This window comes from Citrobacter sp. XY323, from assembly GCF_025106035.1.
GTDB lineage: Bacteria > Pseudomonadota > Gammaproteobacteria > Enterobacterales > Enterobacteriaceae > Citrobacter > Citrobacter braakii.
Genome location: NZ_JANYUK010000018.1, coordinates 1 through 113,194, shown reverse-complemented (window position 1 = coordinate 113,194; position 113,194 = coordinate 1). Strand labels below are relative to the sequence as shown.

Here is a 113,194-nt window from a genome sequence, read left to right as displayed (position 1 = left end):
CTTTGCCCTTTGCCGCGAGAGAACTCACCAGGGAGATGGAAAACCATCACCACAGGAGAAAACCAGGATGCACACACGAAACGTCAACGTCAAAACCGCCGCTCAAGAATCTTCCGGAAGATGTGAATCAGAAATCACAGCTGAACAAATCGTTGATCTGTTTTGCTGGGTCATGGCTGCGACGGAAGGAGAATTACAACCTCTGATTTTTGAACCGCCAGTCGGGAGTTATGAGTTGTCATTAATCAATGAGAACTGCATTGATTATCTCTCTGTCTGGATCCTGGACGGCTATCCGGTAGCTGCTGCTGCACCAGTAGATAATTTCTTTCGCACAATTACGCCAGTAAGTATTAACTAAAGGGGAATGTTATGATCAGTTTTGCTAATCGTTATCGCGCACCGTCCTCTATTCGTCAGAATCGTCCGCTGACTAATGATGAATTACAGCGCATTGTACCCAGTGCATTTTCTTCCGAAAAACATGATTCACGTTCAGAACGCTATACCTATATTCCAACTATTGAAATACTGGACCGTCTTCGTGAAGAAGGCTTTCAACCTTTTTATGCAACACAGTCCCGTACACGCGATATTGAAAAGCGTGAGTTCACAAAACATTTATTACGTCTGCGTCGCCATGATCAGATTGCGGGGAAAGAAGTACCAGAGATTATTTTGCTGAACAGTCACGATGGTTCCAGTAGCTATAAAATGATTCCAGGTATGTTCCGCCAGATTTGCACCAATGGTCTGGTAGCGTGGAAAGATTTTGGCGAAATTAGAGTGCCGCATAAAGGTGATATTGTCGGACAGGTGATTGAAGGCGCATACACTGTGATGGATACGTTCGATACCGTGATTGAAAATATTGATATCATGAAAGGTATTCAGTTGACTGAGCCGGAGCAACGTTTGTTAAGCGTTGCAGCCCTTGAGTATAAATATGATGGTGCTCATTCACCTGTGACACCTGACCAGTTATTGCAGGCTCGCCGTTGGGAAGACAGAGGTTTGGATCTGTGGAGTACATTTAACCGTATTCAGGAGAACGTCATCAAAGGCGGAATTTCAGGAAAAACAGCAAAAGGAAAAAGAACAAAAACAAGAGAAGTCACTGGTATTGATGGTGATGTAAAACTTAACCAGGCACTCTGGAAAATGGCAGAGGAATTCGCAAGACTTAAAGTCTGAAAAAAAAGCCGCTCAAGTGAGCGGCTTTTTTTATTGATTTTTACTTACATCGATTTCTTTTATCTCTTCAATAGATAGGGGGTCTCGACTTCCCGATGCACCTGCAATGATTATTTTTCTTGCAAGGAGAATTCGATAGATGTTCTTAATGTCTGTAGCGTAAGCTTTGCGTTTTTTTATCATTTCATCACGAGGTCCCGTGTTATATATTCCTACGCTATCCCAGTTTCGCCCATAAGACTGAAAGTTACGTGCTAGAACCCATGCACCTGAATACACACATATACATGGATCGCTTAATAATCTTTCGCGGGTAATATTAAACTTTTTAAGTTTTACGTAATGAGAACTGTTTACCTGCATACCACAGACATCTTCCGTTCCATTACTATTAGATCCATTAATCGCTGCAGGTTTAAGACGACTCTCTTTAATTGATATTGCCATAAGCAGAAGCGGATCTATTTGGTAATCTCTCCCCGCCTGGTCGAAACACATTTGAGGAGTAGCCATTGCTGAGAGCGAGAACGCCAGCAATAAGGCCGGGGTTTTAGTTATTTTCATCTTGTGGCCCTTATGTCTACCATAAGCCTGTGCACGCTATGCAATAAAAAATATCCCGCCAGATTATTTTAATCAAGATAATTTCCTACAAACGTGCGGAAGCGCTTCAAATCATGCATTTAGCCACAGCCTCAAATAAGGGAATCAACCATGACACGGTTATTAACTTGCCGCTCTTTGCTAATCCATTAAAACATCACACCCCACGCAAGATTTCATCTTGCAGATTTTTTCTTTAATTTCATCATGCTACTTTAAGCCGCAATGCGGAATGCGAGTATATAGTGATAAAAGGTGTGTGGATTAACACACTTTGCAGTGCCGTTACCCCACACTTAACAGTGCCGGATTAACACACCTTGCAGTGCCTGATTAAGCACTGTGATGTGTGGGGATTGTGTGTATATAAATAATAGAGTAACTTAAAAGGCAGTGGTGCTTGATCAACACACATAATGGTGCCTAATTAACACACCTGATGGTGCTGCATGCACACACATCATAGTGCTGGATTACCACACACATAAAAGCTTGATTATGATTCTAATATCCGACAAGGACTTTAAAACAGCAGCTTTCTGATGTATTAAATCTGTCTCATCGGGATAGCACAGTGCCGCATACGGCACTGCATGAAATTTTCAGGAAAATATTATGCCGCGCAAGAACATCTACTTCAAAGATAAAATTGACAGAGAGATTCAGGATATTGTCGATATAGAGATACAGAAGGGCGCAACCGGTTCTGAAACCAACTACTCATCAACAGTTAACGAACTGGTTCGCCTCGGACTTATGGTTCATAAATCAAAGGAAGAAGGTTCAACATTTGACCTCGATGGATTCAGGCGTGACCTGATAAGAAAAGTATCCGGCTCCAGAGAAGGTATTATGATTTTAACGGCGCTTGTGTCAGAAATTTATGTAAACCTCAAGGGGGCACAGTCGGGTGTATCACTGGATGACCTCATAAATAATAACATTAGCGCCATTAACGATGCCGAAGATGAAGCTGACCGAAAGCACTTCATCATCGATGAGAAGTAATTCAGAAGCCGGGCTGGACCGGCTTCATCGATCACTGTGTACCGTCTTTATCTCCGGGCAGTACACTCTTTTCAGCCTCGGCGATTTTTTCTTTTAAAAACACTTCAAATTCAAGACATAGAACTTTCAATGCCTGCGCATCTTCATTCTGCTCAAGAATCCTCTCTGTGAAATATCCAAAAGTATTCATCAACCTTGTCAGCATTTCATCATTAAGGCTGCGTTTATGAACCCTCGCCATAGTTCGAATCTCTTCCGCCAGATTCTCAGGAATTCGCATACTATACCCCGTGGTTTTACCCGGCAGTAAAATACGCTCACCCTCACGCCACACCCACAACCGTTCTGCATAAGCACTGGGCTCTGTATTTTTATCAGGATTAAAATTCTCATCATCAAGCAGGGAACTAAGCCAGTTTTCAAATTTAACAGCCAGCGCAATCAAACGTTCCCCCTCTGCCGTTTTAATTACAGGGCTATTTGGCTGATAATTTAGTGATAGTAATAACCTTGCAATAATTTCATCATTCACACTTCTTTTGCCTAAGCGGGCACACACCCTAAGCTCCATGAGTAAGTTATCGGGAGCGCGTAGCCTCCATTCAACAGCCTCACCAGGCTGGAATTTACGTGGCCTTCCACGCCCTTCCCACATTTTCTCTTTTACTTTCATTGCTATAGATCTCGCAAGCGATACATCGTCAGTCTGAGAGACAAAGCCTACCGAACTTACATATTAGGAATATTCCCAAAAACTTTTAACAGTGTGACATGTGTCACGGTTTTTTTTTTTTAGGGTCATGGGACAATATCGCGTGCGTAAACAAACACTTATGCACAAACACATTGTTTACTTCCGGAGAAAACAAGCATGTCCACACAAGGTAATGCCCTTAAAGTCGTGAAGGGATGGGCGGTAGCGTCTTTATTTCGTAAAGCTCGTGAGAATCACCAGATTAGAAAATTCATTAAAAATGGAGGGTTAATTTTAATTTCACTTATGGTCGCACATCCGGTTTTGGCAGGCGGCACTGACTTACTGGCTACCCAAAACGCTACCGTCAATTCAACCTTCGGTTCCGGCTCATCTCTTGTAAAATGGTTTTACATAGCCGAAATTATCATGGGCCTATTTATTTACATTAAAGTGCGCTCACCACTGGTATTTGTCGGTATCGTGTTGTGTATCATTTTTACTCGCATCGCTTTCGGTATTGCGAGCTAACAATGAATGGGGAAGAAGATAAATACCACTTCCCGGAAACTCTCAATCAGCAGGAACGTTATTTCGGTCTTCCACTTGATGAGGTTCTTATTGTTGCCCCTTTAATTATTCTGGGGGTTCTTAACGATATGTCACTGGAACTTTCCGTTGTAGCGGGTCTGCTGTGGGCGCTAATCAGGCATCTGAAAAAAGGGCAGGGGTCGTACTGGTTGCTCAATTTTTGCTACTGGCATCTACCTTCCTTGCTATTCAAAATTACTTTTCAACAAATACCTGATTCTAGTTTCCGACACTGGAGAGCTTAACTAATATGAAGCTTAAAATTAAAGGCGAGCGCGATAAACAACTCCGTTATGCGTTTATTGCTCTGGCTTTATTGCTTCTTCTCAGCGCCGTGGGAAATGTTCTGACGGGGTCTCTTGCGTGGTATTTCGCCACAAAACAGAAAACCATCACCACACCCATGTCATTCAACCAACCATTTACTTCTGATGCCTCTGGTGCTGACGCCACTGGAATGACCATGTTCGCCGCAGCCTTTATTTACTGGCGACTGAATGTCAGTCCTGAAAACGTTGATAACAACCAGAAAATGCTTCTCGGTTTCGTCCCATCCGCCGAACGGGATGAACTGAAGAAAGCACTGGATATTGAGGCTGAACGTATCAAGAAAGGCGGAATCACCACCCGCTTTGATACAAAGGAAATCAGGGTAATGAATGAACCTGGCGTGGTCGAGTTCAGCGGAACGCTGAAGTCCTCCACAACCAACGGCGCTATCACCACACCGCTAAAGGACCAGGAAAAAACCTACCGACTGAAATTGAGTTATATCGAAGGACTGGTAAATCTTCACCTGTTCGAAGAACTTCAGTCGGTCACCACCACTAACTGACAGGACTGCCAATGAAAATCCGTATTTCACCGGCAGCTGTTGCTGTGTTACTGGCAACGGGACTTTTTACCAGCGGCCTTCGGGCCGCTTCCGCCCCCGCAGCCATTCCGTTTGAGAACGACGCCGCCTTTAATGTCACTCTCAGCAATACCAATCCCAGCAAGGTTGTTATTAACGGAGAACTGATTACCAGCATCAGCGGACCATCCGGTGCCTATGACCAGAGCCAGACAGATGACGGCGCCCTTATTCTTTCACCACTAGTCGGGCAAAACTTCACTGTCTTCATTCAGACTGACCGGGGTTCCTCTCTGAGCCTCAATGTCCGGCCCCAGCCAGGAAACGGTAAAACACTGCGATTTACCCCCATATCTCCACCGCTGCGTAAAAACAATGATGCGAAAGCGTGGGAGGAAGGGCAGAGCTATGAAAAAACTCTCGTTTCCCTGTCACGTATTATTGTTAACGGCGACGTTCCTGATGACTACCAGGAATATCCGATAAGTCGTATGCCAGCATATAACCCAGGCACATCGGTACACCTTGTTCCTGAACGCCAGTTTGTGGGAAACCATCTGCGAATAGTGCGCTTCCGTATGTCCAATCCCGGCAGTATTACTCAGAATCTGCGTGAACGTGACTTCTGGCGTAAAGGGGTCAGGGCTGTGATGCTCTCCCGGCATCAGCTGTACGCCGGTGGAGAAGGATATGCCTGGGTTATTTTTTCAGATGACGGAGAACCGCGCTCATGAGTCTGAATGAAAATCTCAAAACCCGACGCAGACAGATTACTGTTCTGGCGGCCGTCATTGCCTCCGGGGCTGCTCTGGCTGGAGGGGTTTACGGGTATGGGCAATATCAGGAAAAACAGAAAGCACCGCCACCCGCTGCCGTGCCAAATATGACGGGCGTGGTTACAGCCTCATTCAATGAAAAGGTCAATGATGCCGCACTGGCACAGCAACAGGCCAAAACGTCTGCGCTTGAGCAGAATGTCAACATGCTGTCACAAAAGCTTGACCAGAACATACTTAATACAGGCCAGAAGCTGGCTGAAAAGGATGCTGAAATACAGCGTCTGACTGACCTGTTAAACCAGAAAGCCTCCGGCAGCAATTCGACCAGTGGCCAGCAGACACCACCTGCTGACCAGAACGGAACACCACTTCCTGGTCCTGTTGCTGCCGGTCAGGCCCGACCGCCAGAATATTCTGTCACCCCAACAGGCACGCCGTCCGCCAATGGCGCTGTTCATGCTGGTCAGGGGGCAGGGTTTTATCCAGGAGGTTCAGGCCAGCGGGTTATGGGGGGACTTACCACCTCAAAATTCACTTATGAAAGTCTGAAAGAGAAACCAACAAAACTACCCTGGATCCCGTCAGGTTCTTTTTCTGAAGCCATTATGATTGAAGGTGCTGATGCTAACGCCAGCGTGACTGGTCAGCAGAATACCCGTCCAGTCACCTTCCGGTTACTTGGCAATATCCAGATGCCCAACAATAAAGAATACAGCGCCGATGGCTGTTTTGTTGTGGGTGAAATCTGGGGCGATATTTCCAGTGAGCGTGGTGAGGTACGGACTAAATCGATCAGTTGTGTACTGAAGAATGGAAAGCATATCGATATGGAGTTTGACGGTCATGTCAGCTATCAGGGCAAAGGAGGTATCCGGGGAAAACCGGTTATGCGTAACGGTATGATTGTGGGTTATGCAGGTGCGGCTGGTCTGCTTTCCGGTTTCGGTGAGGGGATTAAATCTGCTGCCACGCCGTCTGTGGGGCTTGGAGCTACTGCCGATGTTGGTGCCGGTGATGTGTTTAAACAAGGGTTCGGTGGTGGGGCAAGCAAGGCTGCTGATACGCTGAGTCAGTACTGGATTAAGCGAGCCGAACAATACCATCCGATCATTGATATCGGTGCAGGTAACCAGGTCACAGTGGTGTTCCAGAAAGGTTTCCGCCTGAAAACGCTGGAGGATGCGGAAGAGCAAAAAGCGAAGGAAGCCCTGCAGAATGCTGCAAATTCAACACAGAGTGAAGCCGCGCCTCAGTCCGTCAGCCAGACCACCTCAAACAGCACGGCTTCAGTGGGGAATATTAACCCGGATGACGTGTTACGACAGGCCAGCCAGTTGCGTCTCGGCGACACGATTAACTGAGGTGGATGATGAATGATAACGACAGGTTGTTTAACAAGATTGGCGTGGATATACGGATGTGGCGCGACAATGCTCATCCTCCACGCATCACGTGGATTTGGATACTGTCAATTACGTTCAGTCTCCTCAACGCAGGTGCATGGATTTATGTATATACATACTGGTGGTCATCCTGGTGGTTTCAGTGTACTGCCATCTTTGTTGGCATGTGCCTTTTCCCTTTTCTGTTTATGAAAATTTTTGGCACTCTTCCTGGTTCCTGGCCTGAAGTACTGGACAGTAAACTGGCCATATATAAGCCACTGAACATCGGTGCGTGGCAGTGGCTACAATCCACGGTTACCGAAAGAAAGGAGCTTTCTCTGGATGTTATTCAGCAGTGGTATGAGGCAGAAAAAAAATACCGGTATGAAATAACATCAGGAAAATCCACGAAAACATGTCACTTCCGGTTCATTCAGAACATCCCGGACAGCAACGGCGAGGGGAGCGGGGGGCGTGAACGTTAATATACTCTGTGGACTCCAGCCACACTGATTTTCATCCTCAATTACTTCCATTAGTACCTAATAATTTATCGGAGTTACCCCATGAAAAAACTGATGGGCGCTGCACTGCTGTGTAGCGTACTGACCGGCTGCGCCGGTATGAATTCTGATTTTGACTGTAATAAAACCGCGACCGACCAGTGCCTCACAACCGGGGAGGCAAATAAACTGGCCGCCCAGGGCAAAAGCCTTGACGACCTCACTGCGGATAAAGCTGCAAAAAAGCCTGCGGGTGAAACCCTACCGGCACTGCGCAATGTGGCTCCTGTCGTTAATACGTCACGTCCTGTTTCAGTCGCAGCAACCGGATCTCCCAGTTCTAAGTTAATCGCGCCACGTCCTCTTGCTGCTGTACCAGCAGGAACGATGCAGACCGGAGTGACTCCGCGTATTACTTCTTCAGCCGTTGGGCAGTCAGTACCTGTCAATACGGCAGGACGGGTTCAGGCGCAGCGTATACCGGACGCGACCCAGCGTCTGTGGATTGCACCGTGGGTGGATACCGATGACAACTTCCATCAACCGTCCGTGGTCGAGTTTGTGAAAAACAAATCGCACTGGGATGAAAGCTACCGTGTTATCGGGGAGGGGGGCGAATGATAAGTTTAAAAGATGATCCCACTTCCCCAGATATGACACTGCTGGCCGAAGGGAGGGTGTTAAACAATTCCGGATATCGAATGGAGATGAGTGTCGATGGGCCTGTGTGTTTCAACCTCACTGAAGAGGCCCGGCTGCGCCGTCTTGAGCTGATCCGTTCTGTTGTGGAGGGGCGAAAATGAGCAGTGTTCTGGACACTCTGATGGGTTTGATTGAAAGAGGACAGCACAAGGATGGAGCAGCAACTGCTCGCGCTAATCTTGAGCAAACATGGGATTACCCCTCCCTCGTTGCCAGCCTGCCATACCGTTATTACGATGATAAAAATGATCTGTTCATTAATACGGGTACGGCCGGATTTGTTCTTGAACTGGCCCCGCTACCGGGGGCTAATGAGCAGGTGATGGCGGCTCTTGATGACATGCTGCGTAAGAAACTGCCTCGTAAAACACCTGTCACCGTTATTTTGACTGCAAGTAAATGTGTGGGTGAGCGCATTGCGGCTGGCGTCAGTACCGACATGTGGAAAGGCCAGATGGCCGATCACCTGAATAAAATCACCCGTGCCTTCTGGGAGAAATCAGCTTTACACGGTCTGGCAAACAAGCGTGAATACCCGCTTTACCTGCGTAATTACCGGATATTTATTGTCTATGGTAAAGCCGTTAAACGATTTTCTCAGCAGGTGATGGATGAGCTGGTTCAGTTGCGCAACACCATTCGTGTTTCTCTGGGGGCGGCTCGTATTGATTCCATCAATACTGACGTGAACGGTTTCCTGTCAGTTATGCGTGAAATGGTGAACTACCGTCATGAGCAGGTTATGACGTCTCCGGGCGACTATAACGAGGATGAATTGCTCAATCGTCAGGTGGTTGACCCTTCCATTGACTTTGAAGTTCATCCTTCACATTTACGTATTGAATTACCTGAAAAAATTGAAACGGACGGTACACGGCTTCCGGCATCAGCTTGTCGTATCGTAAACATGCAGCTGAGCAAGAATCCACGTCGCTTTGCGCTCTGGCAGGGGGCGGATAACCTGCAGAATATCCGCTTCCCGGACCTCGGCATTCCTTGCCCGTTTATGATTACCTGGACAACCGAGCTCGAGGAGCAGACAGCAAGTCAGAGTGAGGCCTTCCGCAAGGATACGGATCTGTCCAAAAAAGCAAACTCAGCCTATGGTGCTTTGTTCCCAGGAACCAAAAAAGCAGCAGATGAATGGCGTAAAACCCGTGAGCAGCTGTCCACCAATGAAATTGCACTTTGCCGCACGTATTTCAACGTGACGTTGTTTACACCAGATAACAATACAGAAGCACAGAAATGTGAACTTGCTGCCGTGAACGTCTTTCGTAAAAACGAACTGGAAATGGTCACGATTCAGTACCAGCAGATGCGTAACTGGCTGGCCAGTTTCCCGTTCGTTATGCAGGAGGGAATGTGGGAGGATCTTAAAACGACGGGTGCCACATTACGTGGAAAATCATGGAATGCGGTAAGCCTGATGCCTGTGGTAGCCGAACGTCAGTTGTCACGTGGAGGAATGCCGCTGCCGACCTATCGCAACCAGGTAGCCTTCTTCGATATGTTCGACGAAGAAAATGGCAGTACCAACTTCAACATTGCTGTCACGGGAACATCTGGTGCTGGTAAATCATTCCTGACACAAAGTATTCTCCGCGATGTGCTGAACGCAGGTGGATTTGGCTGGGTTATTGATATGGGTGACAGCTACAAGAACTACTGCCTGCAGGCCGGTGGTGTGTATCTGGATGGTGCTCAACTTCGTTTTAATCCGTTTGCCAACGTCAGAGACATCAAGCTTTCAGCAGAAGGGATTGTTCGACTTCTTGCGGTACTGGCAAGCCCGACCGAACCACTGGATGTCGTTTGTGAAGCAATACTGAAAAAAGCGGTCATGCACGCCTGGGAACAAAAGCAAAACCGGGCACGTATAGATGATGTTTATAACTATCTGACCAGTGAGGATGTTAATACCGCGTTTGCAGACAAACCGACCATCATTGCCCGAATGGCTGAACTGGCCATGTTGCTGGAAACCTACTGTACCTGGGGGGCTGATGGCGAATACTTTAATGCCGACAAACCTACTCTTGATGACGAAACCCGTTTTGCTGTGCTGGAGCTTCTGAGTCTGGAAAACAAGCCGAAGTTACTTTCCTCTATCCTGTTTTCTCTCATCCTCGCGATTCAGGAAAAGATGTACCACAGCCCGCGAGATCTCAAAAAAGTCTGCATTATCGACGAAGCCTGGCGACTGCTCGGTGGTTCTAATCCTCATGCTGCCCGCTTTATCGAAACTGGTTACCGTACTGTTCGCCGACATCGTGGTGCATTCATTACGATTACTCAGGGCATCAAAGACTTCAGTGCCGGTAAGGAAGCTGAAGCAGCATGGAACAACAGTTCGACCAAAATCACGCTGCTGCAGGATACGAAGGCATTCAAACAATACCTTTCCGAAAATCCGGATCAATTCTCGGACATGGAAAAGGAAGTTATCCGTGGTTTCCAGCCGGCAATTCAGACCGATTACAGTTCATTGCTTATCAGTGCCGGCGAATACAGCTCCTTCCATCGGTTGTTTGTTGATCCTGTTACTCGCGCCATGTTCAGTTCCCGTGGTGAGGACTTCGCATATATGCAGAACGCTCAGAAAGCAGGGGCCACATCAGAGGAGGCCGCCTATTTGCTGGCAGAGAGGAAGTTTGGAGACGAACTTCATGAACTTGAAGAATGGGTGGAAGCGGCATGAGTGACAGTAACGAAAAACCGTTCAGCGGCGGCACAGTGCGACACGGCGTAACAATGTCGGGCTGGCTTAGTTCCAGGAGTGTAAAACTTGCTGCCTGTGTGCTGGCCTCTCAGATGGTGCTGACAGGAATAACAGGGGCTTACATAAAACTCACAGCCCCGGAAATTGTGGTTTTCGACATGAAAGGCACGATCGACCTTTTCATGCAGCAGTCAGCACAACTGCAGCTCGATGAGGACAAGGCGAAAGCACTGACAAGCCGTTTCAACACGGCGATGTCCGATAGCCTGAATGAGTGGCAAACCTCGCATAACGCTATCATCCTGGTGAAACCTGCTGCTGTCAGCCCGTTACCGGATATCACGACCGAAATCCGTAGCGATATCGCCCGCCGTACTCAGGAGGGACAGTGAATAAACGATTTGCACTGACAGCCCTGGTACTACTGGCTCTGTCAGCCAGTAGCGGTGCGAAAGATCTCGGTACCTGGGGAAATGTGTTTGAACCTGCCGAACAGGACATGCTGGATTTTATCCAGAACCGTCTGAAGGGGATGGAGCAGAGCGGTGAACTGGACAAATTGCGTGCAGAAGCCGTTGACCGGGTGAAGAAGAATGCCGTCCGGCCACCTGCTGTCAGTGGACTAACCAATGCTGAAAAATACCGCAGCTTTGCATTTGATCCCACGTTTACCGTCCAGGAAACCGTGACGGATATGCAGGGAAATGTTATTGCGCGCAAAGGGGAGCAGGTGAATCCACTGGATAAAGTTCCTTTCAATCAGGTTTTGTATTTTATCGATGGTGATAATAAAGATCAGATGGAATGGGCCAGAAAGGAGATTGCCGGTAAGACGAACGCGAAGGTAATTCTGGTTAAAGGCAATATTAAGAATACCAGCGATAGCCTGAATGAACGTATTTACTTCGACCAGTCAGGAACCCTCACGCGGAAATTTGGCTTCTCAAGCATCCCTGTTCGAATTTCGCCCGATGGCCGTGTACTGAAAGTGGAAGAAATTCCGGTATCAGGAGTAAAAAAATGACCGCAACAACGTTAGGTGATTTGTTTCCCGAAATGCGCACTGTCGTTACCTCACGCGAAAGACAGCGTAATTTCCCCCGTAAACTCCCCGGCAAATCTGTAAATAAGCACAACCGTCAGGGAACGGCAGACAAACTTAAGGCTTTATATCCGGAGATTGCCTCCTGGAGTCCGGTACTGGTGACGAAGGCATGGTTTAACTGGCTAAGAGCAAATCAGATGGAGCTGGTCGAACCGGAAAACAGAGATGAGCGTTTTCCTGAATACCTGGTTGCTCTGATGCTATCGCATATGAAGGAGACTGAGTCATGGACATAGAGTGGCCAAAATTTCTGTTTTTGATTATTTTGATCGTAATACTGAACGGCTGCCTTTTTTTCTTTTCGGTAATGAAAAAAGATAGTCAGGACAGAAATGTCATTGTTCCACAGCCCTTTTCCGAGGATGCACCTCCTGTGATGGGGGAGTGGGAAAAATGTGCTTATCCTCTTACTCAGGTGATAGTCAGTGTGAATGCACAACCACACACGATAACTCGCGACCTGGTGTTTTGTCTTGAACGCGCTGCCGACAGTATCACGAACAACGAACTGCCAGTGGATGCTGAAGGATGCCATTATCGTGGTGATTATGGAAATACCGGTTTAACATTTCCTGAATACTCTGCTCACTGGCATGTGCACGTTCGTTTGTGCTTTGACCCCCCCGGTTTTTTCCCGGATGCAGCGGGTTCTGCGTTACCCCCCTGGATCAAAATGGCTGGCTATCTTGCTGAAGGGAGTCTGGCCCGCCATATCGTCGTTATTGTCCAGGGAACGCGGCAAACTTCTCGTAAATCACTTTCCCGGTATCTCATTAAGGCTGCGAACGCAATCGCCACCGGCGCGACCGAGGACGCTGAGTCTGACGATGATTACGGCTACGCATTTATTGTCGTTCAGCCAACACCACTCTGACGATTTACCCCACTTGATATCAACATGTCTGGCATCTGGACGTCGCTCTGCGCTCAGCCAGCTCCCCGTTTTTGTTTAACCCAGACAAGGTAACTCCATGAAAAAAGACCCTGAATGTGAAAAGGGCCGGAATAATACTATCTCGTCACTACGTCATGATGAAGGCTCAGCCAGATGGCTGGATGAGATCCTCAATGAGAATCCGCTCTACAAACCTTCTGCCGTAATGCGTGGTGGCATTCTTGCCCTGTATGAAATGACACAGGAACAGCGACTGGCCATCATTATGAAAGCGGCCGCCAGTGCTAAAAACCACTGATATTTTCCAGCCCCAGCAGCTCTGATGGTGGCACATCCGGAGATCCCCATGACCTACTCTGAACCTGTAAAAGCGGTTGCAGTGATCCGTGACCATAACGGATTCTGGACTCACCCACACTACTTTAAGCCTTCATGTGATGAGGCCTCCCAGGCCGATTTCAATGAATGGTTACGCATGAATCAACTTGTCTGTGCACTTCGCTGGCTGGAAAACGATGCGCCTCCGCAGGTTATTGAAGCCTGGGAAAACGGAGCATCTGATATCAGTGAATGGCAGCCTTCTGTTCCTTCAGAAGATGGCTGGTTTATTGGTTCAATACATGACACTGAAGACGGTCCGGTTTGTGTGTGGCTTCGGGGGAGAGCATGAGGCGCTTTGTCTGGTTCGCCACATTACTTCTGGTGCTGGTTTGTACACCGTCTCAGGCTTTTGCCTCCAGTAATGCTGGTGAGGGGCGATGGGTAAATCCAATTTCCGATATCTGTTGGAAGTGCATGTTCCCGATGTCAATTGGTAACATCAAGCTCGCCTCCGGTCCGCTGCCTGACACCAGTAATCCCGCGTCTCCCATACAAATTTGCCCTGTTGGAATCCTCTACCGTATTGGGCTGGCGATTGGATTCTGGGAACCGATGGCGATGGTTGATGTGACCCGTGAACCTGGCGTTATGGTGAACATGGGCGGATTTAAAATTGATCTCGGTCGGACAGGAACAGGAACTGCTGGTCAGAGTGACCGTCCTGCTGCAGGCACGTTCTACCATGTCCACTGGTACAAATACCCTCTGATTTTCTGGCTCAACATTATTACCAGTCTTGGTTGTCTGCAAACAGGGGACCTGGATATCGCTTACCTCTCTGAAATTGACCCGTTATGGAATGACAGCACGCTGTCCATGATGATTAATCCGGAAGCGTCGCTTTTCGGTAATCTGATTGCACAGGCGGCCTGCGCTGCGGATTCTGTGGCCAGCGCTGCCGGGCGCCCTCTGGCCCCTTTATTCTGGTGTGCAGGTAGTCAGGGATCGATGTATCCGATGACAGGTTTTACCAGCGGTGAGTTTTCCCCTCTGGAATCATCACTTCTTGTCAGTGAGCGTATGGCGTTCAAGATGCATCGTGAAGGCCTGGTCTGGAATTCCATTGGTGCAGATAACGCCGTCTGTAATCAGTATCCGTCTCCCATCATTCCGAAAGACCGCTGGCGTTATCAGATGGTGAACATGTTCCCTGAGAGCACAAATTGCCATGCGTTTGGTGCTACCACTCAAACCTGGGGGATTAAACATAATTCCCCAAACTCGAAAAAGAATTTCGGTTACCTCTTCTGGCGCAAGCGTAACTGCGTTTTTCTGTAAGGAATAAACAATGAAAACATTAAAGTGCCGGGTGCTGCTTTCCTGCACTCTTATATTCTGCACCCCGTTTGTATCAGCCAGTGAGCAGTCTGCTGTGTCCGTCAGGGATATGTCGTGGATCAAACAGCAACAGCAGGAGCTGGAAGTATTTAAACAGAACCTTCAGGGCCAGACATTGCCCCTCCCAATCGAGCAACAGAAACAGATTAACCGTCTTCAGGAGGATATTAACCGTCAACAACAGGCCAGCCAGAATGTGGAGAAGCGTACTTTCCCCGCCATCTATTTTGTCAGTCTGGGCCTGCCCCGTGAGGGGTTGTTACCCATGCTTCGTGATGCAAACCGTTATGGCATTCCCGCTACTCTTCGCGGGTTGGTTAACAACGATATGCGTCAGACCGCTGCGACGATATTTGAACTGGCTAAAGAAGATAAAAATATTGGTGTGCAAATAGATCCGACACTGTATTCCGAATACCGCATTACCGCCATACCTGCTCTGGTAGTGACCTGTCCGGGACATTTTGATGTGATTCGCGGCAGTCTTCCTCTCAGACAGGCCCTGGAAAGAGTGGCTGAACGTGGAGACTGTGCAGCAACAGCAAAACGGTTGTTGAAGGAGGGAGAATGAGAGCATTTTGGGGAGGGCTGATACTCCTTTTGCCGTTACTGGCCGTGGCTGATACAACCAGCGATGCTTTTAATTCTGGGGCTGAATTTGGAAAAGGAAATAAAGGGCAGGGAACTAATAGCCTGAATAATCCGGATTCAGTAACAGGAAGCATCCCTGGATATACATCAAATCCACCTGAAACAGGGTATTACGGCGGAATAAACGGAGATGATGGTGGACTTGTCAATAAGGGCATGGAAGGGTTATTGAACAGTAATGCTGGTCAGGCAGTTATCGATGCCGGAACAAAAAACCCGTTACCGGTTATCGATCCTAATGCTCCTTTTATTACAGCAGGTAAGGATGCAGAATCAAATGCTGACGGAATGATCAACGGAACCGGAAATCCTCAACAATGTCAGGAAACGAACGTTTCAAAGTCTGAATTCGAGAAATACACCTGCGAGCGTGACGCCTGGATAGAACAAAGCTGTAGCCGTACTGCAAAAATTGTAATTGAGGGGGATTCCACCTGGGAAACTCAGACGTTGCAATACGAACTCTACGATATACCCATGCAGGAAATTAACGGACGAAATATCGTCACCATCGTTCCCCAGGTGAGCGGGGAAATTATTCAGGCCACTTATTCATGGCAAAATAACACCGGAAATAAACCCCGTTTCTTCATGAATGTTTCCATTCTGGGGGCAGAAATTCCCTGGCACAATAAAGGCAATTACCAGAATGTCAGCTTCACACCCGTACCGGCGACGCTGACCGCCGGCGTTGCTTTTACGTCATCTCATCCGCATGAACTCAGGGACGGTTCGGGCCGACAGAAATTTTATAGACATGTCCCGATGTCTATCCGTCTGGTTCTGCGGGTGAAGAAAAATAACAGCGTACCAAAAGTGGAATGGACTGAATCCTGTGGATTTCAAAAGAGCAGAGGTGTGCTTGCAGCCAAAAGCGCTCCTGTCTTTGTATCCAGCGTCTGCTCAGAGGCCGGAGGATACAGACCTGTGACTATAGATGGTGTTGTCCAGCAGGTGTGGAGTGATTGTTGGGAGTATCTGGATCAGTATCTGGTTCAGTCAGGTTCAAATGGTACCTGCGAGCCACTGATGAATGATCCAGCGTGTACCGTGACGGGAACGCAGTGTCTGACTCAAAACGGAAGTTATTGCGAGCATGAGAGGGTTAACTACGAATGTCAGCGTAAGTTCACTTCAGGTGGAATTATCTGCGGTGGTGAATACTTTTGTAAAACGGGGGACTGCAGTGACACGGATGGCGCCGGGGACAGTGGTTTTGACGAGGCAGTGTCAAAACTGGCTGGACTGGCATCTGCGGCAGATGATGTTAAAAAGGGTCAGAATGCAATGGATGTCAGGGCATTTACCGGGAAAGTGACCAGTTGCCGCAAAGCTATTGCCGGCTTTTCTAACTGCTGTAAAGACTCCGGATGGGGCCAGGATGTAGGGCTGTCGGCTTGTAACAGTGAAGAACTGGCGCTGGGTAAAGCAAAAGCGAAAAAGATTACGGTCAGTCTTGGTGAACGCTGCGATCGTGAGGTTCTGGGTGTTTGTCTTCAGAAGAGTAAAGTTTACTGCGTGTTCGAGGGAAAACTGGCTCGTATAATTCAGGAGCAGGGGCGTCGCGATCAGCTTGGTGTTGGGTTTGGAAGCGGTAAGAATCCTGACTGTCGGGGAATCACTATCCCGGAATTGCAGAATATTAATTTTGACTTAATTAATTTTTCTGACTTCTACAGTGACCTGATGGATAACCAAAAAATCCCGGATTCATCTGTGATGGTGAAACAGGTAAAAGACCGAATCGCGGCTCAGGTACAGCAACAACAAGGTCAGGGAGGGAAAAAATGAGGCAACTCATAACAGCTCTCCTGGTGCTGACGGTCAGTTTGCCTGCAACAGCAGATGAGATTGTGAAACCGGCAGCTCCCTTTACCGGCTGGTTCTGGTACAACGAACCGAAAACCCCGCCTGAAAAGCCACAAAAACAACAACAACCCGCGCCGCCAGTCATTCCTGACCTCAGCAAAATGACTGCCCAGGAACAGGCAAAGGTACTCAGAGGATACACAATGGAGGCGCTTAATCGCGCCATCCTGTATCCGACAAGGGAAAATACAGCCACATTCCTGCGTTGGCAGAAATTCTGGACTGACAGGGGATCAATGTTCAGCCAGTCTTTTGCGGCTGCCCAGTTGAGTCATCCGGATCTCGATTACAATCTTGAGTATCCGCATTACAACAGTATGGCTCCGTTTGTTCAGACGCGAGATCAGCAGGCACGGCAGCACGCGGTAGCTGAGATGTCACAACAGTATGGCCTCTTCTATTTTTACCGTGGCAGCGACCCCATTGATGTACAGATGGCCGGTGTTGTTGCTGATTTTGCTAAATCCAATGGAATATCACTGATCCCCGTATCGGTGGATGGACAGGTTGCAGCCTCCTTACCACAAAGCCGCCCTGACTCAGGTCAGGTCCGTTCTATGAACATTACGCATTTCCCGGCACTGTTTCTGGTTGATCCCAAGAAGAAAAACTATCGCGCATTGTCCTACGGCTTCATGACGCAGGATGAACTTGCCAAGCGCTTTCTTAATGTATCCAACGGGTTCAGACCCGCCTCTTAAGGATTTTCCCGTGAATAAATTTGCATATATACGTGCCGCGCGCACGTTGCGGCGTGTCGCATTTTTTTCTCTGGTGACGGCGCCCTCTCTGGTGCTGTTTTTCCTGTTTATCACACTTTCATTTAACAACTCGATTGCCGGCAGCTTCCTTTCGACTGCCCGGTCCCTTATCGCTGATGCTCCGGATGGGATGGTCAATATCTCTGTGTGTGACAAACCGAAGATATCTCACGATGACTTACCTGATGAACGGGCCATTCCATCCCTGTCCGCAGAGGATAACGTTCTGCAACAGTCTTCACCGATGTTTTTAGCAACATGCCTGACCGGACGGAAATCAGCCTCCGAATGGCAAAAGGAAACTGATAGCACCATACGACAACTGTATCTGCTGTCTGTGGTTATGGGGTTATTTGTCTCGTGGTTATTCAGTGGCGCGCTCATCCCTGCTCGTTCTATCTTCAGGAGAATGAAATCATGAAATCATGCTTTGTGAGACTGGTTCATCTCCTGTGGTGGGGTGTGGCAGCAAAGTGCCTGGATTATCTGGTTGCAGCGCCGGTGACATTCACCCAAAACCTGTTGATTTGGACCTGTTACCTGATGTGGGCACTTGCAGTGACACTCATGACAATCGCATGCGTACATGAATGGCAAACTGAAGATTGTAACCTTTCAAATAAGGGAGGTACTGCATGATCGGTAAAGTCGCCGCCAGCCTGTTGATGGTGTTTCCCCTGATAACCAGTGCCAGTGTTCGGGATGAACTTGCCGCAATGGATGAGGCTAAAATAAATTCTCCGGAAGTTGTTGCCCTGACAAAACAATCTCCCGGGACGAAACTCAGTCTGATGACATTACCTGACGGTCGTCAGGTTAATATGAAGGACTATGCGGTTGTATTGTTTATGCAAGCACATTGTCAGTACAGCGCAAAATTCGACCCTCAAATCAAAGAATGGGCCGATCAGCACGATATCAAAGTTTATCCTTATACGCTCGATGGAGGCGGTGATCCGTCATACCCCTCGCCAATGATACCACGCAAGACAGACCCTGCTTCCCCTATAGCAGATGAGATTGTCACCTTCTTTGGTAACGGTCTGCCGATTGCCACACCGACGGCCTTCATGGTGAACGTCAACACGCTCAGGGCTTATCCACTAACGCAGGGTGTGATGGATATTCCTGTTCTTGAAAGTCGGATGGCCAGCCTCATACAAGCTGACCTCGACAATGTTGATCCGAAAACGCTGCCCCCCATGCCGGCAAGTGCGCAGGTCACTCCTCAGTAATAAAACCGGACTACAAAATGACTACACATTCGTATGCGTTCTCGCGTACCGAGCGCGTCTGGCTTCTTTTCAGCGTGACGCTGCTGGTATCCGCGACAATTTATGGCTTCCTGGTTGCCCGACTTGCAGGGGGGCTTTCAAAATCTGAGCTGAGTACCTTTCTGCAGGACATACCGGTACTGCTCTTAATCTCACTGAGCACAGGTTTTATGGCTTGTACTGCCGGACATTATGCGTTGCGGATTTCGCTTCAGAAACCAGCTTTCAGGAGGCATGGGCATGATTAAGTCGCTGGCAGTAGCCACAGGTATTTTTTTTATGGGCCTGTCAGTATCCCCTGTCCGGGCCGATGTAAATGGTGATCTGAACGGATTTTTTGGCAGTCTGGGGTACAGCGGAAACGTCTCGCAGGCGCAGGCATGGCAGGGACAGGCTGCGGGTTACTTTTCAGGTGGTTCGGTGTATCTGCGAAATCCGGTTAAAAACGTACAACTGATTTCGATGCAGTTACCCTCCCTCAATGCCGGCTGCGGTGGAATTGATGCCTATCTTGGTGCATTCAGCATGATTAGCGGTGAAGAAATTCAGCGCTTTGTTAAACAGATCATGAGCAACGCGCTGGGATATGCCTTTGACCTTGCTTTGCAGACGATGGTCCCGGAACTGAAACAGGCTAAGGACTTCCTGCAAAAACTGGCCAGCGATGTGAACTCAATGAATATGAGTTCGTGTCAGGCAGCACAGGGCATCATAGGAGGGTTATGGCCGGTAACACAGGTGTCACAACAAAAGATCTGTCAGGACATTGCCGGTGAAACCAATATGTTTGCGGACTGGGCTGCATCGCGTCAGGGGTGTACGGTCGGCGGGCAGAGCGACAGTGTGACGTCGCGGGCCGGAGATAAGCAGAAAGACCAGGTGTTGAAAAACAAGAATCTCATCTGGGATTCACTCAGCAAAAATGGATTATTGAGTGGTGACCGCGCCCTGAAAGAACTGGTGATGAGTACCGTCGGCTCAATCATTTTTAACAGGAATGGTGATGTCACTATTCTTACGCCGCTGGTTGATAACCGTGACCTGATAAAAGTCCTGATGCGCGGTGGTACAGCGAAAGTATACGGATGTGATGAAGCCTCACTCTGTCTTAATCCGGTCGTCACCAACCTCAGTATTTCTGAATCAAGCGCTCTTGTTACCCTGGTTAAAAACCTGATGATCTCCATGCAGAACAAACTTGTAGATGACAGGCCGTTGACCGACCAGGAAAAAGGGTTTGTGAACACCACGTCGGTCCCGGTACTGAAATATCTGACCAACGCTCAGAGCATGGGAATGAGCGCGACCTATCTGCTGCAGGTGTCGGATTTTATCGCGCAGGATCTGATGATTCAGTATCTCCAGGAGCTTGTTAAACAGGCCAGTATGTCCCTGGCGGGTAAAAATTTCCCGGAAGAAGCCGCCGCGAAGCTGCGTGACAACGTTATTCACGCGCAGGGGCTTCTGGCTGACATGAAACTGCAGTCAGCTGCAGATCAGAATGCGCTGGATGGTATCGACCGCAATATGCAGTACCTGCAACAGCAGGTATCCACCATCGTTTCCGGCTCATACCAGAGCAACTACCATTGGGGTGATCGCTGATGCTTGAGATTTACACCATTTACGGTGGGGGGATGTGGAAAACGGCGCTGGACGCCGTTGTTACTCTCATCGGATCTAGTACATTCAGTACGCTGCTGCGTATGGCGGGAACCTTCGGGGTACTGGCTGCGTTGATCATGTTTATCAAACAACGTAACCCGATGTTGTTTGTGCAGTGGCTGGCTGTTTTCATGATTATTACCACGATTTTGTTAGTTCCGAAGCGTTCCGTTCAGGTGATCGATATATCTGATCCTGCAGCTGTCTGGAAAACCGATAATGTTCCGGTTGGACTGGCTGGTATTGCCTCTCTGACGACAAGTGTCGGCTATAAGATGACTTCGTTATACGATTCTCTGATGGCTCGCCCGGACTCAGTAACCTACAGCAAAACGGGGATGCTTTTTGGTTCACAGATAGTGGCCGAAACAAGTGACTTCACGACACAGAACCCGGAACTGGCACAGATGCTGCCGGATTATGTGGAAAACTGCGTAATTGGTGACATTTTGCTGAACGGGAAATACACCGTGAATCAGCTGCTTAACTCGTCCGATCCGCTGGCGCTAATCACCAGTAACCCAAGCCCGTTGCGTGGAATATTTAAAACATCCTCCACAACGAGGCAGTTTATAACCTGCCAACAGGCAGCTGCGGAAATTAAAACGCTGGCCAACGTTGAAGCTAATCCTGGCAGCGCCACGTTTACCTGGCTGACGCAGAAGATATTCGGCAATAAAATCAATGGAGCAACACTGCTTTCCAGTGCGATGGGGGACAGCTACGGCTTCTTTTATGCCGGAGGAATGACTGCCTCGCAGATTATGAAGAACAATATCACCAACAGCGCGATACGACAGGGAATTAAAGGGTTCGCAGCCCGTTCGTCAGATACCGCAAACTTGCTGAATCTGGCGACAGAGAATGCGGCCACTAAGCAACGGCTCAGTTGGGCATCAGGGAACGAACTGGCAACACGCACACTGCCATTTGCTCAATCACTGCTGATGTTGATCCTGGTGTGTCTTTTCCCGTTAATGATTGCTTTAGCGGCCACTAACCACGGTGTATTCGGCCTGAATACACTGAAAATATACGTGAGTGGTTTTATCTATTTCCAGCTATGGCCAATCATGTTCGCCATCCTTAACTACGCCTCAAATTACTGGTTGCAGTCGAAAACTGGAGGGACGGCACTCGTCCTCTCTAACAAAGATATTGTGGCGTTACAGCATTCGGATGTGGCAAATCTGGCCGGATATCTTTCACTCTCGATTCCTGTTCTCTCGTTCTACCTTACCCGGGGAGCGGCGGCAATCGGATCACAGGTTGCAGGAGGTATGCTTAGTTCGGCGGCCTTCACGGCTGCAGGTGTATCTTCCACGACTGCAGATGGAAACTGGTCGTTTAACAATATGTCGATGGACAACGTAAACCAGAACAAAATGGATACAAACCTGGTACAACGTCAGGGCCAACAGACATGGCAGGCTGATAATGGTTCTACACAGACAATGACTGCCGGTGGCCATACTGTTATTGATGGCTCTGGTGCTATGTCTAATCTCCCGGTGAATATGAAACTCAGCCAGCTGGCCAGCAGTGGATTTCAGGAATCGGCGCGTCAATCGCAGGTTCAGGCACAAACTGCACTGGATGGTTATAACCATAGCGTGACCAGTGGCTGGTCCCAACTATCTCAGTTGTCTAACCAAACGGGTACCAGCGATAGCCTGAGTTCAGGCAGTGAAAATAGCCTGGCTACGAATGCCACACGTGGCGCAAGTATGATGATGTCCGCTGCGGAGAGCTACGCCAAAGCAAACAATATCTCCACGCAGGAAGCATACAATGAGCTTATGTCAAAATCGGTTGAAGGTAGTGTTAATGCTGGCGTGAAGGGTAAATTTAGTACTGGTGACCAGGCATTTGGCAAAATTGGCAAATGGGCAACAGGGGTTAGCATCGAAGCACATGGTGGAGCTGAAGTTAAAGGCGCCAGTGGTAGTTCTCATGGTACACAAGAATCTAGCTCCAATACGCAAGATCTGCGACATGACAAGAACAGCCAGGCAGTTAATGACTTCCGTCAGGGTATGGATATGGTTACCAGTAGCCGAGTGAGTGATGGCTCAAATCATACGGAGAATGCGGCAACCAGCAATGTTCAACAATTTGCAGCCACGCTTAATGATGCGGAAAGTAAGTATCATCAGTACACAAGCAGTTCAACACAAAGCGATGAGTTCAGCCGTATGGCCACTATTGCACAGAATCAGAGTGCAAGCCTGGATACCAACTACACTCAGGAGTTTGTGGATTGGGCGGCTAATAAGTATGGCGACAAAGCACAGAGCATGCTGACAAGTGCCCCAAGTGCGCGCGAAGCGGCAATGGAGTTTGTGAATGAACGTCTGAAACCTGAAATTACCGGAGATTATCAGCAGGGTCGTTCAGACCTTGTAACCGGTTCAGAGCATGAACCATTCAGTGGTAAACATATTGTGCATCCTGCGCAGAGTAATCAGCAAATGACAGGACCTGCAGATACACAAGGGAGTGGGCATTACAATATGTCAGAAAGTTCAGAAGGGGTAATTAGTGCATCTTCTGGCGACTCACATTTATATGGGAGTAATAGATTGTATGGCGATCAGAACATGCCATTAAGCCAAGATACTTCTGCCCGAGCAAATGAATCGTCCTTAGCAGATTCAGGACATAGTTACAGCGATGGACAGACAATGAGAACAGCTGAGAATCATAGCGGCCATACTAGAAATCAATATGGTGGTGAAGAATACCGTTCAGCCCCAGTCGTTAACAATCATCGTGGTGAAAACCATTCAGTAGGTAGCAGCGAGTATGCCTCTGAAACCAAACAAGTAAGTACGGCGATAAACACCACCGCTGACAGAACTGCCGCGGGCGGGCGTATCACAGGCAATGATATGTCTGATTCTTTCAAGGAAAATCAGGAAAGAGTGCGTGAACAGGCTGGAAAAACTTTTGAGCCTCAAAATGACTTGAAACGTAGGGCTGCGGAACAAAGATCTGATAATCTGCATAATATCAACGATTCTGCTGATGAAATTGCTAAAAAACAATCCACTGTTCAAGCATCCAGTGGTATATTAAAAGACGAGCAAGCAAATGCACAAAGTAAATTCGCTTCAGGCTTTGAGAGTGAAAAGGGGAACCAAAAATTCATTTCTCAAGACGCAAATGACGATGATATAAAAACCAGGCTGAACGAATTACGTAGGCGAGCTGGTTAAAGGGGAAGATATATGGTGATAACACAGAATGATATTAAAAATGATCTTCATATGTTGGTAGGCAGCATTAATGATGGTAGTAAACAATTAGCCAAACCAATAGAGGCATTAAAAATTAGCATGTTATGGCCGTTAAGTAGTGTAGCAGGTTACCTCCTGTCCATGCTTTGGCTTACGATAACTTATCAACCGTATGTAAATCATTTCGATAATGTGGTTACTTTACTTGACAAATATGGATTTGCAATTGGTTTTGGCGCAATAAGTATAGCCTTTTCATTATTCATAGGTTTCGCTTTATACGGACAGGCAATTGCTTATCTATCTTTGGGTAAGGAAGCACGTGATAACTCAATAATTATAGATAAGTTAAAACGCTTAATTTCAAAACTTGGGGTTTTAACATTTATTGCAAATGCTTTGCTTGCTGTAGCTACTATTTTTACTCCTGATTTGTTAGTTGGAGCCCCGTTTATGCTAATGTTTTCGTTCATAGTCATGCAAATGATTATTAGCGCAGAGATTAGCCGCTATGGCTTAGGTGTTGTTTTAGGGAAGATTAAAAAAATAGTTGAAAAATTATAATAAATGACAAGTTATATAGATATAACATCAAAATAATTAATCTTACAAGCAAGGGGGCGGACAGCCCCTTTGTTTTCATAAGGGTGTGATGATTTACTACATCATGTAGTTAAGCTGATAATAGCTTTGTACGAATAACCCCATTAATAAATAACCTTTATCAATTAAGTGTTGGTTGTTATTCATTTTTTCGGTTTTCTTAATAAAGTGCGCTATATCAATGAATTTTTGGATGAAATTCAGGATAAATGATGCGCTGGTAAAACAAACAGGATAAACCATGAAATTAAAACAATATGCAGTTGTAACTTTAGTTGCCTCTACCCTGGTACTTTCGGGCTGTGGAGCCATGTCCACTGCTGTGAAAAAGCGCAATCTTGACGTGAAGACCCAGATGAGTGAAACCATCTGGCTGGAACCATCTTCAGAGAAGACTGTTTATCTCCAGATTCGCAATACGTCCGACAAAGACATGTCAGGCCTGCAGGCGAAAATTACCAGTGAACTGGCTGCAAAAGGTTACCGGGTTTCCAGTTCTCCGGATACGGCCTACTACTGGATTCAGGCCAACGTTCTAAAGGCTGAGAAAATGGATCTGCGTGAATCGCAGGGCTTCCTGAAAACGGGCTACGAAGGAGCCGCGATGGGCGCAGCTCTTGGTGCAGGTATCACAGCGTATAATTCAAGTTCTGCAGGGGCCACACTCGGAGTTGGCCTGGCCAGCGGCCTGATCGGTATGGCCGCTGATGCGATGGTCGAAGATATTAACTACACGATGGTGACCGATCTGCAAATCTCTGAGCGCAGTAAAGCTACTGTTACCACTGATAATGTTGCCGCCCTAAAGCAGGGAACCTCTGGAATTAAGGTGCAGACGAGCACTGAACAAGGGAACAGGGCAAAATATCAGACCCGCGTGGTATCTAATGCCAATAAGGTCAATCTTAAGTTTGAAGAAGCGAAACCGGTACTGGAAGCGCAGCTGGCTAAGTCTATCGCAGGCATTATGTAGACAACTTTAACTAAGTTGTTGCCCTGAATCAGTATTGTCTTTAAGGGAAAAAACATGAATACACTTAAGATTTTTTTAATAGCAGTTTCTACAGCTGTAATACTCTCTGGTTGCTCTGGCCATAAACAAACTGAATATAGTTCAGAAAGAACCGCAGCCGACCAATGTACGGCAGCCATTCAGTCTGCATCAGTAGGGAAAAATGGTAAAACCGAGCTCAAAGCAATCAGAAAGCTCAATTCACTCTACCTCCGTGTCGGAATTACAACCGCACTTGATCAAAAAATAGATTACCTTTCATATGTAGAATCTGAATTTCTGGATAACGGAAATCCAGGTTCAGCCTGGCGTCAGTGTATGCTGGAAAAAGGTTTCACTATAGTCCTTAAGAGTTAGCTACCTGTAACAAGAAAGTCTACCGCACTGACGATGAGATCTCTCATCTCAGGGCGGTAACTGTGAATATCCTCCTCATCAAGCTCATGAAGATAGACCGTCTGAATCAGCTGCGTCATCAGAATATATCGTTCACCATCGATGTTAACGACGGGATTAATCTTGCTCATTCCAGGTAATGACTGGCGCCATCTGACAAAAGGAATGACGACCCGTGTATTGAGATCGATTAACTGATCGGACTGCGCAATGACGAAATACGGATATTCCGGATTGTCCAGTCTTCTGAATACGGTCCCCTGATTCATTTAAAGACTCTCAGTGCTGCACTGCTGCCGGGAATAATATGTTCAGCAGTAAATTTGTTCATAGCATCAATAGCCGCTTTGTTTTCCTGTCTCCATCTGGCCTGACGTTCGGCACGGACCACGTCTTCAAGAGCAGAATTAAGGGCTGCTGAAAGATTGATGTTAAGCATCTTCGCTTCGTCCACCAGGGCGGCATCCAGCGAAATATTGGTGCTTCTTTTGCGCGACCGCATAGTCGTATTCATTGTTAAATCCTCTGCGCATTATGTATGCGCATAAATATAGCGCATTTATGCTCCAGAGCGTAAGTGCCTGCCGTTATTCCTGTGATATTTCGCTTCCTCACATGACTGCACAGGCGCAGTCATGTCTGCGGCGAGCGCTGGAATCTCTTTTTTTAACCAACCGTTTATCTCGTTGCCGTTCTGGCGATGCGATTACTGCCGGGTAAATTCTATGAGCTTTGCAGGTAAAAATCTCACTCAGGGTGGGCAGATGACTGCCTATCGCTGGCGCATGTTCTTTCAGGTCAACAACTGGATAGGATTCTGGATCTTCATCCTTTTTGCTGTGCTGGCAGCCGTCATCTTTTTCTTACGCATACCACAGGAGGTTTTCGATAACGGCTCACTGTGGTGGTTTTCCAGCATTAACAGCAGCTTCATCAACCTGATGCCGCCGGGCACTCCAAAACTCTATGACATCCATTACTGGTATGCCGCCACTCAGACGCAGATGGTTCTGAAAATGACCCTGCCACAGATACTCACAGACCCTTACATGACGGCTATGGGGGAGCAGTTTTTCAATGAACTGCAGTGGGCCGTGCTGGTCAGCGGTGTGTTCAGCATGTGTGTATTCGTGGGCATCGCCTGGTACATTGCCGACATTGGCCGCAAGGAAAGTGAAGACCAGTATATTTCCGGCATGCAACTGACGGAAAACCCGGCCGAGGTGAACCGGCTACTGCGTAAGAGTGGAGAACTGTCCGACTTACGTGTGGGTGAATTACACATGGTCAGGATGGCCGAAGTAATGAACTTCCTGATCCACGGCACGATTGGCGTGGGTAAGTCGACTCTTATTCGCTGGCTGCTGGAGTTCATCCGAAAACGTGGCGATCGGGCCATTATCTATGATTCAGGCTGTACATTTACTGAAACCCACTACAACCCCCGCACTGATTTCATTCTTAACGCTCATGATGAACGCTGCGCTAACTGGGATATGTGGGGAGAGTGTGTTGATGCTGTGGACTATGACAACCTTGCAACGAGTCTTATCCCCGTTGAAGGAGAGTCCGACCCCTTCTGGGTATCCAGTTCCCGGACCATTTATGCTGACCTGGCCATAAGGATGTCTGCTGACCCGGAGCGCAGCATTGAGAAATTTCTCAAGACATTGTTGTCCCTCAGCATGAAAAGCCTGCGTGATTATCTGGCCAACACCCCATCGGCCAACCTGGTTGAGGAGAAAATTGAAAAGACCGCCATATCGATCCGTTCAGTAGTCACCAACTATGCCAAATCACTGCGATACCTGCAGGGACTGGATGACGGTACCAAACCCCCGTTTACCATCCGCGAATGGATGACACAGTCGAAGTACGACAGCAGCTGGCTCTTTATTTCCACACAGGCCCGACACCGCAAAAGTGTCCGGCCTCTGATATCTCTCTGGTTATCACTGGCCACTATGTTTTTACAGAGTATGGGGGAGAACAGCGACCGGCGAGTGTGGTTTATCTGTGACGAAATTCCCAGCCTTCAGCGCATTCCCGAACTGGCAGAAACGATGGCTGAAGCGCGTAAATTCGGCGGCTGTTTTGTCCTGGGAATGCAGAATATGGCACAGATGATCCACGTTTATGGTCGTGAGCTGGCCAAAAGTATATTCGACCTGATGAACACCCGCATGTATGGCCGTTCCCCAAGTGCGGAGATGGCCAAAGTGGTGGAAGAGGAACTGGGGCATCAGCGTAAACGAAAAATTCGTGAGCAGAACAGCTACGGTCTGGATCAGGTCCGTGATGGTGTGTCGTTGGGTAAGGATGAGGTTAACGACCCAATTGTCGATTACGACCAGATTATGCGTCTGCCTAACCTGAGTTTTTATGTCCGTATGCCGGGTGAATATCCGGTTGTCCGACTGAAACTCAAATTCCGGAAGCCGAAAAAACATCAACCCGGGCTGATTGAAAGAAACATTCGCGATGCTCTGAGTCCCGAACTGGAAAAGGTGATTAAAAAAAATGAGCGTGCCGCTTCTGCTGCCGGTCTGACTTTCCCGACCGGGGATGAAATACTGGAAAAGTCGGGTGCTAATACAGCTGCATCCGGAGGCGATACAGGCATTACTTCCCGGCCCTCAGCCATTGTTTCAGAAAAAGAAACGCCACCGGCAGGCGTTACTCCTGTCCGGGCCACAGAACCTGAGCTGAAGCAGGAAGACATTATTTCACCACCAGTGATCCCCGAAAAAAAATCAAGTGTCGTGAAGGTTTCCTCCGTTGAGAAAAATAATGTTTTCCCACTGCCTTTTACCCGGCATGCGCCACAGGAAATACCGACGCCCTCAGTTTCTGTTTCTGCAAATGACTCTCCGTGTTCTGGGGAACCAGCCATTCCAGTTGTGCCCGATCCTGTTGTTCAGGACAGCACTCTGCCGGCGGCATTGCGCAGTCTCCGCCATCGTACATCCGGTACTGAACAGCCTGTTGCCTCAGCCCTGGATATGTTGCAAAAGGCGCGCCAACGGCCTAACGCATCAGGGAGCGATCAGCAGGGAGATGAGAGCGCGGCAGGGGAAACGCTTAACCTGGATGCACGAATCACCCCGAATAGTGATGGGGGAATAACGGTCACGACGTCGGGAAAAACAGCCCGGACAGACACCAGTCCGGAAACACACCAGACGAATAAACGTCTCGCGCAGGACGAAGAAAATATTTTATTGCATCGCAATCCCGACGATCCGGGTTATGGCGAACACGATCAATATTATGACGACAGAGAGCCTGAATTATGATGTCAGTCGCCCCTATTGGCTCGGCAGCCGATGCTGCTGGCTACTACAGCCATTCAGATAACTATTATTTCCTCGGTAACCTGCAAAGCCTCTGGATGGGGGAAGGCGCTGACGCGCTGGGCCTCGATGGTCAGGTCAGGGGAGATGACCTGACAGCCGTACTGGAAGGGCGTTTGCCTGATGGTTCCCGCCTGGGTAAAGAAATTAATGGCAACCATGTACACCGTCCGGGCCACGATCTTACTTTTTCAGCTCCCAAAAGCGTCTCAATACTGGCACTCATTGGGGGCGATAAGGAGATGCTGGAAGCCCATAACCATGCCGTTCGTATTGCTGCAGGTTATGTTGAGAAGCTGATTTCTGCCCGTGATACAAAAGACGGGATCACTTCCATCGTTCATACCGGCAAAATGGTGGCGGCGGCATTCACCCATGATACATCCAGAAATCTTGATCCCCAGCTGCACACGCATCTTCTTGTGGCCAACATGACAGAACAGGATAGTAAGTGGAAAGCGCTGGCCACTGACTATATCCATAATGCCGGTTTTATTGAGACGGTTATGAAAATGCAGGTGACGCTCGGGAAAATATACCGCAGCGCACTGCGAAGCCGTGTGGAGGCGCTGGGCCATGAGGTAGAAGAAGTCGGTAAACATGGCATGTGGGAAATAAAGGGGGTGCCGGAAGAAGTCAGGGAAGAATTTTCATCGCGGGGACGCGAAATTCAGGGGGCAATCGGCGCTGAGGCCACATTACGCAGCCGGGACGTGGCGGCAAAGGATACCCGAAGGGCCAAAGTTGATCCCTCCCGGTTACGCCTCATGGAGCGCTGGCTGGGGCAGATGAAAGAGAAGGGATTTGATCTCAGGGCTTACCAGGACAGTATTCAACCTTCTGAATACACAGGCCAGGAAAAGGTACCTGAAGCAGTGAGCGTACTCAGAAACACTCCCGTAACGCCCGGATTAAGCACCTCAACAACTACGGAACAGGAGCAGGGTAAAGTGTCGGGAGAGAAACAGGCACCTGCTCAGCCGCGTGACAGAGGAATTCATCTCACCACGAACGGTCGCTTCGAGGAACCATTACCGATTCCAGAGGTGACCGAAGCTGTTCGCCAGGCCATCTCGCAGCTGAGCGACAATAAAACACGTTTCACCTTTGGTGAACTGATGCTGACAACGGCCGAACTGAGTGAAAAACTCCCGGACATGAATGATATTCGTGTTGCGATTGATGCGTCACTGAAAGACGGCATGATTGTACCGCTGGACAGTGAAAAAGGTGTTTTTACTTCAAGGATCCACCTGCTGGATGAGCTGTCCATTCAGGCTCTTAGCCAGGAACACATCAAATCCACAAGTGTGGTCAGTTTTACCCGACCTGAGCAGTATGCGCCGCCGTCACTGGCGGTCGTGGAGCAGGACCCACTGGTACTGATGAATGCTCCGTCAGGGGTGGCAGGTATCCGCGACCTGACGACTCAGCTAACCGGTATTTCCACGGCACTCGGTCGTGATGTTCAGGTTCTGGCCAGTTCCGCAGAACGTGCCATATCCCTGGCAAAATCAGACACACTACGTGACAGACTTATCAGCCGCCAGCATGTCCTGAGTGGCGATTTCCATCTTAAACCCCAGAGTACGCTGATTATTGAGGGGGCAGAGCGTCTTGGACTGAAAGAAACACTGGTTTTGCTGGGTGAAGCCCGCGCGCAGGATGCTCAACTGGTCTTTCTCGACAGCGCCGGGCGTCAGGCTAACGGTAATGCCATGTCGGTACTGGAGTCAGCCGGTATAAGTCGTTCCCGTCGAACAGAACCAGCACCAGGTCTGGAAGCCTCGGTGGTCAGTATCCCTGACAAACGCGAACGCTACGAATCACTGGCCACGCGCTTCGCAGAGCTGAACGGCGGTAGCGAAAACGTAACTGCAGTGGTAATCGGAAAGCGTGAACAGTCACACCTGACAGGGCTTATTCGTAATGCGCTTCAAAATGCAGGGCAACTGGCACGCGACGGTGTGGATATTGAAGCCAGACACCCTGTCTGGCTCGATCAGCGAACCCGCCGCATGCCAGGTTCTTATCGCCCCGGAATGGTGCTTGAGGACCGCAGTGATTCCAGAAATCGTCAGTCTTACGTGATTGATCGGGTGCATGAGGATACCCGTGTACTTTCACTCATTGACGGAGATGGAGTGCTTACCAGGATGAAATTAAGCGATGTCACCGCAGACTGGCGTCTTTTTAACCGGGAAACACTGAATGTGTCTACCGGTGAAAAGCTTCTGGCTGTTGCCGGTGACCGTGAACATCATCTTAAAGCTAAAGACCGTCTCGAGGTTACAGGGATCAGTGACAAAGGAATAGAAATCAGACGAGGGAATGACATGCTGACGCTCCCCAAAAACCAGCCATTGTATGTGACCCATGCTTACGTCAGTGCGCCCGGTGGGCGTGATAATGACCGTGGTGTGGTTCTGGCCGCGTTGAACACTCGGGATATATCAGGTCAGACGGTTAACTCTCTGGCGCAAAGTGGTCACAGGGCGGAAATTTTTACAGCTGAAGTGCAGGACAGAGCTGAAGCACGGTTGCAGAGGATGAAAACGAATGTGTCCCCTGTGCAGTTGGTCCGCACACTCAGTGGACAGGATAACGTCAGTAGTGCGGTTGAAACCCTGCAGGACAGCGTTCGTACAGAGGCAGGGCTTGCTGTCTGGCGTGCGGTCAACGACCAGAGAACGGTGACGTTCAGCCCACTGGTTCTGGCAAAAGATGCTGTGAAATACCACCCTGACCTGGATGCCATCGGGGATGAAATTAACTCGATGCTTAAAACCGGTGAACTGTTGCAGGTTTCACTCAGCGGGGAGCCTAAGCTGGTTGCCCGTTCAACATGGGAGATGGAAAAGGCAATTCTGCGCGTTGTGGATCAGGGGAAAAACACGCAGCTACCGCTACTTGACCATGTCCCTGAAGCCGTCATGAGTGGCCTGACTGATGGTCAGAGAAAATCTACCACCCTGGTGCTTGGCAGTACCGACCAGTTTATCGGAATTCAGGGGTATGCAGGGGTAGGGAAAACCACACAAATTAAGGCTGTTATTGCCGCACTGGATACTCTTCCAGCAGGTGTACGTCCGGTACTGACAGGTCTGGCTCCGACACACCAGGCAGTGAAGGAGATGAGTGATGTAGGCGTTCGGGCACAGACCATTAAATCTTTTATTGTGGAACATGAACAGGCGACCGCCGGTGGTGAGAAACCTGACTATAAAGGGCAGGTGTTCCTTATTGATGAATCTTCAATGGCAGGAAATCAGGATACAGCCGCGCTATTTCAGGCGATTGCTGCAGGGGGAGGTCGCGCTGTTTCAATGGGGGACATCGACCAGTTTGAGTCTGTCGATGTTGGCGCGCCTTTTAAACTGATGCAGGAACGCAGTCCGATGGACGTGGCCATCATGAAGGAGATAGTTCGTCAGAAAGATGCCCAGTTGCGAGGGGCGGTGCATGACATTATCGATAATCGTATTGATGCAGCCCTGAAACGAATTGAAAGTCAGCCCGGTGACCGCGTTTCGCGCGATGTGGATGCGATCGTGCCTGACAGTGCCTTTCAGGAAACGACCACGCCGGTGGATGATATTGTGGCTGACTGGACGGGCCGGACGCAGGATGCACGTGATCGCACACTTATCATTACACAGCTTAACGCCGACCGCAGAGCAGTAAATGCCGGCATTCATGCCACGCTGGCAGAACGGGGAGAGCTGGGAGAGAAAGCGGTCAGAGTGCCTGTGCTTGAGAAAATCACGCATACACGTCATGAGTTCAACCAGACTCAGGCCTGGCAGTCGGGAATGGTGGTGAAACGTGGCGATCGTTACCAGGATGTCCTCGCCGTTGACCGTAATGGCAGAACCGTAACAGTACGTGATGAAGAAGGCCGGATTGGCCTCTATTCACCCCGGGAGCTTATTACTGGTGACGTGCAGCTGTTTCACCGTCGGGAGATAGAAGTCAGAGCCGGAGATTTACTGAAATTTACGGCGACCGATCGTGATCTGGGTCAGACAGCGAATAAGCGATATACCGTCGAATCTGTCAGTGAGACAGGTGATATCAGGCTTAAGGGCGAGAAAGGTCACACAACCATTAACCCGAAAGACGTTCGCGCACAGCAGCATATAGACTACGGCTGGGCAGTAACCGGCTATGGCGCACAAGGTGCCAGTACCGATTACGTGATAACACTGGAGGGCACAGAAGAAGGGCGTAAGGCTCTGGCTACCCGCAGGGCATTTTACATATCAGCTTCGCGTGTGAAGGAGCACGTCCAGATTTATACAGACGGTAAGCAGGACTGGATTGACGCGGTTAAATCCCCGGAGCGTGACATCAAAACCGCCCACGATGCGCTTGCGCCAGAAACACAGCGTAAACAGGCAAAAGCTATCTGGTCAATGGGGCAACCCGTCAGTAAGACGGCCATTGGACGAGCCTGGCTGCGACACCAGAACATGCATGACTCATCACTTACCGCGAAAATCATCCCGGCGACCCGACGCTTTCCGGAGCCTGCGCTCGCTCTGCCTGTCTATGATAACAACGGCAAAAGTTCAGGCCTGGCGCTGGTTTCTCTGGTTGCGAGCAATGAAGGGAGGCTGACACATGGCGAGACACGTATGGTGATGAGTGAACGTGGCCGCGGAGCGTTGTTGCAGCGAAGTAAGTCGGGGAATACGGTCGTTGTAAGTGAGCTTTCGGCTGCGCTCGATGCCGTTCGCAATCGACCGGAAGATGGTGTGTTCTGGCAGGTTGGCACTGAGTCTCTTTCTGCACAACTGATTAAAGTCAGTGGCGGAGAAAGACGTGAGAACGAAGAAATCAGTGTACAACGTGTCAGCCGTGAATCCTCAGAAATTATTCTGCCTGAAACCGAACAGAACGCCGACAAAAATTCCGCAGTCGATATCAGTCATATTCGTGAACAGGACGAAGCCCGAAAGCGTACAGAAGAGTCACTGGCGGCCGGCGCCGGGAAATCATCGGGAGAAGCTGCAGAGCCGCTGTCAGTGAAGATAATTCAGCCGACCGGAGAAGAGCTGAACATCAAACCGGAGATTTATGGTGCTGATGGACAAAAAGACATTCCTGAACCCGATAAAAATATCCTCAGAAGTATCGCGTCCTCAGAGGAACGTCAGGAGATTGATCCGGCAAAATTACTGCGTGCCGGGCAGGAGATTGATGCCGGACGTGGTGCGGATATCTCTGGTGTATCCCGCCAGGTGACTGAACTGGCCCGTAATGAACGAGATATAGCGCGACAGACAAACAGTATTGAACACGGTCGTTTACCGGAGCGTGAAGAACAGTCACTGACACGTACCATCCAGAAAGAACGCTAATCCCCATCCCCTATAGAAATCGAGAAACCGTTTATGAAGAGAACGAACTTATCCCTGTTTATCGTTGCAACATCCTGTTTTGTAAATCCAGTCGCACAGGCTTCAGCGCAGCCGTCTCCATTTACACCTGAGCAGGAAGCCAGAATTGGTGAAATTGCAGCAGACTACCTGGTGGCACATCCCGACGTGCTGGTCACGGTGAGTAAAAAACTTCAGGAACATCAACTACAGCGGGAACAGCTGCGTTATGCCGGCCGTGTGATGAACAACCAGAGAGAGTTATTGAATGATTCCGACACACCCGTTATCGGGCCAGAGCGCGCGAAAGTAGCCGTCATAACATTTTTTGATTACCAGTGCGTGTTTTGCAGCAAGCTGGCACCTGCCCTGGAAAAAGTTATGCAGAAGTATCCTGATGTTCGGTATGTATTTAAAGAATTGCCAATCTTTGGTGATCGCTGGGAAAACTCCCTGAAGGCGGCTGAACGTGGATTGTCTGTCTGGAAGCAAAAGGGGGCTGAAGGGTATATGACATACCACAGTGCCATTTACAAAACTGGCCATGATGAGGGAAGACTAAGTACAAACGATATTTCAGAGGCTTCCCGTCAGGCTGGCTGGATGGGGCCGGGAGGAGAGAATTTTACCCCAGCGCTTTCCCGAAACAAGGAACTGGCAGGCAAACTGGGTCTCACCGGCACCCCGGGTATCATTGTCATGCCCGTCAGTGGTGCGTCTCCCCAAAAAATCACTGTATTCCCTGGTTTTATTCCGGCAGAAAGACTGCAGTCTGCTATCGAAAAAGCCTCCAGATAACACCATGTTCCCGGCCTGATATCGGTTTCCCGCCAGAAAACGTTGTCTGATAATGCCGGTATGTATCCTGCCAAAACAGAATCCCATTATTGCGTGCCAGGGCGGCTATCCTGCGTAACGCGCTTTGACGGATTGCCACACTCTCCTCTGGCAGTTCGAGTGTTTCTTGCTCAGCTAAACGAGATCCTATAGGTTTCTGTCACGATCCGCGATCTTTTCGTATGGAAAATTTACGAGTGAAAAGGTAAACTTCCCGGACGTACAGATGCCTTGTGGTGGGGTATTCTGTTGAATAATTTTAGATTTACGCCCTAATCCAAACTTTATTGGCTGCTTTGTGGTGAGGCAGAGAGGGGTAAAACTTTATTTCGGAAGAAATGCGGACTTCCGAAAGCAGGAACGTGGATGGGAGCGTGTCCATAAGACGCTCAGGAACAGGTGACGGAAAGTTTTCCGGAGCCTGAATGCACAAACCCCCCGAAATCTGTAGAGTCTTGGCGGAATCAGACAGAGATCAGGGGGTCCAAAAGCAGGCGCGTTGCCTGTGAAGGATTATAACGCATGCACCATATAAAACAACACCCGACCGCCATAAGAAAAGGTCGGTGTGACTGAGAAAAAACCTACCTTTTACAGACAGGTCAAAAATCCTGAGCCGGAGTTCACTCCGCGAGAGGACAAAAAGACTCTGCCGTTCTGTCGTAAGCTGATGGCGAAAGCCGAAGGTTTTACATCCCGTTTTGATTTTTCCATCCATGTGGCATTTATGCGATCGCTGGGTAAACGGCAGCGTATGCCGCCGGTACTGCGTCGTCGGGCCATCGATGCGCTGATGCAGGGGTTATGCTTCCACTACGACCCCCTGGCTAATCGCGTTCAGCGCTCCATTACCAATCTGGCCATCGAGTGCGGCCTGGCCACGGAATCGAAAAGCGGTAATCTGTCCATCACCCGTGCCACACGCGCACTGAAGTTTCTGGCTGAGCTGGGGCTGATAACGTACCAGACAGAATATGATCCGCAGATTGGCTGTAATATTCCGACCGACATCACCTTTACGCCGGCGCTGTTTTCCGCACTCGATGTTTCTGACGTGGCTGTACTGGCCGCGCGCCGCAGCCGCGTTGAGTGGGAAAACAAGCTGCGTAAAAAGCAGAGCCTGGAGCCGCTGCAGATGGATGAACTGATAGCGAAGGCCTGGCGGTTTGTACGCGAGCGGTTCCGCAGCTATCAGTCGGAACGTAAACAGCACGGACTGAAGCGCGCACGGGCGCGACGTGATGTCGACAGAACCCGCAAGGACATTGAAACCCTGGTGAAGCAGCAACTGACGCGAGAACTCGCCAGCGGTCGCTTTACCGGAGGCGGCGATGCGATAAAACGGGAACTTGAGCGGCGTGTCACAGAGCGCATGCTGATGTCGCGCGGCAACAACTACACGCGACTGGCCACCGTCCCCATATAGCTTTTCCTGAATGAAAATCCGGCTGACGCCGGAGGATTTCTCACGTCTGTACCTCTCTCATGTCTGTTAATCTACCCAATCCGCGCTGTTTTAACTTCAAAAATGCACTGAAATTCACCTGCAGTGGCCCGAGATTCATCCGTCGACTCTGTTTGCGGTCGCCAGATTGAGTTATCAACATATAACTGCAAGGGAAATTTACATAAAGTTAAAACCGTTATGCTTTCAGAGTGCTCGTCGGTGTACTTTCAATGTGCGTGGTTTCCTTTAAAAACCTGCTCTGTACTTCTTTTAAATACATAATCTTTCACTCTTATAAATATATAACCTGTTCGTCGCCCGCCCTGTGGACAGGCTCATGAGAATGACCGCCCTTGCAGCGGACTAACGTCCGCGCCGGTTCGGAAAAGGCAAAGGTACCTCCCGCCAACAAGTGGCGGGCAAAAGACATCATAAAATAGTTACAACATCCAAAATATTTAGCCAAAAACCAGTGCCCACCCAACCACCCAGCCCCTCCCCACCACTGAAAAGCGCCGCCGCCCCGGCCGAAGGCCGGGAACTACATCGCTTTTAATGCTGGATGATGTAACTAAGTTCTGAGTGGCTGTCAGAAGTGTGGACTGGAGGGATTGAGTAACACGCCCATAAGCGGCCCTTACGGCCCGCTAACGCGGAGATACGCCCCGACTGCGGCTACGCCTTGTCGTGACCACTCCGACGGCGCACATCAACATCTGAGTTGTTTTAAGCGGGCTATGGCTTTGCAAGGAAGGGGGGGGGGGTTAATAGCGATCCTCTATCGATCAACCGGCTACGCCGGGCTACGGCGCCATTTACCAGCAGAGCTACATTCAACATCATCTGGCGCCTTTTATGCGCTTCGCGCATCTCCGCTAATTCGCATCAACCGTAAAGCTTACATATAATTCAGCCCGGATACGATTGTCAGGACCACTATGTCTGTTAACGGAAAAAACGAGAAAACCGCGCACCTGGTCTGGTGTGCCATGATTGCCCTGCATCTGGCCAGACTGAATGGGCGCGTGCAGTCTGAGCAGCAGGAGAACCTGTTTCTTGTCCGCTGGTTCGCCGACGCAGAGCGGCAGCGCCGCTTTTCCCGCGACATAGCCACCGATATACGCTGGATGCTCCAACAGGGACAGTCGCTCGGTGTTCGCGCGCAGCTGGCCAGAAAGCTCGATTACATCTGGCGTTCCACCACCGGCAATATTATGGAGCAAACTGAACTCTTCCGGCTCACCTGGGGGCTGGAAACAGCCAAAAGTCAGCAATGGGTGTACCACGTGCTCAGCGATACAGAATGGCTCCGGTTACGCCGGCAGAGCCTTAACCCGGACGTCTGCGCCGTATATATCCCCAAGTCCGCACTGAAAAAAGCGTTTTCTGATGAGGGGAAACAGACGGCCCCCGTTCCGGTCAGAATCACCGGGAACGCAGAAGCTTTCGACATGCTTCTCACCACCTGTGGCTGGCAGATTCAGTCTTCTCCGGAGCCTGATATCCTGTTTCTGCAGGCCAAATAAGGTAGGGAAGTCTGTTTTTCATACACCGCATCTATCAGGGCCAGAACGTAATCGGGTATAATGGACACATACACAGGAGGGCATTATGAATACATTTCTGTATGTGCTGGCAGGCTGGATTGCCGTGCTGTATCTGGTTAACAAAGTGCGAGAAAAACGCAGCAAACCGAAAACGGTTAAAATTCTGGTGAAACGCAATGGCGTTTATCAAGAAGTGGATGCCGTAATGATGCCTAAATACCAGGACAGCGATGTGAGCACAAATAAGACTGGCAATGAAGTCGCCTCACAATGGTTGAATAAAGAGGATGACATTACTGAACCGGAATACTACAGTGGCGGGTCATTATTGAAGGCAGTGAGAGATTTTGACGCTCAACGAATGGAAAAAAAATTTTAGACGCTGTAAAAGCGGATTTTTACAAATAATCTTAATCAAAACGAATATTTAATTGTTTGTACATTTATCATTATCTTTTAAAACCCCAAACTCTTTATTTAAAAGTCTTACTTGATAATCAAATACATTTCTATCATCTTTCAGTACACCAAACGTTACAATGTTGGTAAAATCCAATAGGTATGATTCGCTAACTCTCAATACTTTCGAGCTTAATCCTTCCTGTTGCAAACAATTTTGGTTCAGGGATATGGTATAACCAACATAAAGTGCCCATGATAAAATCATTCCCATTAATACATATAAAAATAACTTAACTTCGTCCTTCTTAGTTTTGCTTTTCATTAACCCCTCCAAACTAAAGGATGTTCTTTTCTTAAGAAGTAATGCCAGTGTTTCAGTGATAAGTATCTAGGAGCTAATTTAACATTATATTCGTCACTAGCTTATGATAATAGCGACCAAAAGATGGCCTGCATAGGCAAAGTAAAAAAAACGAGGAGGCATAAGTCGCGAGCATTTGCCGGAACAAAGACTGACAGCCAGTGATACTATTATCATGGGTAAGAATAGTGTCGGGAGTGTGGCAAACAGAAGGATGTCTGCGGGTTGGTTCAGTATATGTGAAATACCATTCAGGCTGCAAAGTGACAGCAGTGATACGATAATACCGATCCTGTATATCCGGTAAGTCGGCCCGGAATATACTAATACCAGCCCTGCTGCCAGCATAATTCCCGCCAGGCCGTAACTTGCCGGTTGTAATGGCCACACCATTAAAGCCAGAAGAAGTACACCACTGATTACACCTTTTTTCCCATACCTGTACTTCAGGGCAAGAAGCTGTGTCACGCTCGCGAAAACGAACAGAATGTTCAGCGCATACCACGGCTCGTGATGGCGGAAAGCCAGACTGAATACTGGCTGAGTGATAAACGCCCACAGCCATAACCTGTTTGCTCTTTTCTGAAGACGTTCTGGTGTGCGTTGTACGTTCATCGCCCATATGAGTGTGAACAGCGGGAAGGCCATCCGCCCGACCGCATACAGGAGAGGATCGGGTTTTGTCATAAACAGAGTGTTGGCGTGATCCACAAACATAGCTATCAGAGCGACCAGCTTCACTACATCCAGAGCTGCGGGATTCAGTGCAACCGGAAACATGGGCGCTGGATTTATCCTGTGATTCGACATAGGCAGGTTCACTTTTTATATTTTCATATTTACAGGTACTGTTTATCCAGTTTTGTACCCAGAGCCAGAAAGCCCGGCCAGTCTGCGATGTTGCCCTGACTTTGAGTTTTTCAAGAATTTTACGGACGGCAAACTCTGATTTGTCCCGTAATATTCTCATGGCACCATTCCTGTCCTTATTATGCAGGCAGATGTTTAATGTATGAAATTCATTCATTTTCTTCACTCCCTGAACTCAATATCTTCAGCAGTAAGAAAATTATAACTTTCATGAATACCTTGCGTCTTTTAATAAGGTCACATTATTAAAAGGTGTTTTCTAAAAATTATATTTAGAATCGCTTATATATTAAATATAATTAATCACTAACAAAACCTGTGAAAATATAACAAATCATTTTTTAGTTAAAAATTAGCATATACCTGATGCACAGCTAACTGTTTTCACTTTTAGTTTCTAAATGCTGAATACTGTATTTTTCACGCAATTCCTTAGCAACTGGTTTCCAGTTTTTAGCCCACTCTTCATCAAGACGGCCCTCCGAGACAATTTTGAGAGCAATAGCATAAGGGGTACGCCCCTGCCTGTCAGACAGCCAGAGTATGTGATTATCGATTTCAGAATCCGGAAGTTCATCAATAATCGAATGGATCAGATCTAAATCGTCAGTCGTCCAGATCTTTCCTGTACGTGGGAATACCAAATCAGGTTCGCGGGGTTTCTTTTCTGCTTTTTCGGCCTTAGCTATTTTTTTCGCTTCTCTGGCCTCCGCCATCTGCCGAATTCGTTCTTCAAGACCTCCCAGAGTGGCAACCGTTCTTACCATGTTTTCTTTTTGTTCACGGTTTAACAAGTCATCATCACAAATAAGGGCATTGAGTGTATCAATTAAATTATCCAGTCGGGCTTGTGTCAGCTTCACGGTCATTTTTAACTCACTTATTTGCTGTCGGATTTTTTCTTAATTATTTATCATCTTTCTGATGATCCCTACGCCATAACCAGGGTTCTGTTTGTGACGGGGAAAACCACAGTCCGGCACGACTTTTTTTAGCCTCATTTTCTATTTTTCCATATTCTGAATTACTAACCTGTCCTTTGAATCTGTAGGCCCATGCCATGCCCTTTTGCAACTGGACAGCATTGATATCAGTTTGCCCTGACCAGACAGTTCCCAGAAGTCTACCATATCGATCATATTCCTCGCCTGTGATACTGACATGTTTTTGTGACACCAGCTCACTCAGAGACTGGCGTGAACGCTGGCCAAATGGTTGTTTTTTTTCGGGGGCATCGATACCAGCCAGCCTGACCCGACTGCGTGTTCCGCTGTCGTGCAGGACTTCAATGGTATCTCCATCCAGCACACGAACGACCCTCCCGGCAATATCTGCCTGGGCACAAAAAATGACAAGTATCAGTATGATAAAAGTCATAAACCTGGTATTTCTCGCGCTGCACAAACAATTCATAATTTGTCTTCCTGGGCTGCGTTTGGGAAAAGTACAATATTGTACGGTTGCGTTATCGCGGTAGGGTATACCCTGACACCATAATCTAAACGCGACGGCACACAATGAACGACATAGCCTATATGCGATAGATTAAATGCAATAACCTAAATGCGGTGAAAAAATGTTCATCAGAACTTATTTAAGGGCATAGACGGAAGATCAGTTCACCGATCGGGCAAAAGAGATGCTGGAGCAGTTTGTTTAGGAGCGGGGGCATAAAATAGACAGTTACTACCGGGAGAATATCAGCGGTACAAAACTTGACCGACCGGAGCTGGGTCGTTTACTGATGGACAGTCACCGCAATGATATTTTGCTGGTCGAGCAAATTGACCGCCTGACCCGTCTGAGTAATAGCGACTGGATGACGCTGAAAAAGCAGATAGAACAACACGAGCTGTGGATTGTCAGCTTGGATGTCCCCACCTCATAGCTGGCGCTGTCAGATAAAGCCCCTTCACAGGCTGGCCCAATCACCCGCGCCGTGATAACAGCCATCAATAACATGCTTATCGATCTGATGGCCGCGATGTCGCATAAAGACTGGCTGAGCCGCCGCCAGCGCCAAAAGCAGGGAGTTGAACTCGCACATACGCTGGGTAAATATCAGGGAAAACAGGTCGCTCAGGAACGGCATCAAAAGGTACTTTACTACCGGCAGGTCAAGAAAGAAACGGCAGATGCAACAGGGTACAGCACCTCCCAGATATGCCACATTCAGGCACTGTACCGACAATCAGAATCATGAGACTTTGGTTAAGCAGGTATGCAGAGCAGAATTTATAATCTATTTCATTCAGACTGATTAAATGGATTACAGAAGCTAAAGGGTCTTCTTTGTTCAACATGAAACCAGAAGACCCTTACTATTATTATTAAAAAAGCAATTGGGTCAGATACCCCATAAGTATGGCCATACCCAGGATTACTGTCAGAAATGCCACTATCATGGGCATTCTGAACATTGATTTAAGCAATATCACTTCTGTCAGACTTGCTCCAGCACTACCGATAATTAAGGCCATTAACGCTCCCAGACCCATTCCTTTAGCCATCAGTACCGATGCAAGTGGTATAACCGCCTCTGCGCGGATATATAACGGAATACCTACAACTGCACTCAGCGGTATGGCTAAGGGATTATCTGCACCGGCATGAGCTGCAATCCACTCTGAAGGGATAAAGCCATAAATAAATGAACCTATTAATATACCTAACAAAAGATAAGGCAGAACATCTTTAAACTGCTGTAAGGCATCTTTCATTGCTAACTTTATTGGGCCAGAGGTGGTATTCGTTGTGAAATTTACATTGCCTACATTCTCGCCGCTGCAACAGCTAACAGCTGGTTGTTCAGATGGTATTGATGAGCAACATACTGATACGTTCTGCTCGTTCTTTACCGTCTTTAAGTTAATTATGGGTTTCACTGATGGAGTACAGCAACTTGTTTTTGCTGGCGATTGTGTCGAACTAGTGCTGCAACAACTGGAACTCGCTGAAGTTTTTGCCGAAGCTTCGGAATCATTGCATTTGGTGGTGCAACCACTTGATGCTGAGTTTTTATGATCAACAATATGACGTTCAAATCCCAGAGAATCCAATACGATACTGGCAATGACTGAGACGCCGGCAGCGATGATCGCGTACAACAAAGTTACTTTCCAGCCAAAGGTAACCCACATCAGCCCAACGATAATGGGATTAAGTAACGGTGAAACAAACAAAAAAGTGAGTGTCGGACCAAACCCTGCTTTCGCCGACAACAACCCGCGTAACATTGGAATTGTTGAGCAACTACAGAAAGGGGTAACAGCCCCCAACAACGAGGCCAGCAGATAGCCTTTTCCTTTTTTTGCCCCCATCATCTGCTGAATTTTATGGTCCGGAACCTTTTGTCTTATCAGGCTCACACCGGCACTGATGACAATAAACAGCAAAGATAGCTCAACAGCCAAAAACAGAAACATCTCTGCAGCATCTTGCAACATAGAAATCCAGTTATTCATATAAACCCCCTTAACAAAAATTATGTTTCTAGAATAATCGAAATATCGTTTTGGTCAAGAAATTTCTGGTATTATCGAAATATCAATTAGACAGAGGGGTGTCACATGCAACTGGAAGAAGTAGCCAAAGCACTGAAAGAGTTGGGTCACCCGACTCGCTTGTTCATATTTAAGCATCTTGTCAAAGCAGGGGAACAAGGTTTGCCTGTGGGGGATTTGCAAAAGCAGCTTGGCATTCCGGCATCAACACTAAGCCACCATATCTCAGCCCTGGTATCAGTAGGGCTCGTCAAACAAAATCGGGAGAGTCGAACACTTATGTGCGTCTCTCAATATGAAATACTGGAAGCGATCATCGAATTCTTACGTGAAGAGTGCTGTGTAAACAGTAAAACAGATGCAGCAGAATCCGCTGGCAGAAATGGATAAGTAACCGGAAAACTCGTAACCGTCATGATTGACGTGTGTTGCATCGCCTCTTCTGAATCCGATCCTACTAGAGTCCCGAATCTGCAGGGAAAATGTGAAAAAAATGAACAAGTTAAATAATATAGTTCCTGATTTATTTGATACAACAATCACTGAGGAAAAAATGGGGATACCTGCTGTATCTCACCCTCCTCGTATACTCATGCTTTATGGTTCTGTTCGTGAGCGCTCCTACAGTCGGCTGGCGACAGAGGAAGCTGGTCGTTTGTTAACAGCAATGGGCGCAGAAGTCCGCATTTTCAATCCATCTGGCCTTCCTCTCCCTGATGATGCGCCGGAGTCACATCCAAAAGTTATGGAGCTGCGTGAACTTGTTCGCTGGTCCGAAGGAATGGTGTGGTGCTCTCCGGAACGACACGGAGCGATGACTGGTATTATGAAGGCACAAATTGACTGGATACCATTAGCTGAAGGGGCCGTTCGCCCTTCTCAGGGAAAAACTCTGGCTGTTATGCAGGTGTGTGGAGGTTCCCAGTCATTCAACACTGTCAACCAGATGCGTGTTCTTGGTCGTTGGATGAGAATGATCACTATTCCGAATCAGTCCTCGGTGGCAAAAGCCTGGCAGGAATTTGATGACGAAGGTCGTATGAAACCATCATCATATTACGACCGCATCGTGGATGTAATGGAAGAATTGATGAAGTTTACATTGCTGACCCGGGCAAATGCTGCCTATCTGGTTGATCGCTACAGTGAACGAAAAGAGTCAGCTGAAGAACTTTCCCGACGGGTGAATCAGAACAAAATTTGAAGGTTGATATGAGTGACATAACAGCATTCAACAACTGCATGAGCGCGTTCTGGCGGCAGCATGAAGGTGAACTTTCTCGTTTTCTGATATCGAAGACTGGTGATAGAGAAAAAGCGGCAGATCTTCTGCAAGAGCTTTTCCTGCGTGCCCGAGCCCATTCAGACAGTTTTTGTGAGATGGTGAATCCGCGAGCCTGGCTGTATCGGGTGGCAAGGAATCTACTGATTGATGAGTACCGCGTCGCCAGAGTGGTCGTAGAGCTGGAAGAAGACATCCAACAGTTAGACATATTCCCTGATGCCGTCTCAACGCTGGATACTTGTTTGCCAGAAACATTGCAGGCGTTACCTGACGAAGAACGGTGGCTGATTGAGGAATCTGATCTTCATCACAGACCGCAACAGGAGCTTGCAGATGAACTGAATATTTCACTGCAAGCCCTAAAATCGAGATTGTTCCGAGCCAGAAGTAATCTCAGAAATACATTAATACGCCTGTGTAAAATTGAGTCAGATGATACGTCCGTAGTTTGTTGCCATAAAAAAATGAAATAATTCTGCATCCTTTCCCCGCCCAACTCGTTTACTACATAGCCACTAGACACCATTCCACTGGTGGCTGACTGTAAAATTTGAAACAATTCAATCATCTGACAGAACCAGAATGACGGCTCTGCAGGAGGAATAAATGAGTGAAAGCAAAAAAGCGGGTATTGGTTTTATTGAAAAATACCTGAGCGTCTGGGTTCTTATCAGCATGGTCATGGGAATACTGATATCACAATATCTTCCGGAGGTTCCGGAAGTTCTGGGCAAAATGCAGATCGCTGAAATATCTATCCCTATCGCTGTGCTCATCTGGGTTATGGTATACCCAATGATGCTAAAGGTGGACTTTGCCAGTGTGAAAGATGTTGGTAAAAGTCCAAAAGGGTTAATCCTTACCTGGGTGGTTAACTGGCTCATCAAGCCTTTTACTATGTATGGTATCGTCGCTCTATTCTTGCATACCGTCTTCTCCGCGATTATTCCGGCCGATCTTGCTAGTGAATACCTTGCCGGTGCGGCATTGCTTGGGGCAGCACCATGTACAGCAATGGTGTTTGTCTGGAGCGAACTAACAAAAGGAAACCCGGCTTATACGCTGGTTCAGGTTGCCAGTAATGATCTTATCCTTCTTGTAGCCTTTGTCCCAACCGTCGCTTTCCTTCTGGGAACAGGTGGCATTGAAGTGCCGTGGGATACACTCATTCTGTCGGTATCTCTGTTTGTTGTCGTACCGTTAATTGCCGGTGTAGCAACCCGAATGATTGTCTCGAAAGCGAAAGGCAAAGACTATTTTGAAAATAGCTTCGTGCCGAAATTCAATAAATTCATTTTTATTGGATTGCTCATCATGCTGGTGATCATCTTCATCTTCCAGGGCAAAACACTGTTATCTAACCCTCTGCATATTGCGCTATTAGCAATCCCGATGATTTTACAGTCGTTCCTGAATTTCTTCCTGGCATATTTAGGAGCAAGGGCGCTGAAATTACCACATGACGTGGCATCTCCAGCAGGTCTGATTGGGGCATCGAACTTCTTTGAATTTGCAGTTGCCGTAGCTATTGCTTTATTTGGGCCTTCGTCACCAGTTGTACTGGCCGTTACGGTTGGGGTCCTGGTCGAAGTACCGCTAATGCTGGCCATGGTCAAAATTGCTAATGGCACTACACACTGGTTCGACTACCGAAAATCATCTCGTTGTTGTTCTTGATCCGATAACACGAAGAACAGCTAAGGGCCACCGTAAGGGGGTCCTTTTTATCTCCATTTTTTCAGTACGTTATCTCCTGATTAACTCGTATCGATAAAAAATTCATTTATTTTTGCATCCTTTTGCTTCTTCACTCGTTTACTTCAATGACAGAACACAAAACATGGAACTGAGGTAAACAACATGTCCAAATTAGAGATTTTTGAAGGTGGTGGTTGCTGTGCAACGAGCAGCGTAGTTGTGCATAAAGAAGCTATAAAGTGGAATGCTAACTTCGAATGGGCAAAGCAAAACGGTGTCGATATCTCGCGCTATAACCTCGTCAAAAATCCGCAGAACTTCCTGACCAACCCAGTGGTTAAAGAATTCCTGAATACCGCTGGTATGCAGTCACTTCCGGTTACTCTGCTGGACGGTGTAATGGTATTGGCTGGTCGGTTACCAGAACGGGATGACATTGTTCGATGGGCCAACATTTCTCAGACAAGAGACTGGGAAGAAGGAAGTGAGCAGCCAAGATGCTGCTCTATCCCACGCATACCATAACAAGCATAAATCAGAAATAGACAGTAACCGGCGAACAAACATTAATCATCACGAGATTTATTATGAATATTCCATTTATTAACAACATTCCTCCCTTCATTTTCTTCACAGGTAAAGGGGGGGTAGGGAAAACATCTCTAGCCTGTGCTACCGCCGTGTGGCTGGCTGATCAGGGGAAAAAAACCCTGCTTGTCAGCACCGACCCTGCGTCTAATGTTGGACAGGTATTTTCACAGGATATCGGTCACAAGGTTGTCGATATCACCACTGTTCCGAATCTGTCAGCGATGGAAGTTGATCCCATAGCAGCTGCGCAAGAATACCGTGAGCGAGTATTAAATCCCGTACGCGACATGATGCCGGCAGATGTTGTCAGTAGTATTGAAGAACAGCTCTCTGGTTCCTGTACTACCGAGATTGCGGCCTTTGATGAATTCACAGGTTTGCTGACCAGCACAGAACTACGACAGAAATATGATCATGTCGTTTTCGATACAGCTCCGACCGGCCATACGATCCGTATGCTGGAACTTCCGGGCGCCTGGAGCGGATATCTGGAAGCCAATCCGGATGCTGCGGCTAATCTGGGTCCATTGGTTGGGCTTGAAAAGCAGCAGCATCAGTACGCAGACGCGGTAAAAGCACTTGCTGATGAATCTCTGACTCGTTTGGTACTGGTTGCCCGAGCTCAATCATCAACGCTGAAAGAAGTGTCACATACACATGATGAGCTTTACCAGATCGGTCTGCATCATCAGCACCTGGCCGTTAACGGTATTTTGCCGCCAATTGGAGGTGGTAACGATGCATTAGCACGCAGCATCTTGGCTCGTGAGGAAAAAGCTCTTTCCGATATGCCTGAGAATCTGGCAAGCCTGCCACGTTCAAGCTTATACCTGAAGCCATTTAATCTTGTTGGTCTGAATGCTTTGCGTGAGTTGTTTGTTGAAGGCGAACAGGGTGTTCCTGCTCCTGAAGAGACTCAAATATCAGTTAACTTACCAAAGTTATCTTCACTGGTTGATGAACTCAGCGATACCGGGAAAGGCCTGGTAATGACAATGGGTAAAGGTGGTGTAGGCAAAACTACCGTTGCAGCGTCCATTGCTGTATCTCTGGCGAAACGTGGCCATAAGGTACATTTGACTACGTCAGACCCGGCAGCACATCTATCCTATACGTTGGATGGCTCATTACCTAACCTGCAAGTTAGCCGTATTGATCCAAAGGTGGAAACGGAGCGCTATCGCCAGTTTGTTATCGATAACCAAGGAAAAGGGCTGGATGCAGAAGGTCTGGCTGTTCTGGAAGAAGATCTTCGTTCTCCATGCACAGAAGAGATTGCGGTCTTCCAGGCATTCTCCCGCATCATCAAAGAAGCAGATGATCACTTCGTAATTATGGATACGGCACCGACCGGACATACGCTCCTGCTACTTGATGCGACTGGGGCTTACCACCGTGAAATGGTTCGCCAAATGAGGCAAACACAGGATCAGGTCATGACCCCAATGATGCAACTCCAGGACCCAGAAAAAACGAAAGTTATTATCGTGACTCTGGCGGAAACGACTCCGGTGCTGGAAGCTGCAAACCTGCAAAAAGATCTGCGCCGAGCTGATATTGAACCGTGGGCATGGGTGATAAATAACAGCATTGCTGCTGCGAAACCTACATCCCCATTCCTGATGATCCGAGCACGTCGTGAACTACCGCTTATCGCCGATGTAACAAGTAAATACGCAAAACGTATAGCGTTGACAGCGCTACAGAGCGAAGAGCCGGTTGGTATTGACTTGCTGGAAGGTATGGCGAAGTAACAATAAAGGGGCAAATGCCCCTTTATGCTTTGCTATCGTTCTATTTTCCCGATTGATAACAAAGACCTCTGTCATTTTCCGAAAAGAATCTTTTCAAGTTCGATTAACTGTTGCTGAGATTGCTCATTGAGGTGCGCCTCGGCCTGGTCATACCAGGTCAGCAGGCTACGCCCCAATGGCGTCAGAACTGTCCCACCGCCTTTGTTACCACCAGTAGAAGTGATTACCACTGGCTGGCCAATCCCCTTATTCAAAGTGTCAATTAAGAGCCATGCCCTTTTATAAGGTATCCCCAAATCTTTTGCTGCCGCAGAAAGAGAGTGAAAGCCATCAATCGCCCTTAAAAGGTCAACCTTCCCCGGCCCTAGCGAGATGTTGTCGTTAATATAGATCCTTGGTCTGACTAAGATTAAGTTTGATTTAAGGGGGGTGTTTTTCATTCTGATACCTTTTTGAAATCATTTTCTCTGTAATGCGGAATAGTCCAAAGCGTAAACGGCCATTATCTTTGCCGGGTATGCTTAAAGGTTTTGATCGCAGAAATAAGAAGTACCGCGCCTAACAGCGTCATAAGCACTCTTACCGGGAACATACCAAGCATGAGTCCCCCAATAGCAGCCCCAATAACGGAACCGGCGACCATCCACATAAAAAGTTTTTTCTCTTTTCTCAGTATCTGGAAAGCATCTGCATTGGTGTAGCGAGAAAACCCCACAATCATCGTCGGCAAACTGATCATGAGTGACAAACTACCAGCCAGTTTAATGTCAGCCCCAAAAAGGATAACGATAGTTGGTATCAGGAGTTCTCCTCCTGCAACACCCAGAAGAGCAGCCACATTCCCAATGAAGAAACCCGCAATAACACCCGCAATAATGGTTGAGATTCCAGGCGGGAATAATCCAGCAGAGCTATCATGCAAAGGCATCCATGCTTCTGAAAGCATGACGAATGACAGGATGACAAGCAGGAGCAGAATGGTTCTGTCCAGCCAAATACGGGACATTTTTATGGCTCTTCCTGCTGCCCACCATGCACCGATAAGGCTCCCGGCCAGCAAATTGATGACAATATCAAGATGAGCAAACATCTGATCGACGGCAATGGATTTTGTTCGGAATATCAAAGCAACAGCGACAACAATAAGACTCATTGCCTTGTTAAAAATAACCGCTTCCAGCGTGGGCATTTTGAAACTCCCTATCAGGACAGGAAGACGGAACTCCGCACCACCAAGGCCAATCAAGCCGCCTAAAGCACCTATTAATGTGCCTGATAAAAAACCTTTTCCGTTCCGTTTTGATTTTGATGACATGTGTTTCTCTTTTCCGTTATGTCAATTTTGATATAACGGAAAAGTAACATGAAGAATAAGGGTATTGGAAGCACATATTTGCCTCCCTGCATGAATAAAAACAAAAGATGGGATTGAAGATTAGCCTGCTTGTTGGGTCATAAGCTTTTGTATTTACCTTTCCTCTGACTTTTCAAGTAACCTTGAAAAATATGCCAATGGGAATAGAACAATGAAAATCGTTAACGCAGAAGAAAAGCACATCCCCGCTATACGCGATATCTACGCCCATCATGTTCTTCACGGTACCGCCTGCTTTGAAACTGAACCACCGGATACTCACGAGATGCTTGCTCGCCTGAAAAAGATCCGCAGTGAGGCGCTACCGTGGGTTGTCGCGTTAGAGGAAGAAAAGGTCATCGGGTATTGTTATCTCACTCGTTACCGTGAACGCTACGCCTACCGCCACACTCTCGAAGATTCGATTTATATTCACCCGGACGCGCAGCGTCAGGGGACAGGAAAAGCATTGCTGCGCCACGTCATTGCCTGGGCAGAAACTCATGGCTATCGGCAGGTGATTGCTATTGTCGGCGATAGCAATAATCAAGGTTCGCTGAAAGTCCATCAGCAGGTCGGATTTACTGAGATTGGTACGCTGAAAAATATTGGCTTCAAGCATGGTCGTTGGCTTGACACAGTGTTGCTGCAACGACATCTGGGCGAAGGGAACAGCACGTTACCATCGGATTCAGGCATGATGCTCTGAGGTACGAATAAGGGGGCATTCGCCCCCTTATTATTTATTTCAGCCGTTTTCCTGCTTCATCAACGATCTTCTCACCGTCTTCCTTGGTGAAAGCCCCTTTCTGCGCATCCTGCAGGATATCCAGAACAACTTCAGAAGGACGGCACAGTCTGGTTCCCAGCGGTGTTACCACGATCGGACGGTTAATCAGAATTGGGTGTTGCAACATAAAGTCGATGAGCTGATCGTCAGTAAATTTATCTTCTGCAAGACCCAGTTGCTCGTAAGGCTCAACGTTTTTACGCAGCAGCGCCCGTACTGAAATACCCATATCGGCAATGAGTTTAACCAGCTCATTTCTCGACGGTGGGTTCTCAAGGTAAAGAATAACGGTCGGCTCGGTACCGCTGTTGCGGATCATTTCCAGCGTATTACGCGACGTGCCGCAGGCTGGGTTGTGATAAATAGTGATGTTGCTCATATCAGAATCTCATTACAAAGTGACAGAGAGACGTAGCGCCAGCGCGGCCAGCGTTACAAACAGCACAGGCAGAGTCATGACGATCCCGGTGCGGAAATAGTATCCCCATGTGATGGTCATGTTCTTCTGTGAAAGTACATGCAGCCAGAGCAGCGTTGCCAGACTACCAATAGGGGTGATTTTCGGCCCCAGATCGCAGCCAATGACGTTGGCATAAATCATCGCCTCTTTGATAACACCGGTCGCGGTGCTGCCATCGATTGACAATGCGCCAATCAATACGGTCGGCATATTGTTCATAATAGAAGAGAGGAATGCGGTCAGGAATCCCGTCCCCAGCGTGGCGGCCCACAGTCCTTTATCTGCCAGTACGTTCAGCACGTCAGAGAGATAATCCGTCAGACCGGCGTTACGCAACCCGTAGACCACCAGATACATCCCCAGTGAGAAGATCACGATCTGCCAGGGCGCGCCGCGCAGCACTTTACCGGTGTTAATACCATTACCTTTTTTGGCCACCGCAAACAGGATTGCCGCCCCCACAGCCGCAATCGCACTCACAGGGATCCCCATCGGCTCAAGGACAAAAAAACCGACCAGCAGAAGGAGGAGTACAACCCAGCCGGTTCTGAACGTCGCAGGATCTTTGATGACTTTTGCGGGTTCTTTCAGTCGCGCCAGCTCATAAGTGGGCGGAATATCTTTGCGGAAAAAAAGATGCAGCATCACCAGCGTGGCGACAATGGCGGCAATATCCACCGGCACCATAACTGACGCATACTCCGTGAATCCCAGTTTGAAGAAATCAGCCGAAACGATATTGACCAGGTTTGACACGATGAGCGGCAGACTGGCGGTGTCGGCAATAAACCCTGCGGCCATGACGAATGCCAGCGTGGTGCTTTTACTGAATCCCAGCGCCAGTAGCATGGCGATAACGATCGGCGTCAGAATTAACGCCGCACCATCGTTGGCAAACAATGCCGCCACCGCCGCGCCAAGCAGAACAATATAGGTAAATAGCAGACGTCCACGACCATTGCCCCAGCGGGAAACGTGCAGTGCAGCCCATTCAAAAAAGCCGGACTCATCCAGCAACAGACTGATGATAATGACGGCAATAAAGGTGGCCGTGGCGTTCCAGACGATATTCCACACCACCGGAATATCGGCGATATGAATCACACCCGATGCCAGAGCCAGTACGGCACCCAGCATGGCGCTCCAGCCAATGCCTAATCCCTTTGGCTGCCAGATAACCAACACGATGGTCAGGATAAAAATGGCTCCTGCCAGTAACATATAACCTCCCGAAAGGGCAGCAAAGCTGCCCCGAATAATGACAATAATTAACCAGCGAGTTGTTTGAGTTTGTCGATGCCGGTCGGTTCTGATGCCAGTACAGGAACAAGAGCTACGCGACTGGCATGCTGGAGTTTAACGCTCTCGATCTGCGGAAGTTCCTGTTGCGCCCGCAGACGAAGCAGCGGCGAACGGGTATCCGCAATAGAAAGGCTGTTATTGATAATCCAGCCCCAGGGATGAATCCCTGCGCGTTCAAGGTCAGTCTGCAAATTTGCCGCCTCAAGCACGGGCGTGGTTTCCGGCAGCGTGACCAGTAACACTTTGGTTCGCTCCGGATCCTGAAGCTGCATCATTGGCGTGGTGAAATGGCCTTTATCGCCCATTTTCTTAGCTATTTCGCGGTGATACGCCCCGGTGGCATCCAGCAGCAGTAGCGTATGCCCGGTGGGTGCCGTATCCATGACCACGAAGCGCTTACCCGCTTCACGAATCACCCGTGAAAAGGCCTGGAAGACCGCAATCTCTTCGGTACAAGGAGAGCGTAAATCTTCTTCCAGCAGGCGTTTACCCGCTTCATCCAGTTCTCCACCCTTGGTATCAAGAACATGCTGACGATAGCGTTCTGTTTCCTCGTGAGGATCGATTCTGCTGACCTGCAGATTGTTAAGGCTACCGTTCAGGGTTGTGCTGAGGTGTGCTGCTGGATCTGAGGTGGTCAGATGGACATCAAATCCCATTTCGGCCAGTCTGACGGCAATGGCTGCCGCCATCGTGGTTTTCCCCACACCGCCTTTGCCCATTAGCATTATCAGACCATGTTCGTTACGGGCAATATCATCGACTAACGCTGAGAGCGACGGAATTTCAGGTCGTTGCTGAATGTATTCTTCAGAAGATGATGCTGCCTCAGGCTGAGAGGAGAGAAGCCCACTTAATGCAGCCACGCCGACCATATTGAGTGGTTGGAGGAATAACGTGTCAGTTGGCAGACCGGAAAGGTCAGAAGGAAGATTGGCCAGCGCCTCCTGTTCACGGTCCCATATAGCCGCAGCCAGTGTATCGTTTGCCGCTTCAGTTTTGGGCAGAACGCCATTAATGACCAGGTACTGATTTTTAAGGCCAATTGCGGCGAGTTCTAAATGAGTTCGGGCGACTTCTTGCAGGGTGGATTTTTGCAGTCTGGCAACTAAAACCAGGCGGGTACGCGCTGGGTCGGACAGTGCTTCAACGGCATGGGCATACTGTTCACGCTGTTTTTCCAGCCCCGCCATCGGGCCGAGGCAGGATGCGCCCTCGGGATTGCTGTCAATAAAGCTGCTCCAGGCTCCAGGCAACTGGAGAAGGCGAATAGTATGGCCGGTTGGCGCGGTATCAAAGATGATATGGTCAAACCGGGTCAGCAAAGAGGCGTCTGTCAGTAATCCGGTAAACTCATCAAAAGCCGCAATCTCTGTTGTGCATGCACCAGACAGTTGTTCGTTGATGCTGCTAACGACGTCATCAGGCAGGACACCTTTAATTGGGTCAACGATTCTGGCCCGGTACTGTTGCGCAGCGGCCTGAGGATCAATCTCAAGTGCCGACAATCCAGGAACAGTGGCTATTGGCTGAATAGTATTGCCAATAACCTGGCCAAAGACCTGGCCTACGTTTGAGGCCGGATCGGTACTGACCAGCAGCACTCGTTTACCCTGTTCTGCCAGACGGATCGCCGTGGCGCAGGAAATAGAGGTTTTACCAACGCCTCCTTTACCAGTAAAAAACAGATAAGGGGGGATGTTCTGTAAGAATTTCATATGTCCTCCTGACATACTTAACAACAAGAAGTATTACCACCGCAGCAGCCTGAAGGCGCTAATCCTACTTTCTCCAGCGGAATTCCAAACCACCGTGCAAGTTCAGCCCGTTTCGGATAACGCCCGGCCATCACTGTTTCGCCATCCAGTAACAGTAATGGCAGCCCTTCCGCACCAGAAGCCTCAATAAATGCTTTAACTTTCTCGTTCTGGACAAAGCTCATCGGTTGCTGTGCCAGATTGAAACGATCTACCTGAACACCTCGTTGTTTCAGCCATTGCACATCCGCGGAAAAATCAACCAGAGCCTGATCGACATCAGTACCGCAGACTCCGGTGCTACAACACATTGCCGGGTCGAATACCGCTAGCGTTTTCATTCTCAATACCTCATATGTGGAAAATCATATATATTCAGGCAAATTTTTAAATACAAATAGCCTTACTGCTGTTAGTGCAGTTGACTGAAGCCAGTTTGCGGGCGATGGCCTGAAGATCGTCCTGTTGGCTTAACCAGGCCTGCTCAATAATCTGTGCAGCCCATGAAGGAATGTGTGGGGACAACCGGTAATGAACCCATTTACCGTGTTTACTATCAAGCAAAATCCCACTTTCTCGCAACATAGCCAGATGCCGGGAGATCTTAGGCTGTGATTGATCAAGTGCAGTGCAAAGATCACATACGCACAACTCCCCCATAGTTCTGAGTATGAGAACAATACCCAGACGTGTTTCATCAGACAGATTCTTAAAGAGTTGTAGGGAAGTAAGCGACATCATTCCTCCTGTTCGTTTAGGTAACAATATCTCCTGCGGAGATGAAAATCAACAACACATATGCATAAACGAATATAATTGATAAATGTCAAAACAATGACAAGTTCATACACCCATACTACATCTGTTTTCTTTTGTTATGTCTTTTTATTCATATTTATGTAAACAATAAATTGAAGGGTAACTATGAATACCGATGATGACGACTCTCCAAAAGATTCCCAAAAACGGAAACTTATATCTACATTAGCCATTGCGACTGGAGCTGCACTTGTTATAGCTCCTGCTCAGGCAACCCCAAGAATTACTGAAAAAAAACAGCACTGGTGTATGGTCATAGATCTGCGTAAATGCGTAGGTTGTCAGGCATGTACTGTCAGTTGCAAAATCGAGAATCACGCTCCGCCAGGGCAATTCAGAACCTGGGTCGCCGATATTGAAGTTGGTCAATATCCAAAAACCAAAAGACAGTTTCTTCCGCGTCTATGTAACCATTGTGAAAACCCTAGCTGTGTCCCTGTTTGTCCAACAGGTGCTACGTTTAAACGCAATGATGGCATTGTTCTTATCAATCAGGATATTTGTTGGGGCTGTGGTGCCTGTGTTACTGCCTGCCCTTATGATGCTCGTTTTATTAATACTGAAACCAAAACAGCTGATAAATGTACCTTTTGCGCGCATCGTATAGAACAGGGCCTCGTCCCTGCCTGTGTCGAAACTTGTGTCGGTGCAGCAAGGGTTTTTGGTGATCTGAATGACAAAGAAAGTGAAGTGCATAAATTATATTCAGATCATATAACAAATGTTTTGAATCCAGCAACGGGTAACAAGCCTCAGGTATTTTATATTGGGTTAAACAATGAAATGACTGTAGGAGAAGACATAAAAAGTAAGACTTGGACGAAAGAGTTTTCTGATGTTTTCGATCAGGAACTCCCCTGGGTAAATCAGGAGTAAATCATGATGACGACCATTTTAAATATTGCACATCAATCTCCATTTGGCTTGCTTTTTATTAATTACTCGTTATTGTTAGGTGCATCAGGAGGTCTCGCTGTTATCTGGTCCTTCCTTAACTGGGGGAGTCAGTCAAAGACTAACCTTTTACCTGTAGCATTGGCTTTTGCATTAGCGTTTGGAGGTATATTAAATGTATTAGCAGAGGTACAACAACCCGGCCGGTTAATTTATGGGTTTATATATGGTTGGGAACACTGGTACGGTTCAATAATAAAATATGGCGTACTGATTTTACCCCTGTTTTGCCTACTACTAATCCTGCAACTCACGCCATTAAAGCTGTCTGTTTTTGTTGATAAATTAACGAAAATCCTTCTTATAGGAACTGGGATATTTTTAGGGATGTACTCTGGAATATTCATGACTAATGAACATGGTATTGCACTCTGGAATACACCACTGTCTGCAGTCTTAATGTTACTTAGTGGACTTTATACTGGATTTATAGCCTACAGTTTAGTTTCTAAACATAGTAATGAACAACCGGCAGTAATTTCATCTTATTGCGGGCTTGGTGTGATGCTTATTACTATGTTTATCTTATTGCTATTCACCTGGTGGGGGCATGTCTTTGCGGGAGAAACTATTAGCGCCTCCTTTGGTTTACTTGATTCTAACTATTTAGCAACGCAGATAATTACTGTGGGAGCGTTAGTTTTAGCTTGCGTTATGATTTCTGTAATTAAATCTAAAAATAAACTCCACTACACAATTATCATTATTCTATCTGCTATCTCTGCCTGGGGTGTTCGTTTTCTTTTGTTGGTTGGGGGGCAGGGAACGAGTCGTAGCAGTGCCGGAGTCTTTACTTATCACCCCGAACCAAAAGAATATTTATATTCTGTTGGTAGTATATTTTTTATGGCAGGTATTCTTGCTTTAGTCATATTGCTTTATGAGAATTTCCAACACAAATATCCGGCACAGACAGGAGGAGAAATTAAATGAACAGACGTCATTTTCTTACAGGTTGTGCCGCGCTAGGTGTAGGTGTTGGTGCCAGTATTTATGGCAAAGTATTTTACCGTGCAGGTACATTCTCAGATGCAGGAGAGCAAGCAAAATCAACCTTTTATGGTCAGTCAACTGAACCCGAATGGTTGCTTGATAAAGAAACTGGCCAGCATGTTATAAATCCCAATTATATGGTACGTCATTCTGTATGTCTTCAGTGTCATGGAGAGTGTGGACTGAGAGCCAAAGTGAATCGTAAAACCGGAAAACTGGAACGCTTACAGGGTAATCCATATCATCCGAACACATTGATTGACTATAAGGATATGAATATCCCGGTGGTGGACACAGCCAATACCCCTGGTACACTGTGTGCCCGAGGGAACGCGGGTCTACAAACAGCTTACGACCCATATCGACTGACAGTTCCCCTGAAACGCTCTGGCCCGAGAGGAAGTAATAAATGGGTACCTATTGAGTGGGAAAAACTGATCGATGAAGTGGTCAATGGTGGAAAGATTTTCGCTGATACAGGTGATGAGGCTAGTCAAAACCTTGAGATAAAAGGATTCCGGGCATTATACGAAAAACGTGATGAATGGATTGATGATAACAATCATGACTTAGGGCGAGTATCTAATAAGCTTGTTATACAAAGCGGACGTATTGTTAAAACGCGTAAAGATTTTCAGACGCGCTTCGCGAAATCCTTTGGCACTGTTAATAATTACGAACACACCAATATATGCGAATTAAGCCATCACATTGCTACGAGTGCTGTATATACTGGGCATAATAATTTTAAAGCAGATCTTTGTGAGTCAGAGTTTGTTTTGTATTGGGGAACCGCGCCTGGAGAAGCTAATTTCCCTATGCAGACATTAGGGAAATACTCAGCAGAGGCGCGTTCAAAGGGCTGCAAAATTGCTGTTATTGATCCAGTATTACCACGAACTATAACGGATGACCCAAATATGTTCTGGCTTGCTCCGCGACCAGGCACAGATGGTGCTATCGCAATGGGAATGATAAGCTGGATCATAGAACATAATCGCCATAATACGGATTTTTTAAGTTATCCAAATCAATCTTCTGCCAAAAATGCAGGTGAAACTTGTTTCACGGATGCCAGTTACCTGATTATTACCGATGAAACACACCCTAATTTTGGGAAATTTATTACATCTAGTGAAGCTGCCTTGGGGGACAGTAAAGACAGTGTCGTAATTAATCTCTCTGGCATTCCGGAATTAGCGGAAAAATGTGTTAAAGCAATGCTGGATTATAGCGGAAATGTTAATGGCATAGGAGTTGCTACAGCATTTCATTTATTAAAGACATCAGCGAGTGATTATTCTCTAGAGTATTATGCCGATATCAGTGGTGTTCGCGTTGACGATATTGTCAATTTAGCTGATGAGTTCACTAAACATGGTCGGAAAGCATCCACAGAGTTTTATCGTGGAATTGCACAGCACCCGAACGGTTACTATACAGGTTTTGCAATAAATCAGTTGAACGTCTTAATCGGTAATTTGAACTGGAGTGGTGGTGGTTCCCTCGGGGGAGGTGGATTCCCTTATGACAAGGGAGTATATGACCTGACTGCTATTCCTTCTTTGGTGCCAGCTCAATTTGGTATAAAAATTACACGTGAAGATGGTTTTCGTTATGAAGACTCTACTGAATTTAAGACAAAGGTTGCTCGTGGCGAACCCCCCTACCCAGCTAAAAGGCCGTGGTTCCCTTTCACTAAAGATATTTTCAGTGATATCTTGCCTTCAGCACTGGAAGGTTATCCGTATACAGCCGACATTCTGTTGTGGCATATGTGTACACCTTTATACAGCGCTCCAGGCATGGGTAAAGAAGATATTATTCGAGGGATTTGTGACCCAACAAAAATACCATTAATTATTGCCAGTGATATTGTCGTTAGTGATACCAGCATGTATGCAGATTATATTATCCCTGACATTACATATCTGGAACGTTATGTCCAGCATCCGATGCTGGAAGCAACAATGGTCAAGGGGACTGCTGTACGTTATCCCGTTATCGAGCCGTTGACTGGAAAGAATCAAGCGGGACAACATTTTTGTCTTGAGACTTTCTTTATTGATATAGCTTCGAAATTAAACATGGCTGGGTTTGGGAAAAATGCAATTCCTGACAGTAATGGAACTCTATGGCCTCTCGAAAAAATGGAGGATTACTATCTGAAAGGTACTGCAAACGTTGCTTATAGTGGAACACCAGTATCAGATGCAACTGAGGATGATATAAAAATTGCCGGTCTTGAAGATTACCAGAAGAAATATTCCAGTAGTCTTAAGTCTGATGAATGGAGAAAAGTACTATTTTTAATGTCACGCGGTGGTCGTTTTGAGCCAGTGACTACCAGACGGAATGGTACGCAATTGAAAAATCAATTCAATAACCGTATCAGAATGTACAATGAAAAAATTGCTCAGGGTCTAAATAGTTTTACCGGTGAACGTTTTTCAGGAACTGCACTTTGGCAACCATCCCTCACTATGATGGGGAAAAAAGTGGATGAGCTCGATCAGGGCAAAGGTATGGATTTTACAATATTGACCCGAAAAAGTGCACTTCAGACGCAGTCCCGATTGTCTTCCAACAGTTTTATCCGAGAGATACAGCCGACAAACTGGGCTGAAATTAATACCGAGGATGGGAAAGCTCTTGGTTTGAAAACCGGTGATAGTGTATGGGTCGAAACTGTTGAAGGGCGCAGGCGTTGTGAAGTAAAGCTCAGAGATGGTGTTGCACCCGGAGTGATCAGCTTTATCGTTGGCTATGGCCATTGGGGCTACGGAGCAACTGATATTGATATTGGTGGGAAGCGAATTAAAGGCAGTAAAATCCGGGCTGCGGGGATAAATTTAAATCCAATTATGCGACTGGATCCAGATGTATGGGGGATGCCGCTTATGGATCCAATTGGTGGCAGTAGCAGTTTCTTTAATACACGAGCTAAAATTATCAAAGCGTAGGGGGCAAGTATGTGTGAAGTGGAAGAGTTGAGAAGAACCTGTGATATTGCTGGATCCTTACTACTCAAAAGCCCTGAACAAGAGCTTATTGACTGGATAAAGCAATGTACAGGGCAAAACCTTGCGATTAAAGAATGTCAGCAGGCGTTTTATGACTATTTCTGCTTCCCACAATCTGGTTTGTTTTGTCCACCCTATAATCATGTCTTCAGTAATGGCTTACGTCATGGAGACATCTGGCAATTTCCTGCAGCAAGCTTTGAAGGGGGAGCAGAAGAAGAAGACTTCTATCAAAAATTCAATTTTGCTCCCTCTATGCTTAACATCAAATTGCCGATGGTACATAAACATGTTCCTGGTGACCATTTTGGTGTGGAATTGCTTTTTATAAGTTGTGTGCTGACAAATGAAAATTTAAACACCCCCGATACCTGGAGCATTTTAAAGGGATTTATATGTGCTCACTTACCTGGTCTGAAAGGGTATACTCATTTATTAGGCAGTCAAACTGATCCTTATATTAAAGTTGTAGCTGAATGTCTGGAGGAGTGTTTATCAGGACTTGATTATTTACTATCGATTGATTCTTGAATCAAAATGTAACTACATAGATATTTTCAGAAATAGAGCCAGTCTAAAATATTAATCTGGCTCTCAGTGCTTACCTGGCTGGCACATTACCTGGTATTCTGTGGCGATTCATAATTTAGTCAGGCAGGATAAAGGAGAGTTAATGCCTCATATTGAATTGGTTTAATATTCAATACTGGACGTTTTGATTTGGCCAGTTCTACGGCCTCTGGTAAAGATTTGCAGATCTTCAATTCCAGTAAAACTCCTGCTGCTACAGTTCCTGTTCGCCCCCTGCCTGCACCACAATGAAATGCAACCTTTTTCCCCTTTTGATAGGCATCTACTACAGCAAAAATCGCTTTATGAAACAGTTGCTCCTCAGGCTCTTCAGCATGATCACTTAATGATATATGCACCCATTGCACCTCTGGTTGATGTGCAGCACAACCCGTCGATTCAGCACGTAAATCAACCACCACTTCGATCCCATCTTCATCTACCATTTGCTGGATATCATTTACACCACCGCAGTAGATATGCCCAGGTAATAGGGCGTGATATTGCTTACTCATTTACTTTTTTAGCTCCTGAAAAATATTGGTGAATTTTTACCTGCTAAACATTCCAAACAAACCTGTTTGACTTTAAATATGATTTAATCCTTTTACCTTTCAGTTAAAGAAAAAAGACAAAGAATAGAATTTTAACATCTCAAAAACATATAGTTACACAGAGTGTTATTTGATCACCTTTTTAAGGTAGTAGTATACTAAATATTGAATAAGCGCACCTATTAACAATATTGCATACATGTCGGTATCAAATAATGCAGTGTTTCCTAACATATTATCATAGAATGTGAACAATATCCTAGTTGATAAAATACCAACTACGGTAGATATAATCAGAGCAATTGCATTAATTTTCAAAACACACTCCCAGTATTTTTACTATTGGATACATAACTGCCCTCAGATTCAGTGTCCCACATTAGTTGAATTTGATTTTGTAATGAAAGACTATCAATTTTATAAAGTGAAAGGATTAAAAACCCGGATGCGAGTAATTATCTTCTATTCGATACCAACAAAGGCGTATTAATTATCTTTATCATCACCTTCAACTAAAGTTGGAGCCCTTTATTTATTGCTCCACCAGGAAACACGAGACAATCCTCGCCTGACATTTTTCTACAATATGTAAAGATAAAATCAATACGCGGACCACTCGAATGCTGAAAATCCTGCATATGTTACACTCTGTAAAGTATCAGTATTGCCCCCTGACCTTTTAGTATGCTGAGTGTCATGGGGTGAGGCGAACTGGCCGGATTAGAACCGGCACTGAATGCTTAAAAAATGCCGTCACTAAGCAGGTTCATTAATACCTCCGCAAAGATGATTTGTGCCGAGTTACCAGAACACAAGAAAAGAACACTGTACATTGTGTTCGTCATTGCAACGCTTTACCCTTCATTTTCAGACGGTCATAGGTTAGCAGTTCAAGAACCAGTGGTCATTTTGCTGCTAATACATCGCTAAATGTTATTGCTCTGCTGTCGCAGGACAAAGACCCCCCTATCCTTTCAGTTGGGGGCCTGCACTTATGCTGGTCATAGCGCGTTAAATGTCGCTTCAGCCAGACTAGAATGGAACGATAGGAATTCTCGGTACAAAGAAAAAGATGTTCCTCTCATCACCAAACAAATCTGAATAATCATATGTATACCATGCCTTTTTTAACGAGTTAAAGACAATCCATACTGCCACCAGATATCACTCAGACCGACATATGAGTGTAAATACTGTATAACCTAACAGTGAAACGCCAGCATCCCAATTTATCTATTAATAGTAAGGTAACTCGCCACTTTAGCATTCCGAAGATGTCAGCAACTGTATCGTATTCATGCCTCTGCCCTCAGCTTTTTGGAAAGCGGAAAGGTGGAGAACTGCACATTCTTACTCCGTATGTGGACATCTGATTACAGTAATCGCTGCCCAGAAATAGTTAACAACATATCTGTAAAATCGAATGTATTCAACTATAATTTTGATAAGCGACTAAGGGGGCGATGATGCATATCAACAAGATAGTTGGCTGGCTTTTTGAAAGTATGCCTGAGTGCCTGTTTAAGTCATTATCTGAACCTGTATTCTCGGAAATTGATGGCATTGTACAAACAAACATGTTGAAGGCATCTTGGATGCAAGATGCCATGCGCAGTACTGCCGAAAAAGATGAGTAGCAGAAAGTAAATCTCTAATTGGTTTGATTGGCAGTGGAACGTAAATATTCCTGTTATGTTTAAAACATCAAGGGAATGATTTAAATGTAACAGGAAGATACACAATTTAAATTACAGTCTCCTAGCTGCTGCCAAGTCGCGTGAGAGAGAGGCTTCAGCAGAAACGCTCCAGGCGGTGTCTGGTTAGACTGGATGGGGGATGGATCCCTCACATTGAATATAATTAAAACATTATTTTTTCCCCTTACTTGCGGCACTATGAAATACAACTTTTTTCCCTTTTTGATTGGTATCCACCACAGCAAAAATCGCTTTACGAAACAGTTGCTCCTCTGGCACTTCAGTATGATCACTTAATGGTATATTCACCCGCTGCATCTCAGGTTGATGCGCAGTGTAACCCGTCGATTCGGCACGTAAATCAACCACCACTTTGCTCCCGTCTTCATCTACCATCTGCTGGATATCATTTACACCACTACAGTATGCCCAGGCATTAGGACGTGTTATAGCTTGCTCATTTATTTGTTTCTACACCTAAAAGACCATAAAAACGGAAAAATTCTTAACCTATCAAATTGCCGATACGATCCAGTTCAGCTTTAAACATGGTTTTATCTTTTTGCAACTCAGCCAACGGAAGAGTAAAAAACGCCTCGATGCGTGCTCGAAGGATGGTATATGCCTTTATAAAAGCCGCATTAATCTCCTCATCTGTACCTGTAACACGAGCCGGGTCATCAACCCCCCAATGGCTTCGTAGTACAAGTCCCAAATAGGTAGGACAAGTTTCATTTGCTGCATAGCCACAGACACTGATTACGATATCTGGTACCAGTGGCAAACTTTCCCACGATTTACTGTAGCAACCTATGGTGGAGATGCCTTCATGTTGCAGCAAAGCAAGTGAGCGAGGATGTACATGCCCGGTTGGATGACTTCCTGCACTCATGCTATGCCAGCCCTCCGGTGCAAGATGGTTGAACGTTGCTTCAGCCAGAATGGAGCGACAAGAGTTACCGGTACAAAGAAATAATACGTTCATAAAATTAGCCCTTATTTTTTTCTGGGTGAGAGCAAAGGACATCTGAAGATGTGCAATTGAGCTCCGTGTGCAGAGATATGCATTTTTCCGGATGACCGGAGCAACATTCTTCTGTCAGGAAGGAAATCAGTTCCAGCATCAAAGTGATATTCGCCCTATAGCGCTGAAAACGACCTTCTTGTTCAACTGAAAGCAATCCGACACGTGTCATCGCTTTGAGATGAAACGATAAATTATTTGGAGCAATGGCAAGGCTTGACGCTATTTGCCCGGCGACCATGCCCTGTGGCCCGGCTTTCACCAGCAAGCGATAGATATCCAGTCGGATGTCAGAAGCCAGGGATTCAAAAACTTGAGTTGCAGTATCTTTTTTCATAATTCAATGCTACAAGAACTATTGAAGTAATCAACCAAATTTTATAGTCTAGGAATCCTGGTAACAATGTTTAATGATACGTCAGGTAATAATCAGGGGACGTAAAATGAATACTCTTGACCTTCAGAAAATCAAGGATGATGCGGTCGAATGGGCCTTAACACATGGTGTCGCCTTTAAGGAATCGTCGTATTCTGCAGTGCATACCCCGTTTACCTTGACGCCAACGCCTATCAGGCGGGAAACCTATAAGCTTTTACAAAACTTAGCAAAAATACTCAGCAAATTAATCTATTCAGTTTCTGAGAATCATGATTTTTTATACGATGCCATTTATCCCATCAAAGCTGGGAATCCCTTCTTTTCAGCTTTACTGAACATGCATCAACAAATCCATTCATCCTCAAGCACAGCTCCCCGGCTACCATTGCTCATTATGCGTAGCGACTTTATGGATGATGTTCACGATGGCTTTAAGCTAATAGAGTTCAATGGCATAGCCGCCGGTATGGGGCCATTTGGTCAGCGGACACACGAGCTACATCAATATATACAAAGGCAATGGTCAACTACTTATTCTGAATGGTCCCACCAGGCAAAGGGAATACTTGTCGAAAACCATGCCATCGAAGGGATATCAGCAGCTCTTGCCCGGGCTACATTCAGAATTAAACAAGAGTTCGAAGATCCAGGCCCGGCCAGATTCTTGATGATAGTGCAAGAACATGAAAACAACGTGTTTGATCAGCACTTGCTTGAGCTAGCCCTTCAGCAAAAAGGGATCGAAACGCATCGCAAAACTTTTCAGGAACTTCATAATCAATTGAGAACCGGTGACAAAAACAGGCTAATTCTCAACGGTGTAGGACCACTTGATACTGTCTACTTACGTGCCGGATATCAATACTCAGATTATGAAGCCGCCAGCCTCAATGAGAAGGAGTGTTGTCAGGCGTTAATGGCTACACGAGTACTGATCGAGCAGCACCGAGTTGCGGTTAATGCAACAGTCGCTCAGCAGCTTGCGACAAGTAAGCGGGTTCAAATGTTGCTCTCTCACTTGGGGCTCGATGAGCTGGTTGCTTTCGGATTGAAACCGGAAGAGGTTAACACCATAAAAATGGTGTTGGGCGAAATGCTTCCTGTTAACCCTCATACTATCAACATCGTAAAAGAGTCTCCTTCTGATTCATGGGTTCTCAAAAATCAGGGTGAAGGGGGTGGGCATTGTCTGTTTGGTGCTGATATCCAGTTAAAACTGGCAAAGCTTGACCCGCTGCAATATCAATCGTGGTCGTTCATGCGTCGATTACATCCTGCCCCGCGATCGGTACCCTCTCTGGTTGTCCGTAAAGGGGAGTTATATCAGATTACTGATCTGGTCAGCGAATTAGGAATTTTCTCCGTTCAGATAGATAACTATGCAGCTAGCGCTGAGCCCTGTTTTGCTGGGTATTTGATCCGTAGCAAATCAGCAGAGTCAACTGAGGGAGGAGTTCATAGTGGACAAGGTGTTTTAGACTCGCTGGTATTCAGTGATTAATTCAGTAAGCCACTTCACTTCAGAGTGCTATAAGGTAACGTTATAAGCGTAAAGCCACTGTTGTCTGTGAGTCTGATTCTTGGATTGTTATCTTAGAGCTCCGTTTAATTCAGAAGGAGCTCTTTTTGAAATCCCATCTGAATTAACATTAAGCGATTACACAATCAGTCAAAGTTAAGTTCAGATATTTGCTGGTCAGGAAATTTTAAAATTCCGTTGCGAGAATGTCCCCCGCAGAAACCTCTTTAGAATAAAAGGATTATATTAACTATTATTCTTTTTCTATACAAAACTAAAAACCTACATTTACTTGTGGTTTTTATTTAACTCAATGTAACTATATCATTTCAAACAAAATATCTCCTTTATTGCATCTTTTCAATTCCGATGGCACCTCATACCTTCCGCCACAGCTACATCATCGTTAGCCCATGAACGTCATTCAGACCCAGGCCAGACATAAAATGGTAGTTTATACACAGGCGTTTGCGCTGGATATGGCGGCCGTGCTGTTCCCAGTGACAGGTATAATGCCGCGCAGATACATCGGCCCCTATTACGTGACAATGTCACTCATCACGGTTTATATAATCTGTAGTGAGCAGAACATTCCGCGTTGATCTGAAAAAATGCTTAGGTGGATCTTTTGCGGTCGACATGCTTTTGAGTTCTAATGGCGTGATATTGCCAGCCCATACAAAGGGAAAGAGAAATGATCCAGCAACTGCACAAGCGGTCTGATGTTGAGAAAAAGGTCGCGGCCGGAGAGGCTGTTAAGGAACAGCCACGGCAGGCAATCAGGGACACAGTCACCGGTGTCAACGCCACGATCTGTGACCGTTATTTGCCATTTTCATGCCCGCTAGATGCTTTCTTTAATGATGCTGTCCGCTTTCCGCCATTTCATCGTCACTGATTGGCGTTGCGTTTTTGGCCAGCACTCCAGCTTTGCGTTTCTCCTTTAACCGGTAACTTTCTCCTTTGATATTCAGTGTGGTTGAGTGATGCAGCAGCCGATCCAGGATCGCCGTTGCCAGTACGTTATCTCCGAACATCTCTCCCCAGTCTGCGAAGCCTTTATTTGACGTCAGGATGATGCTCGCTTTTTCATATCGACGGTTCAGTAGCCGGAAGAACAGGCTGGCTTCCTCTCTGGTCATTGGCAGATAGCCTATTTCATCCAGGATCAGCACCCGGGCATAACTCAGTTGCTGTAGCTGACGCTCCAGTCGGTTTTCCTGTTTCGCTTTCATCAGCGTTGCGATCAGTCTGTCCAGTGGCATGAACAGTACCCGATGCCCTGCATCCGCCGCTTTCACGCCGAGAGCAACGGCCAGATGGGTTTTCCCGACACCTGGAGGACCCAGCAGGATCACATTCTCGCAGCGTTCCACGAACGCCAGACCGGCCAGCTCCCGGACAACCTTACGATCGATGCCCGGCTGGAAGGTGAAGTCGAACTGCTCCAGCGTTTTGACCCATGGCAGACGCGCCTGCTTCAGTCGTGACTCCATGCCGCGCTGATGTCTGCCGTTCCATTCCTGCTGCAGCGCCATGCACAGGAACTCCCGGTAGTTCAGCTCTTTTTTAGCCGCCTGCTCCAGCAGGTTTTCTACGTGATAGCTCAGATGCTCCATTTTCAGGCGACTCAGCAGCGCTTCAAGTTCATGCATCACAGCAACTCCTCATAAGCACTCAGTGGTCGATGTTCTACCATGCTGACCTGCTTCCAGAGCGGGGCATGATGTTCCGGCACTGTCTGCCAGCCGGACGATGCTGAGCAGAGACGATGTGATGCCACCAGTTGCTCATTACTGTAGATCCGCAGTTCATCATCCAGCGATATTCGTATCGAGACCGGCTGGCCACACAGCGTTTCGGGAACGCTGTAACGATTGCCGCCAACTTCGATATAGCTGTCCCAGGACACATGGCGGATGTCGAAGTAGCTGGTATCGAAGTCCGTATCCGGCAACGGCTGCAGATGCTCCTGTTCCAGTGCGAAGCGCCGCTCTGGTGTTTGTCTGAACTGGCGAAGCTCCCGTTTATCAGCAACTTCAGCCATCCACTGCTCCAGTTGCTGGTTTACATGGGTGACGCTGTCGAACCTGCGGTACCGGACGAAGAAGTTCTCCTTAAGATATTTCACCATCCGTTCCACTTTGCCTTTGGTTCTGGCCCTGCGCGGACGGCGGGCCCGGGGCAGGAAGTCATAGTGGTCGGCCAGCAACAGGAACCCGGAGTTGAACACCACTTTCCCGTTGTTATTCTTCAGTACTGCGGCTTTCTGGTTATCAACCAGCACCGTTTTCACACTACCACCGAAGTAGCGGAAGGCGCGAACCAGTGACTCGTAGGTGTGCTCAGCATCCTGCTTTGGCGCGGCGAAGACATGGAAGCGGCGGGAGAACCCCAGCGTATTAACCGCGAAGTTAACTTTGCACCGCTGCCCGGCAACCTCCACCTCGACTTCGCCCCAGTCGTGCTGGAGCTGATATCCTGGCTGGGTTTCAAAGCGGACCGTTCTTTTTGATGGCCGCATTTTACGTTTGGGCTGGATGTAGTAACGCAGCATGGAACGTCCGCCCGTATAGCCCATTGCCTTTATCTCTGCGAGGATAACCTCGCTATTCCAGACATTCTCTGCCAGGCGCATGTCGATGTAATCCATAAATGGTTTCAGCTTAACCATTTTGTGGCGGGTCTTTCTGGCTGGCGGTTCAGGATATTTGAGATAGCGTCTGACAGTCCGTTCAGAGCAACCCACCTGAGTCGCAATATCGACAATGTACGCACCCTGCTGGCGCATTTGCTTTATCATGTAAAAGTCCTCTCTGCTCTGCATGTTGATGTCCTTTCTGGTGTGAGAACCTTAAGGAAACAACATGTTGGGTGGAGCGGACAATGCTAATGGTGATTTACCGTCTTATATCACTGGCGCTAACATAAGGCATCACGTACTTCCTGACATCGGTTAACAAGGTGATTATTCACCGGGTTCAATTTTCCGGATACTGCCCAAATCAAGACGCTTTGAACTCCAGACGCCGCTTCCGACGGCTGCACCGGTGGATTTTCTGAACCGCAGACCACATTCAGTGACCCACTGGGTTCTGGTTTCCCGGAGTCTGACCTCTCGGGGCCGGTAGCATTCTGTTATGATCCCGACGTGCGTCATGGGCTGCCCATTAATCTGTACCATGATGTGAGTGGCCTTATCTGACGGACCGGCAAACGTTCTGCCAGCGGATTAGGCGAATGAGCCGGGAAGCCTGGTCCGGCGTGAACCCGAATCCGTCCAGCAACTCTGTCAGCAGCGGGCCGGCATCCTCTTCATACCGATCCGATCGAAGGACACCAGGGGTCCCTTCCACCGTTTTCGCCAGTGCCAGAAAACGTTCCTGCAGCGGTTGTTCCTTATTACGCCAGCCGGGCTTCACTGCCTTAAGGTGCTCCGGGTTTGTGGCGGACAGCCCCTGCACATCGTGTTGTCGCAGTGCCCTGAGCAGGTGCCGGTACCAGATTTCCGTCGTGTCTGCAGCCTGTCCGCCGGGAAACTCTGCATTCTTCAGGACAGGTGTACCCTGTTCAGGCGCGGTGCTTTCGTTGATCTGCAGGCGGATATCAATGCCGGCATCGTGACAGGCCTGCAACCACTCAGCCACCTGCAGGGGGTCGCCTTCGAGGCGCGTCACCTGCCCGGCCGTGTTCCACAGCTGCAGGCAGGTGGTGCCGTCGAGACGGATAACGTAGTCGCCCCGGCACGACAGGTGCCAGCGACCGTCCAGCGCCACCGGCCGGTCGTCACCGAACCTGTCAGACTCGTATACCGGCTTTATCCGGACCAGGGGCAGAACCCGGACCTCTGTCGCGCGTTGCTCCGCCAGGACACGCGCCTGTTCGTCAGCCAGAAGCGGGGCGGCCAGCGCACGGCCGGCGTCCGTCAGCTCGACGGCCAGCTGCAGGTTCGGGGCGCGCAGGGTGCGCAGCCAGCCTGCGGACTCCATACGCCGGCAGGAGGCGCGCAGGTTCGGCCCGTACACCGGGGTGTCCCCGCCCTGCTCCAGCATCCGCTCAATATCCCGCGTGGCCACCGGCCCCGGACGTTTCGCACCGAGGGCGGCCAGCACAATCAGCACCCGACGCTGCAGCGGTGACGGTCGGCGCGCCTGAGTCATTGCTTATCCGTCTCCGGCCAGATGAGTTTTCTGAGACGCTGATGATCGACGTCTATGAGCGCTTTGGTTTGTTCGTATTTTTTCAGTGGCGCACCAGTAAGCGCCAGTTCATACCAGAATCCCAGCAGGGTGCTGGCCTTACTCGATTCGCTGATATATCTAACGCCCTGGCTGTCCAGCTCGCATTCCCGGATACGTTCTTCCGCTATCCGGGTCAGCTGCTCATAGCTGAGTGAAAAATTCACTTCTTTCTCATCCATCCTGCACGCTCCGTCTGATAATGTCCGGTTAAGTGTAAAATCATACTCAGTATGATTTAGTACTCAATGTGTAAACATCATATCAGGTATGATTGTCTGATTAATGATAAATATCACACTCAGTATGATTTTATGCGATGGGTTTGATTATCATATCCTTTGCGTGTTTTCCGCTGCGCAGATCCGAAAATTGGCTAAGTCGGATCTCCAGACTGCAGCAGGGTTGTTTTGAAAAAATGCCGGAGATGGAAGCAGCGTAGTAAGCTGATTTAATGATGTAAGAATAAATCTTACATTAAGATATGGAGGGGTTATGGCTCGTACGATGACGGTGGACGTGGGTGATGAGCTGCATGAAAAGCAGGCTGAATCCAGACTTCAGGAACTGCGCGATCTGCTGGCCGAAGGGATCAGCAGCGGCGAGGCGAAACCATGGAACAAGAATGCATTCCTGAGGAATGTCAGGGCCAGGGTGGCTAATGAAAGAGATTGAGCTGACACCCAAAGCAGAAGAGGATCTGGAGGCCATCTGGGACTACAGCTTCAGACAGTTCGGGGTTGTTCAGGCGGATGCATACATCGGCCGTATAGCTGCAGTGTTTGATGTGCTGGCCATGCATGATATCGGCACGCATCGTGCAGAGCTGGGAGACGATATCTGCACACTGCCGGTAGAACCGGCATACGATCTATTTTGTATCATCACATTCTATGGTTACGGTCATTCGTATTCTCAGCCAGTCTCAGGATACGGCGCGACATGCACCCTGGAGATGACCGGGGAACAGGATTCTCAAACAATATAAGTTAATTGTGAGGTCGACATGACCAAAAAAAACATTGTGTATGGACTCTTTCATTATTATTCATTTCGCTTATAAAAAAACGCTCCCGGACGGGAGCGTAAGCCAGTGACTTCGGCGTCAAATGAGGGTCTGACAAGTGGAGCTGCGGGTTAATTCTGGGTGATCTGGCTGCGATGCTTTTCCGCCTGTTGCTGATGAATAACGGAAGACTGGCCATTATTCGCCTTCTCATGCACAACAGCGGCTTTCTCATGCTCGCTCATTTCGGAAAATGGCTTAGCAGTTTCTTGGGTGTTCTCAGGTTTGGCTTTCATCATTTTTTTATGCATTTCAGCCATGTCCTGATGGGCGGCAGAATTGCCGTTTTGCATCATTTCATGGGACATAGCGGCCTGATCGTGACCGCTCATATCCATCATTTTCATGCTCTCCCCCTGAACTGCACTTTTTTCAGCGGATGACTGCATCTGATGGGCAGGCGCCTGGGCATTATTTACCTGGTCATGCATGTTCATTGTCTCTGCAGCCCAGGCAGATGAAGCGACAGCCATCATGGCAATAAAGGATACAAGGATCTTTTTCATGGTTGGGTCTCCGGTGTTTTCATACCCGAACAATCAATGCTTATAACAGAGAAAGCATTTGATCTCAGGGCTGGTTAATCATCACGCCAGGAACCGGGCGATTGAATTATCACGCTGTCCTGATTTATGACTGATTATAAAAAACCGCTTCTGTTTATCGCGTGACTGAATGATGACATTTTTGTCACCTTCCGGGTTTCTCCTGAATAACGGTATTAATCCATTAACAGACGCACACTGAACACAATTTTCCGCCCCTGCTGTTCTGCTGACAGCTCGCCGCCGTGAGCATGAATGATCGACCTTGTAATTGATAATCCCAGCCCCGCGCCTTCCGTGTTGTGAACCCTTGATGAGTCTGCGCGATAGAACCGGTCAAACAAACGTTCCAGATTAGCGGGAACCGGGCCAGACATCGTATTCGTAATCATCACGTTCACACAGTCACTGTCACGCTCAAGGTGTATCGCTGTACAGGTGTTATCGGGAGAATACTTGATTGCATTGGAAAGCAGGTTACTGAAAGCACGTCGCAGCATATCGCTGTCTCCGGCAACAACGCCCTCTCCTTCAACCGTGATTGTCTTTCCTGTTTCGTCTGCCAGGGGCTCGAATAACTCACGTAATTCATTCAGTTCGGCTGCCAGATCCACATCATGTTTATCCAGCTGCAGCAGACCATGCTCTGAACGTGCCAGAAAAAGCATGTCACTGGTCATTCGTGACAACCTTTTCAGTTCTTCCAGGTTAGCGAATAAAATTTCGCGGTAATGCGAAACATCCCTTTCCTTAGCCAGTGCAAACTGCGTCTGCATCATCAGATTACTGACTGGTGTGCGCAGCTCATGCGCGATGTCAGACGAGAAATCTGACAGTTTCCGGAATGACCCCTCCAGGCGATCGAACATATTATTGAACTCCTGCATGGTCTCAGAGATTTCCGGCGGAGCCAGATCGGGATTAAGACGCTGATCCAGGCTGTGTACGGTCATGGAGGAAGCCAGACTGGTCATTTCCCGTAACGGTTTCAGACCAATACGTGTGGTCAGCCAGCCCAGAAAAACAGAAATAAAGACCAGACCGATATTGAACCAGAACAGCCAGGTACTGAGTTTGTCCATAAACAGGGTGTGATACCCAGTATCCGTGGCAACCGTAATGATGAAATGTTTGCTTTTACCCTGTTCCGGCGTCACGGCAACCCGCCGCGAGATACTGCGGTACACGGTGTTATTTTCTTCCGTCTGGATCATATAGTCGAGAATATCACCCGACTTGTTAAGCAGGACCGCTGGAACAACAGAATTTTTGGCATAGAGTTCAACAATTTTTTCATTTTCCATGTTTTTTATAGAAATGAATAAACCATTGTGCCCCACCATCGCATCGTTTATTTTTTCTGATAATGACTTAATATCCGTTTTGTTCCGGAACGTCTCTGTTTTAAGAAACTCTTCGGTGAGCTGAAGTTTACCTGTCAGAAAATCGCGGTCCTGATTATCGAAATAGCCATTCAGGGTACTCACCAGCATAAAACTGGATAACCACCATACCGTAAGCATCACTGCAGAAAAAATCAGGCTCAGGCGCGTGGTCAGGGAAATTTTGAACCTCACTCTTCTCTGATCTCCAGGACATATCCGGCACCGCGAACGGTATGGATCAGTTTTGGCTCAAAGTCATCATCAATTTTACTTCTCAGGCGTCTCACTGCCACATCAATCACATTCGTATCACTGTCAAAATTCATGTTCCAGACCAGGGACGAGATAAGGCTTCTGGGTAACACTTCTCCGGTACGTTGCAGCAGTAACTCAAGCAGAACGTATTCTTTACCGGTGAGATGGATCTTCTTTCCCGAACGGATCACGGTCCGGCGCACCATATCAACGGTCATATCTGCTATGGTGCAAACTGTGGCTGCCTGAGAGCGGGCGCGTCGCAGCAAGGTTCTTACACGTGCAACCAGCTCGGTAAAATCGAAGGGCTTAATAAGATAGTCATCTGCGCCAAGCTCCAGCCCTTTCACTTTGTCCCGCACGTTATCCTTTGCGGTTAAAAACAGGACCGGTTCTTCATGCCCGGACTCCCTCAGTGCGCTGATGATTTGCCACCCGTCGAGGAAAGGCAGCATCACGTCCAGTATTATCAAATCATACTGTCCCTTCGACGCGGCCCCGAGACCGTCGCGGCCATTATTAAAGAGATCGGCCTGATAACCTTCCTCAACCAGTCCCTGCTGAAGGTAACGACCTGTTTTTTGTTCGTCTTCAACGATTAAAATACGCTGCATGGTCAACTCGCTGATATGAAAGTAAAAATCTCACGCATGAGCTTTGGCTGTCCCCTAGCTGATCTGAGACGGAGCAAGCATTCCAAGCCACGCTACGGCGCCCAGAATGATAATCGCAACAACGAATTCTGTCAGAATGCTGTTTCGCATCAGGGCAACGCTGCGATCATAATTCCCTTCCCTGACCATAACTTCAAGCCGGGGACCCAGGTGAAACCGGTTTGCTGCAGCCAGAAGAAGCATCAGAACAAACAGAGCCGTCTTAGCAAGCAATATCCCCCCCCAGGAGCTGTTGAATAAGGGGGTTAAGTTACCCTCAGCAATGTACAGATAGTTGACGAGCGCACTCAGGATCAGGGCTACAACAATCACCGTTCCTGCCGTGGCAAATTTTGCCAGGGAGTCAGATATCACAATGACGCTCTGTGCATTATGCGCGTTTCTGCGCATCAGCAGGATAGCAAATGCAACCAGAGCACCTGTCCAGGCACCTGCAGCGCCGAGATGAGTCAGATCGCTCAGTAAATGGAGATAGTAATGCAGACCGTCATGCATGACGGCGTGTCCTCCCCAGGCAAGTGTAGCCAGCGCCACGCCCCCACTCATCGTCATCAGCAGGCAGGACAATACTCTCTTATTAGTGTAAAGGAACAAAGCACCGAGTGTGGTAAACAGGGCACAGAGCCTGACAATCCAGCTAATACCGACATCCGTTTCTTCTATCACCATCTCGATAATATGGATAGATAATTCTCTGAAATCAGTTACTCCGCTCATGGCATTAGATACCAGGAGCATATTAATGCCAGTAAGAATGATACCTGCAACAACAGCAAAGGTTATAAACGACCTGAAATTAGTCAGGTTATACGTTTCATGTCTGACACTGCTTATTCCATATATCTGAAAAAATGGCAATCCAAATATTACCATCAAATCAAGATAAAGAAGAAAACGAATAACAATCATAATCAGGTCATTCATAATATTACTTCACTGTAAAAGTGTAATTGCCGGTAATAGGGTGTGTATCTGCAGAAACCGCGCGCCAGTCAACACGATAAGTGCCGGCTGGCAGAGGTTCTCGTGGGATAATGACCATTGATTTAGGGTCAGCGCCTGGTGCCACTTTTGTCGCGACTGGCATTGGCGAATGGGATGACATGCCTTTCATCCCGGTCATTGTTAATTTAGCCCCTGAGAATTTCACAGTCAGATCTTCTGTGAAATTAAGCTGGATCTTTTCCGGGGCCGCTACGGCTGAATCTGCCTGCGGGACAGAACTTTTTAATTCAGGATGGGCCATAGCAGAGAAAGCAACGCCCATAACGAGGCCACCTGTAAGAATGGCTTTATTTAAAATCGACATTTTATTTACCTGTTTAGTTGAGTGTTTTATATCAGTGCGTTAAAACCAGATTCTGGCTCCCGCCAGGAATACTACCTGATGGTCTTTCTCACCTTCTCTTTTCGCCATATCGGATGTTTTCCCGTAAAGTTGATTCCAGGAAACGCCTATATAGGGTGCAAACTCACGGCGTATTTCATAGCGCAGCCGGAGCCCCAGCTCTGTGTCAGTCAGTCCCCTGCCGCGACCCCGCGATTCATCATCCTGACTGTAGAAATTCACCTCATAGGATGGCTGGAGTATGAGCCGGTTAGTCAGTAAAACGTCGTATTCTCCTCCCAGACGAAGGGCTGCTTTTCCACCATTACTGACAAAACCCGTAATTTCAGACTCAAAATTATAGAGTGCCAGCCCCTGAAAACCGACAGCAGCCCAGGTCTGGGCAGAAGCAGGTCTGAAATCCTGCCTGACACCCGCAACCAAATCCCACCATGGGCCAACCGCATGTCCCCAGAGTAACTGCGCTTCAGCCGCCTCCGTTTCCCCATTGCTTCGTTCACCTTCGCTCTTTAGCCAAATCCGATCTGTGTCGCCTCCAATCCAGCTGTTAACACTCCAGCTGAAATTGTTGGTGTTATCCGACCGTTGCCATTCCAGTTGATCCAGCAGAACCAGATAATTAATCGCACTGTCGTGAATCGCATGCCCCTGTAAATTGCCGAATGCAGCCTTCCGGTCGGCATCGGTAACAGGCGGAATTGGCGTTCTGCTCTCAGTTACAATGGGCTCCATTGACGTCATCTCAGTGAAATTCTCATCTGCTGGCATCTGCATGGCAGACATGTCGTGCCCGGCGTGGGGATCTGCAGAGACGGAGCCCGCCGCAATAGAAAGCTGTGAGGTAAACAAACCGGCGACCAGAACAGGTATGGCGTTCAAATTTCTCTTCATTCGCATCATTCCTCCACCCGGACTTCACGAAACATTCCCATTTCCATGTGATAGAGCAAATGGCAGTGATACGCCCAGCGTCCAAGAGCATCAGCTGTCACTCTGTAACTGCGTTTTGTACCTGGGGGAACATCTATTGTGTGTTTACGAACCATGAAATTACCGTTTTCATCTTCCAGATCGCTCCACATACCATGCAGGTGAATGGGGTGAGTCATCATGGTATCGTTGATCAGCGTGATCCTAAGTCGCTCACCGTATTTCAGCAGCACCGGTGCGGCATCTGAAAACTTGATTCCATTAAATGACCAGGCAAACTTTTCCATGTGGCCGGTTAAATGTAGTTCTATGGTGCGGCCAGGTTCACGTCCGTCAGGATCCTCAAAGCGGCTTTTCAAATCCGCGTACGTGAGAACCTTTCTTCCGTTATTTCGAAGACCAATACCCGGATCGTTTAATTTCGGAGAGACGCTCATCGCCTGCATATCAACCAGTGGGTTATCCGTTTCTGACGCAGGATGACTTTGCATACCCGGCATTCCGGCCATCTGGGAATGATCCATACCGGCCATGCTGCTGTGATCCATGGGCGCGGAGGATGTCCCGCTATCCGGAAGGTCAGCACCGTCCATAGACATCATCTCTCCGCTGTTATCCATGCCTCCCATCTGGCTGTGGTCCATTCCTGCCATATCATGTCCCATTCCTCCCATACCCATATCTTCCATGGTCAACAGAGGACGGGGATCGAGGGGGGGAACGGCAGCACTTAACCCCTCTCTCGTGGCCAGTGTCCCCCGAGCGTAACCGGTCCTGTCCATGGATTGTGCGAAGATGGTATAGACCTCACCCTGAGGCTCCACAATGACATCATAGGTTTCGGCAACGGCAATCCTGAATTCGTCAACGGTAACCGGGTTTACATACTGGCCATCTGCAGCCACGACCGTCATTTTCAGCCCGGGGATACGGATATCGAAATAGGTCATTGCCGAGCCGTTGATAAACCGTAAGCGTATCTTTTCACCGGGACGGAACAGTCCGGTCCAGTTTTTCAGCGGGGCCTGCCCGTTCATGAGATAGGTGTAGGTGTAGCCACTGACATCCGCGAGGTCAGTCGGATTCATTTTCATTTCAGCCCACATTTTCCGATCGGCAATGGTGGCTGACAGCCCCCTGGTATTCACGTCGCGGAAAAAAGAGCCAACGGTTGGTTTATTGAAATTGTAGTAATCCGACTGTTTTTTTAATTTTTTCAGCAGGCTGTGAGGATTTTCATCGGTCCAGTCAGACAACATGACCACATGCTCACGATCGTAAGCAAACGGTTCTGGCTCCCTGGCATCGATGATAATGGCACCGTATACCCCCTCCTGTTCCTGCAGACCGGAATGGCTGTGGTACCAGTAAGTCCCGTTCTGCTTAACCTTAAAGGTGTAAACGTAGGTATCATCAGGCTCTATGCCCCTAAAACTCAGCCCCGGAACACCATCCATATTGGCCGGAAGAATAATGCCGTGCCAGTGAATGGACGTCTGTTCATTAAGACGGTTTTTGACCTTCAGGGTAATGGTGTCACCTTCTTTCCAGCGAAGAACGGGCCCCGGCAGGCCTCCATTGATTGTTTTGGCCTGACGCTCACTGCCCGTGATATTGACGGCCGTTTCACCAATGGTCAGGTCAAACTGAGTACCCTGCAGGGATGCGGCAACTGGCAGGCTCAGACTGGAACGCGCATTGAAACTCCATACGCCAAGACTTCCGGCTACGCCAGAGAGGGTTAACCCCTTCAGGAAAGTTCGTCGAGACGTTTTCAACAGCATGCGCGTTCCCTTATTTAAAGTATGGTTACTGACAGAATTCGAGAACCGATTTAAATTAAATTACTGGTTCATCCTCTTACAATGAAATGAAGCTAGCACACCTTAAGAAACAAATTCATTACAATCGTGTAATGTACATAGCTGTATTACATTTACGTCATCTTCCCCACAGGTTGATTATTTTTATATATGATCGTAAGGACAACTTTTATGTACCTCAGAAGGTAATTACACATGAATATATTAATCACGACCACTGCGTTTACAGCTTTATTTTGTGGGGCAGCTTTTGCTCAGTCCAGTGATATTGCCCATGAAGCACATCGTTTTGTTAATAATGCCTCAGCCGTCAGTCATGTGAATTCCTCGACGCATGAAAATTTGCCGGACAGGATTAATAAAAACAGCACACCCTCATTCTCTGAAATGAATGAACATGAAAGGGCCATTGTTGCTCATTCATTTATGAACAACAGCGCGTCCTATGCACATCAGAAAATGATTGAGGAACATAAAAAAATGCTGTCCGACAGTGGTGCAAATTCAAAGACCTCCTCTTCTTCTTTTAACGAACTGAATGCCGGAGAGAAAGCCGCCCTCGTGCATGAGCAGGTCAATAATGCCGGTGCGGAAGCTCATCAGACACAGGCAAGAAAGCTTCGCGGCCTGTATTCCTCCAGGTAACTGCAGGCGGGTTAGTGCTTAGCAGGGCTTTACTGACGGGTTACGTAGCAGGACATGAGCCCCATATTGCTCTGCCGTAACCTGTTTCAGTCCCGTTAATCATCACCGTCAGGCTGGTCATACAGTTCCCAGATCTTCAGGAGCAAACGGGAAACAAGATATGTTACAAAAATGACGACCATCAACGGTGCTCCCGATTAACTGACAGATGACACGCCTCCTGAAAACCCCTAGCATACGCCGCAGTGTTCATGCTAACGGCGAATTCCAGTAAATGTATTCTACCGATGTCGTAAAAGAAAATGCCTACCTTTCAGCCACCCGCTCGGGGCTGGAATCGAACGAGATCGCTACCCTTCAGCGCTCCTTGCCTTCCCGGTTTAATCTGCGGCATTTGAAAAAAAATGAATCATTAAAACTCGTACTGCAAAAGAAAGCGGGAAAATCACGTGTCGTGGCCTATAAATTTACGTCCGGTTCATTTAATTACACGGCGTATCGTATATCAGATAAAAAGTTCTATAACCTTTCCGATACTTCCGGGAAAGGCAGTCTCGATTATCCGTTACCGGCCACAGCAAGACTCAGTTCGCCTTTCAATCCTGCAAGACTTAACCCGGTATCGGGAAAAGTGAGTCCCCATAATGGCATTGATTATTCCATGCCCATGAACACGAAAATAGTCAGCGTCATCGACGGAAAAATCACCCGGGCCGAATACAACAGCACCATGGGATATTTTGTTGAAGTAACAGGAAAAGCCGGTGTTAAAACTCGCTATCTCCACCTCAATAAAATACTCGTTACTAAAGGGGCCAGGGTTACCCGGGGAGGCGCTATTGCGTTATCCGGTAACAGCGGACGTTCATCCGGTCCTCATCTGCATTACGAGCTGGTCATCAATAACAATCCTGTTAACTCACTGGCGTTCCGGGCAGCGGCACCCGCTGATAACAAACTTGAACAGCATGCCTTTGCGCATGCCAGAGACTACGAACGATACCTGGACTGATAACGGGGCCGCGACGTGGCCCCGTCTGCCGGATTAATTTTTTTTATCGTTTTCACTTCCTTGATGTTGATGATCTCCATGCCCTCCGTGGCCGTGGAAAAGATGCATTAGCGGGCAGACCAGCAATAACAGATATGGCCAGTAACCTGCCACATGTGACCAGTGTTCGCGCAGGAGGGCAAATGCCGCGATCGCGGCGACAGCAATAAGCGCATAGGTGGTACTTTTCATACTGGACTCCTTCTGTTCGTAACAGCCCCTTCACTCAGTGTTATTTCCCGAGCCTGACACTTTTCAGACGCAACGCATTCACAATGACGCTGACGGAGGAAAGAGCCATGGCCGCCGCCGCAATAACTGGCGACAGCAGTATTCCATACACAGGATAAAGCAGGCCTGCAGCCACAGGCACGCCAAGTGCGTTGTAGATAAATGCAAAAAACAGATTCTGTCGGATATTTTTCATGGTGATCTCTGACAGATGACGGGCCCTGTTCAGTATCATCAGGTCGCCTTTGAGAAGGGTGACTCCGGCACTTTCAATTGCCACATCTGTACCCGTTCCCATGGCTATTCCCACGTCAGCCGCTGCCAGCGCCGGGGCATCATTCACACCGTCTCCGGCCATCGCAACCACATGGCCAGACGCTTTCAGTCGGGTTATCACTGCTTTTTTGCCATCCGGCAGAATCCCGGCTTCAACCTCATCTATTCCCAGTTTCCGTGCGACTGCTTCAGCGGTAAGCTGGTTATCCCCGGTGAGCATAACGATGCGGATCCCCGCCTGACGCAAAGCTTTAAGCGCATCCGGCGTGGTTGCTTTCACGGGATCCGAGATAGCTATCAGGCCTGCAAGGTGCCCGTCTGTGGCCACATAGATAACGGTAGCACCTTCCATCCGCAACGTATCCGCAACGGCCTTTTGATTATCAATAACGATACTGTTTTCCTGCATAGCCAGTTCATTACCAATAACAACCCGTTGACCTTCGACATCGCCTGAGACACCTTTACCCGACGGCGCATTGAAATGAGTGACTGCGGGTATTGCGATCCCCTTTTCCTGTGCTGCTTTAACTACTGCCATACCCAGCGGATGCTGCGAGCCTTTTTCCACTGCGGCCGTTACACGCAAAAGAGATGTTTCCCCACCCGGATTGAGACTGATAATCCCTGTCACCGTCGGCGAACCTTCCGTGAGCGTGCCTGTTTTGTCGACAACCAGCGTGTCCACTTTTTCAAGACGCTCAAGGGCTTCGGCATTCTTAATTAACACCCCGGCCTGGGCTCCTTTGCCCACCCCCACCATTATCGACATCGGCGTGGCCAGCCCCAGCGCGCAGGGACAGGCAATAATCAGGACCGACACAGCCGCAATGAGACCGTGCGCCATCCTGGGCTCGGGCCCCCAGACAGACCAGATCATGAAAGCAACAACCGCGATAAGTATCACCAGAGGAACAAACCAGCCTGAAACGCTGTCAGCCATTCTCTGGATGGGGGCCCGCGAACGCTGTGCATCAGCGACCATCTGAACAATTCGTGAGAGCATCGTTTCATCACCGACTTTCTCTGCACGGACGATAAGACTACCTGTCTGATTAATCGTCCCCCCAATGACGGGTTCACCCTCCGTTTTGGTAACCGGCATAGACTCCCCGGTCACCATCGATTCATCCACGGTTGTTTTGCCTTCGACCACGATACCGTCGACCGGAATACTCTCTCCAGGTCTGATGCGGAGCTTATCGCCAGGCAGGACATCTTCCGCATTAATATCCGTTTCATGACCGTCATGATCCAGCCGCCTGGCGGTTTTGGGGGCAAGGTTCAGAAGTGCAGTAATGGCACCTGAGGTTTGTTCCCGTGCCCGCAGCTCAAGAACCTGTCCCAGCAGAACAAGCACCGTAATAACTGCTGCGGCTTCAAAATAAACGGCCACCAGGCCATCCATGTTTCTGAACGATGCAGGAAACCAGGAAGGGAAGACGGTTGCAGTGACGCTGTAAACCCAGGCTACGCCGGTCCCCATAGCAACAAGGGTAAACATATTCAGGGAGCGGTTACGTAACGACATTCCGGCCCGGGCGAAGAATGGCCAGCCACACCACAACACGACAGGAGAGGCCAGAAGTAACTGCAGCCATGTGTTGTACTGTGGCGATACTGTATTCCTCAAAGCGGGAAACAGATGAGATCCCATTTCGAGTATCAGAACCGGAAACGCCAGCAACAACCCCAGCCAGAAGCGTCTTGTCATGTCGCGAAGTTCATCACTCGGCCCCGTGGATGCCGTGGCTACGAGCGGTTCCAGTGCCATTCCACAGACAGGACAGCTTCCGGGACCAGTACGGCGTATCTCCGGGTGCATCGGACATGTCCACACACCTTTAGAAAACCTTTTCTCCGCCTGGTGGTGAGGCTGTTTTATCTGATCAGGGCTGACTTCGTGGTGGTGGTGATGGGAATATTCACTGGCATCTTCGGTAAGATAACGATCGGGATGGGCATTAAATTTGCTCTCACAGCTGGCGGAGCAGAAATAAAGCTGATGGTCCTGGTATCGAATGCTGCTGTGCGCCTTGTCCGGCAGGATGGCCATCCCGCACACGGGATCTCTCACCTTATGCAATACGTGACTCTCGTCCGGGGATAATGTCTGTTCAGAAGCAGTCTGGTTGTTGTGTTGCACTGCATTGTCATTTTTCACAGTAACTCTCCTTATGCATACCTGAAGCATTTTCTGTCTTCAGGGTATGTCATGGATGCGATTACCACGAATGTCGCCGGCATAAGAGGGCCTGCTACCGGCGTCCCGTTATCAGCCGTTCCGCTGACTATTCGATTCGCTGGAAGACTCTTTTACTTCCATCCGGTGAGAATGCGATAACATCGTAAGCCTCTTTTCGGGCTCCCATCTCCATTCCCGGACTTCCTGCCGGCATACCGGGGGTGGCGAGACCGTATATACCTGAACCAGACTGCATTGCTTTATAAATCGTTGTCGCAGGCACATGGCCTTCAATGATCAAATTACCGGCAACCGCGGTATGACAACTTCGTAGTCCTGCAGGAACAGCATGCTTTTCTTTCAGGGCTGACAGCGCCTGATCATTCATGACGTGAGTTCGCACTTCAAACCCGGCTTTTTCCATCGCCTTGCCCCACAGGGAACAACAGCCACAGTTTTCAGATTTGTACATATCAATGACTTTTTCACTCGCCATCACGGGCAGTGAAATGCCGAGAGCCAGGAACATTAGAATCATTTTTTTCATACTCACCTCTGTATGTTATCGATATAAACCCTGATGCCAGGGTGAATTTATGCAAAAGGACACCCACAGGGGTGCCCTTTCAGGGTTATGACACGCTCTTTTTATGTCTGCGCAGCCAGATGAGTTTGTAGGCGGCAGGAATAATGAACAGGGACAGCAGCGGAGCCGTGATCATCCCGCCAATCATGGGGGCCGCAATACGGCTCATGACCTCTGAACCTGCGCCGGTTCCCCAGAGTATGGGCAGCAGGCCCGCAATGATCACCGCCACGGTCATGGCTTTCGGCCGGACACGCAATACGGCACCATGATAGAGGGCTTCATCAAGACCTTCCGGTGTGAATGTCTCTTTACGGGACAATTCCGGGTGCGCTTCAATGGCATGACGCAGATACATCAGCATGACCACGCCAAACTCTGCTGCCACCCCGGCCAGGGCAATAAACCCGGTGCCGGTCGCCACTGACATATGGAAGCCCTGCCAGTACAGGAACCATATCCCGCCTACCAGCGCAAACGGCAGGCTCATCAGAATAAGTAAGGCCTCATCAGCCCGGCGGAATGCCAGATACAACAGAATGAAGATGATCATCACCGTCATCGGCACCATCAGCTTCAGTTTCTTGTTGGCATGCTCAAGCAGTTCAAACTGTCCGGAGAATGACACGCTGGTACCCGGTCTCAGTTTCACTTTCTGACTGATCGCCGTTTTAATGTCATTAACCACCGACACCATATCCCTGCCGCGCGCGTCAATGTAAATCCAGCTGGCTGGACGGGCATTTTCCGTTTTCAGCATAGTCGGCCCTGAAACGACCTTAATATCCGCAACATCGCCCAGCGTGATCTGCTGCTTCATCGGGGTCAGGATCGGCATCTGTTTCAGCGCCTGTGGACTGTTCCGGTAATCCTGCGGATAGCGGATATTAATCGGGTACCGGGCCACGCCTTCAACCGTTTCCCCTACCGTCGCGCCGCCGATGGCTGATGAGATGAACAGCTGCACATCGCCCACCGTCATTCCGTAGCGGGAGGCTTTTTCCCGATTGATATCGATATCGATGTAGCGCCCACCCTCAAGTCGCTCAGCCAGGGCAGACACCACGCCCGGTACCGTTTTGGCTACTGCTTCGATACTCTGCGCCGTCGCATCGATATCGGACAGAACCGTTCCGGACACTTTGATACCTATCGGGCTTTTGATCCCTGTTGAGAGCATATCAATACGGTTACGGATTGGCGGCACCCAGAGGTTTGCCAGACCAGGCAGACGGACGGTCTTATCAAGTTCATCGATAATCTTGTCAATCGTCATGCCTGGCCGCCACTGATCCTCAGGTTTCAGCTGAATGGTGGTTTCCACCATTTCGAGTGGCGCGGAATCCGTTGCGGTCTCTGCCTTACCGGTCTTGCCAAATACAGAGGCCACTTCAGGAACGGTTTTGATTAACTTATCCGTGGTCTGCAGGAGCGCCGCTGCTTCTGCCGGAGAGACACCTGGCAACGTTGACGGCATATAAAGCAGGTCACCTTCGTTGATCTTCGGCAGAAACTCACCGCCCACCTGGCTCAGTGGCCAGATAACCGTGAAGATAGACAAGGCCGCAACCAGCAGGGTTGTTTTTGGCCAGTGGAGGACCCGCAATAGTAATGGATGATACGCTTTTATCAGCATCCGGTTCAGGGGGTTACTGGTCTCGGCAGGAATTTTCCCCCGGATCCAGAATCCCATCAGAATCGGAATGACGATGATGGCCAGCGCGGCCGCGCCCGCCATGGAGTACGTTTTCGTGAATGCCAGCGGTCCAAACAGACGTCCTTCCTGACCTTCCAGGGTAAAGATAGGAATAAAGGACAGGGTGATGATCAGCAGGCTGATAAACAGTGCGGGTCCCACTTCCACGGAGGCGTCGGTAATCACCTTCCAGCGGGTGGCGTTGTCAATCTGCTCACCCGGATGCTGATGATCCCATTCCTCAAGCCGTTTGTGCGCATTTTCAATCATCACAATGGCGGCATCCACCATCGCTCCGACGGCAATCGCAATCCCTCCCAGCGACATAATATTGGCGTTCAGTCCCTGGAAGTGCATGACGATAAAGGCGATACACAGGCCTAGCGGCAGAGAAATAATTGCCACCAGGGCAGAACGTACGTGCCACAGGAACAGGGCACAGACGATGGCCACCACGATAAACTCTTCCAGGAGTTTGTAGCTGAGGTTATCAATGGCCCGATCGATTAACTGGCTGCGATCGTAGGTGGTCACAATTTCAACACCTTCCGGCAGGCTGGCCTTCAGCGTGTCCAGTTTATCCCTCACTGCCGTGATAACGTCGCGCGCATTCTTACCCGACCGCAGGATCACCACGCCGCCGGCGACTTCCCCCTGGCCGTTCAGTTCGGCAATACCTCGCCGCATTTCAGGCCCGGTCTGCACGCGGGCAACATCCCGCAGATAAACCGGTACACCGTTCTCGCCGGTTTTCAGGACAATGTTATTGAAATCATCAATGGTCTGAAGATATCCGCTGGCCCGGACCATATACTCCGCTTCGGCCATTTCAACGGATGAACCACCGGCCTCCTGGTTAGACGATTCAAGAGCCTGTTTCACTTCAGGCAGGCTGACACCGTACTGGGACAATTTCTCCGGATTGACCTGGATCTGATACTGTTTCACCACGCCGCCAACCGAAGCTACTTCCGCCACGTTCGGGATGGTTTTCAGTTCAAATTTCAGGAACCAGTCCTGCAAAGAACGCAGTTCTGAAAGGTCGTGTTTTCCGCTGCGATCGACCAGGGCATATTCAAATATCCAGCCCACTCCCGTGGCGTCCGGACCGATTTCAGAGCTCACACCCGCAGGCAGTTTGCCCTGAACCTGATTCAGGTATTCCAGCACGCGCGAACGGGCCCAGTACAGATCGGTCCCGTCTTCAAAAATGACATACACATACGAATCCCCGAACTGTGAGAAACCACGCACGGTTTTTGCGCCAGGTACGGACAGCATGGTGGTGGTAAGCGGATAGGTGACCTGGTTTTCTACAATCTGCGGGGCCTGTCCGGGATAGCTGGTTTTAATAATGACCTGCACATCTGACAGGTCAGGCAGCGCATCGACCGGCGTGTTAATTATCGTCCATGTGCCCCAGATGCTGAGAAACAGTGCGCCCATCATGACCAGGAAACGGTTGGCGACAGAGCGCCGGATAATCCATTCAATCATCGTCGTCTCCTCAGTGCCCTGAATGCATATTTACAGGCTGCTCAGACATTGCTGGCATACTGTTTTCTGTTTTTTCAGGGTGGCGCATACGTTCCAGCGCGCCCGTAATATTGGCTTCGGAGTCAATGAGGAACAGGCCACTGACCACCACGGTATCACCTTCATTCAGGCCGGAGCCAATGCCGGACTGTTGCTGTGATTCATGCAGAACGTGGATCTGTTTCGGCACAAACTGGCCTTCATCATCAACAGTAATCACGCGCTGTTCTTTGCCGGTATCGATAACGGCCTGGCTTGGTATCAGCAGCATCTCCTGGCTTTGGGTATTCAGTTTCAGATAGGCATTCATGCCCGGCTTGAGAAACTCATCCTTATTAGATACCTGGAGACGGACCTGAAGCGTACGGGTTGTCTGATCCACGCTGGGAAGAATGTTCCATTTTTCGACATGGAATGTTTTATCCGGATAAGCCGGTACCGAAATTTCAAACTGCGACGTATCTTTCAGCAGATAGGCGATAGATTCCGGCACTGCAGCGCTGATCCAGACCGGGTCCATCCCCTGAATCTGAGCCACCACCTTATCTTTCGAAATATTCATGCCGGTGCGCAGGTCAAATGCAGTAATGACACCATCAATAGGTGCTTTAATGGTAAAACGGGTCTGGATTGTGCGGGTTGAACGCAGCCTTTGAATATCCTCTTCCGGCATACCAGCCAGACGAAGTCGCTCCAGCACCCCTTTTATCTGGGTTGGCGTACCGCCTGTACCGGATAACAGCAGGAACTCACTTTGCGCCTCGACCCATTCAGGAATGGTGATATCGATAAGCGGTGTTCCTTTCTTCACATGATCGCCAGTCGTCAGGGGATACACTTTTTCGACGAAACCGTCAGAGCGCGCCTGCACAATGACAAACTGATACTCGTTATAACTGACATTAGCCGGGATCGTCTGAGAATAATTCAGCATTCCGCGCGTGACTTTTTGCGTTTTTAATCCCAGGTTCTGAACCTGCGTTGGATCAATACGGATCCCGCCACCGCTTTTCTCGCCACTTTCATCAGCATATTTTGGCACCAGGTCCATATCCATAAAGGGAGATTTTCCGGGTTTATCAAATTTGGTATCCGGTTTCATCGGGTCATACCAGAAAAGTACCTTTCGCTCCGGTGCCGTTTTTTCTGTTTGTACTGTTTTTGGTGATGAGTTTACATACTGCCAGGCAGTAACCGATATCAGCCCTCCTGCTATGAGGCTGCTGATAATTATTGCAGCATATTTTATCTTTAAAGAAGCCATACAATTTCTCGCTGAAAAATCAAAACACCTGGCATATGCGCCCGATCGTTCATTCTCAGTAATCCCTTAATGAATGTTCAGGCGCACTGGATGTATTCGCTCCGGACTGTTAATCAGGATTGCGTAACGTTAATGCTTTTGAGTAAGGAGATATTGCCCTGCTGAATAAACGAGAAATCGACATGGTTGCCGGTTTTCAGGGCATTGATAGCGTCGTCTGCATTAACAAAAGTGAAGCGCATGGTCATTGCAGGCCAGCCCACCGCAGGGATTGCTTCGTGCGAAATGGTGATTTTTTTACTATTCATATCAATGTCTTTAACGACACCGGTGCCCTTGATAACCTGCTGTACCGAAGCATCACTGGCAGCATTCATATCGCCATGCTGATGTGTTTCAGCATGAAGACCGGCAGAAAACATGACAGAGAAGGCACTAAATAAAACGGCTTTAAGTGAGTTACGCATTTTTAATTTCCTGATATGTTGAATATAATTCACTCTATCCAACCGCCACCCAGCGCGGTGAACAGATTAATTTCGTTAACCTGTCGGGAATAGGTAAGGTCGAGAATGGCTTGCTGCGTAGTGAACAGCGAGCGTTCTGCATCCAGCACTTCTATGTAGCTGACTGCACCACTTGAATATAATCCCCGGGCCCGCTGGAGGGTTATCTGGAGTGAATCAAGATAACGCTGCTGTGCCTCGAGTTGCTGGCTAAGACTATCGCGCAGGGCAAGCGTGTCGGAAACATCCTTGAAGGCCGACTGGATTTTTTGTTCGTAATTAACCACCGACTGTTGCTGGCGAATTTCAGCCAGTTTCAGATTGGCTTTGTTTCTGCCGGCATTGAAAATAGGAATTTCAATTTTGGGGATAAAATTCCACATTCCGCTTCCTGACGTAAAGAGGCTGGACAACTCTGTACTGCTTGCGGAAAGGCCACTGGTCAGGGTAATGGACGGGAAAAATGCCGCTCGCGCTGCGCCAATATTGGCATCAGCCGCTTTTAGCTGGTATTCCGCTTCCATGATATCCGGGCGCTGCAGTAAAATTTGTGAGGACAGGTTTGGTGGCAGTTTTACTGGCGCGATCTCCCCGTCTTTCATCCCTTTTTCTGACGGAAGTGCGTGGTACGTTCCCAGCACCAGTTGCAGGGCATTGTTTGCCTGAGCCAGATCGCCTTCTCGTTTGGCTATTTCGGCACGGGTACTTTCGATTTGTCCTCTGGCCTGTTCAAGCGCCAGAACGTTCGTACTCCCGGTCACCAGTTGTTGCTCAACGAAAGCATAGGACTGTTCATAATTTTTCAGCGTTTCCCGCGCAATACGGAGTTGTTCGTACGCCAGTTGCTGGCTGAAATAGCTTTGTGAAACGTTGGAGACCAGCAGGATGTGTACGGCCCGACGGGCTTCTTCGCTGGCAAAGTAGTTCTGCCGATCAGCGTCACTCATATTCTTAAGTTTGCCAAAAAAATCGAGCTCATAGCTGAGTTCCAGACCCGCGTCATACTCCTGTGTGGTCGGCTTGTCGCCTTTCAGACCACCGCTGTAGGTGATCCCGGATGAGGCATTCAGTTGGGGATAACGATCTGCATCCGTGACGTTGAACTGGGCCCGGGCCTCTTCAACCTTCAGGGCAGCCATTCTCAAATCACGGTTATTATTCAGGGCTTCAGTAATCAGCCGTGTAACCTGGGGATCGACAAAAAAGTTACGCCAGCCCGTATCCTGATAACCATTCACTGCTGGCGTCAGGCTGTTTCGGGACAGTGAAAACTGCTGGGGTACCGGTGCTGCCGGGCGCTGATATTCTGGCGCCAGAGAGACACAACCGGCCAGGATGAATATCGTGCTAATGCTGAGTAATTTTAATTTGAACATAACGCTTCTCGTCCAGGCAGACCTGGTAAATGGTCCAAATGAAGTCCAGAGTATTGATAGGAGTACTTTACCGAACGCTCTCTGTTTGCCGGGTGACAGGATAATGACAATGTTGTCATTTTTGCTGTAATCCGTTGATAACGATCGTGGGCGCAATAGAATGACCTTAGCAGCCAGCCGGGGAGCAAGATGAAAATATTGATCGTCGAAGACGAAATTAAAACAGGTGAATATCTCAGCAAAGGACTTACAGAGGCAGGGTTCGTAGTGGATCACGCTGATAATGGTCTTACCGGATATCATCTCGCCATGACAGCTGAGTATGATTTAGTCATTCTGGACATCATGCTGCCTGATGTGAACGGCTGGGATATCATCCGCATGCTGCGCACTGCCGGAAAGGGTATGCCGGTCTTACTGCTGACGGCCCTCGGCACGATCGAACACAGGGTCAAAGGACTGGAACTGGGTGCGGACGATTATCTGGTTAAACCCTTTGCGTTTGCCGAACTGCTGGCCCGGGTGAGAACCCTTTTGAGGCGGGGAAGCACGATGATCACGGAAAGCCAGTTTAAGGTGGCTGATCTCTCGATTGATCTCGTATCCAGAAAAGTCAGTCGCGCCGGAAACCGCATTATGCTCACCAGTAAAGAGTTCAGCCTGCTGGAATTTTTCATTCGCCATCAGGGAGAGGTTCTTCCCCGCTCCCTGATTGCCTCTCAGGTCTGGGACATGAATTTTGACAGCGACACTAACGCGATTGATGTCGCCGTAAAGCGACTCCGCGCTAAAATAGACAACGATTACGAGACAAAGCTGATCCAGACAGTCCGGGGCGTGGGCTATATGCTGGAGGTCCCGGATGCATAGCAAACCTTCCAGACGCCCTTTCTCACTCGCGCTGCGGCTGACCTTTTTTATCAGCCTGTCCACAATACTGGCTTTTATCGCCTTCACCTGGTTTATGCTGCATTCTGTTGAAAATCATTTTGCCGAGCAGGATGTCAGCGATCTTCAACAAATCAGCACCACACTGAGCCGTATACTCCAGTCCCCGGCAGATCCGGATGAAAAAAAAGTAAGCAAAATAAAGGAATCGATCGCCAGCTACCGCAACGTTGCACTTTTGCTCCTCAATCCCAGGGGGGAGGTGCTCTTTAGTTCAGCGCAGGGGGCAGCACTACGCCCGGCCGTGAATTCAGCAGATTTTAGCGAGCACAGCCGCGCACGGGATGTCTTTCTCTGGACGGTGGAGGATCCTGCGAGACCGATGGATACCGGGTCTGAAATGAAGATGGAAACATACCGGATTATCGCCTCCTCTGGCCAGGCGATATTTCAGGGCAAACAGCAGAACTATGTCATGCTGACTGGTCTCTCCATTAATTTCCATCTCCATTACCTCGATGCGCTGAAAAAAAATCTGATTGCGATCGCCGTCGTGATAAGCCTGCTGATTGTTCTGATCATTCGCATCGCTGTCCGTCAGGGGCACCTGCCCCTTCGTAATGTCAGCAATGCCATTAAAAACATCACCTCCGAGAATCTTGATGCGCGGCTGGAACCGACACGCGTTCCCATTGAGCTGGAGCAGCTGGTTATCTCGTTCAATCATATGATTGGAAAGATTGAGGATGTCTTTACCCGCCAGGCCAATTTCTCAGCCGATATCGCGCACGAGATCAGAACGCCCATCACCAATCTGGTGACGCAGACTGAAATCGCGCTGAGTCAGGATCGAACCCAGAAGGAACTTGAGGATGTCCTCTATTCCAGCCTTGAAGAGTATAACCGGATGACCAAAATGGTCAGCGACATGCTGTTCCTGGCGCAGGCGGACAATAATCAGCTGATACCTGACAGGGTCCGGTTTGACCTCAGAGCAGAAGTCATGAAAGTCTTCGAGTTTTTCGAAGCCTGGGCCGAAGAACGCAATATCACGCTCAAATTTAACGGGATGCCCTGCCTGGTTGAGGGAGATCCACAAATGTTCAGAAGGGCGATCAATAATCTGTTATCCAATGCCCTGCGTTATACCCCGGAGGGACAGGCAATCACCGTCTCAATAAGAGAGCAGGAGAGCTTTTTTGACCTTGTGATTGAAAATCCGGGGAAACCAATCCCTGAAGAGCATTTATCAAGGCTGTTTGACCGTTTTTATCGGGTAGATCCGTCCAGACAACGAAAAGGAGAAGGCAGCGGCATCGGCCTTGCGATTGTGAAGTCCATCGTGGAAGCACATCACGGAAGAGTGCAGGTGGAATCGGACGTACGTTCAACTCGTTTTATCCTATCCGTGCCCAGACTGGAGAAAATGATTCCGGAAACCCAGTACTGAGAATAAAGATTTAAATGACAAAGATGTCATTAGCCTGTCATGCAGCAAACAGAAGCCATTCGATATAATTAGTGCAACTTATCAGGAAGGCATTATTACTTCATCCATACACGGCATCAGCACAAGCCAGGAGTTGTATTAAAGCCTCATCCCGGCGGAATAAGGTCTGTAGAGTTGTCAGTTGTACTACTGAGGACACAGATCGAAATTCACGGACATCACTAATTCAGAAATGGAGAGTTACCATGAAAAATATCGTCTTAGCATCAGTGTTAGGTTTGAGCTTAATTTCTACGGCCTGGGCCACTGAAACCGTAAATATCCATGAGCGTGTCAATAATGCTCAGGCTCCGGCCCATCAGATGCAGTCTTCTTCAACTCCAGCCGCCATCCAGGGGGCAGCCCCACGGATGGCCGGTATGGATCAGCATGAACAGGCTATTATTGTTCATGAAACCATGAACAATAGTTCAGCAGATGCACATAAAAAAATGGCGGAAAGTCATCAGAAGATGATGGGAACTGGCACCGTTAACGCTTCCCGTCCGGCGACTTCGTTTGCGGCGATGAATGAACATGAAAGAGCAGCTGTTGCCCATGAATTTACGAATAACGGTCAGTCCGGCCCCCATCAGGCTATGGCTGATGCACACCGCCGCATGATCAATGCGGGCTGATGACAACTGAAGTTTCCGTGCGGTTACCCTTTCCTTGATAGATTGTCCCTTATACGGATATGTTGTTATTTTTTGCCCCTTTCAGGGGGCTTTTTTGTCTGACTCAGCTAAACTTATCCGGTAACCATCTGAAAGGGTTTATTATATGAAAATCACAAATTCGCTTTTTGTTATACTGATGTTATCCCTGCCAGCGATTTCCGCAGAACATTCAGAAATGAAAATGTCAGATATATCCTCATCGGCATCGTCACAGGAATATATGTCCGGCATGAAAGGTATGCATGACAAAATGATGGCCGCTGTAAAAGAGTCCGATCCCGACAAGGCTTTTGCGAAAGGCATGGTAGCACACCATGAAGGGGCAATAGCAATGGCTGAGACCGAGCTAAAATACGGAAAAGATCCGGAAATGAGAAAGCTCGCGCAGGACATCATTAAAGCTCAAAAAGGTGAAATTGAGCAGATGAATAAATGGCTTGGTAATCAAAAATAATGATTGCGGAAATAATATATTGCGCGTACAGTCAGAGTGTTCCCGGGCACGGGAACCTGTTAATCGTTAATTAATCAAAACCCGATTCATTTCGGGTTTTTCCTTTTACCCCCCCCAACGCATGCACTGCACCGAGTGAAATTCACCTGAGCCAATTCTGCTTGCTTATTATTTCGATGGGAATTGCTGATTTTAATTAAGTCTATGTTTTAAAGGTGTTTCTCATGCCTGGGTTTGGCAGGGGTTCGTCCTGTTCTCTGGTCATGCGCAATGGCAATTCGCAGTCAGGGCTCAAGACTACTTTTACCTCTTTTTTAACAGAAAGTTTCTGGACCCGATACTTGCCGGAAACATCATCTGCTGTTCATCCCGCCCAATAAAACGAAGGTATCACTCTCGTTTGAATCTCACTTACTTTCCATTTTGTAATAAAGAATCAAGTTTTCCAGTGATATATCAATACCAACTTTTTTTAATAACCTTTTTCGCGCAGTGTATATTTCTTTCAGCATATCTTCATAACCCTGACCAAGGTGAATTTGTTTATGGCAATTGCAACACAGAGATATGATATTTTCTTCAACATCAAGAGATGTGTCAAACGCATCTTGCCTGGACATAGGTACAATGTGATGAGGTTCTGTGTAATTTAAGGATGAATTTCGCCTTCTGAATGTTGGGTGGTCACTATCGACTTCACATCTGTAACCTGCTTTATTCAGCGCATTTTGGGATACGCCTTTACTCCTGGGATACGAGAGGCCATTTTTTACTTCTATTGCATTTTTCTTTGGTTTGGCTTCCCCTGTATATTCAAACGTCTGAACGTTGTCAAAGATATTACTTTTCTCTATGGCATTGATCAACTCATCGTCAGAGTAATACTCACTGCTGGCCATTTCTGTTGTACCAAAAAAATCCAGTTCGTTAATTGCCTGAACAAGTTCCTCACGAATTGTCCATAAGTTTCTTTTGGGTTTTCCGCCGATTTCTTTACTCTTCATTACGGTAATGAATTTTGTACCGGATGCGATATTTCCGACACCTTTAACCTCGAATCTACCAAGTTCTTTTTGAACTCTGCCACCCAGTCCGTTTATGACTCCATTAGCACTCATGCTGTGCAGGTCGTACTTCTTACCAATATCGAAGCATGTGCAGGAATGATTTGGCTCAATAAACCATTTTTTTAACGCTGCAATACTTTTTGTGTCAAAAACTTTATCATTTGTTAATAAAGTTTTCCATTCTTCCACACTGATATCAATGTCACAGACATACTCTCCATCAATCACTTCGCATATTTTTTTAATCACATTCATTCCCCTGTTATACAGATAGTCATAATGAAAATATAAAGCTCGCTAACCGGTATGGTTGCGTAAGGACCGTAGTCTCTCAGAGACCGTGCTTTCTTTTTTTTCAGGCCTAGACACTAAAGGGTCTGTTGCACCCCGAAAAAATTTGTTGCGGGGATTGCTCATTGAGATGAGCCTCTGCTCGATCATACCAGATCAGCAGGCTGCCCCCAATGCTATGGCTTCTTAGTTTGGCCATTATCCGGCCTTCCTCACGACCAATAAAATAGAGACATTACCCGTGACGCTGCCACCGTCTCAGCCCGGAACGATCAGTGAGCGCTTCTGATGACCTTCGGTTTTTTTAACGAAGCGGGTGGGATACGGTTTGTTGCTGAAATCTTAATAATAACCAACAACTGATGCTAATTTCGCACTTTTAACATATATGAATATAAATGTTATGAATAATTGCATTTACAGGAAATATCATGCGTTTTGTCATCCGGGATCCGAAAAAAGGCAGTCTCGGATCTTTCCTCCACACGCCGGCGCACTGCGGCCAGGAAACACAACATATGCCACTCTATCAGCGGAATTATCTTCTATATGTTGTGTTAATTCCTCTTTATCTGACCAGGTTCTCAGGGGCGGAAAAGACCGCTTCGCTTATTCCCTGACCGTGGTACACTTCCGGAAAGTCGTGAATAGGCAAAAAATCGGATCACCCGAAAACAGCCATCCGGTAATTTAACTCAGTAGTTATACGTCTACTTATTATCACCTGAGTTATGATATTCGTAAGGGACTACATCAATGGTTATCATCACCCGTGTTACAGGTGTGAGAAAATTCCTAAGAGCGTCGGGAAAATTCTGAATGCGCCCGGTACTGTCACTCAGGGTGATAATACCGGCATCAATTAACACAGAAATGTCCGGACAGAGTCAGCACCGTGCGAAAAGGATGGTCGTGGCAAAATATTATGCCGGGGAGTGTGATTACTCTGAGTGATGGTTTCATTCGGTGTCAGGGGAAGCGCGCTCAGTCTTCGACAGAGGCATTACCGGACTTTACAAAATACGCAAAGTACAAACTCCTTACTATCGGACCTCAAAGATTCTGAATCATGAGGGGCTTGTTGATATGTGTGAGTTATTACTGAGAATCATCCAGATGTTTTTGGGACTGTCCACGCAGGACAAGATACTGACGCTGCTGTTTGTTCTGGCTCTCGCTTTTTTGACATGACTGCAGCAAAAACGCTGAGGCCTGCAGGCAAGAAGCCGTTTGACATGAGAACGCTTTCTTTCACGCCAGTACAAACAACATGTCCACCCTGAAGGTCGGGCAGGACGGGATTTCTCAACAATAAATAAACACCGGGAATGGAAAAATTTTGATTCTGATATCCGGATAAGCGGGGGGATATTAATGGATGATTTGCAGCGAGATAACGAAGCAGAAGATGACAACAATAACCTGTTAAATGTGGATATGGGAATGCTCGACCAGCTCAGGGGGATTGCACACCAGTTAGAGACTGAGTATGGCGATATTTCTATGCGGCACTCGCCCTCAGGTTGTGGAGATACCATCACGGTATTACTCAATGATAAAGGACAGGAAGTCGGGGAATGGCAACCATCAGAATGCGACGATGAGGATAATGTTGCTGGAGCTCAGATGTCAGGTGACTGGATTTTTGTAACTCCCCCAAGGAACACCCGGACGCTCGAAGGCTCGGTTCCTGTCAGCGAAATCATTGCTAAGCATGAGGAAGGCATTTTGACGGAAGTTTGTGCCAGCACTCTGGATGAGCTTGTTCCTGCATCTGGAAAAATTCGATTGTGAGTCTGCGTAACTTACTTTGATAAAATGATTACTCCGGGAGTCTGTAATGGAAAAAATGAGTGGGTATTTTCTCGGTCGAAAAATATTCTGCCGGCAGTCGCTGGATATGTTTGGCCTCATACGAGGTGAGGACGGGAAAATGACCTTTCCCCGTCACTCTGATAAACGTTTTCCGATCGGTCGTATCCGCAAACGGCTGGCAGCTTATGGCTGGCGTGGAGAGCGTCTGAATCAGGAAGTAGCTCGTATCGTCGCAGGCCCTGATATTTTCCCTGAGAGAAGTGACTACAGCATTATCTTTCCTTACGGATGGGAACGTAACCAGCTTACCCCTGAGATGCGGAGAATGTTTCCCCGGAAGAGTGGTCGTCGCGTGCTGGTTACGCTGGATGAGTTCCACTCTTTTCATGGCTCCGTGGAGTGCCAGACGTTTTCACCAGAAAGTGATGAAACACCCGAGGTATCATGAATTACCCTTCTATTCCCGGACAGGTTTACGCCCAGGAAAAAATCCTGCTACCCGTGGCCATCGATTATCCGGCCGCTCTGGCCCTGCGTCAGATGGCGATCGTCCAGGACGAACTGCCGAAGTATCTGCTGGCGCCGGAAGTGAGCGCCCTGCTCCATTACGTGCCGGATCTGCACCGCAAAATGCTGCTGGCCACTCTGTGGAATACCGGCGCACGGATCAATGAAGCGCTGGCCTTGACGCGGGCTGATTTTTCGCTGGCTCCGCCCTATTCGTTTGTGCAGCTGGCAACCCTGAAACAGAGAGCGGAAAAGGCGGCCAGAACAGCCGGAAGAATGCCTGCCGGCAATCAGGCGCATCGTCTGGTGCCGCTTTCAGATAAACAGTACGTCAGCCAGCTGGAGATGATGGTGGCCACGCTGAAAATCCCGCTCGAGCGTCGCAATAAACGTACCGGCAGAATGGAGAAGGCACGTATCTGGGAAATTACCGACCGCACAGTGCGTACCTGGCTGAATGAAGCGGTAGATGCCGCGGCAGCCGATGGCGTGACGTTCTCCGTCCCGGTGACGCCACATACTTTCCGGCATTCCTATGCCATGCATATGCTGTACAATGGTATTCCGCTGAAGGTGCTGCAGAGCCTGATGGGACATAAGTCGATAAGCTCGACGGAAGTGTACACGAAGGTGTTTGCACTCGATGTGGCTGCACGCCACAGGGTTCAGTTCCAGATGCCGGAAGCTGATGCGGTGGCCATGTTGAAAAAAAATATCTGACCCAAAACGAACAATAGCTCTGTCTTTTCACGACGACAATACCTATCCGGAAGAAATTCATTCATATTACAGCGAGTGCTTAAATGAAAATGAAAACGACGATATTTCGTTAAAAAATGAGGTCGTTTCCTGTATCGATAACGGGATTGTGAAGCTAGAGCAAGGAAAAACCATCTACGACAATGGCTACGAGAGACATAGTTTTCAGTGTGTTGGTGTAAACAAGGATGGCTCGATGATCAACATCATTAAGACCGGCCCGGGAAAGTATTTCATCATGCGTACAACAATTTGAAAGCTTTGTTGCATTGGAAGTATCAGGCCTTCTTATAAAGAGAAGGTCATTAAAAAACAATACAAAATCATGATTTCATTCTTTTATTCTTTCATTCTTTTATTCTTTCATTCTTTCATTCTTTCATTCTTTCATTCTTTCATTCTTTCATTCTTTCATTCTTTCATTAAGTTAGTGTAGCCAGATATTTTCTTTGATGGGAAGGATGAATCAATAGCCAACTTATCGCTTATGGTTGCGTCCCAGGACCACCATCCTTTCTCACCAAATTCACGGTTGTACCATCTTTCTTTCTCGCGCCGATGAGCAATGTAAGCATCGGCTTTCATCCCCCACACCTCAATCGGGAAAGGCATATGATTTTGAGACTGCACATCGAGCAGACAAAAGTCGGGATGAAACTCCATCTCGGAAGAGTCATATCTTAGTGGTTTAAAAAAGGACCGCTGTAACTCGTATAATTTTTGTTCCATCGTGCCTTCATATTGCGAATCAAGCGGTATAAAGCGCTCACTCGTCATCATCATGGCAAGCTGGCGAACCTGAGCTGACTTAGCGCTGGGCACATCTGTCAGAGCAATGATGAAAATTTTATATCCATTTTTCCAGCCACTGAATTCATGTGGAAATCTCTCAATGGCAGAATTCCATCTGGAGGTATCAAGACCAAGAAAAGGCATACCTGCAAAATCCTTCACAGGCAGACGGTTTACCCCTGAGATGTATTTATCAGAGTATTTTGCCAGTTCGGCCACGACTACCATCCTGCATTTATTCTGCCTGGCGAATTCTACAGCCCCACTGTTCCGAGCACTATCTCTTGAACCGGTCACTGCAGGCGTAAGCAATACCTTTGACAATCGTGTTTTGCCAATTTCAATTTCACATGCTTGAGTCCAAAGATGGAAGCCAAGTAATGTTGATGACCTCACTCCATCCATCTTTGGAAACCATCGGTTATATCCTGAATTTTCCCAGAGCAAGTGCATTAGGCCGCACAGAGACACTGTGCCTCTTTTACGTTTACGGGAAGCATCACCAGTCAGAGGGGTTGCAGGAATATCATCAGATACTGATTTTGTCTGCAAAGCATAATCCAGCTTTACGTTGATAATGCCGTCTGGCTTTTCAGTGATCGCATCATTGTTGTAAGTGCCTTGCGCACCTTCAGGTGAGAGGCGGCTATAGAAACGACACTCATCCTTATGTTTATTGCCAGTGAGAGGGAAGCGTGCCAGATGATGCTTCTCATTTTTTAACTTCACAGCCAGCGGTAGTTCTCTGCCTGTACATAAACAGACAGCATACGAGTTACAGTCGCGTGATTTCTTCAATGCTTGTTGAAATTCAGTCTGTATCGAAGACGAATCTTGTTCATCTGCGCCAAATAATCGGGGTGATGACTTGCTATCAAAATACAGTTTGACCGTGAAATTATTCATACCTGCCCACCTTTCCCTTTAGTCATTAAATCATTAAATCATTATTTAATGACTGGTTATCGTGAACAATTTCACATAGTTATGATTTTCATGTTTTCCTTATATCATTAAATCATGATTTCATATTGTTATTGCATAGTACTCTGTGTCATAGTTTGATTTGCACAAACTCATTTATAATGAAATCATGATTTAATGAAAGGATGATATCATGGGTAAGGTTATATCAGTAATTGGTCAGAAGGGTGGTGGTTCCAAAAGCACCGAATCCAGAACACTGGCTGTAGGATTTACGGAGGCTGGATGGAAGACTCATCTGGCTGATATGGATGTAAAGCAACAGACATCATTCAAATGGACTGAGCGAAGGGAAAAAAGTGGACTAAGTCAAATTGACTGTGCTCTTTACCGTCGGGTTGATACAGCAGTCAAAATGAAGGACAGCTGCCATTTATTAATTATTGATGGCCGTCCAGCTGCAGAGACAACATCGCTCGACGTAGCAGATGAATCAGACCTGGTAATTATCTCGACAGGAACGACAATCGATGATCTTGAGCCTTCACTCGAGCTAGCCCGCGAATTGATAAAAAAAGGGATTGATAAGAGCAAAATCGTATTCGCTGTAGCTAAATCTCCGTCTCCTTCTCAGGGGGAAAAAGCTCAGGAAACGATTAAAGCATGGGGTTACAAAGTACTGAAAACGGTTATACCTTTTAAGACAAGCTATGGCGAAGCCCTTGATGCCGGGCGCGCACTACATGAAACATCATTTAAATCTTTAAACGAACTCGCAAAACAAATGATTGAAGAAGTTCATGATATAATTAATTCATGATAGCATGATTTCATTAATTCATTTTATGTGTGAGGTTCTCTATGAAAGGCCCGAAAAGTACTATCAAAATTGATCCACCAAAAGATGATGAACCAACTCTGGATGTTACAGGACGAAGCGCAGCTCCTGAATCTTCTGTGAAGCCTATCCAGATAAAAGTACCTGTCTCTAAGCACAAAGAAATGAAAGCTTATGCTGCGGAGCAGGGGATATCTATGACTGAAATGATAATGGCTGGGTATGAAATGTATCGCAATAAAATGAAATAATGAAAGCATGATTTCATGAAATAATGATAATCAACTTCACAGACTAACTCTTAATGCCAGGTTTCCACTGTTATAGATATCCCTGGCAGAAGGGGAACGACAGGAACGATAACTAGCTCTACAAGCAAAATGCAGGCAACTTTATAACGCCACCCCCTTTCCTCGGCGGAAAAGAGATACCACTAATTTTTTCCCAATGATGCACTTTAAGGTTTCACGGGATGTAAAGTGTGACAAATTGCACTCAACTTTAGGGCAACCAGGAGAATTACTCTGTTAGTGTTTAACATTTCTTCTGTGACAAAATGCCCTGAAAGAAGTGTGACAAATTGCTCTTAGCTAAGAGTGACAATCTGCCTTCAAAAAAATATAGGGGTTCAGGCTTGATTTCGTGGGTATCAGAGAGCTGAAAACCATCCCAAGTGTGACAAATAGCCCTGAGTCCACCATTATCTGTGACAATTTGCCCTGAGAAAGTGTGACATTCAACCCTCGAAAGTGTGACTATCTGCCCTCATGATTTAGAGAGAGTTTGCTACTATATCACTGAAAGAAAAGACAATATGAGTTGTCTGTCGTCCTTTCTTTTTCTCTATATAACTCAGCCGCATCGGCGTTCTGCTATTGATTTCATCAACACTTGCCTGAAGGAAACGGCGTCGAAAATCAGGCATTCGTTGATAACTTTGCGGCAGCTGGTAACGTTCCATTATCCAGTCTACTTTGAGCGACACACAGCCTGAACCATCGGGTTTTCTGTACTGGCAGAGAGATTCATACAGCCGCATAGCATAGGGATTAGTTATCTCCTTTGTTTCGCTAAGCCTGAATTGGGTAAATCTGTTCTGCAAACCAATAAAAAATGGAATCAGATAGGGGTTTATATGAACACTGTACAGTCCTCGGGAAGGGCTGTGTGCACGTTTAATGAACCAGGGGAAAGACTCTAACCCTTTTTCACCGTTAGCATCCTCTTCAGGTCGGTAAAATACGACCTCTTTACCAGCAAAGCCTTTGAGCGCCTGACGTATATCCTTACTGGCTTCGGCAGAGGTTAATCCAAATGTTGCTGCATAATGAGCTACCTGTATTTCACAGATACCATCATGCTCCTGAAGCGAGCCATCTGATTTACGGATCTGATCGACGAACAAATACAGCATACGCTTCTGATCACGAGAGAGACTATAAGCTGCTTCGGTAAGCTCATTAGACTGAACTATACGAGGGCTATTTTTGCGCTTTTTATGGTTTATTACCGCAACTTCCGTCATGACCGTTCCATTTAAAATGTGACAGATTTTAAGATTGTCACATTTCATCAAAAAGAGTCAACAGGTAAGGATAAGTTTGTGATTCAAATAGATCGCAGAGGGCAATTTGTCACAGGGTTAAGGGCAGATAGTCACAGTTCAATAGGGTAAATGAGGGTGATTTGTCACAATGAAAGGGCAAGTTGTCACAAAGGATCCTCTGTAACCCGCACCACATAAGGGCTCAAAGGGGGTCTAAAAAGGTAAACCTAAAAACTAATTTAAAAAGATCTTATAAAAATATGACGGTGGATAAGTGGATAAGAGCTTAAAGAAGAGGGCTAACATTAGATACTAGGCGTAAGCAGAACATGCTGGTACCTTTCCCTGGTGCTTCCTCGCTCACTCGCGGGCGATGCCCGGTCGCTCGGCTGCGGCGAGCACTGCCTCCTTTCTAAAAACGGCTTTATCCAATCCTCGCAACGGGTATTTCTTTCCAACGAGTAGTGTACGCGGGGGAAAGCATGTCACGCTTCATTTGCCATTCAGGTGCAATCCCACGCCCAGCAAACCATATTTTCCCGAGTCCTGAATGGTTAATACCATCCAGGGTTTTCATCAGTTGCATGCTCTGTTCCCGCGGCTGCACTTCATCAAACAAATTGAGCTGAGAAACCCCGGTTGGAGTGAAATCGTTGAGCATACAGCCCGCCTTTGCATAGCGGTGACCATCCACCCAGATCCTGTCCAGTGCTTTCACTGCTGCGGCTATGATGTCCCGTGTATCCTGCGTGGGGATGAGCAATTTTTCACTGGCCAGATTACCGTAGTAGGGTTCATTTACGGCAAACGGCGATGTTTTCAAGAACACGGCAATATGCCTGCAGAATTGACGCGCGCCGCGCAGCTTTTCGGCGGCACGTTCAGCGTGCTGACAGACAGCCTGCCGCATCGCCTCATAAGTCGTGACACGTTCACCAAAGCTCCGGCTGCAGACTATCTGCTGTTTGGGGGGCGGTGCTTCCTCCAGTGAAATACAGCTTTCTCCATTGAGTTCCCGGACCGTTCTCTCCAGAACCACATTAAAATTTTTCCTGATGAACGTTGGATTCGCGCGGGCCAGCTGCAGTGCTGTGGTGATCCCCATTGTGTTCAGCTTCTTTGAGATCCTGCGACCCACCCCCCAGATTTCCTCCACCGGCTGCAGTGACAGCAGTTTTTCTGTACGGCGGGGATTACCCGGCGTTAACGCCAGTACGCCGCCAAATTGTGGCCACTCTTTGGAAGCCCATTGTGCTGACTTCGCCAGGGTTTTCGTAGGTCCCATTCCGACGCCGATGGTCAGCCCCGTGCCGGAACGAACGTGCTCACGCAGCTGCCGGCCGAAATCCTCGAAATCGATGCAGCTGTCAATACCGCGAATATCCAAGAACATCTCGTCAATGGAGTACTGCTCAACGCGTGGCGCCAGCGCTTCCAGATGAACCATGACCCTGTTCGACATGGAGGCGTAGAGGGCGTAATTACTGGAGAACGCGATGACCGGCTCCGGAAATTTTACCGACTTCAGCTGAAACCACGGCACTCCCATTTTTATGCCCAGCCGTTTCGCTTCAGCGCTGCGCGCGATTACACAACCATCGTTGTTACTCAGAACCACCACAGGCCTGTCACGCAAATCGGGACGAAATACTTTCTCGCAGCTCGCGTAAAAACTGTTAACGTCAGCCAAAGCAAACATCAGTCTGTGCTCCGGGTTTTGTGTATAAAAGCCGTCACCACCCCGAAAATCTGCAGTTCTTCCGGATAAAGCGTGGGGTAGGCTGGATTCATCGGCAGCAGGGCGATACGGGGCTTCAGCTGCAGGCGCTTAACGGTGAACTCGCCATCTGTTTCCGCGATGACAATATCCCCCTGCATGGGTTTCTCAGCTTTGTCGACAATCATCAGGTCGCCGGAATGCAGGCCCATGTCTTTCATTGAATCCCCGATAGCCCTGACGAAGAACGTTGCAGCCGGACGTCGGATACAGTAGGCATTCAGGTCTAGTTCCTCCTCCGTGTAATCGGCGGCCGGCGACGGAAAACCCGCTGGGCAACGTTCGGTGAACAGCGGGGCAGTGGACTGCACCGGCTCCTGTTCGGGAGCAAGAAAAAGTAACACGGCATACCTCTCAAAATACCTGTTTATATATACAGTATTATTTCTTCTTTTTTCTTTTTCGCAAGTGTTCTGTATGCCGACGGCTTCATCATGTTGTATTCGCGATGAATATTTCTTTGCTCAACGCCAGACCCGACATCTCTTTACTTGCTCAAATTGTTCTCTAATTTATCTCAATTAGTGCTCTTTTTTTATTGATAGGGGCTGTCTTTTATGTATAATTCACAAATGATTCTCTAATATTTCTCGTTTTGTTCTCTAAGGCGTTTTCAACTACCCAGGTGACATTCAATGAAAATTTATATCGATGACGGGTCAACTAATATCAAACTTCAGTGGAAGGATGATGAGGTCAGGCAGTCAATCAGCCCTAACAGCTTTAAGCGTGAATGGGCTGTTGCATTTGGTGGACAACAAGCGTTCAACTATATGTTGAATGGTGAGCAATACTCTTTTGATCCTATCAGCCCTGATGCTGTGGTTACCACGAACGTCGCCTGGCAATACAGCGATGTGAATGTTGTTGCCGTTCACCATGCGTTGCTTAATAGCGGGATCGAACCTTGTGAAGTCGATGTGGTAGTGAGCCTGCCTTTATCTGAGTATTACGATAAAAATAACCAGCCTAATAAGGCAAACATTGAACGTAAAAAAGCGAATCTGTTGCGGCCGGTCGAACTTAATGGTGGCAAGACTTTCACTATTAAGCATGTCGAGGTTATGCCCGAGTCCATCCCAGCAGGTTTTGAGGTGGTAAAAAATCTTAACGAACTGGATTCACTCCTGATTGTTGATCTGGGGGGAACCACGCTTGATATTTCTCAGGTTATGGGGAAAATGCGCGGGATTTCGCGTATTTATGGTGATTCAACCCTCGGGGTATCCTTGATCACCGGTGCGGTAAAAGAGGCTCTGTCCGTGGCAAGAACCAAAGGGAGTAGCTATCTGGCTGACGATATTATAATTCATCGTAACGATGCTTCTTATCTCTCATCACGTATCAATGACACGTCACGAATTGAACTGGTTCGTGAAGCGATTGAGAACTCTCACCACCGTCTTGTTAACAGGGTTATTGAAGCCATCAGCCGCTTTGAGGGATACTCCCATGTAATGGTTATTGGCGGAGGTGCTGAATTGATCGCCGATCATGTGAAGAAACACTGTGGGGTCAGGGAAGAACGCTTCTATAAAACTCGTTCATCCCAATTTGATCTCGTTAACGGCATGTACCTTATTGGATAAAAACAATGGATACGCGACGCAAAATCACGTTTTACCTGAATCCTGAAACCAACGAAGCGGACCGTTTTGTCTGCCAGAAAACAGATGAAACACCCCAGGGGGAAAGGGGACGTTTATGGCGCGCCGCGCTGCTTACAGGGTTTGCTTTTGGAAAGCAGGATGAGCGTCTTCCGTTTCTGTTCAGCGAGTTACTGAACAGGAATACATCTTTTGACGATCTGATGCAGTTGCTTAAAGCGGTTTACCCTCGTGAAGTCGAAGCGCTTTTACAGGGCAGGATAAAGGAAAATGTACCAGTTGAACGGACTGAGACTAATTTATCCTCTCAAACCCCCAATGCTGATGATGAAACCCGCAGCAATGCAAAAGGGTTATTCTATAATGCCGGTGGTTGATGCCAGGGAACATGGAAAGCTTATCCGCCAGTTCCTGAAGAACGCCCGGGAGATACAGGAGCTCGGGCTTATTGAGGATATTGAACATCAGACGCTGTCTGAAATTCAATCCAGTCTCATAAAGATGTCTTCGCCTGGAGCTGGCTATAAGCACAGCTGTCCACGACATGGTAGCCCCTGGGAAGAGGCTGAAATTCAGCACCTTATTGAACAGGCTGGTTCATCAAGTTTCGATGTCGGGAGTTTTGCCAGTGAATACCAGCGGCGACCTGAATCCGTCATTAAATACATGAAAAAGCTGGGACTGACAAAATAGTCAGTATTTCCCACCCTCTGTTTTTGCTCAAAAAAAATACAACTCCCTCCTATGGGCATTGCACCTGTAATACAGCGTGCTGTGTCCAGCTTATCCACAGACTTTTCCTCCCTTAACTGTGGACAGGGCTCGTGTCATAACAATTCTCTTTCGCTCCCATCACTGATGTTCTTCTTACCGGAATCAGCCTGCCACCCGCTGCCAGTGTGCCGCGCCCGGACGGACACGGGACGGGCTTCTTTATCGCTCAGGCCCGGCGTCGTTGTGATTTTACGCCATGCCCTCGCCAGTTTAAGGCGCGCCCTTCAAGCCGCTTTCGCGGCATATCCTGGCCGTCGAAACAACTGACGGCTGCGGTATTCCACGGTCGGCGTTGACCCGTTACCGGACGCGACGAACAGGCAGCGTGCGGCAGGGAACGGTATCGCGGTGATGCCTCCTGCCCACCCTGACTGTGTAAGGAGCTTCCCATGCCGAACTGGTGTGCCAACCGACTGATGTTCAGTGGTATTCAAAACAGTGATGTCCTCAATACGTGGATTGCCGGAGGCGGGCTGTCCCTGCATCGCCGCGCCAGAAAAGAAGGTATCCAGCTTTTCCTGGCAGGCTACGCGAGGATACTGCGCCCTCTGACAGAGCAACATTACGCGCCATATCCGCAACTGGTTTCTTACAGTGCGGCTGCAGACAACCGGCCTTCAGCCCAGGCATACAGCGACTGGCTGGCGATGTTTATGGCCGGAGCTGTGCTGGATGTGGAAACCTGCCAGAAGCTGCATCAGTGCTGGCTGGACAGCCATATCGGGCATGCCCGCTGGGCTACCCTCAGTGAACCGGAACAGGTGGTCATTCGGCAGTTGTACCAGCAAAAATCATGCGACTGGGGGGACAGTTTCCGGCCTGCGCCGGTGGAGGAATGGTGGGACAGCCTGTGTGACGCCGGTTCTGCCGTACCTGCTGCTGAGCCAATGGATTTCCGCGACGTGCTGCCGACGCGTCTGGATATTGAGGTGAACGGCTTCAACGGTGGTCTGCTGACGGGTGTCCCGTCGTCATATGACCACTATCTGACCCGGTACGGGTGTAAGTGGCCGGTCGGCTATGAGGCAAATATCTGTTTCGCCGGAGAGAACACGCTGACGGTGGATTTTGACACCCCCTGGAGTCCGGTTGGCGAGGACGTTGTGGCTGAACTCAGTCAGCGGTATTGCGGGGAGGTGGAGCACTGGTTTGCAGAGCAGGGCTGCAATTACTGCGGTTATGCCCGGTACGTCAGTGGCGAAACGGACGTGTACATCACGGACGAGCTGGAGTGGGGCGAAGCTGACCCGGACGATGAGGACAGTTTCCCGGACGTAACCGGCCCGGAGTGGATTATCAACAACGTGGCGCATTTAGGCGGCTGACCGGAGGCGGGCGGGAAACCGCCCGGAATAACATGGAATTAAATCTGAATACCTGGCTTGTTGGCCTGAGTGTCGATGTCGATGGCACTGAAATGATGGTGTATTACCTGGTTTCCGCGAGTGACCTGGCGCAGGCCGAAGCGGGCGTAATGGAAATGGGACGCACCTGGTGGCCATCGCTGCAACGCGAGGATGACCGGCATCGGTGGGAATATGCCGCAGGCGTGGTCTGGTTTAACAGCATCGTTCTGCTCGATGACGTGGAGAACAGTATCCTGCGTGGCCTGAAGTTCCTCGATGCGTGGACCGTGACCGGCGCGCCGGATGCGCCGGTACTGCGCGACGAGTGGGGGAATGACTGGCGGGATATCACCCGCTGACGGAATGCCGGGCAGGCCGACTGCCCGGTACTTCAGGCTGGAATAATGATGTCGCGCTGCTCCTCATCCATGCCGCGCGTGGCGCGGGGATATCCACTGCCCGGAGCCAGTGTGCCGCGCCCGGACGGACACGGGACGGGCGGCGTTTCCGCTCCTGTCCGGCGTCGCTGTAATTTTACGCCATCCACTCGCCTTTTAAGGAGCGCCCTTCAAGCCGCTTTCGCGGCATATCCTTGCCGTCGAAAAAACTGACGGCTGCGGTATTCCACGGTCAGCTTGACCCGTTACCGGTCGCGGCGTACAGGCTCCGGGCAGCAGGGAACGGACGTCGTGCCGACGTCCTCCTGGGTGCCCCCTGTAACCACGAGGTGTCTCTATGTCCCGTTTTATCCTGGGTAACTGCGTCGATATTATGTCCGGCTTTCCGGATCGCGCCGTTGATTTCATCCTCACCGATCCCCCGTATCTGGTCGGGTTCCGTGACCGTTCCGGGCGCAGTATTGCCGGTGACAAAACCGATGAATGGCTGCAACCCGCCTGCAATGAGATGTACCGCGTCCTGAAAAAAGACGCACTGACGGTCAGTTTCTACGGCTGGAACCGCGTCGATCGTTTCATGGCCGCGTGGAAAAGTGCCGGATTCAGTGTCGTCGGGCATCTGGTTTTCACCAAAACCTACTCGTCGAAATCGGCCTATGTCGGCTATCGCCATGAATGCGCCTATATCCTGGCGAAAGGCCGTCCGGCGCTGCCGCAGGACCCGTTACCGGATGTGCTGGGCTGGAAATACAGCGGCAACCGCCACCACCCGACCGAAAAACCTGTTACCAGCCTGCAACCGTTGATCGAGAGCTTCACACACCCGAACGCCATTGTTCTCGATCCGTTTGCCGGTTCCGGCTCCACCTGTGTGGCCGCCGTCCAGGCTGGGCGCCGTTATATCGGCATTGAGCTGATGGAGCAGTACCACAAAGCCGGGATTACCCGCCTGTCAGCCGTGCAGCGCGCCATGCAGCGCCCGGCCGCCAACGACGTCTTTTATCCGGAGGCCGCGTGATGAACTACGACGGACATGAGGCCCTGCGCCACGATATTGCCGGGCTGGCAAACAATTTATGTGACCTGAAAACCACCATGAAAGTGCTGGAAGAAAAGTATCACTACCGGCATGACGGGCTGCCGGAGCGGCTCGCCGGGGTAAGTTTACGCCGTGCCAGTGAACTGCTGGATAAGGCATTCAATCAGATCCTCATGCTGGACGAGAGTTTTCAGGACTGACGACGGGCGGCGTTGCCGCCCCACAGAATTAACGGAGAAAAAACATGTACGGAACCTGTGAAACCCTCTGCCGGTTGCTGAGTGAGCAGTATCCCGCAGAAACCCCGCTGACCCTGATTATCTGGTCGCCAGCGGATATCGAAGGGCTGGCTGACGGCATTGAATGTGCCGTTTCTGAACAGGACATAAAGGCGGTGCTGGCGCGTATAGATGCCATACCGGAAGACCAGCGCCTTGATTCTGGAGTGCCTTCTTGTGCGGTGATGGACCTGATTGATCAGGTGAAAGAAGCCGTTCCGGCGGTGATGGTGCCGGCTGACCTGCTTGAAACCCTGCTGACGACCGCCGAACAGGCGTTGTGGCACAGGGAATGGACCGCCCGCGACGGTAATCATCCGGTGCCGGAAAGCGTGACCCGCCGCCTGGCTGATACGGCGAAAGTCCGCGCCTTACTGAAAAACTGAATCCCCACGCCGCCCCGGCGGCGTGGACTGACCCCGTTCAGAGGAACCCATTATGCAGGAAACCACCACCTTAAACGCCCTTGTGATGCGCCGTGCGCGCGATTTGATTGCTGATTATGGATGGCCCGACCATACCGATGTTGAACAGTGTGCTCCGCACAAACCGGGATGGATAAGCATTTATGTCCGTCTGGATGCAGTTGATATCGTTCACCTGCTGCCTTTGCTCTGTGTCGGTGACGTACCCGCCGCGTTGCAACGTGCCATGACAAAAATAACAGGAACACAGGCACAGATTATTTTGTCCGGCAGCCGTTATGCCGACGACCCGCAGCTTCCGGAGGACGGGACACGGATAACTTTTCCCTGGGCCGGGGAATGGCTGACAGAGCCGGAGATTCAGGCGGTAACGGACTGCCTGTCCCGCGCTGTGCGGGATATCTCCCGGCAGGTTCGGGAAGATGCACGCCGGATACAGGCAGCGCTGACCACGCGCGGGGAAACGCTGTTTTACCGGCAGACCCGAAATTTCCGTCTGGTGGTGAAGGAAAACGATTTGCCCTGCTGGCTGGACGACGATGACGACAGGATACCGGTGGTGCTCGATGCCATCCTGAACAAAGGGGCGCGTTACAGTGCCGTGGAGTTCTTTGTTATCAGTGACAAAGTGGATCAAATCCTGCATGTGGCCAGATGTGTGATGTGCTGCGTATTCCCGGGGAGCCTCCGCGCCGGTGGATGGATTTAACCCTGTTACATGAGGTCATGGCAGAAGCGCGCGCAGAAATCAGTCTTGTCTGCAATGCCCTGTCAGCAATCCGGCCAGTGTAGCGAACAGCAGGGGGCGGAGGCCCCCTGAATCAACCCTGAAGGATGTCGCCGGCTCCGCTTTTATGGCGGCCCCGTCCCTGCGTGACGTGGCCTGGTGGTTTTCCACTCTGTCAGTCCGGTGTCGTGTGCGGGCTGTGCCGTGCATCCATCGTAGTCGGGCTGTCGGGGATACAAGGGTAAAGTGCACGCGGCGGTCACCCGGTCCTTCCTTCACGTCAGCCGTTATCTTCCGGTCGTTCGACCGCTCAGGTTTCACGGTCTCACCCTTCAGCTCCCGTCTGCCGTGCGCGTCAGGCTGCGGCTTCCCTTGCGCCCTTGTATCCCCGACCGATCGCCCGACTGGTCTGGATGCACGGCACCGCCCGGTGTTGCGGAATATGTGATTACGGAGGTTTACCATGCAGTTAGCTACACGTCAGCACACCCTTAACGTCGAAGAATCCGACCGCCTTTCTTTCCTGCCGTACATGTTCGGCACCGATTTTATGCTGGCTGAATTACAGGTGTATGCCCTGGCAAAACAGTGGATGCCCGAATACAACGGGGGTTTCTGGCATTTCATCCGTCTGCAGGACGGCGGCGGGTACATGATGCCCGACTGCGGTCGGATTCACATGATCAACGGTGAAAACTGGTTTGATCGTACCGTCAGCGCCGACGCCGCCGGAATTATTCTGACCTCGCTTGCCATTAACCGCCGTTGCTGGACGCATCACGACTGTGGCAACGCCGCACTCACACACCTGTATATGCTGCGTGATACCCAGCTCTGGAATCACATCGTTTTTCACCCTGAATGCAACGCCATATACGCCGCACTCGACTGATTAACCGACGGGGCGGCGATGCCGCCCCGCTGTAACCGCCATTCATCAATTAAAGAGAAACATGCCATGTACGGAACCGTCAGTGAAATCTGTATTGCCTTGCTGAAACAGCATGAAAACAACAAAAAAATTGCCGTCATTACCTGGACGCCGGAGGACGTGCGGGAAGCGGGCGCGGAGTACAGCCCCACGGACGACGATGTGTCTTATGTGCTCCGCGTCATCGGTAAAGCAGGCAGTGCCGGAGTGTGGCGGTACGGGTTAGGACTGGAATTTGTCGCCGATGAACTCAGCAAAATCTCCGCTGCGCGGGCATCGCGCCAGATTGCTGTACCCGAAGATGCGCTGCGTGTCCTGTTGCCCCTGATGGAAGCCGGAATGAACATTCCGCGTTATCAGAGGGCGGACACGGCTGCCGAGGAATGCGCCGCGCTGGATATGCTCAAAACCCTGCTGGCAGTGCCGTTTACGCCGCGTCCGGCTGAATAACAGACGGGGCGGCGATGCCGCCCCTTTTTTAAAAGGATAAAACTATGTACGCACCCGTGAAAGAAATCATGACCGATCTCCTGAAATATAACCTGTCATCCGATGAAGCATTGCTGGTTCTCTGTATTACCCGTGAGGACATCCGCATGTTGACCAGTGAATGGCCTTTGTCCGAGGACGATATTACGTGCGTCATGCAGCGACTGGATGCGACGTATGATCAGGGGGCCGATGTGAGCATGGTCCGTGGCATCACTGAAGAACTGATGGACGAGCGCCGCGCAATACGTGATGTCAGCGTTCCGGCCAGAGCATTGCAAAAAATAATGTTACTGGCAGGCAGTGAACTAAATCGGTTGTACGCCGTGGCAGAAGAAGGGGGTGGTAATGCAGATGCATTTGTGGCTGAAGAACTGGACGCCATGCGCCAGTTACAGACCGCGATCGACGCATAAGAAGGAGTGAGCCGTGAATATTAAACCGGAAACCCGCGAAATTCTTCGCCAGTACAAAGCACTGATTAATGCCCGCCGCCGTGATGCCGACCAGCGCGAACTGACAACCGCGCAGGTCGTGGATGAAATCTGCGAGTACATGACCTGTCAGTGTGCCGTGTACATCGGCGGTCACTTTATCTTACAGGGAGGAAAGGGCAGGTAAGCATGATGGCAGGCGGTTATGCCGCCTGTCAGCCCGCGCGAAAAACCCTGCAGGCTGGCGCCTGCGGGAGGAAGGACTCGCGCCGCGCTTCGCGCCGCTCCCCGTCCTTTTCCCCCCCTGACTCAGATGGCGTACACTTACCGCCGGTTTCCCTTTCTGTCGGAGTATATGATGTCCGGATTTAATCTCGCCGCAACATCGAAAGAAGAGCAGGATAAGGTGGCCATTGACCTGGTCGCTTCAGGCGTGGCGTATAAAGAAAGGCTGGCTATGCCGGTGGTCGCTGAACTGGTGGTCAGAGAGCTGCCTGAACATCTCAGAGCGTATTTTTGGGGGCGGTTGCACTATTACCGTCAGTTCAGTGAGCAGCTGCCTGACAAAAATGCCCCGGAATATGCCAGAAAAGAGGATGAGGTTAAAAAGTAGCGTCAGTCCTGAAGCATTCTGCCTGTCGCTGGCCGGATTTTTCTCATGCCGGGTGATAGTTTTGTCTGGCCAGTGTGTGAGGTTTTTTTCCTGCCGGTGATAATACACTGCCTGTTCCTGTTCCTGTTCCTGTTCCTGTTCCTGTTCCTTCTGCTGCTTCCCTGTGTTTTTGAAATCTAAAATGTCAGGGTGCTGGCCCCCTTCGGCTCCTGACCAGCTGGCGCTGTCCAGTCGTCGAGCCCC

115 protein-coding genes and 4 pseudogenes are annotated in these 113,194 nt (G+C 48.4%); 76 read left to right on the top strand and 43 right to left on the bottom strand.

Features of this window, described 5'->3' with window-relative positions:
• A partial coding sequence (locus tag N0B36_RS22195; RefSeq protein WP_259688978.1) for a hypothetical protein occupies positions 1 to 361 on the top strand: 361 nt, incomplete at its 5' end.
• 11 nt (positions 362 to 372) lie between these two features.
• The gene (locus tag N0B36_RS22190; RefSeq protein ID WP_259688977.1) at positions 373 to 1,194 is read left to right on the top strand and encodes a DUF932 domain-containing protein; all 822 of its coding nucleotides are present in this window, start codon (positions 373 to 375) and stop codon (positions 1,192 to 1,194) included.
• A gap of 30 nt (positions 1,195 to 1,224) precedes the next feature.
• On the opposite strand, the gene N0B36_RS22185 is transcribed toward N0B36_RS22190, so the two are convergent.
• Positions 1,225 to 1,758 carry a lytic transglycosylase domain-containing protein gene (locus N0B36_RS22185; protein ID WP_259688976.1) on the bottom strand — a complete coding sequence of 178 codons (534 nt, stop codon included), beginning with the start codon at positions 1,756 to 1,758 and terminating at the stop codon, positions 1,225 to 1,227.
• Between the two features lie 654 nt (positions 1,759 to 2,412).
• Here N0B36_RS22185 and N0B36_RS22180 point away from each other — a divergent pair.
• Positions 2,413 to 2,805 (top strand): relaxosome protein TraM, encoded by a 393-nt coding sequence (locus tag N0B36_RS22180; RefSeq protein ID WP_100280319.1) that lies wholly within the window; start codon positions 2,413 to 2,415, stop codon positions 2,803 to 2,805.
• A gap of 31 nt (positions 2,806 to 2,836) precedes the next feature.
• On the opposite strand, the gene N0B36_RS22175 is transcribed toward N0B36_RS22180, so the two are convergent.
• Complete coding sequence (locus tag N0B36_RS22175) at positions 2,837 to 3,478, bottom strand: Arc family DNA-binding protein (RefSeq protein ID WP_259688975.1); 642 nt, start codon at positions 3,476 to 3,478, stop codon at positions 2,837 to 2,839.
• A 198-nt stretch (positions 3,479 to 3,676) separates the two neighbouring features.
• Here N0B36_RS22175 and N0B36_RS22170 point away from each other — a divergent pair, with 198 nt between their 5' ends.
• The 26 genes from N0B36_RS22170 (at position 3,677) to N0B36_RS22045 (ending at position 26,184) form a co-directional block, all read left to right on the top strand.
• Positions 3,677 to 4,030: a type IV conjugative transfer system pilin TraA gene (locus N0B36_RS22170; protein ID WP_061548345.1), complete on the top strand. Its 354-nt coding sequence runs from the start codon at positions 3,677 to 3,679 to the stop codon at positions 4,028 to 4,030.
• A 2-nt stretch (positions 4,031 to 4,032) separates the two neighbouring features.
• Positions 4,033 to 4,335, top strand: coding sequence for a type IV conjugative transfer system protein TraL (gene traL / locus N0B36_RS22165; protein WP_115285464.1), 303 nt, complete (start codon positions 4,033 to 4,035; stop codon positions 4,333 to 4,335).
• 5 nt (positions 4,336 to 4,340) lie between these two features.
• Positions 4,341 to 4,925: a TraE/TraK family type IV conjugative transfer system protein gene (locus N0B36_RS22160; RefSeq protein WP_061548347.1), complete on the top strand. Its 585-nt coding sequence runs from the start codon at positions 4,341 to 4,343 to the stop codon at positions 4,923 to 4,925.
• 11 nt (positions 4,926 to 4,936) lie between these two features.
• A complete protein-coding gene (gene traK, locus N0B36_RS22155; RefSeq protein ID WP_119173764.1) occupies positions 4,937 to 5,677 on the top strand; it encodes a type-F conjugative transfer system secretin TraK in 741 nt (246 codons plus the stop codon).
• A complete protein-coding gene (gene traB / locus N0B36_RS22150; RefSeq protein ID WP_259688974.1) occupies positions 5,674 to 7,083 on the top strand; it encodes an F-type conjugal transfer pilus assembly protein TraB in 1,410 nt (469 codons plus the stop codon). The genes traK and traB overlap by 4 nt, the downstream gene beginning before the upstream one ends.
• 8 nt (positions 7,084 to 7,091) lie before the next feature.
• Entirely contained in the window at positions 7,092 to 7,592 is a 501-nt protein-coding gene (locus tag N0B36_RS22145) for a hypothetical protein (RefSeq protein WP_259688973.1), read from the top strand.
• Between the two features lie 81 nt (positions 7,593 to 7,673).
• Entirely contained in the window at positions 7,674 to 8,231 is a 558-nt protein-coding gene (traV, locus tag N0B36_RS22140) for a type IV conjugative transfer system lipoprotein TraV (RefSeq protein WP_061548351.1), read from the top strand.
• Positions 8,228 to 8,413, top strand: coding sequence for a hypothetical protein (locus N0B36_RS22135; protein ID WP_061548352.1), 186 nt, complete (start codon positions 8,228 to 8,230; stop codon positions 8,411 to 8,413). The genes traV and N0B36_RS22135 overlap by 4 nt, the downstream gene beginning before the upstream one ends.
• Positions 8,410 to 11,013 carry a type IV secretion system protein TraC gene (gene traC / locus N0B36_RS22130; protein ID WP_061548353.1) on the top strand — a complete coding sequence of 868 codons (2,604 nt, stop codon included), beginning with the start codon at positions 8,410 to 8,412 and terminating at the stop codon, positions 11,011 to 11,013. Before N0B36_RS22135 ends, traC begins: the two co-directional genes overlap by 4 nt.
• The gene (gene trbI, locus N0B36_RS22125) at positions 11,010 to 11,426 is read left to right on the top strand and encodes a type-F conjugative transfer system protein TrbI (RefSeq protein ID WP_119173768.1); all 417 of its coding nucleotides are present in this window, start codon (positions 11,010 to 11,012) and stop codon (positions 11,424 to 11,426) included. Before traC ends, trbI begins: the two co-directional genes overlap by 4 nt.
• Positions 11,423 to 12,058 carry a type-F conjugative transfer system protein TraW gene (gene traW, locus N0B36_RS22120; protein ID WP_259688972.1) on the top strand — a complete coding sequence of 212 codons (636 nt, stop codon included), beginning with the start codon at positions 11,423 to 11,425 and terminating at the stop codon, positions 12,056 to 12,058. Before trbI ends, traW begins: the two co-directional genes overlap by 4 nt.
• The gene (locus N0B36_RS22115) at positions 12,055 to 12,375 is read left to right on the top strand and encodes a hypothetical protein (RefSeq protein ID WP_259688971.1); all 321 of its coding nucleotides are present in this window, start codon (positions 12,055 to 12,057) and stop codon (positions 12,373 to 12,375) included. The genes traW and N0B36_RS22115 overlap by 4 nt, the downstream gene beginning before the upstream one ends.
• Positions 12,376 to 12,566: 191 nt before the next feature.
• Positions 12,567 to 13,013, top strand: coding sequence for a hypothetical protein (locus N0B36_RS22110; protein WP_162906116.1), 447 nt, complete (start codon positions 12,567 to 12,569; stop codon positions 13,011 to 13,013).
• Positions 13,014 to 13,110: 97 nt separating this feature from the next.
• Positions 13,111 to 13,332 (top strand): hypothetical protein, encoded by a 222-nt coding sequence (locus N0B36_RS22105; protein ID WP_057102328.1) that lies wholly within the window; start codon positions 13,111 to 13,113, stop codon positions 13,330 to 13,332.
• A 48-nt stretch (positions 13,333 to 13,380) separates the two neighbouring features.
• Complete coding sequence (locus N0B36_RS22100) at positions 13,381 to 13,704, top strand: hypothetical protein (protein ID WP_057102329.1); 324 nt, start codon at positions 13,381 to 13,383, stop codon at positions 13,702 to 13,704.
• Complete coding sequence (gene traU / locus N0B36_RS22095) at positions 13,701 to 14,693, top strand: conjugal transfer pilus assembly protein TraU (RefSeq protein ID WP_061548355.1); 993 nt, start codon at positions 13,701 to 13,703, stop codon at positions 14,691 to 14,693. Before N0B36_RS22100 ends, traU begins: the two co-directional genes overlap by 4 nt.
• 10 nt (positions 14,694 to 14,703) lie before the next feature.
• Positions 14,704 to 15,324 carry a type-F conjugative transfer system pilin assembly protein TrbC gene (trbC, locus tag N0B36_RS22090; protein WP_061548356.1) on the top strand — a complete coding sequence of 207 codons (621 nt, stop codon included), beginning with the start codon at positions 14,704 to 14,706 and terminating at the stop codon, positions 15,322 to 15,324.
• Entirely contained in the window at positions 15,321 to 17,195 is a 1,875-nt protein-coding gene (gene traN / locus N0B36_RS22085; RefSeq protein ID WP_259688970.1) for a type-F conjugative transfer system mating-pair stabilization protein TraN, read from the top strand. The genes trbC and traN overlap by 4 nt, the downstream gene beginning before the upstream one ends.
• Positions 17,192 to 17,974, top strand: coding sequence for a type-F conjugative transfer system pilin assembly protein TraF (gene traF, locus N0B36_RS22080; RefSeq protein ID WP_061548431.1), 783 nt, complete (start codon positions 17,192 to 17,194; stop codon positions 17,972 to 17,974). The genes traN and traF overlap by 4 nt, the downstream gene beginning before the upstream one ends.
• 10 nt (positions 17,975 to 17,984) lie before the next feature.
• A complete protein-coding gene (locus N0B36_RS22075) occupies positions 17,985 to 18,455 on the top strand; it encodes a hypothetical protein (RefSeq protein WP_259688969.1) in 471 nt (156 codons plus the stop codon).
• A 214-nt stretch (positions 18,456 to 18,669) separates the two neighbouring features.
• A complete protein-coding gene (gene trbB, locus N0B36_RS22070) occupies positions 18,670 to 19,269 on the top strand; it encodes an F-type conjugal transfer protein TrbB (RefSeq protein ID WP_119173772.1) in 600 nt (199 codons plus the stop codon).
• A gap of 279 nt (positions 19,270 to 19,548) precedes the next feature.
• Positions 19,549 to 20,913: a conjugal transfer pilus assembly protein TraH gene (gene traH / locus N0B36_RS22065; RefSeq protein ID WP_057064242.1), complete on the top strand. Its 1,365-nt coding sequence runs from the start codon at positions 19,549 to 19,551 to the stop codon at positions 20,911 to 20,913.
• Positions 20,913 to 24,191, top strand: coding sequence for a conjugal transfer mating-pair stabilization protein TraG (gene traG / locus N0B36_RS22060; RefSeq protein WP_259688968.1), 3,279 nt, complete (start codon positions 20,913 to 20,915; stop codon positions 24,189 to 24,191). The genes traH and traG overlap by 1 nt, the downstream gene beginning before the upstream one ends.
• A gap of 12 nt (positions 24,192 to 24,203) precedes the next feature.
• Entirely contained in the window at positions 24,204 to 24,776 is a 573-nt protein-coding gene (locus N0B36_RS22055; RefSeq protein WP_259688967.1) for a hypothetical protein, read from the top strand.
• Positions 24,777 to 25,056: 280 nt separating this feature from the next.
• Positions 25,057 to 25,788: a conjugal transfer complement resistance protein TraT gene (gene traT, locus N0B36_RS22050; RefSeq protein ID WP_151216544.1), complete on the top strand. Its 732-nt coding sequence runs from the start codon at positions 25,057 to 25,059 to the stop codon at positions 25,786 to 25,788.
• A gap of 54 nt (positions 25,789 to 25,842) precedes the next feature.
• Positions 25,843 to 26,184: a hypothetical protein gene (locus tag N0B36_RS22045; RefSeq protein WP_259688966.1), complete on the top strand. Its 342-nt coding sequence runs from the start codon at positions 25,843 to 25,845 to the stop codon at positions 26,182 to 26,184.
• Here the strand turns inward: N0B36_RS22045 and N0B36_RS22040 are convergent.
• Positions 26,181 to 26,492, bottom strand: a complete 312-nt coding sequence (locus N0B36_RS22040) for a CcdB family protein (RefSeq protein WP_259688965.1) — start codon at positions 26,490 to 26,492, stop codon at positions 26,181 to 26,183. The two genes, N0B36_RS22045 and N0B36_RS22040, sit on opposite strands and share 4 nt — an antisense overlap.
• Positions 26,489 to 26,737: a type II toxin-antitoxin system CcdA family antitoxin gene (locus N0B36_RS22035; protein ID WP_049271083.1), complete on the bottom strand. Its 249-nt coding sequence runs from the start codon at positions 26,735 to 26,737 to the stop codon at positions 26,489 to 26,491. Before N0B36_RS22035 ends, N0B36_RS22040 begins: the two co-directional genes overlap by 4 nt.
• 211 nt (positions 26,738 to 26,948) lie before the next feature.
• On the opposite strand from N0B36_RS22035, the gene traD reads away from it, so the two are divergent.
• The 6 genes from traD to N0B36_RS22005 all read left to right on the top strand — a co-directional run bounded on the left by traD (position 26,949) and on the right by N0B36_RS22005 (position 39,167).
• The gene (traD, locus tag N0B36_RS22030) at positions 26,949 to 29,519 is read left to right on the top strand and encodes a type IV conjugative transfer system coupling protein TraD (RefSeq protein WP_259688980.1); all 2,571 of its coding nucleotides are present in this window, start codon (positions 26,949 to 26,951) and stop codon (positions 29,517 to 29,519) included.
• Complete coding sequence (gene traI / locus N0B36_RS22025; protein ID WP_259688964.1) at positions 29,516 to 34,939, top strand: conjugative transfer relaxase/helicase TraI; 5,424 nt, start codon at positions 29,516 to 29,518, stop codon at positions 34,937 to 34,939. The genes traD and traI overlap by 4 nt, the downstream gene beginning before the upstream one ends.
• 33 nt (positions 34,940 to 34,972) lie before the next feature.
• Positions 34,973 to 35,755, top strand: coding sequence for a DsbA family protein (locus N0B36_RS22020; protein ID WP_259688963.1), 783 nt, complete (start codon positions 34,973 to 34,975; stop codon positions 35,753 to 35,755).
• 607 nt (positions 35,756 to 36,362) lie between these two features.
• A complete protein-coding gene (repA, locus tag N0B36_RS22015; RefSeq protein ID WP_151216494.1) occupies positions 36,363 to 37,220 on the top strand; it encodes an incFII family plasmid replication initiator RepA in 858 nt (285 codons plus the stop codon).
• A gap of 959 nt (positions 37,221 to 38,179) precedes the next feature.
• Entirely contained in the window at positions 38,180 to 38,767 is a 588-nt protein-coding gene (locus tag N0B36_RS22010) for a DUF2913 family protein (protein ID WP_259688962.1), read from the top strand.
• Positions 38,768 to 38,852: 85 nt separating this feature from the next.
• On the top strand, positions 38,853 to 39,167 hold the full coding sequence (locus N0B36_RS22005) for a hypothetical protein (protein ID WP_259688961.1): 315 nt from the start codon (positions 38,853 to 38,855) through the stop codon (positions 39,165 to 39,167).
• Positions 39,168 to 39,215: 48 nt separating this feature from the next.
• Here the strand turns inward: N0B36_RS22005 and N0B36_RS22000 are convergent, their stop codons facing one another.
• The 4 genes from N0B36_RS22000 to N0B36_RS21985 form a co-directional block, all read right to left on the bottom strand.
• Positions 39,216 to 39,512, bottom strand: coding sequence for a hypothetical protein (locus tag N0B36_RS22000; protein ID WP_259688960.1), 297 nt, complete (start codon positions 39,510 to 39,512; stop codon positions 39,216 to 39,218).
• 96 nt (positions 39,513 to 39,608) lie between these two features.
• Positions 39,609 to 40,331, bottom strand: coding sequence for a TraX family protein (locus N0B36_RS21995; RefSeq protein ID WP_259688959.1), 723 nt, complete (start codon positions 40,329 to 40,331; stop codon positions 39,609 to 39,611).
• Between the two features lie 464 nt (positions 40,332 to 40,795).
• A complete protein-coding gene (locus tag N0B36_RS21990; RefSeq protein ID WP_259688958.1) occupies positions 40,796 to 41,290 on the bottom strand; it encodes a hypothetical protein in 495 nt (164 codons plus the stop codon).
• A 37-nt stretch (positions 41,291 to 41,327) separates the two neighbouring features.
• Positions 41,328 to 41,798, bottom strand: a complete 471-nt coding sequence (locus N0B36_RS21985) for a thermonuclease family protein (protein WP_259688957.1) — start codon at positions 41,796 to 41,798, stop codon at positions 41,328 to 41,330.
• Between the two features lie 199 nt (positions 41,799 to 41,997).
• Between N0B36_RS21985 and N0B36_RS21980 the strand changes: the two are divergent.
• Positions 41,998 to 42,624, top strand: a pseudogene (locus N0B36_RS21980) (recombinase family protein).
• A gap of 127 nt (positions 42,625 to 42,751) precedes the next feature.
• Here N0B36_RS21980 and N0B36_RS21975 read toward each other — a convergent pair.
• A complete protein-coding gene (locus tag N0B36_RS21975) occupies positions 42,752 to 43,885 on the bottom strand; it encodes a permease (RefSeq protein ID WP_181604092.1) in 1,134 nt (377 codons plus the stop codon).
• Positions 43,886 to 43,990: 105 nt separating this feature from the next.
• Here N0B36_RS21975 and N0B36_RS21970 point away from each other — a divergent pair, with 105 nt between their 5' ends.
• The 6 genes from N0B36_RS21970 (at position 43,991) to arsA (N0B36_RS21945) (ending at position 49,252) form a co-directional block, all read left to right on the top strand.
• Entirely contained in the window at positions 43,991 to 44,314 is a 324-nt protein-coding gene (locus tag N0B36_RS21970) for a helix-turn-helix transcriptional regulator (protein WP_181604093.1), read from the top strand.
• Positions 44,315 to 44,417: 103 nt separating this feature from the next.
• Positions 44,418 to 45,128 (top strand): arsenical resistance protein ArsH, encoded by a 711-nt coding sequence (arsH, locus tag N0B36_RS21965; RefSeq protein WP_181604094.1) that lies wholly within the window; start codon positions 44,418 to 44,420, stop codon positions 45,126 to 45,128.
• Positions 45,129 to 45,136: 8 nt separating this feature from the next.
• Complete coding sequence (locus N0B36_RS21960; RefSeq protein WP_259688956.1) at positions 45,137 to 45,682, top strand: sigma-70 family RNA polymerase sigma factor; 546 nt, start codon at positions 45,137 to 45,139, stop codon at positions 45,680 to 45,682.
• 133 nt (positions 45,683 to 45,815) lie between these two features.
• A complete protein-coding gene (gene arsB, locus N0B36_RS21955; RefSeq protein ID WP_259688955.1) occupies positions 45,816 to 46,886 on the top strand; it encodes an ACR3 family arsenite efflux transporter in 1,071 nt (356 codons plus the stop codon).
• A gap of 183 nt (positions 46,887 to 47,069) precedes the next feature.
• The gene (locus N0B36_RS21950) at positions 47,070 to 47,432 is read left to right on the top strand and encodes an arsenic metallochaperone ArsD family protein (protein ID WP_259688954.1); all 363 of its coding nucleotides are present in this window, start codon (positions 47,070 to 47,072) and stop codon (positions 47,430 to 47,432) included.
• Positions 47,433 to 47,494: 62 nt separating this feature from the next.
• Positions 47,495 to 49,252, top strand: a complete 1,758-nt coding sequence (gene arsA, locus N0B36_RS21945; RefSeq protein ID WP_311044827.1) for an arsenical pump-driving ATPase — start codon at positions 47,495 to 47,497, stop codon at positions 49,250 to 49,252.
• 71 nt (positions 49,253 to 49,323) lie between these two features.
• Here arsA (N0B36_RS21945) and N0B36_RS21940 read toward each other — a convergent pair whose 3' ends face one another.
• Both N0B36_RS21940 and N0B36_RS21935 read right to left on the bottom strand, forming a co-directional pair.
• The gene (locus N0B36_RS21940) at positions 49,324 to 49,692 is read right to left on the bottom strand and encodes a winged helix-turn-helix domain-containing protein (RefSeq protein WP_000799343.1); all 369 of its coding nucleotides are present in this window, start codon (positions 49,690 to 49,692) and stop codon (positions 49,324 to 49,326) included.
• A 62-nt stretch (positions 49,693 to 49,754) separates the two neighbouring features.
• A complete protein-coding gene (locus tag N0B36_RS21935; RefSeq protein WP_259688953.1) occupies positions 49,755 to 50,567 on the bottom strand; it encodes a sulfite exporter TauE/SafE family protein in 813 nt (270 codons plus the stop codon).
• Positions 50,568 to 50,778: 211 nt separating this feature from the next.
• On the opposite strand from N0B36_RS21935, the gene N0B36_RS21930 reads away from it, so the two are divergent.
• Positions 50,779 to 51,315, top strand: coding sequence for a GNAT family N-acetyltransferase (locus tag N0B36_RS21930; RefSeq protein ID WP_259688952.1), 537 nt, complete (start codon positions 50,779 to 50,781; stop codon positions 51,313 to 51,315).
• A gap of 34 nt (positions 51,316 to 51,349) precedes the next feature.
• Here the strand turns inward: N0B36_RS21930 and arsC are convergent, their stop codons facing one another.
• Genes arsC through N0B36_RS21905 form a run of 5 tightly spaced genes read right to left on the bottom strand, consistent with a single transcriptional unit; the run spans position 51,350 to position 55,653 of the window.
• Complete coding sequence (gene arsC, locus N0B36_RS21925; RefSeq protein WP_200005080.1) at positions 51,350 to 51,775, bottom strand: glutaredoxin-dependent arsenate reductase; 426 nt, start codon at positions 51,773 to 51,775, stop codon at positions 51,350 to 51,352.
• 12 nt (positions 51,776 to 51,787) lie between these two features.
• Complete coding sequence (gene arsB / locus N0B36_RS21920; RefSeq protein WP_259688951.1) at positions 51,788 to 53,077, bottom strand: arsenite efflux transporter membrane subunit ArsB; 1,290 nt, start codon at positions 53,075 to 53,077, stop codon at positions 51,788 to 51,790.
• Between the two features lie 47 nt (positions 53,078 to 53,124).
• Positions 53,125 to 54,876: an arsenite efflux transporter ATPase subunit ArsA gene (gene arsA, locus N0B36_RS21915; RefSeq protein WP_259688950.1), complete on the bottom strand. Its 1,752-nt coding sequence runs from the start codon at positions 54,874 to 54,876 to the stop codon at positions 53,125 to 53,127.
• A 17-nt stretch (positions 54,877 to 54,893) separates the two neighbouring features.
• On the bottom strand, positions 54,894 to 55,256 hold the full coding sequence (gene arsD / locus N0B36_RS21910) for an arsenite efflux transporter metallochaperone ArsD (RefSeq protein WP_032288321.1): 363 nt from the start codon (positions 55,254 to 55,256) through the stop codon (positions 54,894 to 54,896).
• A gap of 46 nt (positions 55,257 to 55,302) precedes the next feature.
• The gene (locus N0B36_RS21905; protein WP_032288320.1) at positions 55,303 to 55,653 is read right to left on the bottom strand and encodes a transcriptional regulator; all 351 of its coding nucleotides are present in this window, start codon (positions 55,651 to 55,653) and stop codon (positions 55,303 to 55,305) included.
• 186 nt (positions 55,654 to 55,839) lie between these two features.
• Between N0B36_RS21905 and dsrO the strand changes: the two genes are divergently transcribed.
• The 4 genes from dsrO to N0B36_RS21885 are packed head-to-tail and all read left to right on the top strand — an operon-like array spanning position 55,840 to position 61,235.
• Entirely contained in the window at positions 55,840 to 56,610 is a 771-nt protein-coding gene (gene dsrO / locus N0B36_RS21900) for a sulfate reduction electron transfer complex DsrMKJOP subunit DsrO (protein ID WP_058805867.1), read from the top strand.
• Positions 56,611 to 56,613: 3 nt separating this feature from the next.
• Positions 56,614 to 57,621: a hypothetical protein gene (locus tag N0B36_RS21895; RefSeq protein ID WP_259688949.1), complete on the top strand. Its 1,008-nt coding sequence runs from the start codon at positions 56,614 to 56,616 to the stop codon at positions 57,619 to 57,621.
• A complete protein-coding gene (locus N0B36_RS21890; protein WP_057102344.1) occupies positions 57,618 to 60,644 on the top strand; it encodes a molybdopterin-dependent oxidoreductase in 3,027 nt (1,008 codons plus the stop codon). The genes N0B36_RS21895 and N0B36_RS21890 overlap by 4 nt, the downstream gene beginning before the upstream one ends.
• Positions 60,645 to 60,653: 9 nt before the next feature.
• Entirely contained in the window at positions 60,654 to 61,235 is a 582-nt protein-coding gene (locus tag N0B36_RS21885; RefSeq protein ID WP_057102345.1) for a hypothetical protein, read from the top strand.
• A gap of 119 nt (positions 61,236 to 61,354) precedes the next feature.
• Here N0B36_RS21885 and N0B36_RS21880 read toward each other — a convergent pair whose 3' ends face one another.
• Positions 61,355 to 61,789, bottom strand: a complete 435-nt coding sequence (locus N0B36_RS21880) for a dual specificity protein phosphatase family protein (protein ID WP_057102346.1) — start codon at positions 61,787 to 61,789, stop codon at positions 61,355 to 61,357.
• Between the two features lie 1,502 nt (positions 61,790 to 63,291).
• Here N0B36_RS21880 and N0B36_RS21875 point away from each other — a divergent pair.
• Positions 63,292 to 63,465 (top strand): hypothetical protein, encoded by a 174-nt coding sequence (locus N0B36_RS21875; protein WP_156485358.1) that lies wholly within the window; start codon positions 63,292 to 63,294, stop codon positions 63,463 to 63,465.
• Between the two features lie 231 nt (positions 63,466 to 63,696).
• On the opposite strand, the gene N0B36_RS21870 is transcribed toward N0B36_RS21875, so the two are convergent.
• From N0B36_RS21870 to N0B36_RS21860, 3 genes are all read right to left on the bottom strand, one after another.
• A complete protein-coding gene (locus N0B36_RS21870; protein WP_057102348.1) occupies positions 63,697 to 63,921 on the bottom strand; it encodes a hypothetical protein in 225 nt (74 codons plus the stop codon).
• 109 nt (positions 63,922 to 64,030) lie between these two features.
• Entirely contained in the window at positions 64,031 to 64,510 is a 480-nt protein-coding gene (locus tag N0B36_RS21865; protein WP_057102352.1) for an arsenate reductase ArsC, read from the bottom strand.
• Positions 64,511 to 64,514: 4 nt separating this feature from the next.
• Positions 64,515 to 64,886: a helix-turn-helix transcriptional regulator gene (locus tag N0B36_RS21860; protein ID WP_057103093.1), complete on the bottom strand. Its 372-nt coding sequence runs from the start codon at positions 64,884 to 64,886 to the stop codon at positions 64,515 to 64,517.
• A gap of 106 nt (positions 64,887 to 64,992) precedes the next feature.
• On the opposite strand from N0B36_RS21860, the gene N0B36_RS21855 reads away from it, so the two are divergent.
• Positions 64,993 to 66,429 carry a glutathione synthase gene (locus N0B36_RS21855; RefSeq protein ID WP_057102349.1) on the top strand — a complete coding sequence of 479 codons (1,437 nt, stop codon included), beginning with the start codon at positions 64,993 to 64,995 and terminating at the stop codon, positions 66,427 to 66,429.
• 875 nt (positions 66,430 to 67,304) lie between these two features.
• Here the strand turns inward: N0B36_RS21855 and istB are convergent.
• The 4 genes from istB to N0B36_RS21835 all read right to left on the bottom strand — a co-directional run bounded on the left by istB (position 67,305) and on the right by N0B36_RS21835 (position 70,867).
• Positions 67,305 to 68,102 (bottom strand): IS21-like element helper ATPase IstB, encoded by a 798-nt coding sequence (gene istB / locus N0B36_RS21850; RefSeq protein WP_001750026.1) that lies wholly within the window; start codon positions 68,100 to 68,102, stop codon positions 67,305 to 67,307.
• Positions 68,102 to 69,274 carry an IS21 family transposase gene (gene istA, locus N0B36_RS21845; RefSeq protein ID WP_086530015.1) on the bottom strand — a complete coding sequence of 391 codons (1,173 nt, stop codon included), beginning with the start codon at positions 69,272 to 69,274 and terminating at the stop codon, positions 68,102 to 68,104. Before istA ends, istB begins: the two co-directional genes overlap by 1 nt.
• Before the next feature lie 370 nt (positions 69,275 to 69,644).
• A complete protein-coding gene (locus N0B36_RS21840) occupies positions 69,645 to 70,607 on the bottom strand; it encodes a hypothetical protein (protein WP_086530014.1) in 963 nt (320 codons plus the stop codon).
• Positions 70,604 to 70,867 (bottom strand): hypothetical protein, encoded by a 264-nt coding sequence (locus tag N0B36_RS21835; RefSeq protein WP_057064853.1) that lies wholly within the window; start codon positions 70,865 to 70,867, stop codon positions 70,604 to 70,606. The genes N0B36_RS21840 and N0B36_RS21835 overlap by 4 nt, the downstream gene beginning before the upstream one ends.
• 313 nt (positions 70,868 to 71,180) lie before the next feature.
• On the opposite strand from N0B36_RS21835, the gene N0B36_RS21830 reads away from it, so the two are divergent.
• Together N0B36_RS21830 and N0B36_RS21825 are read left to right on the top strand one after the other, a co-directional pair.
• On the top strand, positions 71,181 to 71,360 hold the full coding sequence (locus tag N0B36_RS21830) for a type II toxin-antitoxin system ParD family antitoxin (protein ID WP_004118349.1): 180 nt from the start codon (positions 71,181 to 71,183) through the stop codon (positions 71,358 to 71,360).
• Positions 71,347 to 71,644: pseudogene (locus tag N0B36_RS21825) on the top strand (type II toxin-antitoxin system RelE/ParE family toxin). Before N0B36_RS21830 ends, N0B36_RS21825 begins: the two are co-directional and overlap by 14 nt.
• Positions 71,645 to 71,822: 178 nt before the next feature.
• Here the strand turns inward: N0B36_RS21825 and N0B36_RS21820 are convergent.
• The 7 genes from N0B36_RS21820 to pcoA form a co-directional block, all read right to left on the bottom strand.
• A complete protein-coding gene (locus N0B36_RS21820; protein WP_004118347.1) occupies positions 71,823 to 72,257 on the bottom strand; it encodes a hypothetical protein in 435 nt (144 codons plus the stop codon).
• A gap of 215 nt (positions 72,258 to 72,472) precedes the next feature.
• Entirely contained in the window at positions 72,473 to 73,873 is a 1,401-nt protein-coding gene (pcoS, locus tag N0B36_RS21815; RefSeq protein ID WP_057064175.1) for a copper resistance membrane spanning protein PcoS, read from the bottom strand.
• Positions 73,870 to 74,550: a copper response regulator transcription factor PcoR gene (gene pcoR / locus N0B36_RS21810; RefSeq protein ID WP_001188930.1), complete on the bottom strand. Its 681-nt coding sequence runs from the start codon at positions 74,548 to 74,550 to the stop codon at positions 73,870 to 73,872. Before pcoR ends, pcoS begins: the two co-directional genes overlap by 4 nt.
• Before the next feature lie 54 nt (positions 74,551 to 74,604).
• Entirely contained in the window at positions 74,605 to 75,483 is an 879-nt protein-coding gene (gene pcoD / locus N0B36_RS21805) for a copper resistance inner membrane protein PcoD (RefSeq protein WP_306799027.1), read from the bottom strand.
• A gap of 55 nt (positions 75,484 to 75,538) precedes the next feature.
• Positions 75,539 to 75,919, bottom strand: coding sequence for a copper resistance system metallochaperone PcoC (gene pcoC / locus N0B36_RS21800; protein ID WP_086530012.1), 381 nt, complete (start codon positions 75,917 to 75,919; stop codon positions 75,539 to 75,541).
• Between the two features lie 39 nt (positions 75,920 to 75,958).
• Positions 75,959 to 76,849 carry a copper resistance outer membrane transporter PcoB gene (pcoB, locus tag N0B36_RS21795; protein ID WP_170926235.1) on the bottom strand — a complete coding sequence of 297 codons (891 nt, stop codon included), beginning with the start codon at positions 76,847 to 76,849 and terminating at the stop codon, positions 75,959 to 75,961.
• Between the two features lie 5 nt (positions 76,850 to 76,854).
• Positions 76,855 to 78,672, bottom strand: coding sequence for a multicopper oxidase PcoA (pcoA, locus tag N0B36_RS21790; RefSeq protein ID WP_086530010.1), 1,818 nt, complete (start codon positions 78,670 to 78,672; stop codon positions 76,855 to 76,857).
• Positions 78,673 to 78,906: 234 nt separating this feature from the next.
• On the opposite strand from pcoA, the gene N0B36_RS21785 reads away from it, so the two are divergent.
• Together N0B36_RS21785 and N0B36_RS21780 are read left to right on the top strand one after the other, a co-directional pair.
• Positions 78,907 to 79,356 carry a hypothetical protein gene (locus N0B36_RS21785; RefSeq protein ID WP_058672735.1) on the top strand — a complete coding sequence of 150 codons (450 nt, stop codon included), beginning with the start codon at positions 78,907 to 78,909 and terminating at the stop codon, positions 79,354 to 79,356.
• Positions 79,357 to 79,630: 274 nt separating this feature from the next.
• Positions 79,631 to 80,368: a peptidoglycan DD-metalloendopeptidase family protein gene (locus N0B36_RS21780; RefSeq protein ID WP_000287501.1), complete on the top strand. Its 738-nt coding sequence runs from the start codon at positions 79,631 to 79,633 to the stop codon at positions 80,366 to 80,368.
• Positions 80,369 to 80,401: 33 nt separating this feature from the next.
• On the opposite strand, the gene N0B36_RS21775 is transcribed toward N0B36_RS21780, so the two are convergent.
• The 7 genes from N0B36_RS21775 to silC all read right to left on the bottom strand — a co-directional run bounded on the left by N0B36_RS21775 (position 80,402) and on the right by silC (position 90,063).
• Entirely contained in the window at positions 80,402 to 80,599 is a 198-nt protein-coding gene (locus N0B36_RS21775; RefSeq protein WP_000843497.1) for a DUF2933 domain-containing protein, read from the bottom strand.
• Between the two features lie 40 nt (positions 80,600 to 80,639).
• Positions 80,640 to 83,108 (bottom strand): Ag(+)-translocating P-type ATPase SilP, encoded by a 2,469-nt coding sequence (gene silP / locus N0B36_RS21770; RefSeq protein ID WP_008786775.1) that lies wholly within the window; start codon positions 83,106 to 83,108, stop codon positions 80,640 to 80,642.
• 97 nt (positions 83,109 to 83,205) lie between these two features.
• Entirely contained in the window at positions 83,206 to 83,646 is a 441-nt protein-coding gene (locus N0B36_RS21765) for a DUF411 domain-containing protein (RefSeq protein ID WP_020996125.1), read from the bottom strand.
• Between the two features lie 85 nt (positions 83,647 to 83,731).
• A complete protein-coding gene (gene silA, locus N0B36_RS21760; RefSeq protein ID WP_032716631.1) occupies positions 83,732 to 86,878 on the bottom strand; it encodes a Cu(+)/Ag(+) efflux RND transporter permease subunit SilA in 3,147 nt (1,048 codons plus the stop codon).
• 10 nt (positions 86,879 to 86,888) lie between these two features.
• Entirely contained in the window at positions 86,889 to 88,181 is a 1,293-nt protein-coding gene (gene silB, locus N0B36_RS21755) for a Cu(+)/Ag(+) efflux RND transporter periplasmic adaptor subunit SilB (protein WP_086530009.1), read from the bottom strand.
• A gap of 113 nt (positions 88,182 to 88,294) precedes the next feature.
• Positions 88,295 to 88,648 (bottom strand): cation efflux system protein CusF, encoded by a 354-nt coding sequence (cusF, locus tag N0B36_RS21750; protein WP_032716633.1) that lies wholly within the window; start codon positions 88,646 to 88,648, stop codon positions 88,295 to 88,297.
• A gap of 29 nt (positions 88,649 to 88,677) precedes the next feature.
• Complete coding sequence (gene silC, locus N0B36_RS21745; RefSeq protein ID WP_032716634.1) at positions 88,678 to 90,063, bottom strand: Cu(+)/Ag(+) efflux RND transporter outer membrane channel SilC; 1,386 nt, start codon at positions 90,061 to 90,063, stop codon at positions 88,678 to 88,680.
• 189 nt (positions 90,064 to 90,252) lie between these two features.
• Here silC and silR point away from each other — a divergent pair, with 189 nt between their 5' ends.
• From silR to N0B36_RS21725, 4 genes are all read left to right on the top strand, one after another.
• Positions 90,253 to 90,933: a copper/silver response regulator transcription factor SilR gene (silR, locus tag N0B36_RS21740; RefSeq protein WP_032716635.1), complete on the top strand. Its 681-nt coding sequence runs from the start codon at positions 90,253 to 90,255 to the stop codon at positions 90,931 to 90,933.
• Complete coding sequence (gene silS / locus N0B36_RS21735) at positions 90,926 to 92,401, top strand: copper/silver sensor histidine kinase SilS (RefSeq protein ID WP_053263388.1); 1,476 nt, start codon at positions 90,926 to 90,928, stop codon at positions 92,399 to 92,401. The genes silR and silS overlap by 8 nt, the downstream gene beginning before the upstream one ends.
• A gap of 245 nt (positions 92,402 to 92,646) precedes the next feature.
• Complete coding sequence (gene silE / locus N0B36_RS21730) at positions 92,647 to 93,078, top strand: silver-binding protein SilE (protein ID WP_053263389.1); 432 nt, start codon at positions 92,647 to 92,649, stop codon at positions 93,076 to 93,078.
• Positions 93,079 to 93,223: 145 nt separating this feature from the next.
• Entirely contained in the window at positions 93,224 to 93,574 is a 351-nt protein-coding gene (locus N0B36_RS21725; protein ID WP_007871800.1) for a DUF305 domain-containing protein, read from the top strand.
• 407 nt (positions 93,575 to 93,981) lie between these two features.
• Here N0B36_RS21725 and N0B36_RS21720 read toward each other — a convergent pair whose 3' ends face one another.
• The gene (locus tag N0B36_RS21720; protein WP_007374408.1) at positions 93,982 to 94,890 is read right to left on the bottom strand and encodes an HNH endonuclease; all 909 of its coding nucleotides are present in this window, start codon (positions 94,888 to 94,890) and stop codon (positions 93,982 to 93,984) included.
• A 1,416-nt stretch (positions 94,891 to 96,306) separates the two neighbouring features.
• Here N0B36_RS21720 and N0B36_RS21715 point away from each other — a divergent pair.
• The 3 genes from N0B36_RS21715 to N0B36_RS21705 are packed head-to-tail and all read left to right on the top strand — an operon-like array spanning position 96,307 to position 97,974.
• On the top strand, positions 96,307 to 96,726 hold the full coding sequence (locus N0B36_RS21715) for a hypothetical protein (protein ID WP_086530008.1): 420 nt from the start codon (positions 96,307 to 96,309) through the stop codon (positions 96,724 to 96,726).
• A gap of 46 nt (positions 96,727 to 96,772) precedes the next feature.
• Positions 96,773 to 97,195 (top strand): hypothetical protein, encoded by a 423-nt coding sequence (locus N0B36_RS21710; protein WP_057064181.1) that lies wholly within the window; start codon positions 96,773 to 96,775, stop codon positions 97,193 to 97,195.
• Positions 97,192 to 97,974, top strand: coding sequence for a site-specific integrase (locus N0B36_RS21705; protein ID WP_057064182.1), 783 nt, complete (start codon positions 97,192 to 97,194; stop codon positions 97,972 to 97,974). Before N0B36_RS21710 ends, N0B36_RS21705 begins: the two co-directional genes overlap by 4 nt.
• 450 nt (positions 97,975 to 98,424) lie before the next feature.
• Here the strand turns inward: N0B36_RS21705 and N0B36_RS21700 are convergent, their stop codons facing one another.
• Positions 98,425 to 99,711 carry a DUF1173 family protein gene (locus tag N0B36_RS21700; RefSeq protein WP_057064183.1) on the bottom strand — a complete coding sequence of 429 codons (1,287 nt, stop codon included), beginning with the start codon at positions 99,709 to 99,711 and terminating at the stop codon, positions 98,425 to 98,427.
• A gap of 211 nt (positions 99,712 to 99,922) precedes the next feature.
• Here N0B36_RS21700 and N0B36_RS21695 point away from each other — a divergent pair, with 211 nt between their 5' ends.
• Both N0B36_RS21695 and N0B36_RS21690 read left to right on the top strand, forming a co-directional pair.
• A complete protein-coding gene (locus N0B36_RS21695) occupies positions 99,923 to 100,549 on the top strand; it encodes a ParA family protein (RefSeq protein WP_008322831.1) in 627 nt (208 codons plus the stop codon).
• Positions 100,550 to 100,590: 41 nt separating this feature from the next.
• Positions 100,591 to 100,818, top strand: coding sequence for a hypothetical protein (locus N0B36_RS21690; RefSeq protein WP_008322833.1), 228 nt, complete (start codon positions 100,591 to 100,593; stop codon positions 100,816 to 100,818).
• A 521-nt stretch (positions 100,819 to 101,339) separates the two neighbouring features.
• Here N0B36_RS21690 and repE read toward each other — a convergent pair.
• The 3 genes from repE to umuD all read right to left on the bottom strand — a co-directional run bounded on the left by repE (position 101,340) and on the right by umuD (position 104,234).
• Complete coding sequence (gene repE, locus N0B36_RS21685; RefSeq protein ID WP_057064184.1) at positions 101,340 to 102,092, bottom strand: replication initiation protein RepE; 753 nt, start codon at positions 102,090 to 102,092, stop codon at positions 101,340 to 101,342.
• A 445-nt stretch (positions 102,093 to 102,537) separates the two neighbouring features.
• Complete coding sequence (locus N0B36_RS21680) at positions 102,538 to 103,812, bottom strand: Y-family DNA polymerase (RefSeq protein WP_119173755.1); 1,275 nt, start codon at positions 103,810 to 103,812, stop codon at positions 102,538 to 102,540.
• On the bottom strand, positions 103,812 to 104,234 hold the full coding sequence (gene umuD, locus N0B36_RS21675) for a translesion error-prone DNA polymerase V autoproteolytic subunit (protein ID WP_086530005.1): 423 nt from the start codon (positions 104,232 to 104,234) through the stop codon (positions 103,812 to 103,814). Before umuD ends, N0B36_RS21680 begins: the two co-directional genes overlap by 1 nt.
• 291 nt (positions 104,235 to 104,525) lie before the next feature.
• Between umuD and N0B36_RS21670 the strand changes: the two genes are divergently transcribed.
• The 14 genes and pseudogenes from N0B36_RS21670 to N0B36_RS21605 all read left to right on the top strand — a co-directional run bounded on the left by N0B36_RS21670 (position 104,526) and on the right by N0B36_RS21605 (position 113,051).
• The gene (locus N0B36_RS21670) at positions 104,526 to 105,479 is read left to right on the top strand and encodes a plasmid segregation protein ParM (protein WP_008322836.1); all 954 of its coding nucleotides are present in this window, start codon (positions 104,526 to 104,528) and stop codon (positions 105,477 to 105,479) included.
• 5 nt (positions 105,480 to 105,484) lie between these two features.
• Positions 105,485 to 105,874, top strand: a complete 390-nt coding sequence (locus N0B36_RS21665) for a plasmid partitioning/stability family protein (RefSeq protein ID WP_086530004.1) — start codon at positions 105,485 to 105,487, stop codon at positions 105,872 to 105,874.
• Positions 105,861 to 106,190: a hypothetical protein gene (locus N0B36_RS21660; RefSeq protein ID WP_086530003.1), complete on the top strand. Its 330-nt coding sequence runs from the start codon at positions 105,861 to 105,863 to the stop codon at positions 106,188 to 106,190. The genes N0B36_RS21665 and N0B36_RS21660 overlap by 14 nt, the downstream gene beginning before the upstream one ends.
• 470 nt (positions 106,191 to 106,660) lie before the next feature.
• Positions 106,661 to 107,596 (top strand): DUF1281 domain-containing protein, encoded by a 936-nt coding sequence (locus N0B36_RS21655; protein ID WP_086530002.1) that lies wholly within the window; start codon positions 106,661 to 106,663, stop codon positions 107,594 to 107,596.
• A gap of 32 nt (positions 107,597 to 107,628) precedes the next feature.
• Positions 107,629 to 107,976 carry a hypothetical protein gene (locus N0B36_RS21650; protein ID WP_086530001.1) on the top strand — a complete coding sequence of 116 codons (348 nt, stop codon included), beginning with the start codon at positions 107,629 to 107,631 and terminating at the stop codon, positions 107,974 to 107,976.
• A gap of 376 nt (positions 107,977 to 108,352) precedes the next feature.
• Positions 108,353 to 109,033, top strand: a complete 681-nt coding sequence (locus N0B36_RS21645) for a DNA methylase (protein ID WP_086529999.1) — start codon at positions 108,353 to 108,355, stop codon at positions 109,031 to 109,033.
• The gene (locus tag N0B36_RS21640) at positions 109,033 to 109,254 is read left to right on the top strand and encodes a hypothetical protein (RefSeq protein ID WP_057064193.1); all 222 of its coding nucleotides are present in this window, start codon (positions 109,033 to 109,035) and stop codon (positions 109,252 to 109,254) included. Before N0B36_RS21645 ends, N0B36_RS21640 begins: the two co-directional genes overlap by 1 nt.
• A 44-nt stretch (positions 109,255 to 109,298) precedes the next feature.
• A complete protein-coding gene (locus N0B36_RS21635) occupies positions 109,299 to 109,718 on the top strand; it encodes a DUF1380 family protein (protein ID WP_086529998.1) in 420 nt (139 codons plus the stop codon).
• Positions 109,719 to 109,770: 52 nt separating this feature from the next.
• Positions 109,771 to 110,549 (top strand): annotated as a pseudogene (locus tag N0B36_RS21630) (hypothetical protein).
• A 398-nt stretch (positions 110,550 to 110,947) separates the two neighbouring features.
• Positions 110,948 to 111,376, top strand: coding sequence for an antirestriction protein (locus tag N0B36_RS21625; RefSeq protein ID WP_086529996.1), 429 nt, complete (start codon positions 110,948 to 110,950; stop codon positions 111,374 to 111,376).
• 18 nt (positions 111,377 to 111,394) lie between these two features.
• Positions 111,395 to 111,865, top strand: coding sequence for a DUF1380 family protein (locus N0B36_RS21620; protein ID WP_233600773.1), 471 nt, complete (start codon positions 111,395 to 111,397; stop codon positions 111,863 to 111,865).
• A 44-nt stretch (positions 111,866 to 111,909) separates the two neighbouring features.
• Positions 111,910 to 112,320, top strand: a complete 411-nt coding sequence (locus N0B36_RS21615) for a hypothetical protein (RefSeq protein WP_057064197.1) — start codon at positions 111,910 to 111,912, stop codon at positions 112,318 to 112,320.
• Between the two features lie 13 nt (positions 112,321 to 112,333).
• Complete coding sequence (locus tag N0B36_RS21610) at positions 112,334 to 112,525, top strand: hypothetical protein (protein ID WP_057064198.1); 192 nt, start codon at positions 112,334 to 112,336, stop codon at positions 112,523 to 112,525.
• A gap of 171 nt (positions 112,526 to 112,696) precedes the next feature.
• Positions 112,697 to 113,051, top strand: a pseudogene (locus N0B36_RS21605) (DNA polymerase III subunit theta).
• The last annotated feature ends 143 nt before the right edge of the window (positions 113,052 to 113,194 follow it).

What these genes read in the sequence shown, in the direction of transcription:
- N0B36_RS22190 (WP_259688977.1), top strand. Translation starts at nt 373, where the DNA reads ATGATCAGTTTTGCTAATCGTTATCGCGCACCGTCCTCTATTCGTCAG.
- N0B36_RS22185 (WP_259688976.1), bottom strand. Translation starts at nt 1,758, where the DNA reads ATGAAAATAACTAAAACCCCGGCCTTATTGCTGGCGTTCTCGCTCTCA.
- N0B36_RS22180 (WP_100280319.1), top strand. Translation starts at nt 2,413, where the DNA reads ATGCCGCGCAAGAACATCTACTTCAAAGATAAAATTGACAGAGAGATT.
- N0B36_RS22175 (WP_259688975.1), bottom strand. Translation starts at nt 3,478, where the DNA reads ATGAAAGTAAAAGAGAAAATGTGGGAAGGGCGTGGAAGGCCACGTAAA.
- N0B36_RS22170 (WP_061548345.1), top strand. Translation starts at nt 3,677, where the DNA reads ATGTCCACACAAGGTAATGCCCTTAAAGTCGTGAAGGGATGGGCGGTA.
- traL (WP_115285464.1), top strand. Translation starts at nt 4,033, where the DNA reads ATGAATGGGGAAGAAGATAAATACCACTTCCCGGAAACTCTCAATCAG.
- N0B36_RS22160 (WP_061548347.1), top strand. Translation starts at nt 4,341, where the DNA reads ATGAAGCTTAAAATTAAAGGCGAGCGCGATAAACAACTCCGTTATGCG.
- traK (WP_119173764.1), top strand. Translation starts at nt 4,937, where the DNA reads ATGAAAATCCGTATTTCACCGGCAGCTGTTGCTGTGTTACTGGCAACG.
- traB (WP_259688974.1), top strand. Translation starts at nt 5,674, where the DNA reads ATGAGTCTGAATGAAAATCTCAAAACCCGACGCAGACAGATTACTGTT.
- N0B36_RS22145 (WP_259688973.1), top strand. Translation starts at nt 7,092, where the DNA reads ATGAATGATAACGACAGGTTGTTTAACAAGATTGGCGTGGATATACGG.
- traV (WP_061548351.1), top strand. Translation starts at nt 7,674, where the DNA reads ATGAAAAAACTGATGGGCGCTGCACTGCTGTGTAGCGTACTGACCGGC.
- N0B36_RS22135 (WP_061548352.1), top strand. Translation starts at nt 8,228, where the DNA reads ATGATAAGTTTAAAAGATGATCCCACTTCCCCAGATATGACACTGCTG.
- traC (WP_061548353.1), top strand. Translation starts at nt 8,410, where the DNA reads ATGAGCAGTGTTCTGGACACTCTGATGGGTTTGATTGAAAGAGGACAG.
- trbI (WP_119173768.1), top strand. Translation starts at nt 11,010, where the DNA reads ATGAGTGACAGTAACGAAAAACCGTTCAGCGGCGGCACAGTGCGACAC.
- N0B36_RS22115 (WP_259688971.1), top strand. Translation starts at nt 12,055, where the DNA reads ATGACCGCAACAACGTTAGGTGATTTGTTTCCCGAAATGCGCACTGTC.
- N0B36_RS22105 (WP_057102328.1), top strand. Translation starts at nt 13,111, where the DNA reads ATGAAAAAAGACCCTGAATGTGAAAAGGGCCGGAATAATACTATCTCG.
- N0B36_RS22100 (WP_057102329.1), top strand. Translation starts at nt 13,381, where the DNA reads ATGACCTACTCTGAACCTGTAAAAGCGGTTGCAGTGATCCGTGACCAT.
- traU (WP_061548355.1), top strand. Translation starts at nt 13,701, where the DNA reads ATGAGGCGCTTTGTCTGGTTCGCCACATTACTTCTGGTGCTGGTTTGT.
- trbC (WP_061548356.1), top strand. Translation starts at nt 14,704, where the DNA reads ATGAAAACATTAAAGTGCCGGGTGCTGCTTTCCTGCACTCTTATATTC.
- traN (WP_259688970.1), top strand. Translation starts at nt 15,321, where the DNA reads ATGAGAGCATTTTGGGGAGGGCTGATACTCCTTTTGCCGTTACTGGCC.
- traF (WP_061548431.1), top strand. Translation starts at nt 17,192, where the DNA reads ATGAGGCAACTCATAACAGCTCTCCTGGTGCTGACGGTCAGTTTGCCT.
- trbB (WP_119173772.1), top strand. Translation starts at nt 18,670, where the DNA reads ATGATCGGTAAAGTCGCCGCCAGCCTGTTGATGGTGTTTCCCCTGATA.
- traH (WP_057064242.1), top strand. Translation starts at nt 19,549, where the DNA reads ATGATTAAGTCGCTGGCAGTAGCCACAGGTATTTTTTTTATGGGCCTG.
- traG (WP_259688968.1), top strand. Translation starts at nt 20,913, where the DNA reads ATGCTTGAGATTTACACCATTTACGGTGGGGGGATGTGGAAAACGGCG.
- N0B36_RS22055 (WP_259688967.1), top strand. Translation starts at nt 24,204, where the DNA reads ATGGTGATAACACAGAATGATATTAAAAATGATCTTCATATGTTGGTA.
- traT (WP_151216544.1), top strand. Translation starts at nt 25,057, where the DNA reads ATGAAATTAAAACAATATGCAGTTGTAACTTTAGTTGCCTCTACCCTG.
- N0B36_RS22045 (WP_259688966.1), top strand. Translation starts at nt 25,843, where the DNA reads ATGAATACACTTAAGATTTTTTTAATAGCAGTTTCTACAGCTGTAATA.
- N0B36_RS22040 (WP_259688965.1), bottom strand. Translation starts at nt 26,492, where the DNA reads ATGAATCAGGGGACCGTATTCAGAAGACTGGACAATCCGGAATATCCG.
- N0B36_RS22035 (WP_049271083.1), bottom strand. Translation starts at nt 26,737, where the DNA reads ATGAATACGACTATGCGGTCGCGCAAAAGAAGCACCAATATTTCGCTG.
- traD (WP_259688980.1), top strand. Translation starts at nt 26,949, where the DNA reads ATGAGCTTTGCAGGTAAAAATCTCACTCAGGGTGGGCAGATGACTGCC.
- traI (WP_259688964.1), top strand. Translation starts at nt 29,516, where the DNA reads ATGATGTCAGTCGCCCCTATTGGCTCGGCAGCCGATGCTGCTGGCTAC.
- N0B36_RS22020 (WP_259688963.1), top strand. Translation starts at nt 34,973, where the DNA reads ATGAAGAGAACGAACTTATCCCTGTTTATCGTTGCAACATCCTGTTTT.
- N0B36_RS22010 (WP_259688962.1), top strand. Translation starts at nt 38,180, where the DNA reads ATGTCTGTTAACGGAAAAAACGAGAAAACCGCGCACCTGGTCTGGTGT.
- N0B36_RS22005 (WP_259688961.1), top strand. Translation starts at nt 38,853, where the DNA reads ATGAATACATTTCTGTATGTGCTGGCAGGCTGGATTGCCGTGCTGTAT.
- N0B36_RS22000 (WP_259688960.1), bottom strand. Translation starts at nt 39,512, where the DNA reads ATGAAAAGCAAAACTAAGAAGGACGAAGTTAAGTTATTTTTATATGTA.
- N0B36_RS21995 (WP_259688959.1), bottom strand. Translation starts at nt 40,331, where the DNA reads ATGTTTCCGGTTGCACTGAATCCCGCAGCTCTGGATGTAGTGAAGCTG.
- N0B36_RS21990 (WP_259688958.1), bottom strand. Translation starts at nt 41,290, where the DNA reads ATGACCGTGAAGCTGACACAAGCCCGACTGGATAATTTAATTGATACA.
- N0B36_RS21985 (WP_259688957.1), bottom strand. Translation starts at nt 41,798, where the DNA reads ATGACTTTTATCATACTGATACTTGTCATTTTTTGTGCCCAGGCAGAT.
- N0B36_RS21975 (WP_181604092.1), bottom strand. Translation starts at nt 43,885, where the DNA reads ATGAATAACTGGATTTCTATGTTGCAAGATGCTGCAGAGATGTTTCTG.
- N0B36_RS21970 (WP_181604093.1), top strand. Translation starts at nt 43,991, where the DNA reads ATGCAACTGGAAGAAGTAGCCAAAGCACTGAAAGAGTTGGGTCACCCG.
- arsH (WP_181604094.1), top strand. Translation starts at nt 44,418, where the DNA reads ATGAACAAGTTAAATAATATAGTTCCTGATTTATTTGATACAACAATC.
- N0B36_RS21960 (WP_259688956.1), top strand. Translation starts at nt 45,137, where the DNA reads ATGAGTGACATAACAGCATTCAACAACTGCATGAGCGCGTTCTGGCGG.
- arsB (WP_259688955.1), top strand. Translation starts at nt 45,816, where the DNA reads ATGAGTGAAAGCAAAAAAGCGGGTATTGGTTTTATTGAAAAATACCTG.
- N0B36_RS21950 (WP_259688954.1), top strand. Translation starts at nt 47,070, where the DNA reads ATGTCCAAATTAGAGATTTTTGAAGGTGGTGGTTGCTGTGCAACGAGC.
- arsA (WP_311044827.1), top strand. Translation starts at nt 47,495, where the DNA reads ATGAATATTCCATTTATTAACAACATTCCTCCCTTCATTTTCTTCACA.
- N0B36_RS21940 (WP_000799343.1), bottom strand. Translation starts at nt 49,692, where the DNA reads ATGAAAAACACCCCCCTTAAATCAAACTTAATCTTAGTCAGACCAAGG.
- N0B36_RS21935 (WP_259688953.1), bottom strand. Translation starts at nt 50,567, where the DNA reads ATGTCATCAAAATCAAAACGGAACGGAAAAGGTTTTTTATCAGGCACA.
- N0B36_RS21930 (WP_259688952.1), top strand. Translation starts at nt 50,779, where the DNA reads ATGAAAATCGTTAACGCAGAAGAAAAGCACATCCCCGCTATACGCGAT.
- arsC (WP_200005080.1), bottom strand. Translation starts at nt 51,775, where the DNA reads ATGAGCAACATCACTATTTATCACAACCCAGCCTGCGGCACGTCGCGT.
- arsB (WP_259688951.1), bottom strand. Translation starts at nt 53,077, where the DNA reads ATGTTACTGGCAGGAGCCATTTTTATCCTGACCATCGTGTTGGTTATC.
- arsA (WP_259688950.1), bottom strand. Translation starts at nt 54,876, where the DNA reads ATGAAATTCTTACAGAACATCCCCCCTTATCTGTTTTTTACTGGTAAA.
- arsD (WP_032288321.1), bottom strand. Translation starts at nt 55,256, where the DNA reads ATGAAAACGCTAGCGGTATTCGACCCGGCAATGTGTTGTAGCACCGGA.
- N0B36_RS21905 (WP_032288320.1), bottom strand. Translation starts at nt 55,653, where the DNA reads ATGTCGCTTACTTCCCTACAACTCTTTAAGAATCTGTCTGATGAAACA.
- dsrO (WP_058805867.1), top strand. Translation starts at nt 55,840, where the DNA reads ATGAATACCGATGATGACGACTCTCCAAAAGATTCCCAAAAACGGAAA.
- N0B36_RS21895 (WP_259688949.1), top strand. Translation starts at nt 56,614, where the DNA reads ATGATGACGACCATTTTAAATATTGCACATCAATCTCCATTTGGCTTG.
- N0B36_RS21890 (WP_057102344.1), top strand. Translation starts at nt 57,618, where the DNA reads ATGAACAGACGTCATTTTCTTACAGGTTGTGCCGCGCTAGGTGTAGGT.
- N0B36_RS21885 (WP_057102345.1), top strand. Translation starts at nt 60,654, where the DNA reads ATGTGTGAAGTGGAAGAGTTGAGAAGAACCTGTGATATTGCTGGATCC.
- N0B36_RS21880 (WP_057102346.1), bottom strand. Translation starts at nt 61,789, where the DNA reads ATGAGTAAGCAATATCACGCCCTATTACCTGGGCATATCTACTGCGGT.
- N0B36_RS21875 (WP_156485358.1), top strand. Translation starts at nt 63,292, where the DNA reads ATGATGCATATCAACAAGATAGTTGGCTGGCTTTTTGAAAGTATGCCT.
- N0B36_RS21870 (WP_057102348.1), bottom strand. Translation starts at nt 63,921, where the DNA reads ATGGTAGATGAAGACGGGAGCAAAGTGGTGGTTGATTTACGTGCCGAA.
- N0B36_RS21865 (WP_057102352.1), bottom strand. Translation starts at nt 64,510, where the DNA reads ATGAACGTATTATTTCTTTGTACCGGTAACTCTTGTCGCTCCATTCTG.
- N0B36_RS21860 (WP_057103093.1), bottom strand. Translation starts at nt 64,886, where the DNA reads ATGAAAAAAGATACTGCAACTCAAGTTTTTGAATCCCTGGCTTCTGAC.
- N0B36_RS21855 (WP_057102349.1), top strand. Translation starts at nt 64,993, where the DNA reads ATGAATACTCTTGACCTTCAGAAAATCAAGGATGATGCGGTCGAATGG.
- istB (WP_001750026.1), bottom strand. Translation starts at nt 68,102, where the DNA reads ATGCATGAACTTGAAGCGCTGCTGAGTCGCCTGAAAATGGAGCATCTG.
- istA (WP_086530015.1), bottom strand. Translation starts at nt 69,274, where the DNA reads ATGCAGAGCAGAGAGGACTTTTACATGATAAAGCAAATGCGCCAGCAG.
- N0B36_RS21840 (WP_086530014.1), bottom strand. Translation starts at nt 70,607, where the DNA reads ATGACTCAGGCGCGCCGACCGTCACCGCTGCAGCGTCGGGTGCTGATT.
- N0B36_RS21835 (WP_057064853.1), bottom strand. Translation starts at nt 70,867, where the DNA reads ATGGATGAGAAAGAAGTGAATTTTTCACTCAGCTATGAGCAGCTGACC.
- N0B36_RS21830 (WP_004118349.1), top strand. Translation starts at nt 71,181, where the DNA reads ATGGCTCGTACGATGACGGTGGACGTGGGTGATGAGCTGCATGAAAAG.
- N0B36_RS21820 (WP_004118347.1), bottom strand. Translation starts at nt 72,257, where the DNA reads ATGAAAAAGATCCTTGTATCCTTTATTGCCATGATGGCTGTCGCTTCA.
- pcoR (WP_001188930.1), bottom strand. Translation starts at nt 74,550, where the DNA reads ATGCAGCGTATTTTAATCGTTGAAGACGAACAAAAAACAGGTCGTTAC.
- pcoD (WP_306799027.1), bottom strand. Translation starts at nt 75,483, where the DNA reads ATGGTAATATTTGGATTGCCATTTTTTCAGATATATGGAATAAGCAGT.
- pcoC (WP_086530012.1), bottom strand. Translation starts at nt 75,919, where the DNA reads ATGTCGATTTTAAATAAAGCCATTCTTACAGGTGGCCTCGTTATGGGC.
- pcoB (WP_170926235.1), bottom strand. Translation starts at nt 76,849, where the DNA reads ATGAAGAGAAATTTGAACGCCATACCTGTTCTGGTCGCCGGTTTGTTT.
- pcoA (WP_086530010.1), bottom strand. Translation starts at nt 78,672, where the DNA reads ATGCTGTTGAAAACGTCTCGACGAACTTTCCTGAAGGGGTTAACCCTC.
- N0B36_RS21785 (WP_058672735.1), top strand. Translation starts at nt 78,907, where the DNA reads ATGAATATATTAATCACGACCACTGCGTTTACAGCTTTATTTTGTGGG.
- N0B36_RS21780 (WP_000287501.1), top strand. Translation starts at nt 79,631, where the DNA reads ATGTATTCTACCGATGTCGTAAAAGAAAATGCCTACCTTTCAGCCACC.
- N0B36_RS21775 (WP_000843497.1), bottom strand. Translation starts at nt 80,599, where the DNA reads ATGAAAAGTACCACCTATGCGCTTATTGCTGTCGCCGCGATCGCGGCA.
- silP (WP_008786775.1), bottom strand. Translation starts at nt 83,108, where the DNA reads ATGCTTCAGGTATGCATAAGGAGAGTTACTGTGAAAAATGACAATGCA.
- N0B36_RS21765 (WP_020996125.1), bottom strand. Translation starts at nt 83,646, where the DNA reads ATGAAAAAAATGATTCTAATGTTCCTGGCTCTCGGCATTTCACTGCCC.
- silA (WP_032716631.1), bottom strand. Translation starts at nt 86,878, where the DNA reads ATGATTGAATGGATTATCCGGCGCTCTGTCGCCAACCGTTTCCTGGTC.
- silB (WP_086530009.1), bottom strand. Translation starts at nt 88,181, where the DNA reads ATGGCTTCTTTAAAGATAAAATATGCTGCAATAATTATCAGCAGCCTC.
- cusF (WP_032716633.1), bottom strand. Translation starts at nt 88,648, where the DNA reads ATGCGTAACTCACTTAAAGCCGTTTTATTTAGTGCCTTCTCTGTCATG.
- silC (WP_032716634.1), bottom strand. Translation starts at nt 90,063, where the DNA reads ATGTTCAAATTAAAATTACTCAGCATTAGCACGATATTCATCCTGGCC.
- silR (WP_032716635.1), top strand. Translation starts at nt 90,253, where the DNA reads ATGAAAATATTGATCGTCGAAGACGAAATTAAAACAGGTGAATATCTC.
- silS (WP_053263388.1), top strand. Translation starts at nt 90,926, where the DNA reads ATGCATAGCAAACCTTCCAGACGCCCTTTCTCACTCGCGCTGCGGCTG.
- silE (WP_053263389.1), top strand. Translation starts at nt 92,647, where the DNA reads ATGAAAAATATCGTCTTAGCATCAGTGTTAGGTTTGAGCTTAATTTCT.
- N0B36_RS21725 (WP_007871800.1), top strand. Translation starts at nt 93,224, where the DNA reads ATGAAAATCACAAATTCGCTTTTTGTTATACTGATGTTATCCCTGCCA.
- N0B36_RS21715 (WP_086530008.1), top strand. Translation starts at nt 96,307, where the DNA reads ATGGATGATTTGCAGCGAGATAACGAAGCAGAAGATGACAACAATAAC.
- N0B36_RS21710 (WP_057064181.1), top strand. Translation starts at nt 96,773, where the DNA reads ATGGAAAAAATGAGTGGGTATTTTCTCGGTCGAAAAATATTCTGCCGG.
- N0B36_RS21705 (WP_057064182.1), top strand. Translation starts at nt 97,192, where the DNA reads ATGAATTACCCTTCTATTCCCGGACAGGTTTACGCCCAGGAAAAAATC.
- N0B36_RS21700 (WP_057064183.1), bottom strand. Translation starts at nt 99,711, where the DNA reads ATGAATAATTTCACGGTCAAACTGTATTTTGATAGCAAGTCATCACCC.
- N0B36_RS21695 (WP_008322831.1), top strand. Translation starts at nt 99,923, where the DNA reads ATGGGTAAGGTTATATCAGTAATTGGTCAGAAGGGTGGTGGTTCCAAA.
- N0B36_RS21690 (WP_008322833.1), top strand. Translation starts at nt 100,591, where the DNA reads ATGAAAGGCCCGAAAAGTACTATCAAAATTGATCCACCAAAAGATGAT.
- repE (WP_057064184.1), bottom strand. Translation starts at nt 102,092, where the DNA reads ATGACGGAAGTTGCGGTAATAAACCATAAAAAGCGCAAAAATAGCCCT.
- N0B36_RS21680 (WP_119173755.1), bottom strand. Translation starts at nt 103,812, where the DNA reads ATGTTTGCTTTGGCTGACGTTAACAGTTTTTACGCGAGCTGCGAGAAA.
- N0B36_RS21670 (WP_008322836.1), top strand. Translation starts at nt 104,526, where the DNA reads ATGAAAATTTATATCGATGACGGGTCAACTAATATCAAACTTCAGTGG.
- N0B36_RS21665 (WP_086530004.1), top strand. Translation starts at nt 105,485, where the DNA reads ATGGATACGCGACGCAAAATCACGTTTTACCTGAATCCTGAAACCAAC.
- N0B36_RS21660 (WP_086530003.1), top strand. Translation starts at nt 105,861, where the DNA reads ATGCCGGTGGTTGATGCCAGGGAACATGGAAAGCTTATCCGCCAGTTC.
- N0B36_RS21655 (WP_086530002.1), top strand. Translation starts at nt 106,661, where the DNA reads ATGCCGAACTGGTGTGCCAACCGACTGATGTTCAGTGGTATTCAAAAC.
- N0B36_RS21650 (WP_086530001.1), top strand. Translation starts at nt 107,629, where the DNA reads ATGGAATTAAATCTGAATACCTGGCTTGTTGGCCTGAGTGTCGATGTC.
- N0B36_RS21645 (WP_086529999.1), top strand. Translation starts at nt 108,353, where the DNA reads ATGTCCCGTTTTATCCTGGGTAACTGCGTCGATATTATGTCCGGCTTT.
- N0B36_RS21640 (WP_057064193.1), top strand. Translation starts at nt 109,033, where the DNA reads ATGAACTACGACGGACATGAGGCCCTGCGCCACGATATTGCCGGGCTG.
- N0B36_RS21635 (WP_086529998.1), top strand. Translation starts at nt 109,299, where the DNA reads ATGTACGGAACCTGTGAAACCCTCTGCCGGTTGCTGAGTGAGCAGTAT.
- N0B36_RS21625 (WP_086529996.1), top strand. Translation starts at nt 110,948, where the DNA reads ATGCAGTTAGCTACACGTCAGCACACCCTTAACGTCGAAGAATCCGAC.
- N0B36_RS21620 (WP_233600773.1), top strand. Translation starts at nt 111,395, where the DNA reads ATGCCGCCCCGCTGTAACCGCCATTCATCAATTAAAGAGAAACATGCC.
- N0B36_RS21615 (WP_057064197.1), top strand. Translation starts at nt 111,910, where the DNA reads ATGTACGCACCCGTGAAAGAAATCATGACCGATCTCCTGAAATATAAC.